The sequence below is a fragment of the Variovorax nitratireducens genome, from assembly GCF_051216545.1.
Taxonomy (GTDB): domain Bacteria; phylum Pseudomonadota; class Gammaproteobacteria; order Burkholderiales; family Burkholderiaceae_C; genus Variovorax.
The window spans coordinates 621,307-732,216 of sequence record NZ_JBPJZO010000001.1; the positions used below are offsets into that span (position 1 = coordinate 621,307).

General features: G+C 65.9%; 108 protein-coding genes and 2 tRNA genes (2 of these 110 cut by a window edge). 49 read left to right on the top strand and 61 right to left on the bottom strand.

What is annotated here, in order from left to right; genetic code table 11:
• From leuC to ACSFA8_RS02880, 10 genes are all read right to left on the bottom strand, one after another.
• On the bottom strand, positions 1-1,172 hold the 5' portion of the coding sequence (gene leuC / locus ACSFA8_RS02835) for a 3-isopropylmalate dehydratase large subunit (protein WP_286545561.1). It extends 250 nt beyond the left edge of the window; the window shows 1,172 of its 1,422 coding nt (coding positions 1-1,172); it begins with the start codon at positions 1,170-1,172; its stop codon lies off the left edge, out of view.
• A 36-nt stretch (positions 1,173-1,208) separates the two neighbouring features.
• Positions 1,209-2,165 carry a LysR substrate-binding domain-containing protein gene (locus ACSFA8_RS02840; RefSeq protein WP_435478002.1) on the bottom strand — a complete coding sequence of 319 codons (957 nt, stop codon included), beginning with the start codon at positions 2,163-2,165 and terminating at the stop codon, positions 1,209-1,211.
• Between the two features lie 155 nt (positions 2,166-2,320).
• Positions 2,321-2,461 (bottom strand): entericidin A/B family lipoprotein, encoded by a 141-nt coding sequence (locus ACSFA8_RS02845; RefSeq protein WP_435478003.1) that lies wholly within the window; start codon positions 2,459-2,461, stop codon positions 2,321-2,323.
• 163 nt (positions 2,462-2,624) lie between these two features.
• Positions 2,625-3,935, bottom strand: a complete 1,311-nt coding sequence (gltA, locus tag ACSFA8_RS02850) for a citrate synthase (protein WP_435478004.1) — start codon at positions 3,933-3,935, stop codon at positions 2,625-2,627.
• A 52-nt stretch (positions 3,936-3,987) separates the two neighbouring features.
• On the bottom strand, positions 3,988-4,266 hold the full coding sequence (locus ACSFA8_RS02855) for an FAD assembly factor SdhE (protein WP_435478005.1): 279 nt from the start codon (positions 4,264-4,266) through the stop codon (positions 3,988-3,990).
• Positions 4,267-4,280: 14 nt separating this feature from the next.
• Positions 4,281-4,982, bottom strand: coding sequence for a succinate dehydrogenase iron-sulfur subunit (locus tag ACSFA8_RS02860; RefSeq protein WP_286545566.1), 702 nt, complete (start codon positions 4,980-4,982; stop codon positions 4,281-4,283).
• 22 nt (positions 4,983-5,004) lie between these two features.
• Positions 5,005-6,813 (bottom strand): succinate dehydrogenase flavoprotein subunit, encoded by a 1,809-nt coding sequence (sdhA, locus tag ACSFA8_RS02865; RefSeq protein ID WP_435478006.1) that lies wholly within the window; start codon positions 6,811-6,813, stop codon positions 5,005-5,007.
• 87 nt (positions 6,814-6,900) lie between these two features.
• A complete protein-coding gene (gene sdhD / locus ACSFA8_RS02870; protein ID WP_435478007.1) occupies positions 6,901-7,266 on the bottom strand; it encodes a succinate dehydrogenase, hydrophobic membrane anchor protein in 366 nt (121 codons plus the stop codon).
• Positions 7,267-7,279: 13 nt separating this feature from the next.
• Positions 7,280-7,726 carry a succinate dehydrogenase, cytochrome b556 subunit gene (sdhC, locus tag ACSFA8_RS02875; RefSeq protein WP_286545569.1) on the bottom strand — a complete coding sequence of 149 codons (447 nt, stop codon included), beginning with the start codon at positions 7,724-7,726 and terminating at the stop codon, positions 7,280-7,282.
• Positions 7,727-7,926: 200 nt separating this feature from the next.
• Positions 7,927-8,661, bottom strand: a complete 735-nt coding sequence (locus ACSFA8_RS02880) for a GntR family transcriptional regulator (RefSeq protein ID WP_435478008.1) — start codon at positions 8,659-8,661, stop codon at positions 7,927-7,929.
• 191 nt (positions 8,662-8,852) lie between these two features.
• On the opposite strand from ACSFA8_RS02880, the gene ACSFA8_RS02885 reads away from it, so the two are divergent.
• From ACSFA8_RS02885 to ACSFA8_RS02900, 4 genes are all read left to right on the top strand, one after another.
• Positions 8,853-9,839, top strand: coding sequence for a malate dehydrogenase (locus tag ACSFA8_RS02885; RefSeq protein WP_435478009.1), 987 nt, complete (start codon positions 8,853-8,855; stop codon positions 9,837-9,839).
• Between the two features lie 39 nt (positions 9,840-9,878).
• Positions 9,879-10,874: an HpcH/HpaI aldolase/citrate lyase family protein gene (locus tag ACSFA8_RS02890; protein ID WP_435478010.1), complete on the top strand. Its 996-nt coding sequence runs from the start codon at positions 9,879-9,881 to the stop codon at positions 10,872-10,874.
• Positions 10,875-10,902: 28 nt separating this feature from the next.
• Positions 10,903-11,472, top strand: coding sequence for a hypothetical protein (locus ACSFA8_RS02895; RefSeq protein ID WP_435478011.1), 570 nt, complete (start codon positions 10,903-10,905; stop codon positions 11,470-11,472).
• A gap of 72 nt (positions 11,473-11,544) precedes the next feature.
• On the top strand, positions 11,545-14,130 hold the full coding sequence (locus ACSFA8_RS02900; protein WP_435478012.1) for a bifunctional aconitate hydratase 2/2-methylisocitrate dehydratase: 2,586 nt from the start codon (positions 11,545-11,547) through the stop codon (positions 14,128-14,130).
• A 42-nt stretch (positions 14,131-14,172) separates the two neighbouring features.
• Here ACSFA8_RS02900 and ACSFA8_RS02905 read toward each other — a convergent pair whose 3' ends face one another.
• Both ACSFA8_RS02905 and ACSFA8_RS02910 read right to left on the bottom strand, forming a co-directional pair.
• On the bottom strand, positions 14,173-15,033 hold the full coding sequence (locus tag ACSFA8_RS02905) for a hypothetical protein (RefSeq protein WP_435478013.1): 861 nt from the start codon (positions 15,031-15,033) through the stop codon (positions 14,173-14,175).
• Positions 15,034-15,165: 132 nt separating this feature from the next.
• Positions 15,166-16,008 carry a helix-turn-helix domain-containing protein gene (locus ACSFA8_RS02910; protein WP_435478014.1) on the bottom strand — a complete coding sequence of 281 codons (843 nt, stop codon included), beginning with the start codon at positions 16,006-16,008 and terminating at the stop codon, positions 15,166-15,168.
• 149 nt (positions 16,009-16,157) lie between these two features.
• On the opposite strand from ACSFA8_RS02910, the gene ACSFA8_RS02915 reads away from it, so the two are divergent.
• Both ACSFA8_RS02915 and ACSFA8_RS02920 read left to right on the top strand, forming a co-directional pair.
• Positions 16,158-19,022: an aconitate hydratase gene (locus ACSFA8_RS02915; RefSeq protein WP_435478015.1), complete on the top strand. Its 2,865-nt coding sequence runs from the start codon at positions 16,158-16,160 to the stop codon at positions 19,020-19,022.
• A 387-nt stretch (positions 19,023-19,409) separates the two neighbouring features.
• The gene (locus ACSFA8_RS02920; RefSeq protein WP_435478016.1) at positions 19,410-21,908 is read left to right on the top strand and encodes a hypothetical protein; all 2,499 of its coding nucleotides are present in this window, start codon (positions 19,410-19,412) and stop codon (positions 21,906-21,908) included.
• A gap of 175 nt (positions 21,909-22,083) precedes the next feature.
• Here ACSFA8_RS02920 and ACSFA8_RS02925 read toward each other — a convergent pair whose 3' ends face one another.
• The 5 genes from ACSFA8_RS02925 to ACSFA8_RS02945 form a co-directional block, all read right to left on the bottom strand.
• Positions 22,084-22,881: a hypothetical protein gene (locus ACSFA8_RS02925; protein WP_435478017.1), complete on the bottom strand. Its 798-nt coding sequence runs from the start codon at positions 22,879-22,881 to the stop codon at positions 22,084-22,086.
• 109 nt (positions 22,882-22,990) lie between these two features.
• On the bottom strand, positions 22,991-23,593 hold the full coding sequence (locus ACSFA8_RS02930) for a hypothetical protein (RefSeq protein WP_435478018.1): 603 nt from the start codon (positions 23,591-23,593) through the stop codon (positions 22,991-22,993).
• The gene (locus ACSFA8_RS02935; RefSeq protein WP_435478019.1) at positions 23,590-23,994 is read right to left on the bottom strand and encodes a hypothetical protein; all 405 of its coding nucleotides are present in this window, start codon (positions 23,992-23,994) and stop codon (positions 23,590-23,592) included. Before ACSFA8_RS02935 ends, ACSFA8_RS02930 begins: the two co-directional genes overlap by 4 nt.
• A 487-nt stretch (positions 23,995-24,481) precedes the next feature.
• The gene (locus ACSFA8_RS02940) at positions 24,482-25,108 is read right to left on the bottom strand and encodes a hypothetical protein (protein WP_435478020.1); all 627 of its coding nucleotides are present in this window, start codon (positions 25,106-25,108) and stop codon (positions 24,482-24,484) included.
• A 123-nt stretch (positions 25,109-25,231) separates the two neighbouring features.
• A complete protein-coding gene (locus tag ACSFA8_RS02945; protein ID WP_435478021.1) occupies positions 25,232-26,683 on the bottom strand; it encodes a C13 family peptidase in 1,452 nt (483 codons plus the stop codon).
• Between the two features lie 145 nt (positions 26,684-26,828).
• Here ACSFA8_RS02945 and ACSFA8_RS02950 point away from each other — a divergent pair, with 145 nt between their 5' ends.
• Genes ACSFA8_RS02950 through ACSFA8_RS02965 form a run of 4 tightly spaced genes read left to right on the top strand, consistent with a single transcriptional unit; the run spans position 26,829 to position 30,445 of the window.
• On the top strand, positions 26,829-27,086 hold the full coding sequence (locus ACSFA8_RS02950) for a FeoA family protein (protein WP_435478441.1): 258 nt from the start codon (positions 26,829-26,831) through the stop codon (positions 27,084-27,086).
• Complete coding sequence (feoB, locus tag ACSFA8_RS02955) at positions 27,079-28,980, top strand: ferrous iron transporter B (RefSeq protein WP_435478022.1); 1,902 nt, start codon at positions 27,079-27,081, stop codon at positions 28,978-28,980. The genes ACSFA8_RS02950 and feoB overlap by 8 nt, the downstream gene beginning before the upstream one ends.
• A 5-nt stretch (positions 28,981-28,985) precedes the next feature.
• Entirely contained in the window at positions 28,986-29,255 is a 270-nt protein-coding gene (locus ACSFA8_RS02960; protein WP_435478023.1) for a DUF6587 family protein, read from the top strand.
• 5 nt (positions 29,256-29,260) lie between these two features.
• Positions 29,261-30,445 (top strand): FAD-dependent monooxygenase, encoded by a 1,185-nt coding sequence (locus ACSFA8_RS02965; RefSeq protein ID WP_435478024.1) that lies wholly within the window; start codon positions 29,261-29,263, stop codon positions 30,443-30,445.
• A 12-nt stretch (positions 30,446-30,457) separates the two neighbouring features.
• On the opposite strand, the gene kynA is transcribed toward ACSFA8_RS02965, so the two are convergent.
• The 7 genes from kynA to ACSFA8_RS03000 all read right to left on the bottom strand — a co-directional run bounded on the left by kynA (position 30,458) and on the right by ACSFA8_RS03000 (position 36,848).
• Positions 30,458-31,294 (bottom strand): tryptophan 2,3-dioxygenase, encoded by an 837-nt coding sequence (gene kynA, locus ACSFA8_RS02970; RefSeq protein ID WP_435478025.1) that lies wholly within the window; start codon positions 31,292-31,294, stop codon positions 30,458-30,460.
• 1 nt (position 31,295) lies between these two features.
• Entirely contained in the window at positions 31,296-32,570 is a 1,275-nt protein-coding gene (gene kynU, locus ACSFA8_RS02975) for a kynureninase (RefSeq protein ID WP_435478026.1), read from the bottom strand.
• A gap of 135 nt (positions 32,571-32,705) precedes the next feature.
• Positions 32,706-33,353, bottom strand: coding sequence for an arylformamidase (gene kynB, locus ACSFA8_RS02980; protein ID WP_435478027.1), 648 nt, complete (start codon positions 33,351-33,353; stop codon positions 32,706-32,708).
• A gap of 74 nt (positions 33,354-33,427) precedes the next feature.
• Positions 33,428-33,904, bottom strand: a complete 477-nt coding sequence (locus tag ACSFA8_RS02985; RefSeq protein WP_435478028.1) for a VOC family protein — start codon at positions 33,902-33,904, stop codon at positions 33,428-33,430.
• 26 nt (positions 33,905-33,930) lie between these two features.
• Entirely contained in the window at positions 33,931-34,605 is a 675-nt protein-coding gene (locus tag ACSFA8_RS02990) for a DUF899 domain-containing protein (RefSeq protein WP_435478029.1), read from the bottom strand.
• 105 nt (positions 34,606-34,710) lie between these two features.
• The gene (argF, locus tag ACSFA8_RS02995; protein WP_435478442.1) at positions 34,711-35,637 is read right to left on the bottom strand and encodes an ornithine carbamoyltransferase; all 927 of its coding nucleotides are present in this window, start codon (positions 35,635-35,637) and stop codon (positions 34,711-34,713) included.
• A gap of 2 nt (positions 35,638-35,639) precedes the next feature.
• Entirely contained in the window at positions 35,640-36,848 is a 1,209-nt protein-coding gene (locus ACSFA8_RS03000; RefSeq protein WP_435478030.1) for an aspartate aminotransferase family protein, read from the bottom strand.
• Positions 36,849-37,007: 159 nt separating this feature from the next.
• Here ACSFA8_RS03000 and ACSFA8_RS03005 point away from each other — a divergent pair, with 159 nt between their 5' ends.
• The gene (locus ACSFA8_RS03005) at positions 37,008-37,325 is read left to right on the top strand and encodes a DUF3579 domain-containing protein (protein ID WP_435478031.1); all 318 of its coding nucleotides are present in this window, start codon (positions 37,008-37,010) and stop codon (positions 37,323-37,325) included.
• Between the two features lie 127 nt (positions 37,326-37,452).
• Here the strand turns inward: ACSFA8_RS03005 and rpsT are convergent, their stop codons facing one another.
• A complete protein-coding gene (rpsT, locus tag ACSFA8_RS03010; RefSeq protein ID WP_286545619.1) occupies positions 37,453-37,764 on the bottom strand; it encodes a 30S ribosomal protein S20 in 312 nt (103 codons plus the stop codon).
• 191 nt (positions 37,765-37,955) lie between these two features.
• Between rpsT and murJ the strand changes: the two genes are divergently transcribed.
• From murJ to ACSFA8_RS03025, 3 genes are read left to right on the top strand one after another with little or no spacing between them, the layout of a single operon-like run.
• Positions 37,956-39,518, top strand: coding sequence for a murein biosynthesis integral membrane protein MurJ (gene murJ, locus ACSFA8_RS03015; RefSeq protein WP_435478032.1), 1,563 nt, complete (start codon positions 37,956-37,958; stop codon positions 39,516-39,518).
• Between the two features lie 55 nt (positions 39,519-39,573).
• Positions 39,574-40,425 (top strand): SirB1 family protein, encoded by an 852-nt coding sequence (locus ACSFA8_RS03020; RefSeq protein WP_435478033.1) that lies wholly within the window; start codon positions 39,574-39,576, stop codon positions 40,423-40,425.
• Positions 40,425-40,925: a VOC family protein gene (locus tag ACSFA8_RS03025; protein WP_286621984.1), complete on the top strand. Its 501-nt coding sequence runs from the start codon at positions 40,425-40,427 to the stop codon at positions 40,923-40,925. Before ACSFA8_RS03020 ends, ACSFA8_RS03025 begins: the two co-directional genes overlap by 1 nt.
• Positions 40,926-40,966: 41 nt before the next feature.
• Here the strand turns inward: ACSFA8_RS03025 and ACSFA8_RS03030 are convergent, their stop codons facing one another.
• From ACSFA8_RS03030 to purM, 5 genes are all read right to left on the bottom strand, one after another.
• A complete protein-coding gene (locus ACSFA8_RS03030) occupies positions 40,967-41,173 on the bottom strand; it encodes a hypothetical protein (protein ID WP_435478034.1) in 207 nt (68 codons plus the stop codon).
• Positions 41,174-41,198: 25 nt separating this feature from the next.
• Entirely contained in the window at positions 41,199-42,179 is a 981-nt protein-coding gene (locus ACSFA8_RS03035) for a GlxA family transcriptional regulator (protein WP_435478035.1), read from the bottom strand.
• Positions 42,176-42,817: an isochorismatase family protein gene (locus tag ACSFA8_RS03040; protein ID WP_435478036.1), complete on the bottom strand. Its 642-nt coding sequence runs from the start codon at positions 42,815-42,817 to the stop codon at positions 42,176-42,178. Before ACSFA8_RS03040 ends, ACSFA8_RS03035 begins: the two co-directional genes overlap by 4 nt.
• Before the next feature lie 109 nt (positions 42,818-42,926).
• On the bottom strand, positions 42,927-44,042 hold the full coding sequence (locus tag ACSFA8_RS03045; RefSeq protein ID WP_435478037.1) for an AI-2E family transporter: 1,116 nt from the start codon (positions 44,040-44,042) through the stop codon (positions 42,927-42,929).
• A 10-nt stretch (positions 44,043-44,052) separates the two neighbouring features.
• Positions 44,053-45,093, bottom strand: a complete 1,041-nt coding sequence (purM, locus tag ACSFA8_RS03050; protein WP_435478038.1) for a phosphoribosylformylglycinamidine cyclo-ligase — start codon at positions 45,091-45,093, stop codon at positions 44,053-44,055.
• Positions 45,094-45,287: 194 nt separating this feature from the next.
• Between purM and hda the strand changes: the two genes are divergently transcribed.
• The 5 genes from hda (at position 45,288) to ACSFA8_RS03075 (ending at position 49,840) form a co-directional block, all read left to right on the top strand.
• A complete protein-coding gene (gene hda, locus ACSFA8_RS03055) occupies positions 45,288-45,974 on the top strand; it encodes a DnaA regulatory inactivator Hda (protein ID WP_435478039.1) in 687 nt (228 codons plus the stop codon).
• 27 nt (positions 45,975-46,001) lie between these two features.
• Entirely contained in the window at positions 46,002-47,573 is a 1,572-nt protein-coding gene (gene pcnB, locus ACSFA8_RS03060) for a polynucleotide adenylyltransferase PcnB (RefSeq protein WP_435478040.1), read from the top strand.
• Positions 47,570-48,028 (top strand): 2-amino-4-hydroxy-6-hydroxymethyldihydropteridine diphosphokinase, encoded by a 459-nt coding sequence (gene folK / locus ACSFA8_RS03065; RefSeq protein ID WP_435478041.1) that lies wholly within the window; start codon positions 47,570-47,572, stop codon positions 48,026-48,028. Before pcnB ends, folK begins: the two co-directional genes overlap by 4 nt.
• A gap of 157 nt (positions 48,029-48,185) precedes the next feature.
• The gene (locus ACSFA8_RS03070; RefSeq protein WP_435478042.1) at positions 48,186-48,830 is read left to right on the top strand and encodes a DUF47 domain-containing protein; all 645 of its coding nucleotides are present in this window, start codon (positions 48,186-48,188) and stop codon (positions 48,828-48,830) included.
• Positions 48,830-49,840 carry an inorganic phosphate transporter gene (locus tag ACSFA8_RS03075; protein WP_435478043.1) on the top strand — a complete coding sequence of 337 codons (1,011 nt, stop codon included), beginning with the start codon at positions 48,830-48,832 and terminating at the stop codon, positions 49,838-49,840. The genes ACSFA8_RS03070 and ACSFA8_RS03075 overlap by 1 nt, the downstream gene beginning before the upstream one ends.
• 21 nt (positions 49,841-49,861) lie before the next feature.
• Here ACSFA8_RS03075 and ACSFA8_RS03080 read toward each other — a convergent pair whose 3' ends face one another.
• Together ACSFA8_RS03080 and ACSFA8_RS03085 are read right to left on the bottom strand one after the other, a co-directional pair.
• The gene (locus tag ACSFA8_RS03080) at positions 49,862-50,308 is read right to left on the bottom strand and encodes an NINE protein (RefSeq protein WP_435478044.1); all 447 of its coding nucleotides are present in this window, start codon (positions 50,306-50,308) and stop codon (positions 49,862-49,864) included.
• Complete coding sequence (locus tag ACSFA8_RS03085; protein ID WP_435478045.1) at positions 50,305-50,826, bottom strand: GNAT family N-acetyltransferase; 522 nt, start codon at positions 50,824-50,826, stop codon at positions 50,305-50,307. The genes ACSFA8_RS03080 and ACSFA8_RS03085 overlap by 4 nt, the downstream gene beginning before the upstream one ends.
• Before the next feature lie 149 nt (positions 50,827-50,975).
• On the opposite strand from ACSFA8_RS03085, the gene rpsP reads away from it, so the two are divergent.
• The 8 genes from rpsP (at position 50,976) to ACSFA8_RS03125 (ending at position 57,196) form a co-directional block, all read left to right on the top strand.
• Positions 50,976-51,239 (top strand): 30S ribosomal protein S16, encoded by a 264-nt coding sequence (gene rpsP / locus ACSFA8_RS03090; RefSeq protein WP_286545636.1) that lies wholly within the window; start codon positions 50,976-50,978, stop codon positions 51,237-51,239.
• A gap of 16 nt (positions 51,240-51,255) precedes the next feature.
• Positions 51,256-51,807 carry a ribosome maturation factor RimM gene (rimM, locus tag ACSFA8_RS03095; protein ID WP_435478046.1) on the top strand — a complete coding sequence of 184 codons (552 nt, stop codon included), beginning with the start codon at positions 51,256-51,258 and terminating at the stop codon, positions 51,805-51,807.
• A gap of 15 nt (positions 51,808-51,822) precedes the next feature.
• Positions 51,823-52,569, top strand: coding sequence for a tRNA (guanosine(37)-N1)-methyltransferase TrmD (gene trmD / locus ACSFA8_RS03100; RefSeq protein ID WP_435478047.1), 747 nt, complete (start codon positions 51,823-51,825; stop codon positions 52,567-52,569).
• A 110-nt stretch (positions 52,570-52,679) separates the two neighbouring features.
• A complete protein-coding gene (gene rplS / locus ACSFA8_RS03105; protein ID WP_435478048.1) occupies positions 52,680-53,063 on the top strand; it encodes a 50S ribosomal protein L19 in 384 nt (127 codons plus the stop codon).
• A 164-nt stretch (positions 53,064-53,227) separates the two neighbouring features.
• Positions 53,228-53,950 carry a CoA pyrophosphatase gene (locus ACSFA8_RS03110; RefSeq protein ID WP_435478049.1) on the top strand — a complete coding sequence of 241 codons (723 nt, stop codon included), beginning with the start codon at positions 53,228-53,230 and terminating at the stop codon, positions 53,948-53,950.
• Positions 53,951-54,008: 58 nt separating this feature from the next.
• Entirely contained in the window at positions 54,009-55,010 is a 1,002-nt protein-coding gene (locus ACSFA8_RS03115; protein WP_435478050.1) for a CobD/CbiB family protein, read from the top strand.
• 8 nt (positions 55,011-55,018) lie between these two features.
• Entirely contained in the window at positions 55,019-56,110 is a 1,092-nt protein-coding gene (hisC, locus tag ACSFA8_RS03120) for a histidinol-phosphate transaminase (RefSeq protein WP_435478051.1), read from the top strand.
• Positions 56,111-56,131: 21 nt separating this feature from the next.
• On the top strand, positions 56,132-57,196 hold the full coding sequence (locus tag ACSFA8_RS03125; RefSeq protein ID WP_435478052.1) for a glycosyltransferase family 4 protein: 1,065 nt from the start codon (positions 56,132-56,134) through the stop codon (positions 57,194-57,196).
• A gap of 4 nt (positions 57,197-57,200) precedes the next feature.
• Here the strand turns inward: ACSFA8_RS03125 and rsgA are convergent, their stop codons facing one another.
• The 3 genes from rsgA to ACSFA8_RS03140 are packed head-to-tail and all read right to left on the bottom strand — an operon-like array spanning position 57,201 to position 59,782.
• Positions 57,201-58,145, bottom strand: coding sequence for a ribosome small subunit-dependent GTPase A (rsgA, locus tag ACSFA8_RS03130; protein ID WP_435478053.1), 945 nt, complete (start codon positions 58,143-58,145; stop codon positions 57,201-57,203).
• A 12-nt stretch (positions 58,146-58,157) separates the two neighbouring features.
• On the bottom strand, positions 58,158-58,502 hold the full coding sequence (locus ACSFA8_RS03135; protein WP_435478054.1) for a 4a-hydroxytetrahydrobiopterin dehydratase: 345 nt from the start codon (positions 58,500-58,502) through the stop codon (positions 58,158-58,160).
• 20 nt (positions 58,503-58,522) lie between these two features.
• The gene (locus ACSFA8_RS03140) at positions 58,523-59,782 is read right to left on the bottom strand and encodes a M48 family metallopeptidase (protein WP_435478055.1); all 1,260 of its coding nucleotides are present in this window, start codon (positions 59,780-59,782) and stop codon (positions 58,523-58,525) included.
• Positions 59,783-59,841: 59 nt separating this feature from the next.
• On the opposite strand from ACSFA8_RS03140, the gene orn reads away from it, so the two are divergent.
• Positions 59,842-60,423, top strand: coding sequence for an oligoribonuclease (gene orn / locus ACSFA8_RS03145; RefSeq protein ID WP_435478056.1), 582 nt, complete (start codon positions 59,842-59,844; stop codon positions 60,421-60,423).
• Between the two features lie 215 nt (positions 60,424-60,638).
• Positions 60,639-62,471: a DEAD/DEAH box helicase gene (locus tag ACSFA8_RS03150; RefSeq protein WP_435478057.1), complete on the top strand. Its 1,833-nt coding sequence runs from the start codon at positions 60,639-60,641 to the stop codon at positions 62,469-62,471.
• A gap of 94 nt (positions 62,472-62,565) precedes the next feature.
• Here the strand turns inward: ACSFA8_RS03150 and ACSFA8_RS03155 are convergent, their stop codons facing one another.
• A complete protein-coding gene (locus tag ACSFA8_RS03155) occupies positions 62,566-62,976 on the bottom strand; it encodes a hypothetical protein (RefSeq protein ID WP_435478058.1) in 411 nt (136 codons plus the stop codon).
• Between the two features lie 40 nt (positions 62,977-63,016).
• The gene (locus ACSFA8_RS03160) at positions 63,017-63,763 is read right to left on the bottom strand and encodes an alpha/beta fold hydrolase (protein WP_435478059.1); all 747 of its coding nucleotides are present in this window, start codon (positions 63,761-63,763) and stop codon (positions 63,017-63,019) included.
• 242 nt (positions 63,764-64,005) lie between these two features.
• Between ACSFA8_RS03160 and ACSFA8_RS03165 the strand changes: the two genes are divergently transcribed.
• Positions 64,006-64,968, top strand: a complete 963-nt coding sequence (locus tag ACSFA8_RS03165) for a LysR family transcriptional regulator (protein ID WP_435478060.1) — start codon at positions 64,006-64,008, stop codon at positions 64,966-64,968.
• 10 nt (positions 64,969-64,978) lie between these two features.
• Here the strand turns inward: ACSFA8_RS03165 and ACSFA8_RS03170 are convergent, their stop codons facing one another.
• Positions 64,979-65,476 (bottom strand): hemerythrin domain-containing protein, encoded by a 498-nt coding sequence (locus tag ACSFA8_RS03170; protein WP_435478061.1) that lies wholly within the window; start codon positions 65,474-65,476, stop codon positions 64,979-64,981.
• Positions 65,477-65,596: 120 nt separating this feature from the next.
• A complete protein-coding gene (locus ACSFA8_RS03175; protein WP_435478062.1) occupies positions 65,597-68,020 on the bottom strand; it encodes a catalase in 2,424 nt (807 codons plus the stop codon).
• Between the two features lie 195 nt (positions 68,021-68,215).
• Here ACSFA8_RS03175 and ACSFA8_RS03180 point away from each other — a divergent pair, with 195 nt between their 5' ends.
• The 3 genes from ACSFA8_RS03180 (at position 68,216) to ACSFA8_RS03190 (ending at position 71,304) form a co-directional block, all read left to right on the top strand.
• Positions 68,216-68,983 (top strand): histidine phosphatase family protein, encoded by a 768-nt coding sequence (locus ACSFA8_RS03180; protein WP_435478063.1) that lies wholly within the window; start codon positions 68,216-68,218, stop codon positions 68,981-68,983.
• A gap of 8 nt (positions 68,984-68,991) precedes the next feature.
• Positions 68,992-69,912 (top strand): NAD(P)H-hydrate dehydratase, encoded by a 921-nt coding sequence (locus tag ACSFA8_RS03185; protein WP_435478064.1) that lies wholly within the window; start codon positions 68,992-68,994, stop codon positions 69,910-69,912.
• A 963-nt stretch (positions 69,913-70,875) separates the two neighbouring features.
• Entirely contained in the window at positions 70,876-71,304 is a 429-nt protein-coding gene (locus tag ACSFA8_RS03190) for a hypothetical protein (RefSeq protein WP_435478065.1), read from the top strand.
• Between the two features lie 241 nt (positions 71,305-71,545).
• On the opposite strand, the gene ACSFA8_RS03195 is transcribed toward ACSFA8_RS03190, so the two are convergent.
• Positions 71,546-71,621 (bottom strand) — tRNA-Lys (locus tag ACSFA8_RS03195).
• Positions 71,622-71,747: 126 nt separating this feature from the next.
• Between ACSFA8_RS03195 and ACSFA8_RS03200 the strand changes: the two genes are divergently transcribed.
• Positions 71,748-72,455: an SDR family oxidoreductase gene (locus tag ACSFA8_RS03200; RefSeq protein WP_435478066.1), complete on the top strand. Its 708-nt coding sequence runs from the start codon at positions 71,748-71,750 to the stop codon at positions 72,453-72,455.
• A 56-nt stretch (positions 72,456-72,511) separates the two neighbouring features.
• Here the strand turns inward: ACSFA8_RS03200 and ACSFA8_RS03205 are convergent.
• A tRNA-Ala gene (locus ACSFA8_RS03205) sits at positions 72,512-72,587 on the bottom strand.
• A gap of 88 nt (positions 72,588-72,675) precedes the next feature.
• On the opposite strand from ACSFA8_RS03205, the gene ACSFA8_RS03210 reads away from it, so the two are divergent.
• Positions 72,676-73,554, top strand: coding sequence for an alpha/beta hydrolase (locus tag ACSFA8_RS03210; RefSeq protein ID WP_435478067.1), 879 nt, complete (start codon positions 72,676-72,678; stop codon positions 73,552-73,554).
• Positions 73,555-73,652: 98 nt separating this feature from the next.
• Here the strand turns inward: ACSFA8_RS03210 and ACSFA8_RS03215 are convergent, their stop codons facing one another.
• The gene (locus ACSFA8_RS03215; RefSeq protein ID WP_435478068.1) at positions 73,653-74,630 is read right to left on the bottom strand and encodes a GMP reductase; all 978 of its coding nucleotides are present in this window, start codon (positions 74,628-74,630) and stop codon (positions 73,653-73,655) included.
• A 171-nt stretch (positions 74,631-74,801) separates the two neighbouring features.
• On the opposite strand from ACSFA8_RS03215, the gene ACSFA8_RS03220 reads away from it, so the two are divergent.
• Positions 74,802-77,216: a UvrD-helicase domain-containing protein gene (locus ACSFA8_RS03220; RefSeq protein ID WP_435478069.1), complete on the top strand. Its 2,415-nt coding sequence runs from the start codon at positions 74,802-74,804 to the stop codon at positions 77,214-77,216.
• A gap of 114 nt (positions 77,217-77,330) precedes the next feature.
• Here ACSFA8_RS03220 and ACSFA8_RS03225 read toward each other — a convergent pair whose 3' ends face one another.
• Genes ACSFA8_RS03225 through ACSFA8_RS03235 form a run of 3 tightly spaced genes read right to left on the bottom strand, consistent with a single transcriptional unit; the run spans position 77,331 to position 79,537 of the window.
• Positions 77,331-78,134 carry a BPSS1780 family membrane protein gene (locus tag ACSFA8_RS03225; RefSeq protein WP_435478070.1) on the bottom strand — a complete coding sequence of 268 codons (804 nt, stop codon included), beginning with the start codon at positions 78,132-78,134 and terminating at the stop codon, positions 77,331-77,333.
• A 2-nt stretch (positions 78,135-78,136) separates the two neighbouring features.
• Entirely contained in the window at positions 78,137-79,180 is a 1,044-nt protein-coding gene (locus tag ACSFA8_RS03230; protein ID WP_435478071.1) for a homoserine kinase, read from the bottom strand.
• A gap of 6 nt (positions 79,181-79,186) precedes the next feature.
• On the bottom strand, positions 79,187-79,537 hold the full coding sequence (locus ACSFA8_RS03235) for a hypothetical protein (protein WP_435478072.1): 351 nt from the start codon (positions 79,535-79,537) through the stop codon (positions 79,187-79,189).
• Positions 79,538-79,633: 96 nt separating this feature from the next.
• Between ACSFA8_RS03235 and polA the strand changes: the two genes are divergently transcribed.
• The 6 genes from polA (at position 79,634) to ACSFA8_RS03265 (ending at position 86,928) form a co-directional block, all read left to right on the top strand.
• On the top strand, positions 79,634-82,429 hold the full coding sequence (gene polA / locus ACSFA8_RS03240) for a DNA polymerase I (protein WP_435478073.1): 2,796 nt from the start codon (positions 79,634-79,636) through the stop codon (positions 82,427-82,429).
• 31 nt (positions 82,430-82,460) lie between these two features.
• Positions 82,461-83,744, top strand: a complete 1,284-nt coding sequence (locus tag ACSFA8_RS03245; protein WP_435478074.1) for a M20/M25/M40 family metallo-hydrolase — start codon at positions 82,461-82,463, stop codon at positions 83,742-83,744.
• A gap of 65 nt (positions 83,745-83,809) precedes the next feature.
• Complete coding sequence (locus ACSFA8_RS03250) at positions 83,810-84,706, top strand: dienelactone hydrolase family protein (RefSeq protein ID WP_435478075.1); 897 nt, start codon at positions 83,810-83,812, stop codon at positions 84,704-84,706.
• Positions 84,707-84,810: 104 nt separating this feature from the next.
• Positions 84,811-85,683, top strand: coding sequence for a ZIP family metal transporter (locus ACSFA8_RS03255; protein ID WP_435478076.1), 873 nt, complete (start codon positions 84,811-84,813; stop codon positions 85,681-85,683).
• 61 nt (positions 85,684-85,744) lie between these two features.
• Complete coding sequence (locus tag ACSFA8_RS03260; protein ID WP_435478077.1) at positions 85,745-85,936, top strand: hypothetical protein; 192 nt, start codon at positions 85,745-85,747, stop codon at positions 85,934-85,936.
• A gap of 65 nt (positions 85,937-86,001) precedes the next feature.
• Complete coding sequence (locus ACSFA8_RS03265; protein ID WP_435478078.1) at positions 86,002-86,928, top strand: DUF3616 domain-containing protein; 927 nt, start codon at positions 86,002-86,004, stop codon at positions 86,926-86,928.
• 21 nt (positions 86,929-86,949) lie between these two features.
• Here the strand turns inward: ACSFA8_RS03265 and ACSFA8_RS03270 are convergent, their stop codons facing one another.
• Complete coding sequence (locus tag ACSFA8_RS03270; protein ID WP_286545713.1) at positions 86,950-87,156, bottom strand: dodecin; 207 nt, start codon at positions 87,154-87,156, stop codon at positions 86,950-86,952.
• A 111-nt stretch (positions 87,157-87,267) separates the two neighbouring features.
• Here ACSFA8_RS03270 and ACSFA8_RS03275 point away from each other — a divergent pair, with 111 nt between their 5' ends.
• On the top strand, positions 87,268-88,497 hold the full coding sequence (locus ACSFA8_RS03275; protein WP_435478079.1) for an FAD-dependent oxidoreductase: 1,230 nt from the start codon (positions 87,268-87,270) through the stop codon (positions 88,495-88,497).
• 6 nt (positions 88,498-88,503) lie between these two features.
• On the opposite strand, the gene ACSFA8_RS03280 is transcribed toward ACSFA8_RS03275, so the two are convergent.
• The 8 genes from ACSFA8_RS03280 to ACSFA8_RS03315 all read right to left on the bottom strand — a co-directional run bounded on the left by ACSFA8_RS03280 (position 88,504) and on the right by ACSFA8_RS03315 (position 95,823).
• A complete protein-coding gene (locus ACSFA8_RS03280) occupies positions 88,504-89,304 on the bottom strand; it encodes a hypothetical protein (protein ID WP_435478080.1) in 801 nt (266 codons plus the stop codon).
• Positions 89,305-89,494: 190 nt separating this feature from the next.
• A complete protein-coding gene (locus tag ACSFA8_RS03285) occupies positions 89,495-90,070 on the bottom strand; it encodes a DUF3299 domain-containing protein (protein WP_435478081.1) in 576 nt (191 codons plus the stop codon).
• A 20-nt stretch (positions 90,071-90,090) separates the two neighbouring features.
• Positions 90,091-91,353 carry an ABC transporter permease gene (locus ACSFA8_RS03290; RefSeq protein ID WP_435478082.1) on the bottom strand — a complete coding sequence of 421 codons (1,263 nt, stop codon included), beginning with the start codon at positions 91,351-91,353 and terminating at the stop codon, positions 90,091-90,093.
• 115 nt (positions 91,354-91,468) lie between these two features.
• Complete coding sequence (locus ACSFA8_RS03295) at positions 91,469-92,158, bottom strand: ABC transporter ATP-binding protein (RefSeq protein ID WP_435478443.1); 690 nt, start codon at positions 92,156-92,158, stop codon at positions 91,469-91,471.
• Positions 92,159-92,160: 2 nt separating this feature from the next.
• Positions 92,161-92,706 (bottom strand): DUF2796 domain-containing protein, encoded by a 546-nt coding sequence (locus tag ACSFA8_RS03300; RefSeq protein ID WP_435478083.1) that lies wholly within the window; start codon positions 92,704-92,706, stop codon positions 92,161-92,163.
• Positions 92,707-92,849: 143 nt separating this feature from the next.
• Complete coding sequence (locus ACSFA8_RS03305) at positions 92,850-93,749, bottom strand: sulfurtransferase (RefSeq protein WP_435478084.1); 900 nt, start codon at positions 93,747-93,749, stop codon at positions 92,850-92,852.
• Positions 93,750-93,762: 13 nt separating this feature from the next.
• Positions 93,763-94,686, bottom strand: a complete 924-nt coding sequence (locus ACSFA8_RS03310; protein ID WP_435478085.1) for a DMT family transporter — start codon at positions 94,684-94,686, stop codon at positions 93,763-93,765.
• A complete protein-coding gene (locus ACSFA8_RS03315) occupies positions 94,687-95,823 on the bottom strand; it encodes an aromatic ring-hydroxylating oxygenase subunit alpha (protein WP_435478086.1) in 1,137 nt (378 codons plus the stop codon). It lies immediately after the preceding gene.
• A gap of 234 nt (positions 95,824-96,057) precedes the next feature.
• Here ACSFA8_RS03315 and xseB point away from each other — a divergent pair, with 234 nt between their 5' ends.
• The 4 genes from xseB (at position 96,058) to ACSFA8_RS03335 (ending at position 100,290) form a co-directional block, all read left to right on the top strand.
• On the top strand, positions 96,058-96,309 hold the full coding sequence (gene xseB / locus ACSFA8_RS03320; protein WP_435478444.1) for an exodeoxyribonuclease VII small subunit: 252 nt from the start codon (positions 96,058-96,060) through the stop codon (positions 96,307-96,309).
• Complete coding sequence (locus ACSFA8_RS03325) at positions 96,306-97,223, top strand: polyprenyl synthetase family protein (RefSeq protein ID WP_435478087.1); 918 nt, start codon at positions 96,306-96,308, stop codon at positions 97,221-97,223. Before xseB ends, ACSFA8_RS03325 begins: the two co-directional genes overlap by 4 nt.
• A gap of 10 nt (positions 97,224-97,233) precedes the next feature.
• Entirely contained in the window at positions 97,234-99,117 is a 1,884-nt protein-coding gene (dxs, locus tag ACSFA8_RS03330) for a 1-deoxy-D-xylulose-5-phosphate synthase (protein WP_435478088.1), read from the top strand.
• 90 nt (positions 99,118-99,207) lie between these two features.
• Entirely contained in the window at positions 99,208-100,290 is a 1,083-nt protein-coding gene (locus ACSFA8_RS03335; RefSeq protein WP_435478089.1) for a TRAP transporter substrate-binding protein, read from the top strand.
• Between the two features lie 147 nt (positions 100,291-100,437).
• Here ACSFA8_RS03335 and ACSFA8_RS03340 read toward each other — a convergent pair whose 3' ends face one another.
• From ACSFA8_RS03340 to ACSFA8_RS03350, 3 genes are all read right to left on the bottom strand, one after another.
• On the bottom strand, positions 100,438-100,908 hold the full coding sequence (locus ACSFA8_RS03340) for a hypothetical protein (RefSeq protein ID WP_435478090.1): 471 nt from the start codon (positions 100,906-100,908) through the stop codon (positions 100,438-100,440).
• A gap of 6 nt (positions 100,909-100,914) precedes the next feature.
• Positions 100,915-102,456, bottom strand: a complete 1,542-nt coding sequence (locus ACSFA8_RS03345) for a TRAP transporter large permease (RefSeq protein ID WP_435478091.1) — start codon at positions 102,454-102,456, stop codon at positions 100,915-100,917.
• A gap of 175 nt (positions 102,457-102,631) precedes the next feature.
• Positions 102,632-103,171 carry a TRAP transporter small permease subunit gene (locus tag ACSFA8_RS03350; protein WP_435478092.1) on the bottom strand — a complete coding sequence of 180 codons (540 nt, stop codon included), beginning with the start codon at positions 103,169-103,171 and terminating at the stop codon, positions 102,632-102,634.
• Between the two features lie 134 nt (positions 103,172-103,305).
• On the opposite strand from ACSFA8_RS03350, the gene ACSFA8_RS03355 reads away from it, so the two are divergent.
• Together ACSFA8_RS03355 and ACSFA8_RS03360 are read left to right on the top strand one after the other, a co-directional pair.
• Positions 103,306-104,577, top strand: a complete 1,272-nt coding sequence (locus ACSFA8_RS03355) for an SUMF1/EgtB/PvdO family nonheme iron enzyme (RefSeq protein WP_435478093.1) — start codon at positions 103,306-103,308, stop codon at positions 104,575-104,577.
• Between the two features lie 23 nt (positions 104,578-104,600).
• A complete protein-coding gene (locus ACSFA8_RS03360) occupies positions 104,601-105,308 on the top strand; it encodes a DUF3053 domain-containing protein (RefSeq protein ID WP_435478094.1) in 708 nt (235 codons plus the stop codon).
• A 25-nt stretch (positions 105,309-105,333) separates the two neighbouring features.
• On the opposite strand, the gene ACSFA8_RS03365 is transcribed toward ACSFA8_RS03360, so the two are convergent.
• The 4 genes in view from ACSFA8_RS03365 to ACSFA8_RS03380 are tightly spaced (each overlapping or abutting the next) and all read right to left on the bottom strand, a layout consistent with a single transcriptional unit that may run on beyond the window.
• A complete protein-coding gene (locus ACSFA8_RS03365; RefSeq protein WP_435478095.1) occupies positions 105,334-105,690 on the bottom strand; it encodes a hypothetical protein in 357 nt (118 codons plus the stop codon).
• Positions 105,687-107,177: an efflux transporter outer membrane subunit gene (locus tag ACSFA8_RS03370; RefSeq protein ID WP_435478096.1), complete on the bottom strand. Its 1,491-nt coding sequence runs from the start codon at positions 107,175-107,177 to the stop codon at positions 105,687-105,689. The genes ACSFA8_RS03365 and ACSFA8_RS03370 overlap by 4 nt, the downstream gene beginning before the upstream one ends.
• The gene (locus ACSFA8_RS03375) at positions 107,174-110,296 is read right to left on the bottom strand and encodes an efflux RND transporter permease subunit (protein ID WP_435478097.1); all 3,123 of its coding nucleotides are present in this window, start codon (positions 110,294-110,296) and stop codon (positions 107,174-107,176) included. The genes ACSFA8_RS03370 and ACSFA8_RS03375 overlap by 4 nt, the downstream gene beginning before the upstream one ends.
• Positions 110,289-110,910, bottom strand: partial view of an efflux RND transporter periplasmic adaptor subunit gene (locus ACSFA8_RS03380; RefSeq protein WP_435478098.1) — the 3' portion only. Its footprint extends 533 nt past the window's final position; 622 of the gene's 1,155 nt are visible here — the last part of the coding sequence; the start codon falls outside the window, past its right edge; the stop codon is at positions 110,289-110,291. The genes ACSFA8_RS03375 and ACSFA8_RS03380 overlap by 8 nt, the downstream gene beginning before the upstream one ends.

Consider the following 110,910-nt stretch of genomic DNA (forward strand, 5'->3'; position numbering starts at 1 on the left):
TCCTTCACGAGGCCCGAACCCGGCACCACCATCGCGAGCTTGACGTTCTTTGCGACTTTCTGGCCCAGCTTCTTCACGACCGCGGCCGCTTCGCGCATGTCTTCGATGCGCGAGTTGGTGCAGGAACCGATGAACACCTTGTCGATGAAGATGTCGTTCATCGGCTTGTTGGGTTCGAGGCCCATGTAGGTCAGGGCGCGTTCGATGGCACCGCGCTTGTTTGCGTCTTTTTCCTTGTCGGGGTCGGGCACGCGGCCGTTGATGTCGGTCACCATTTCGGGCGAGGTGCCCCAGGTCACCTGCGGCTGGATCTGCGTGGCGTCCAGTTCGACCACCAGGTCGAAGTGCGCGCCGGGGTCGGACTGCAGTGTCTGCCAGTAGGCAACGGCCTGGTCCCACTCGACGCCGGTCGGCGCGAACGGACGGCCCTTCACGTACGCGATGGTCTTGCTGTCCACCGCCACCAGTCCCGCGCGCGCGCCGGCTTCGATAGCCATGTTGCACACCGTCATGCGACCTTCCATGCTGAGGTCGCGAATGGCCGAGCCGGCGAACTCGATGGTGTAGCCGGTGCCGCCCGCGGTGCCGATCCTGCCGATGATCGCCAGCACGATGTCTTTCGCGGTGCAGCCCAGCGGCAGTTTGCCTTCGACCTTGACGAGCAGGTTCTTTGCCTTCTTGGCGAGCAGCGTCTGCGTTGCCATCACATGCTCGACCTCGCTGGTGCCGATGCCATGCGCGAGCGCGCCGAACGCGCCGTGGGTGGAGGTGTGCGAGTCGCCGCAGACAACGGTCATGCCCGGCAGCGTGGCGCCCGACTCGGGGCCGATCACATGCACGATGCCCTGGCGCTTGCTCAGGAACGGAAAGAACGCCGCCGCGCCGAACTCGGCGATGTTGTGATCCAGCGTCGTGACCTGTTCCTTGCTGGTCGGGTCGGTGATGCCGTCGTAGCCGCGCTCCCAGCCGGTGGTCGGCGTGTTGTGGTCGGCGGTGGCCACCACCGAGCTGATGCGCCACAGCTTGCGGCCGGCCACGCGCAGGCCTTCGAAGGCCTGCGGGCTGGTCACCTCGTGAACCAGGTGGCGGTCGATGTAGAGGATCGAGGTGCCGTCGTCCTCGGTGTGGACGACGTGTTCGTCCCAGAGCTTGTCGTAGAGCGTGCGTGCCATGGTCTGTCTTTCGTGGGGAAGTGATTGTCTTGTGTTTCAGGCCGCCATTTCGGCCGGCTTGCTGGCCGCTGCGGCGCCCGAGGCCTGCAGGTGCGATACCAGCGTGCGCGCCGCTACCGGCAGCGTGGAAAAGTCGCGCGCGACCAGGCGGATCTCGCGCTGCGCCCAGGCGTCCGTCAGCGCCACGCTGGTGAGCCGGCGGCCGATGCCGCCGCGCATCAGTTCGAAGGCCTGGTTCGGCATCACGCCGATGCCGAGGCCGTTTTCGATCATGCGGCACATGGCGTCCAGGCCGGTCACATGGATGCGCAGCTTGATCGTGCGCCCGGCATCCAATGCGGCCTGACGCGTCGCCACGTAGATCGAACTGTTGGTGTGCAGCCCGACGTGGTCGTACTCGAGCGATTCGACGAAGTCGATCCCGCCCTTTCCGGACAGGGCATGGCCTGCCGGCACGATGAGCACCAGGTGGTCATGGCGGTAGGGCAGGCTCTGGAGCTCGTTGCCGCCGTCCGCCACATGGCAGATCCCGAGGTCGGCTGCGCCCTCCTGTACGGCGCGCAGCACTTCGCTGCTGAGGTGTTCTTCCAGGTCGATCTTGATCGCTTCGTGCGCGCGGCGGAAGGCGCCGAGGTCTTCGGGCAGGAACTGCACGATCGCCGAAATGTTCGCGTGCACCCGTACGTGGCCACGCACGCCGTCGGCGTACTCGCTGAGCTCGCCCTGCATCTTTTCCAGGCTGTAGAGCACCGAGCGGGCGTGGTGCAGCAGGCTTTCGCCGGCCGGGGTGAGGTCGACGCCGCGCGTGTGGCGGTAGAGCAGGGGCGTGGCGAGCGTGGCCTCAAGATCCGACAGCCGCTTGCTCACGGCCGACGCGGCGATGAACTCCCGCTCGGCCGCGCGCCCGATGCTTCCGAGTTCGCACACCGCCACGAAGAGCTGCAGCGAAGTGAGGTCGATCCGGCGGGCGAAACTGCGTTCGGAGGTGGTCAAGTGCGTTCAAGTCATCGCAACAGGCGATGCAAGGGAACGTAATTGTCCTCTAGGAGGGGTTGTTCTGCCATCGTGATCCGAGATGGCACTGTTGCTGTCTCAAGATGAAAAAAAGCGGGCCGAGCCCGCTTTTCCTGGGTGCACAGGCTTTTGCCTTACTTCTTCTTTTCAGCGGCGTTTTCCATCTTCTGGCCGGCGTTCTGAACGTCCTGGCCCGCGCCCTTCACGGTGTTGCAGCCAGCCAGCGGAACGGCGAAAGCGAAAGTAACGGCAATCATTGCAGCGATTTTTTTCATGGCGAACTCCTTGGGAGCAGGTGGTTGAACAGGATGCATGGAAGTAAACCCTCCAAGCTGCAGGCTACGCAGCAGGTGGCACGCATCGTGTCAGTCAAAACGCAAAAAGGCTGCCCGAAGGCAGCCTTTTGACGCGTGGGCGCAGCGGGTGTGCTGCCGGCGCTCAGCGCTTGGCGAGGGGCTGCACGTCGCGCTTGACCGAGCCTTCGAACAGCTGGCGCGGGCGGCCGATCTTGTATTCCGGGTCGCCGATCATCTCGTTCAGCTGGGCGATCCAGCCGACCGTGCGCGCCAGGGCGAACACCGCGGTAAACAGCGGCACCGGGATGCCGATGGCGCGCTGCACGATGCCCGAGTAGAAGTCGACGTTCGGGTAGAGCTTGCGCGAGACGAAGTATTCGTCTTCCAGCGCGATCTTCTCAAGCGCCATGGCCAGCTTGAACATCGGGTCGTTTTCCAGGCCCAGTTCGGCCAGCACTTCCTTGCAGGTTTCCTGCATGAGCTTGGCGCGCGGGTCGTAGTTTTTGTAGACGCGGTGCCCGAAGCCCATCAGCTTGACGGTCGAATTCTTGTCCTTGACCTGCTTGATGAACTCGCCGATCTTCTCGACGCCGCCGGCCTTCTGGATGTCGCCCAGCATGTTGAGGGCCGCTTCGTTGGCGCCGCCGTGGGCCGGGCCCCAGAGGCAGGCCACGCCGGCTGCGATGGCCGCGAACGGGTTGGTGCCAGACGAGCCGCACAGGCGCACGGTCGAGGTCGACGCGTTCTGTTCGTGGTCGGCGTGCAGGATGAAGATGCGGTCGAGAGCGCGCTCGAGCACCGGGCTCACCTTGTACTCTTCGCACGGCGTGGCGAACATCATGTGCAGGAAGTTGCCCGCATAGCCCAGGTCGTTCCTCGGGTACATGTACGGCTGGCCGACTGTGTACTTGTACGTCATGGCGACAAGCGTCGGCATCTTCGCGATCAGCCGGATCGCGGCGATCTCGCGGTGCTTCGGATTGTTGATGTCCGTGCTGTCATGATAGAAGGCCGACAGCGCGCCAACCAGGCCGGTCATGACCGCCATCGGATGCGCGTCGCGACGGAAGCCGCGCAGAAAGAACTGCATCTGCTCGTTGACCATCGTGTGGTTGGTCACGAGCTTGGTGAAGTCACCCTTTTGCGTCGCGTTCGGCAGTTCGCCGTACAGCAGCAAATGGCAGGTTTCGAGAAAGTCGCAGTTGGTGGCGAGCTGCTCGATCGGGTAGCCGCGGTACAGCAACTCGCCCTTGTCGCCATCGATGTAGGTGATGGCCGATTGGCACGAAGCGGTCGACATGAAGCCGGGATCGTAGGTGAACATGCCGGTCTGCGCGTAGAGCTTGCGGATGTCGATGACGTCGGGGCCCAGCGAGCCCTTGTAGATCGGTAGATCGACGTTGTCCGTGCCGTTGCTGAACGACAGCGTGGCCTTGGTGTCGGAGGCTTTCATTTCGACTTTCTTTCTAAATGGATGTTCGGGAAGACAGGGAACCAGCGCGCGCTCAAACGCGCAGAAGACGCAACAAATCGACCACGCCCGCCCCGGCCAATGCAGGCTCGGGCTCCTTTCGCCTCAGGAGCAAATCGAGCAGGTCGGGATCCGAGAGATCCATCAGCGTCTCCATGGCCCGCGCCTGCCCGACGGTCAAGCGAGATTCATGCCGTTCGAAGAAGCGGGCGATGAACAGGTCGTTTTCCAGCAAACCGCGCCGACAACGCCATTTCAGCTTGCTCAGCGCGCGAACGCCGAGCGGCTCGTCGGGGGTTTCGGTGGCTTGCATGGGGCTCAAAAAGGTCAGATCGCCCGGCGAACCATGAGTTCTTTGATCTTGCCGATCGCCTTGGTCGGATTCAGGTTCTTCGGGCACACGTCGACGCAATTCATGATCGTGTGGCAGCGGAACAGGCGGTACGGGTCTTCGAGGTTGTCCAGGCGCTCGGCGGTGGCTTCGTCGCGGCTGTCGGCGATGAAGCGGTAGGCCTGCAGCAGGCCGGCCGGGCCGACGAACTTGTCGGGGTTCCACCAGAAGCTCGGGCAACTCGTGGAGCAGCTCGCGCACAGGATGCATTCGTAAAGACCGTCGAGCTCCTCGCGCTCCTCGGGGCTTTGCAGGCGTTCCTTTTCGGGCGGCACCGTGTCGTTCTGAAGGTACGGCTTGATCGAGTTGTACTGCTTGAAAAACTGCGTCATGTCGACGATCAGGTCGCGGATCACGGGCAGGCCCGGCAGCGGCTTCAGCACGATCGTGCCCTTGAGCGTGAGCATGTTGGTCAGGCAGGCGAGGCCGTTCTTGCCGTTGATGTTCATCGCGTCGGAACCGCAGACGCCTTCGCGGCACGAGCGGCGGAACGACAGCGTCGGATCCTGCGCCTTGAGCTTCATCAGTGCGTCGAGCAGCATGCGTTCATGGCCGTCGAGTTCGATCTCGATGGTCTGCATGTAGGGCTTGGCGTCCTTGTCCGGGTCGTAGCGGTAGATCTGGAATGTGCGCTTCATCGTGTTGACCTTGTAAATATTCTCAGAACGTCCGGACTTTGGGCGGCACGGATGCGACCGTCAGCGGCTTGAGCTTGACCGGCTTGTAGGTCAGCCGGTTGTCGGCGCTGTGCCAGAGCGTGTGCTTCATCCAGTTGGCGTCGTCGCGGCCGAGCGGTGCGACCGGATCGTCGGCCGGGCGTTCGTAGTCTTCGACCGTGTGGGCGCCGCGGCATTCCTTGCGGGCCGCTGCCGAGACTATCGTGGCCTGCGCCACTTCGATCAGGTTGTCGACTTCGAGCGCTTCGATGCGCGCGGTGTTGAACACGCGCGATTTGTCCTTCAGCGTAATGGCGGCCACGCGCTCGCGCATCGCGGCAATCTTGACCACGCCTTCGTCCATCGACGCCTGTTTGCGGAACACGGCGGCATGCTGCTGCATGACGGCACGGATCTCGTTGGCCACGTCCTGCGCATACTCGCCCGAGCTCGAGTTCTCGAGCTGGTTCAGGCGCTCCAGCGAGCGGTCGGCCGCGTTGGCCGGCAGCGCCTTGTGTTCCTTCAGCTTGTCGTTGAATTCGACGATGTGGTTGCCGGCCGCCTTGCCGAACACCAGCAGGTCGAGCAGCGAGTTGGTGCCGAGCCGGTTGGCGCCGTGCACGCTCACGCAGGAGCATTCGCCGACGGCGTAGAGGCCATCGATCACCACGCTGTGGTCTTCGCCCTTTTGAATGACGACCTGGCCATTGATGTTGGTCGGGATGCCACCCATCTGGTAGTGGATGGTCGGCACCACCGGGATCGGCTCCTTGGTGACGTCGACGTTGGCAAAGTTGATGCCGATCTCGTACACCGAAGGCAGGCGTTTGTGGATGGTCTCGGCGCCGAGATGATCCAGCTTCATGTGGATGTAGTCCTTGTTCGGACCGCAGCCGCGACCTTCCTTGATTTCCTGGTCCATCGAGCGGGACACGAAGTCGCGCGGCGCCAGATCCTTCATGGTCGGCGCGTAGCGTTCCATGAAGCGCTCGCCGTTGCTGTTCAGCAGGATGGCGCCTTCGCCGCGGCAGCCTTCGGTCAGCAGCACGCCGGCGCCGGCCACGCCGGTCGGGTGGAACTGCCAGAACTCCATGTCCTGCAGCGGAATGCCCGAACGGGCTGCCATGCCGAGGCCGTCGCCGGTGTTGATGAAGGCGTTGGTCGAGGCTTGGAAGATGCGGCCGGCACCGCCGGTGGCCAACAGCACGGTCTTGCCCTGCAGGATGTGCAGGTCGCCGGTTTCCATTTCGAGCGCGGTCACGCCGACCACGCCGCCTTCGTCGTCACGGATGAGGTCGAGCGCCATCCATTCGACGAAGAACTGGGTGCGCGCTTCCACGTTCTTCTGGTAGAGCGTGTGCAGCATCGCGTGGCCGGTGCGGTCGGCCGCGGCGCAGGCGCGTTGCACGGGCTTTTCACCGTAGTTGGCGGTGTGGCCGCCGAACGGACGCTGGTAGATGGTGCCGTCGGGATTGCGGTCGAACGGCATGCCGAAGTGTTCGAGCTCGTACACCACCTTGGGTGCTTCGCGGCACATGAACTCGATCGCGTCCTGGTCGCCGAGCCAGTCGGAGCCCTTGATCGTGTCGTAGAAATGGTAGTGCCAGTTGTCCTCGCTCATGTTGCCGAGCGAGGCGCCGATCCCGCCCTGGGCGGCCACCGTGTGCGAGCGTGTCGGAAACACCTTGGAGAGCACAGCCACGTTGAGGCCTGCGCGCGCCAGCTGCAGCGAGGCACGCATGCCCGAGCCGCCCGCACCGACGATGACAACGTCGAACTTGCGCTTGGTGATTTGTTCTTTTGTATAGGTCATGGGGTCAGGACTCCTGCCGGGCCGCCCCAAGGGAGGCCTCGCCCCCACGGGGGGCAGCGATTACGTGAAACGAAAAGCGTGGGGGCATCACAACCTCCAGAGCACTTGAATGGCCCAACCCGCGCAACCGACAAGCCAGACGATGGTGAAAATTTGGGCGGCCAGGCGAATGCCGACCGGCTGGACGTAGTCCATCCAGACGTCGCGCATGCCGACCCACACGTGGTACAGAAGGGAGACGATCACTGCGAAGGTCAGCACCTTCATCCACTGCGCCGAGAAGATGCCGGCCCAGGTGTCGTAGCCGATCGGGCCACGAGAGAACAGCACCTGGCCCAGCAGGATCAGGGTGAAGAGCGCCATCAGGCCGCCCGTGATGCGCTGGCTGAGCCAGTCGCGAAGACCGTAGTGCGCGCCAACGACGATGCGCTTTGTGCCGTAGTTCACTGCCATGGTGTGGTGCTCCTCAGTACGCGCCGAACAGCTTGAGGCCGAGGGCAATGGTCAATACGACGCTGAGCCCCAGCGTGACGATGGCGGAGGTGTGGCCGAACTCCTTGGTAACGGCGGCATGGCTCATGTCCATCCACAAGTGGCGCAGGCCGGCGATGAAGTGGTGCAGGTAGGCCCAGATCAGCGCAAGCGCGACGAGCTTGATCAGCACGCCAGGAACGAAACCAAGGCCGCTGTTGAACGCGCCCTTGAATCTTTCGAAAGAAATTTCGGAGCTGATCGAGGTGTCGAACATCCAGATGATGAACGGCAGCAGCAGGAACATCAGTACACCGCTGACGCGGTGCAGGATCGACACGATGCCGGCCGGCGGCAGCCGGTAGGTGGTCAGATCGGTGATCGCGTTGATGTTGCGGAATTCGCGGCGCGGCGGCCGGGGCGGAGTGGCAAGCTCGGTCATGGGGAGATGGCTTTCGTAGCTTTTTCGAGCGGGATGGCTTGTTCTTTGACGGAAATGCAAACAACGCAAAATTCTATTGCAATGCACCATGGGGCAGCACCGGCGTGCACTTCATCGCAGCGCATTGCTCGGGTGCTATGACTTCGATAGCGAATTGCGCCCGTCGCACGGGCCACGCAGCTTGATTTGCATTGATGATTTCATCCAAGTTCGTTCCGGTAGTGGTGCGTGTCGGTGCGGTAGAGGCCGCGGCGGAGTTCCATGGGCGTGTCGTGGTAGGTGTGGGCCACGCGCTCGACGCTCAGCAAGGGCGTGGCATTCGTGACTTGCAGCAGTGCCGCCTGCGCCGCATCGGGCAGCACGGCACGGATCTTTTCCTCGGCCCGCACCATGCGTACGCCGAACTCGGTTTCGAACAGCGAATACATCGGGCCGCGCCATCCGGTGAGCCGCTCGGCCGTGAGCCCCTTGAAGGGTGTGCCCGGCAGCCACAGGTCTTCCAGGATGGTTGGCACACCGTGGTAGGCGAGCACGCGCCGAACCTGCAGCACCGCGTCGCCGGTGCGCAGCGACAGGGCCCTGGCCACATCGGCTGCAGCGCGCAGGCGCTTGCAGTCCACGATGGTGCGCTCGGCCGGGCCGTCGCCGTCGAGGTCGCCGCTGTCGGGCACCAGTTTCAGGAAACGGTATTGCACGTGCTGCTCGGCATGCGTCGCAACGAAGGTGCCCTTGCCCTGGCGCCGCACCACGAGGTTTTCGGCGGCCAGTTCGTCGATGGCCTTGCGCACCGTGCCCTGGCTCACGCGGAATCGCGCGGCCAGTTCGACCTCGCTGGGGATCGGCTCGCCCGGCTTCCACTCGCCCGCCTGCAAGCTTTGCAGGATCAATGCCTTGATCTGCTGGTAGAGCGGACTGAACGAGGGGGTCGGCGACATCGGGGTGTGGGCGGGGTGCTGGGCATTGGGGAATGCCCCCTATCTTATATAAGACATAAGACTTTCGCCATCGAAAGCGCGATTCGGCATAAAATGTCGGCCGGTTTTGCGTGCGGGCCAACGGCCCGGCAAAGCTCGCGGAGGCCGCGGGCGCGCATCCACTCTTTTTCATCACCTTCTGGAGTTTCCCCATGAGCAAAAAGCCCGTCCGCGTTGCCGTCACCGGTGCCGCCGGTCAAATCGGTTATGCCCTGCTGTTCCGCATCGCTTCGGGCGAAATGCTCGGGAAAGACCAGCCGGTCATCCTGCAACTGCTCGAAGTGCCGGTCGAAGGCCCGCAAAAGGCGCTCAAGGGCGTGATGATGGAGTTGGACGACTGCGCATTCCCGCTGCTGGTCGGCATGGAAGCGCACAGCGATCCGATGACCGCCTTCAAGGACGTCGACTACGCACTGCTGGTCGGTTCGCGTCCGCGTGGCCCGGGCATGGAACGCGCCGAACTGCTGGCCGTCAATGGCGCCATCTTCACGGCGCAGGGCAAGGCCCTCAACGCCGTTGCCAGCCGCAGCGTCAAGGTGCTGGTGGTGGGCAACCCGGCCAACACCAACGCCTACATCGCCATGAAGAGCGCGCCGGATCTGCCGCGCAAGAACTTCACCGCCATGCTGCGCCTGGACCACAACCGCGCGGCCAGCCAGCTCGCCGCCAAGACCGGCAAGGCCGTGGCCGACATCGAGAAGCTCACCGTCTGGGGCAACCACTCGCCCACGATGTACGCCGACTACCGCTTCGCCACCATCAACGGCGAAAGCGTCGCCAAGATGATCAATGACCAGGAATGGAATGCCAACACCTTCCTGCCGACCGTCGGCAAGCGCGGCGCCGCGATCATCGAAGCGCGCGGCCTGTCGTCGGCTGCCTCGGCGGCCAACGCCGCCATCGACCACATGCGCGACTGGGCCCTCGGCACCAACGGCAAGTGGGTCACCATGGGCATTCCGTCGGATGGCCAGTACGGCATTCCGAAGGACGTGATGTTCGGCTTCCCGGTGACCTGTGAAGGCGGCGAATACAAGCTCGTCGAAGGTCTCGAGATCGACGCATTCAGCCAGGAACGCATCGACAAGACGCTGAAGGAACTGACCGACGAGCAGGCCGGCGTTGCTCATTTGCTCTAACCCCCCGTCTTCGCGCACTTCCGTGGCGCAGCGCAAGCCATGACGAACACCGCCGTGCGCCCTGGTGAAGTGCTGCTCGGCGCGCAGGCTGGCGCCGTGGTGCTGCCGGTGTGCGACCACTACAGCGGCGTCGAAGCCCGCATGAAAAAGAGCCTCGCGCTCCAGGCCGAGATGGCGCAGGAATTCGGCGCCTGCGTGTTCGACGTCACGCTCGACTGCGAAGACGGCGCACCGGTCGGCGGCGAAGCCGAGCATGCCGCGCTCGTGACCGAGCTCGCGCTCGGCGCCACGCCGGGCATGCGGGTCGGCGTGCGCGTGCACCCGGTCGACCATGCGTCTTTCGATGCCGACGTGGCGACCATCGCTGGGGGCGCTGGTCAGCGTTTGAGCCACCTCATGGTGCCCAAGGTCGAGTCCGCCGCCGATGTGCGGCAGGCGGTGCAGGCGCTCGATGCGGCCGGTGCCGCCAGTTTGCCGCTGCACGTGCTGATCGAGTCGCCGCTCGCGGTGCACAACGCCTTCGAGATCGCCGCGCATCCGCGCGTGCAGTCGCTTTCCTTCGGCCTCATGGACTTCGTCTCGGCCCACGCCGGCGCGATCCCGGCCGACGGCATGGGTGCCACGGGCCAGTTCACGCACCCGCTGGTAGTGCGCGCCAAGCTCGAGATCGCCTCGGCCGCGCATGCGCACGGCAAGGTGCCTTCGCACTGCGTGGTCACCGAGTTCAACGACGCCGACGCAATGCGCGCCGCCGCGCGCAAGGCGGCCAGCCAGTTTGGCTATACGCGCATGTGGAGCATCCACCCGAGCCAGATCCGGCCCATCCTCGAAGCGTTCGCGCCGGACGAGGAACAGATTCATATTGCTACAAAAATCGTAGCTGCCGCCGCGGAGGCAGATTGGGCGCCGGTGAGTTTTGATGGCACATTGCACGACCGAGCCAGCTATCGCCACTTCTGGCAACTGCTGGTGCGTGCGCACGCCACCGGGCGCGCGCTCCCGACCGAGGCCCTGGCCTGGTTCGATACCCCTTGACCCCCACACATTCCTAGGAAACAAACCCATGAAGCAAATCGCCCTGATCGCCGCCGTCGTGCTGGCGCTGCCTTTCGCAGCAACGGCGCAGACCGCTGCGCCGGCCAAGCCGGCCGCCAAGGCCGTTGCCGGCAGCACCGCCGCCAAGCCGCCGGCCAAAAAGCGCCAGGTGACGCGCAAGGCAGCCAAGGCCGTCGAAGAAGTGACGCCGATCAGCGAAGGCGCCGATGCCCCACTCACTGAAACCGATCTGGCCGTGGCCAAGCGCGTGTCGCTCGGCAAGGCCCAGTGCGAGCTCGGCGCCGACGTGACGGTGACCGCAGACGAGAAGAAGCCCGGCTTCTTCACGATCTCGACCAAAGGCCAGCGCTATCGCATGCACCCGGTCGAAAGCCGTACCGGCGCGATCCGGCTCGAGGATCCGCACGCCGGCGCGATGTGGCTGCAACTCGGCAACAAGTCGATGCTGATGAACCAGAAGCAGGGCTTGCGCATTGCCGACGAATGCCAGACCGCCGAACAGGTGGCCTTCGCCGAAGAGATGAAAAAGAACCCGCCCAAGAGCCTGTTCGAAGGCGCCGACGCGGCCAAGAAGTAAGTAAACAAGTCAGGGCGCGGCTCTTGCTTGCAGCGACAGCCGCCCCGTCGTTCAGTTTCTGGAGAAAAGAAGATGTTGCAAGCCTACGTTGACCATGTTGCCGAACGCGCCGCGCTCGGTATTCCGCCGCTCCCGCTCACGGCCAAGCAAACCGCCGAAGTGATCGAGCTCATGAAGAACGCGACCTCGAAAGACGGCGAGTTCCTGCTGAACCTGCTCACCTGGCGTGTGCCGGCCGGCGTGGACGATGCGGCCAAGGTCAAGGCCAGCTATCTGGCCGCCGTGGCGCATGGCACCGAGAAGACCCTGCTGCTCAGCCGCGCCCGCGCGACCGAGCTGCTCGGCACCATGCTGGGTGGCTACAACATCAGCCCGATGGTCGACCTGCTCGACGATGCCGAGGTCGGCGCCGTCGCGGCCGAGGGCCTGAAGAAAACCCTGCTAATGTTCGACCAGTTCCATGACGTCAAGGAAAAGGCCGACAAGGGCAACGCCAACGCGAAAGCCGTGCTGCAGAGCTGGGCCGATGCCGAGTGGTTCACCAGCCGCCCCGAGGTGCCGGAAAGCATCACGGTCAGCATCTTCAAGGTGGCCGGCGAAATCAACACCGACGACCTGTCGCCCGCACCGGACGCCACCACGCGCCCCGACATTCCGATGCACGCCCTTGCGATGCACAAGAACGCGCGCCCCGGCATCGTCCCCGAAGAAGACGGCAAGCGCGGCCCGGTGAAGTTCATCGAAGACCTGCGCGCGCGCGGCCACCTGGTGGCCTACGCCGGCGACGTGGTCGGCACGGGTTCGTCGCGCAAGAGCGCCACCAATTCGGTGCTCTGGTTTACCGGCGAAGATATTCCCTACGTGCCCAACAAGCGCTTTGGCGGCGTCTGCCTCGGCGGCAAGATCGCCCCGATTTTCTACAACACGATGGAAGACTCGGGCGCGCTGCCGATCGAGCTCGACGTGAGCCAGATGGAGATGGGCGACGTGGTCGAACTGCGTCCCTACGACGGCAAGGCCCTGAAGGACGGCAAGGTGATTGCCGAATTCCAGGTCAAGAGCGACGTGCTGTTCGACGAAGTGCGCGCCGGTGGCCGCATTCCGCTGATCATCGGCCGCGGTCTCACGGCCAAGGCGCGCGAAGCGCTGGGCCTGCCGGCATCGACCCTGTTCCGTCTTCCGATCAGCCCGGTCGACACCAAGAAGGGCTACTCGCTGGCGCAGAAGATGGTCGGCCGCGCCTGCGGCCTGCCCGAAGGCACGGGCGTGCGCCCGGGCACCTACTGCGAACCCAGGATGACCTCGGTCGGCTCGCAGGACACCACCGGCCCGATGACGCGCGACGAGCTGAAAGACCTGGCCTGCCTCGGCTTCTCGGCCGACCTGGTCATGCAGTCGTTCTGCCACACCGCGGCCTACCCGAAGAAGGTCGACGTGAAGATGCATCACGAGTTGCCCGACTTCATGGCGACGCGTGGCGGCGTGTCGCTGCGCCCCGGCGACGGCGTAATTCACTCGTGGCTCAACCGCCTGCTGACGCCCGACACCGTCGGCACCGGCGGCGACAGCCATACGCGCTTCCCGATCGGCATCAGCTTCCCGGCCGGTTCCGGCCTGGTGGCTTTCGCGGCCGCAACGGGCGTGATGCCGCTCGACATGCCCGAATCGGTGCTTGTGCGCTTCAAGGGCAAGATGCAGCCCGGTGTCACGCTGCGCGACCTGGTCAACGCGATTCCGCTCTACGCCATCAAGGCCGGCCTGCTGACGGTCGCCAAGCAGGGCAAGAAGAACATCTTCTCGGGCCGCATCCTTGAAATCGAAGGCTTGCCGGATCTGAAGGTCGAACAGGCTTTCGAACTCAGCGACGCCTCGGCCGAACGCTCGGCCGCCGGCTGCACGGTGCACCTGAACAAGGAACCGATCATCGAGTACATCAACAGCAACATCACGCTGATGCGCTGGATGATCGCCGAAGGCTATGCCGACGGCCGCACGCTGGCACGCCGCATCGCGGCGCAGGAAGCCTGGCTGAAAGACCCGCAATTGCTCAAGGGCGACGCCGACGCCGACTACGCGGCCGTCATCGAAATCGACCTGGCCGACATCCACGAGCCGATCTGCGCGTGCCCGAACGACCCGGACGACGTCAAGACGCTGAGCGACGTGGCCGGCGCCAAGATCGACGAAGTGTTCATCGGCTCCTGCATGACCAACATCGGCCACTTCCGTGCGGCGTCCAAGCTGCTCGAAGGCAAGCGCGACATTCCGGTAAAGCTCTGGATCGCGCCGCCGACCAAGATGGACGCGCAGCAGCTCACCGAGGAAGGCCACTACGGCGTGTTCGGCAATGCCGGTGCGCGCACCGAAATGCCAGGCTGCTCGCTGTGCATGGGCAACCAGGCGCAGGTGCGCGAGGGCGCGACCGTGATGTCGACCAGCACGCGCAACTTTCCCAACCGCCTGGGCAAGAACTCCAATGTGTACCTCGGCAGCGCCGAACTGGCCGCGATCTGCTCGCGCCTGGGCCGCATTCCGACCAAAGAGGAGTACATGGCAAGCGTCGGGGTGCTCGATGCATCGAGCGCGCAGATCTACCAGTACCTCAACTTCGACAAGATCGATGAGTACAAGGACATCGCCAACGGCGTCGCAGCCTGATCGGCCCTGCCGCTGCAAGAAGCCCACCGCGGTGGGCTTTTTTCATGGTGGAGCGGGGCGCTGCTGCGCATCGGTGCGCTTGAGCGCGAGGTAGGTTTCGCGGTCGATCTCGTGCAGCTGGCGCGGATAGCGCTGGATCGCGCTGAACCACGCTTCGCGACGTGCCTCGTCGCTGGTGGCGCTCAGGAAGGCTTCGAGCGTGAGGAAGTAGCGCATCGCATTGCGTTCGACCAGGCCGCGCGTGCCGGCGATGTAGGCGGGCTGGCCATCCGCCAGCTTGCCGAGCTCGGTGAAGCCGACTTTGCTGCTGCCGAATGTCGCGAGATAGGCCTGGATGGCCATTGCCACCATCACGTTCTGGTCGTACGAATACGAGAAATGCAGGAAGCTGCGCTTTGCATCGAGTTTCGTGGCTTCGAGCAGGATGCGGTAGTTGCTGGTGCCGAGCGGGCCCGATTCGGCCCGAAGCTGGACTTCCAGATAGTCGGGCGTGGCCTGCGCAACGCGGAACACGAAGGGCAGGTCGAAAGCCTCTTCCACCGGCTTGTCGTAGCGGCGCACGATACCCAGTGTGATCTGCTGCTTGCCGCTGGCGCTCGACGCCTGGCAGCGCCGGTTGTTCACGTGCAGCAGCAGCACGTCGCACCAGTTCGTCGCGCTGTTGAACGCGGCATGGACAGCTTCGAGCGGCTGTTCGACAACGGCATAGATCTCACCTTGCAGGCCCTGCGGCAACTCGGTGGACGTCAGCAGCAACGGGCGCTTGAGCGGGCTTTGCGCCAGTTCGGCGCTTTTGCGTACGTGCGTTGCACGCAGGGCTGCCCCGGAGTGCGCATCGTCGGCCGCCGTCGCCACCGGGGCACAACACAACACGAACAACAGGCACAAGGAACAGAGCTTCATTGCAGCAGCACGCAGCAAGAACCGCGCGCGAAACCTGAGTGCTCCAGTAAGACGCGCGGCGCGCGCCGGCGGCCTCAGGCCAGGCGCGCAATTGCGTGTCGTCCGGCGCCGACGCGCGCCGAAAGCTCGCTGTCAGGCCGCAGCCAGTGCAGTGAGTGCGGCGGCCGTCTGCGCATCGGCCGGAAAGAACGACTCGACCGCCAGCTCTTGCAGGGTGACGTCCACCGGCGTGCCGAAGATGGTGGTGGTGCTGATGAAGCTCAGCAGCCCGCCCGGCGTGATCAACTGGAACGGCACCACCACGCTCGATAGTTCGCCACCGCTGGCCGGCGTCCCGGAGCCCGCGGTGCCGATCGGGTAGGCCGCCAGTTCGTCGTGCAGCGCCTGCAGCGTGGCGTCGCCGGTCGCCGCGACTTGCTGCAGCAGGCGTTCGAGCAGGTGCGCGCGCCATTGCGCCAGATTGGCGATTTTTGGCGCGATGCCGTCCGGATGCAGGCTGAGCCGCAGCACATTGATCGGTGGCTTCAGCAGCTCCGGCGCGGCGCCGGTCATCAGCAGCGGCACCAGCGCGTTGTGCGCCACCAGGTTCCAGTGGCGGTCGACTGCGAGCGCGGGGTAGGGTTCGTGGCCTTTCAGCACCAGGTCGACCGCGCGCCTCGCCGCTGCGAGGGCCGGATCGTCGAGCCCGCGCTGTCGGTACATCGGCGCGAAGCCGGCGGCCACCAGCAGGGCATTGCGCTCGCGCAGCGGCACGTCGAGCCGTTCGGCCAGGCGCAACACCATCTCGCGGCTGGGAGCGGCGCGGCCGGTTTCCACATAGCTCAGGTGGCGGGTCGACACCTCGGCTTCCTGCGCCAGATCGAGCTGGCTGAGGCGCCGGCGCTGGCGCCAGTGGCGCAGGTGCATGCCGAAGGGTTCTCGGGCGCCGGGCTGGCGCGGCGCGGCGGCAGGGGAGTGGAGGGCGGCGATGTTCATGGCCTGCATTCTGCGGCGGTGCGTGCGGCGCGGCCATGACCTCCCACGTCATCGGCGCACGGCGCCGCGGCGAGCTGAGCGCCCCTTCCGACAGCCGGATGCATCGAAGCCTGCTATCTTTCCGGGAATCCACGCCACAAGGAGTTCTCATGGCCGCCCAGTCGACCCACGCGTTTGCCTCCACCCTCAAAACATTCAAGACCGCCTCGGGCAAATCGGGCAAATACTGGTCGCTGAAAGAACTGGCCAAGAAGTACCCCTCGGTGGATCGGCTGCCGGTGTCGATCCGCATCGTGCTGGAGTCGGTGCTGCGCAACTGCGATGGCCAGAAGGTCACAGCCGGGCACGTCGAGCAACTCGCCCACTGGCTGCCCAACGCCGACCGCACCGAAGAGATTCCGTTCGTGGTCACGCGCGTGGTGCTGCAGGACTTCACCGGCGTGCCGCTGCTGGCCGACCTGGCTGCGATGCGCAGCGTGGCGCAGTCGCTCGGCAAGTCGCCCAAGGCGATCGAGCCGCTGGTGCCGGTGGATCTGGTGGTGGATCACTCGGTGATGGTCGACTACTACGGCACGCCCAAGGCGCTCGACCTCAACATGAAGCTCGAGTTCGAGCGCAATAACGAGCGCTACCAGTTCATGAAGTGGGGCATGCAGGCGTTCGACACATTCGGCGTGGTGCCGCCAGGCTTCGGCATCGTGCACCAGGTCAACCTCGAGTACTTCGCGCGCGGCGTCTACAAGAGCCCCTACGACAAGGCCGAGACGCCGACGTACTACCCCGACTCGCTGGTCGGCACCGACAGCCACACCACAATGATCAATGGCATCGGCGTGGTCGGCTGGGGCGTTGGCGGCATCGAGGCCGAGGCTGCGATGCTGGGCCAGCCGGTCTACATGCTGACGCCCGACGTGGTGGGCTTCGAGCTCAGCGGCAAGTTGCGCGAAGGCGTCACCGCCACCGACCTGGTGCTGTATGTCACCGCCATCCTGCGCGGCGAGAAAGTGGTGGGCAAGTTCGTCGAGTTCTTCGGCCCCGGCGCCGCCTCGATCGCGGTGCCGGATCGCGCCACCATCGGCAACATGGCGCCCGAGTACGGCGCCACGATGGGCTTCTTCCCGGTCGACGATATGACGCTGGCCTACTTCAGGGGCACCGGCCGCACCGACAAGGAAATCGAGCGCTTCGAGGCCTACTACAAGGCGCAGGGCCTGTTCGGCATGCCGGCGCCGGGCGACATCGACTACACCAAGATCGTCAAGCTCGATCTTGGCACCGTCACGCCCAGCCTGGCCGGACCGAAGCGCCCGCAGGATCGCATCGACCTGGGCCACCTCGCCACGAAGTTCTCGGAGCTCTACAGCAAGCCGCAGGAGGCCAACGGCTTCAACCAGCCGGCGGAAAAGCTGTTGCAGCGCTACTCGGTCACTTCCAGCGGCGTGGGAGGCGAGAAGGAGGCCAACCCGCCCAAGGCCGGCGAGCCGCGCCAGGTCGTCGAGATGGAAGCCAACCGCTCTACACGCGCCGCCGCGCACACCGCGGCCGAGGCGCCAGCCGCGCCATCCGGCATCACCATCGGCAATGGCGACGTGCTGATCGCAGCCATCACCTCGTGCACCAACACCTCGAACCCGAGCGTGATGCTCGCGGCCGGCCTGCTGGCCAAGAAGGCGGTGGAGGCGGGCCTGAAGGTCAAGCCGCACGTCAAGACCTCGCTGGCGCCGGGCTCGCGCATCGTCACCGAGTACCTCGAGAAGGCCGGCCTGATCCCGTACCTCGACAAGCTCGGCTTCTACCTGGCCGGCTACGGCTGCACCACCTGCATCGGCAACGCCGGTGACCTGGCGCCCGAGATCAACGAAGCCATCACAAAGAACGACCTGGTGGCGGCGGCAGTGCTGTCGGGCAACCGCAATTTCGAGGCGCGCATCCACCCGAACCTGAAGGCCAATTTTCTGGCCTCGCCGCCGCTCGTGGTGGCCTATGCGATCGCCGGCAACGTGATGGTCGACCTCATGACCCAGCCCGTCGGCAAGGGCAAGGGCGGCAAGGACGTCTACCTCGGCGACATCTGGCCCACGCCGAAAGAGATCGACGAGAACCTGCGCTTTGCGATGAACGCCAAGGCCTTCCGCAAGAACTACGAGCAGATCAAGGACAACCCGGGCAAGCTCTGGAGCAGCATCAAGGGCGTGAAGGGCGACGTCTATACATGGCCCGAGTCGACCTACATCGCAGAGCCGCCGTTCTTCGACGACTTCAAGATGAAGCCGCACGCCACCGACGCCGGCTTCAAGGGCGCACGCGTGATGGCGCTGTTCGGCGACTCGATCACCACCGACCACATCTCGCCCGCCGGCTCCATCAAGGAAAGCTCGCCGGCCGGCATCTGGCTCAAGGCACACGGCGTGAGCAAGGCCGACTTCAACAGCTACGGCTCGCGCCGCGGCAACCACGAGGTGATGATGCGCGGCACCTTCGCCAACGTGCGCATCAAGAACCTGATGATTCCGCCCGATGCCAACGGCACCCAGGAAGAGGGCGGCGTCACGCGCTTCCAGCCCGGCAACGAGAAGATGTTCATTTACGACGCGGCGCAGAAGTACATGGCGGCCGGCGTGCCGACCGTGATCTTCGGCGGCGAGGAGTACGGCACCGGCTCGTCGCGCGACTGGGCTGCCAAGGGCACGCAGCTGCTCGGCATCAAGGCCGTGATCGCGCGCAGCTTCGAGCGCATCCACCGCGCCAACCTGGTCGGCATGGGCGTGCTGCCCCTGCAGTTCCGCGGAGCCGACTCATGGCAGACGCTGAACCTCACGGGCGACGAAGAAGTCGATGTGGTGATCGGCGGCGAACTCAAGCCGCAGATGGACGTGAAGCTGGTGATCCGCCGCTTCGACGGCGCGCACCAGGAGGTGACGGTGCGCCTGCGCATCGACACGCCGATCGAGGTGGACTACTACAAGCACGGCGGCATCCTGCCGTTCGTGCTGCGGCAACTGCTGGCCAACTGATGGTGCGTTGGATAGTGCCCGATCCTTTGCGGCATAGGGCAAGAGTTCGGCTAGGTTCATGAGGCTGAACTTGCCTGCTGATGTAGGCAGCCGAAGTCGCGATTAAGTCGATCGAGCTGGACGCCGAACTGTGAAGCCCTCACTGAAACTTGAGGCCAAGTGGCCCAACTGGTCGGTCAAGCGGACGCCAGCAAAGGCCTTGCCTTTACCGCCCGAAGCGCTGAGTAGGCGACGGGCTACAGTCGGCCATCAAGAGTCGTCGACAAAGGTCAGCTTCGGGGCTCCCCCTCCATCCCAGCGACCTCAAATACTCCGGCTGAGGGCTACTGCCATCAAGCCCGAAACGGCCGAGGGACAATCCGTGCACCAAATCAGCCAAGTGAGCGGATGACCGATCAGCAGACCCGGAACAACCACTACGTCCCGCAGTGGTACCAGCGCAGCTTCCTCGCTCCCGGTCAGTCTCGCCTCTTTCATCTCAACCTGGACCCGGATCGCAAGACGCTGCCCGATGGCCGGCAAGTCCCGCGTACGGCGCTTCACAAATGGGGCACGAAGAACTGCTTCGTCGAATACGACCTGTACACCACGCATTTCGGCCCGATCGTCAACGACGACGTGGAGAGGTACCTATTTGGCGTCATCGACAACCGGGGGGCGAAAGCAGTCCGCGCCTTCGCGCTGGGGAACCACGCCGACGTGCATGAGTCGTTCCAGGACTTCTTCGAGCACATGGCCGTACAGAAGCTGCGCACGCCGAAGGGCCTGGACTGGATCCGCTCGTGCTACGGCGCGCTGGGCCAAGTCGACCTGATGGTTGAGATGCAGGCTCTGCGCCTGATAAATTGCACCATGTGGGTCGAGGGCGTGCGGGAGATCGTCTCGGCGCAGGACTCGGACGTGAAGTTCATCCTTACGGACCACCCGGTGACGGTCTACAACGCGGCGGTGGATCCGGCGTCCGAGCAATGCGCCTACCCGCAGGATCCGCTTGTAGCGGCTGTGGGCTCTCAGACTGTCTTCGCGCTTGACGCCAACACCTGCCTGATCCTCACTCACCTGGACTATGCCAAGGAGCCGGATCAACTAGACCTGACGCGGCTGCGCACGAACGCCCGGCACCTGGGCGTCGGCATGACGCGCACCGACAACTTCATCCGAGACCGGCGACTGAACCGGGACGAGGTGATCGCGATCAACCATCTGCTCAAGTCGCGGGCGAAGCGCTACATTGCAGCCGCCGACAAAACCTGGCTCTACCCAGAGCAGGAATTCAACGGGTCATGGGCGCAGATTGCCAAGGTGCTGCGGCCCAAGTCCGATCTGTGGCTCTTCGGCGGGGAGATCTACGTCGGCTACAAGGATGGCACCTCTGGCTATTGGGACGAGCATGGCCGTACGTCCAAGGCCCACGAGTTCCTGACCCGCCAGTCCTCCCGCAAGAACATCGGAGCCAATGACTTCTGCGGCTGCGGAAGCGCCTACGCATTCAAGGACTGCTGCCAGCGGTTGCCCGCCGCAGAGCGCCCGTCGTGGGAGGTCTACGGCCTGCGCGAGCGCAACCTGATGTTCTGCGACGCCCTTCAAGGCATCTTGGGCCTGTCTGACGGGGCGTCCTGGGAGGACGTGCGCCGCAACCTGAGCGACGAGCACGTCGAGCGCATTCATCGCGCGTTTGCGGGCCTGTGGCCCGAAGACACCGATCTGGCCTCTCTGCTACCACGGCCCAACCCGAAAGTCCTGCGCTCGGTCTACATGGGCTTCAGTGACCCGCGCACCATCGAGGCGACGGTGCTGGGCTGGTTGCCTTATGTCGACGAGATCGTGCTCGTGAACCCATTCTTCTTGGGCACGCGCATGAAGCCCGAGTTCAGCCCCATCGAGTCGCCCGCCAGCCACAAGATGCAGACGCTCAAGAACGTCATGCTGCTCCTAGTGCTGGAGCGATTTATCCGCGCTGGCCTCGTACATCTGGTGCCCGATCCCGGGGAGGTCAGTGCCCCGCTCGGCCGTCATGTCCGGGAAGTGCTCACTCGGCGCACCCTCGGATGGAAGCCACCCAAAGGCGGCGGCCTGCAACGCTTTCTGAAACTCGGAGAACAGGAAGGCCAGCGCCTCATTTGGATGCTGCCAGAGGCGTACCAGCGGCGCTTGATTGCCCAGCACATGCCAGACGCCGACCCCGTTATGGCGGATCGGCTCATCAAGCATTTCAAGCGCCAGGCCGAGGCTGATCCCTATACGCTGCTGCAGCCGCTTCCTGTGGGCAAGGACGGTGCGCAGAACCAGATCTTCAAGGGCCTGAGCCTGGAAGCAGCGCTGTATGTGGCGTCGCTGACTGGCTCGATCATCCACGTCGACTCGGAGGCGCACTGGGCGCAGCTCCTGAAGGACGCTCAGCCTCCTGGCACGCCGTCGCAGTCCACATGGGCGCCCGTCCAACGAGCCTTGGGCGAGATCTCGTTCCCGGTGGAACTGAACTCGCGGCGGGTTGCGGAACGCATCGCTAGCGGCGACCGTCCGCCGATCCGGTCGCTGCTGCGGCGGCTGGCCGAATCGGTCGCGGCCTCGGGAGGCGGGCCCGCTCCTAGCGAACTGGCCAAGCTTATTCGCCAGGCGCGCGGCAAGGTTGAGCAGGCGAGGAAACGCGAGGGAGACAGCACGCTGCTCCCCGCACGCCTGGAGCTGCACGTGCCGCCAGCGGGATTTGCCCGTCACGAAGTGCAGCGGCTGCTCGTGATGTTTGCGGGCGTGACCCGGCCTCGGTCCATTCCGTACGCGCTGCGGTTGGTGTTCGACGAACCGAAGGATGGCAGCGGAGATATTTCGGAGCAGAGCAATGCGGCTGGCGGAATCACCGGGTCAGGTACCCCGTCGCGTCGCTAAAGTCCATGCCGCACCGGTAGACAACAAGACAGGAAGTGCACAACCTTTGGACTAGTTGCTCGTATGACCGCTTTGAGACGAAAAGTCCGGGCAATCTGACTTCCGCTCAGGGCCCAAAGCGGTCTCCGGCGAAGAGCAGGACCGGCCCGTCGACAGCCTCCGCGCTAGTAAGGAGCTAGGCATCGCCGAGAGGAAATATCTTCGGATCATCAAGGAAGAATCGAAATTCTTGAATCTTTCGACCTTCCAGCTTTGCTCGTGCCGACACCAATGGCTGTTGAGCCTCCTCCAGATCCAACACGAGAACACCTAGGAACACCAGTTCAACTCGGGCGCACGCCGCAATTTCGGCGCAAGAAACCAATCGACGTATCTCCTCCAGCGTCTTTTTCTGCGAAGTCTTCTTGATCTCGGCAATCCCCTCGCTTGTGCAGACCAGAAAGAACTGACACGTCTCTTGTCCCTGTTCTATGGCCTGCCGGGTGCGCAGTACAGCCTCATCGAAAAGTGATCGCTGTCCCGCGCCGAGTCTGTCGATAGACGTCTCACCTTCAAAGCGCGGTGGCTTCGCGTCGGCAAATGCAACCACATCACCAAACGCTCGTCGCTCAGCCTTTGCCGCGAGGTTGAGCCGTATCCGACGGCTAGGCCAAATCAGGCCCTCGGCTTCCTGCATTGCTTGTATTCCGTGTTTTCTCTCATCAGCGGAATAGAACTCGTACGCCATCCGAAGAAGTTCTTCAACGACCCGAAAGTGGCGGTCTTCAAGGAGCTTCTTCTTTGTGAGGTGCAGTCCCTGATGCAACGAATCGAATGCGTCGGCGAGCGCCTGCACCTGATCTATGGGCTCCTTCACAAAGCTGTAGGTCAGGTCCGTCGGCGCGTTCATTTGGACGAATGTCCAAAAATCGTGGTAGTCACCGAGAGAATCAAACGCTCGGACAAACAGCCGCTCCGTGGACAATCGATTCATGGCATTCCCTCCCATTCTGTAGTCGCGTGGTGGGTGTCAGCTTTCAAACGAATACTGCACTGAGACCAAACGACCGCTCCTGGCCGAGTGGCGACGTCAAGTTGGCCACCTACGAGCCGACGTTCCACGAAGCATCTACGTTGTCTCCCCAGCCAACCAAAGCGGCCGCAAGCTGCTGCGGATTCTGGTAGCGTGGCTCCTGAAGCTTCCCGAAATAGCGGAAGTAGCTCGTCCACCCGGCAGTTGGCTCCTCTACCTCGACGGTCTTGAGAAATTTCCTCTTCCGGACGACGTGCCGAGGCGCGGCGTTGAATGCGTTCAGAATTCTCTTGAGGGTGAGCTCCCATCCATCGTCAGCGTCTTGAATGGAAAGAGCCTGTTGCGGATCGCACTGAATATGCAAACCTGCAGATCCCTTGAGAAAACTCACAAACATCGAAAACACTATCTCACTCCCATCTGGGAGAGCTTCGACAAGATACCTCCGTCTCTTTTCCAATCGATCGATGGCAATGCCAGCGGCCGTGGACAGGTACCACGCGGCAAAGTCATCGGGCTCAGCGTCCGGCGCCCTCCGGAGATCGGCCGGGTCATAGAGTGCAAGCCAGAACACGGGAATGATGAAATTCGCGCTCAGCGAAAAGCTTTCGCCTCGAATACTCGGTACCAATGCGTCGCTATCGGCAGCGTAGAGGAACGCGGGAGAACTCATACAGATTTGGCGGGAGATGTTTTGACGACGGCATCCATTGTGGTTCGATTCACCAACACGGGAAGTCTGGTCTTGACCGACAGTAGCCGAAGTTCATTTCGAACTGATTGGCAGCGCATCAGCCCATAGAACATAGGATTTGAGCTCGGCATCGAGCGGCCAGGGACGAGGCCTTCCACGAGCCCGTGCGCAAGCTTCGAAGCCGCAGTGGCGCGAATCGTCCAGCTGGAGCGCAAGCACTCTACGTCGTTAGTCCGAAGGCAAGCTTCTTCGAATTTCAGCGCGACTGTGTTGGCAAAGGTGCTTCTGGCAAGTTGGCGCTGCGCTCCGAACCAATAGAAGAAGAGCGCGGTGATGACCAGCAAAACGATGAGAAACGGCCAGCGAGAGCGACGGGACATTCACGGTTCTCCGTTCGAGAGTTTCTTGATTTTGCGCCCGGCACCGATGACATCCGCTGAAATCCTGCGGCTGCGGTGAAGGTCCGGTGTTGGCCGACTGTAGCCTGCCGCCACTTCGGCGCAAAGGGCCCCAAAGCGGAAGTAGCGCTTGCTTAATAGCTGGCGTTCGTTTCAGCGCTGCGTAGAACCTCTTATCAGGCCCGCACACGCAATAAGCCAAAACATTGGGACCGCCCAAAGAAGATGTCCAACCAGAACCAGGCCTGCTGACATGAGAAGAAATGCCACGGGCCACAGCATCAGAAGCATGACTAAGTAGACGGCGGTCAAGACAAACCGGCGCTTGTTCAGCAGGATTGCAAGCGTGACGAGCTGGAGCGCCACGCTGATCGAAAAAAGAGCGGAAATCAACTTGAACTGTGTGAAAAGACCGTTGTTTTCCGCATTCTGTCGGTGAGCGCGACTGTCCGGTTGTGGCCGTACCCAGTCAGCTGAGTGCGGGAGGCAAGGCTCGCCCATTCACCAGCTGTGGTATCGAGCGAGCCACAAGTTCTGTTTTTAGGTCAGCTTCCGCTGCCGGACCGGCTTCAGCTATGGCGCTTGCCGAAACGATGGCTGTGTAGCCTCCGGCAAGGTTGAACGCCCATATCCTTTCTAGCTGAACGTATGACCGAATCGCGGACCACGGCGCAAACGACACGACCTGCTGTTCGACCGTCTCTTGAATTCCCCTGTCGTCGATGACGAGCTGAACACTATTTGCGGGTTCTTTGTCGACTGCCGCCGAAAGATTCGATTTCCAACGCAGGCCCTTTTTCCACGCATCCACGGTCAAGACACCCGCGGCCAAGAGGAATATCGCCAGAAGCGTCACGCTTTGGCCCTTGTATGACGCCACCAAGCCCAGGCCACACAAGACAAGTGAGGGTATTGCTTGGCGAAAGTAGGCGGGCCTTTGCAGCGAGGACCCACTTCGAAATTCTTCATGGGCAAGTCGTTCTGCTACCCCTAGCTTGTAGTCGAGTTGAAGACGCATGAAATCGAGGCCCCCCGGGTTACAACCGCTCAATTCTGCCGTGGTGACGAAGGTCCGGTTGTGGCTGACTGTAGCCATAGCTCAGGATTCTGACCAACAGGCGAAGCCCAGCCAGCGCTTCTCAAAACTATCATTCGTAAAGATGGGAAGACCAACTGCACACGTTAAAGCTTGCACGCCACCTTGATGACCCCTGACGCGCTACTTCGCGCTCGGCGGGAGCGCGTCGAGCCGCTGCGAAAGCTGCTCCAGCAGCGGCCGGATTTTCTCGCCCACGCGGATCTGCGGGTTCGAGAAGCCGTCTTCCTTGCCGGCCTCGATTTCGCGCTCACGGATCAGCGGTACTGCGGCGGCAAAGGCCGCTTCGAACGAATGGGTCTTGCGCAGTTGTTCGTCGAACATTGCGCGGCCGAAGAACGTGAGTTCCGACAGGCGCCCGCAGCCATAGGAAGTGTGGGTCGCATCGGCGGCCGTCATCACCAGTGTGTCGTCGTTCGCCATCGGCTCGATCCAGCCGCCCGAATAGCAGGCCGAAATTGCCACGACGCGGTGCCGGATGCCGGCCTCGTCGAGTGCCTTGCGCAGTTCTTCCGGCGTGAGCCCCGGCACCGACAGCGGCCAGTGCGAAGCGGCCAGCTTGTGGTCGCTCGCGCCGTGCGAGGTCATGTAGACCACCAGCAGGTCGTTGTCCCGGTCCATGCGCTGCGCCAGCGCGGCCACGGCGCGCTGCAGGTTGAGCGGCGTGGCCCAGGGCAGCGTATCGGTGGTCGTTGCATGGTTCATGAGGTGCAGCACCCGGCCCTTGGCGTCGAAGCGCTCCTCGAGCAGTTGGGTGACCATGCGGCTTTCGCGCAGGAACACGTCTTCTGTCGCATAGGGCGCGAACACCAGGCCGTAGACGTTGGTCTGGCCGGGTTGCCGTTCGCCGATCCCGGCGACGGCGCGTTGCCAGACTGCCTGCTGCTGCTCGAACGCCTCCTGCGTGAGGCGCAGGCGCGGACGCGGGGGCTCATCGGTGGCCGCGCTGCGATCCGGCTCCCACACACGGGCCGCGTCGCCCAGCGACTGCCATACACCGAGCGCGAGGATGGCTGCCATGCCCGGCAGAAACAGCGCGAGCCGCACGCGCGAGGTGGCGTAGCGGGCCGTCAGCCGCAACAGCGCCGCAAGCACCCAGGCCAGCAGCAAGCCATACACCGCCCAGAAGCCATTGGGCGTGGTCAGCGGTTTGGGCAGCCAGCCGCGCAGGTAGCTCACGGAGAGCGCGACCATCAAGAGGGTGGCTGGCACGCTGCTCCAGCCCACCAATGCAAACCAGCGCGGCAATCGGCCGTCGTCGTGCGCGGAGGCACGCCCCGCCAGCACCCACCAGCCGAGCCAGAGCGTGGCGCCGATCGCCCACAGCGCATTGAGCGATGCCAGCCAGTTCAGCGTGACCGGCCCGTCGATTTGCAGGCGCTCGGCGCCGAGCACCAGCAGATTGGGCAGCAGAACGAGCAGCAACAACTGCCAGGGCGTCGGAATCGCGTCGAGGCGCGGCGCCAGCAGCAGGGCGCTGCGCAAGCCCTCGGCGATCCATTGCGCGATGCCGGCGCGGGGTGCGGGCGCTTCGGTCAGCGGCAGTTCAGCCACCGGGCCGTCTTCTTCAGACATGTCCTCATTCATGGCCTCGATCATGCCTTTGCAGAGGGCTGTTTTTGCCCGAAGTCGCCGGATGGCCGAGTTTTCGAGAATAATTCTCATTTTGATAACTTGGATTTCGCGGGTGACCCCACAGAACGCAGCGGCTGCGACCGCCATGAGCCTCGACCAGCTTCCGAGCAACCAGTGGGCGACGGTGATCGACCTGACGCTGCCCGATGCGGCCGACGACCGCGAACTGGTGCTGCGGCTCACCGAAATCGGCTTCGTCCCCGGCGAGGCGGTGCGCATCGTGGCCAACGGCGTGCCGGGCCGCGAGCCCTTGGCCGTGCGCCTCGGTCACACCACTTTTGCGCTGCGCCGGCACGAAGCCTCGTTCATCCGCGTCACGCCGGGGGCCGCGCAGCATGGTTGAAGCCACCCTCAGCTTTCAGCCCGGCGCCACCGGCACGGCGACCACGCCACCCGCTCGCATCGCCTTGCTCGGCAATCCCAACTGCGGCAAGACGGCGCTGTTCAATCTGCTCACGGGCAGTCGCCAGAAGGTTGCCAACTACGCGGGCGTGACCGTCGAGCGCAAGGAAGGCACGCTGCGCACCGCCGCTGGCCGCCGCGTGTTCGTGCTCGACCTGCCCGGCGCCTACAGCCTCAATGCGCTGTCGGCCGACGAGGCCGTCACGCGCGACGTGGTCACCGGCCAGAGCAAGGAGGCGCTGCCCGACCTGCTGGTGTGCGTGACCGATGCCACCAACCTGCGGCTGAACCTGCGGCTGGTGCTAGAGGCGCGCCAACTCGGCCTGCCGATGGTGGTGGCGCTGAACATGACCGACATGGCCAGGAAGCAGGGCATCGCGGTCGATGCCGCCGCTCTGTCGCGTGAGCTCGGCGTGCCGGTGATCGAGACCGTCGGTGTGCACACTGGCGGCGCACAGGGCCTGCTCGAACAGCTCGATGCGCCCGTCGCGGCTGCGGCTCGCGTGCCCTGGCAGGCGCCGGCCATGGCCGACGTGCTGGCCACGCAGCGCGAGGTGCGCCGCATCCTTGAGGTGGCCGTGCGCGAGCCGGTCGGCAGCCTCGCCGCCAGCGACCGCATCGACCGCATCGTGCTGCATCCGGTCGCGGGCATGCTGGTGCTGGCGGTCACGCTGTTCCTGATGTTCCAGGCCGTGTTCAGCTGGGCCAACGTGCCGATGGATGCGATCAAGGCCGGCACCGAGGCCTTCGGCCACCTCGTCAAGGCCGTGGTGCCCGAAGGCATGCTGCAGAGCCTGCTGGTGGACGGCATCGTGGCCGGCGTCGGCGGCGTGGTGGTGTTCCTGCCGCAGATCCTGATCCTGTTCCTGTTCATCCTCGCGCTCGAAGATTCGGGCTATTTGCCGCGCGCTGCGTTCCTGCTGGACCGCGTGATGGGCACTGTGGGCCTCTCGGGCCGCTCGTTCATTCCGCTGCTGTCGAGCTTTGCCTGCGCCATTCCGGGCGTGATGGCCACGCGCACCATCAGCAACTGGCGCGACCGGCTCACCACCATCATGATCGCGCCGCTCATGACCTGCTCGGCGCGGCTGCCGGTGTATGCGCTGCTGATCGCCGCCTTCATTCCCGAGAAAACGGTGGGCGGCCTGTTCAACCTGCAGGGCATCGTGCTGTTTGCGCTCTACGCCTTCGGCATCGTCTCGGCGATGGCGGTGGCCTGGGTGATGAAGCGCTTCCGCGACAACCAGTCGCACTCGCCGTTGTTGATGGAGCTGCCGGCCTACCGCTGGCCCAACCTGCGCAACCTGGCGCTCGGCCTGTACGAGCGCGCGTGGATCTTCCTGCAACGCGTGGGCACCATCATCCTCACGCTCACGATCCTGCTGTGGTTCCTGTCGACCTTCCCGTCGCCGCCCGAAGGTGCGACCGGCCCGGCCATCCAGTACAGCCTGGCCGGCATGCTGGGCCGCGGGCTTGAACACATCTTTGCGCCGATCGGTTTCAACTGGCAGATCTCGATCGCGCTGGTGCCCGGCATGGCGGCGCGCGAGGTCGCGGTCGGCGCGCTCGGCACCGTCTATGCGCTGTCGGCCACCGGCGAAGAGGTTGCGGGGCAATTGCAGCCGCTGATTGCGAGCAGCTGGTCGCTCGCCACGGCGCTGTCGCTGCTAGTCTGGTATGTGTTCGCGCCGCAATGCATCTCGACCTTGGCGGCGGTCAAGCGCGAAACCAATTCGTGGAAGTACGTCTGGATCATGGCGGGCTACCTGTTCGCGCTCGCCTACATTGCCTGCTTCATCACCTACCGGATCGCGCTCGCATTGGGCTGGGGTTGATTGCCATGACGCAACAGATCATTGTCGGATTCATCGTCGCTGCCGCTGCGTTCTACGCAGCCTGGCGCTGGATGCCGGCCGGCTGGCGCCGCAGTGCGGCGTACAAGCTGGCCAGCGGCACGCACCGGGCGGGCCTGGTCGACCGGGCCCGCGCCGAGCAGCTTGCCGCGTCGCTCGCCAAGACCTCGGGTTGCGGGTCTTGCGACAGCTGTGGTGCCTGCGGCAAGGCCGACGTCAAGACGACCGAGATGCCTCCGACCGCTGGTTCCCGCTGAGCCGCATGGCTGCGCACATCCTGGTTGCCGGCGGCGGCATCGGCGGCCTTGCGGCTGCGGTGGCCCTCGCGCGGCGCGGCCACCGCATCGACGTGCTGGAGCAGTCCACCGCCTTCGGTGAGATTGGCGCCGGCGTGCAGCTTGGCCCCAATGCCACGCGCCGGCTGATCGCGCTGAACCTCGAGCAGCCTTTGAAGGCTATCGCGGCCCTGCCGGAGTCGCTGGTGATCCGCAGCGCCGACGGCGATGCCGAGCTGGCCCGCATGCCGCTCGGTAAAAGCCTCCAGCAGCAGTACGGCGCGCCGTACTGCTGCGTGCACCGCGCCGATCTGCACACGCTGCTGCTGCGCGCGGCGCAGGCGCGCGGCGCCAGGCAAATGAGCCTCAATGTCGGCGTGCGTGTCGGCGAGGCGGTGGCCGGCGATGCGTCGGTCTGCGTTTCGAGTGCCAATGCGCGTGCGTGGGAAGGCGATGCCCTGGTTGGCGCCGATGGCCTGTGGGGCACGGTGCGGCGGCAGGTCGATGCGTCCGCCACGGCGCCGCGCAGCACCGGCCACACGGCCTGGCGCGGTCTGTTGCATCAATCGCGTCTGCCGGCCGCCCGGCGCAGCCGCCAGGTCGATGTCTGGCTCGGCCCGCGGCTGCATGCGGTGGCCTATCCGGTGCGCGGCGGCACGTGGCTCAACGTGGTGGTCATCGCCGAGTCGACCCCGGCCGGCGATGCGCGGGATTGGGATCAGGCCAGCAGCTTCGCGGCCCTGCAGCAGGCCACGGGCCGTTGCGGCGGCAGCTTGCAGACCTTGCTGGAAGCGATGCCGGTCTGGCGCGCCTGGAGCCTGCACGACCGCGCCCCGCTCACGTCGGCGGGCGGGATGGCCCACGGCCGCATCGCGTTGGTCGGCGATGCGGCGCACCCGATGGTGCCGTACCTGGCGCAGGGCGCCGGCATGGCCATCGAAGACGCGGTCGCGTTGGCCGATGCGCTGGGCGAGGGCGGCCCGGCCGAGATACCGGCTGCCTTTGCCAGGTATGCCGCCGCGCGCTGGCAGCGCAATGCCCTGGTGCAGACCCGGGCGCGGCGCAATGGCGACATCTTTCACGCGACCGGCGCGATGCGGTGGGGGCGTGACCTCGCGATGCGTGTGCTAGGCAAGCGTCTGCTGGACCAGCCGTGGCTGTATGCCGGCTGACCGCGGGTCGAATCAAAGATCCGTGCGCAGCGCCCAGATCTCGGGGAACAGAACCACGTCGAGCATCTTGCGCAGGTAGCTCACGCCGCCGGTGCCGCCGGTGCCGCGCTTGAAGCCGATCACGCGCTCCACCGTTGTCACGTGCCGAAAGCGCCAGAGGCGGAATGCGTCTTCGATGTCGGTGAGCTTCTCGCCGAGCTGGTACAGATCCCAATGCGCATGCGGGTCGCGGTACACGGTGAGCCAGGCCTGCTCGACGCCGGCGCTGGCTTCATAGCCCTGCGTCCAGTCGCGCTCGAGGTGGTCGGCCGGCACCGCGATGCCGCGGCGTGCCAGCAGGCGCAGCGCCTCGTCATAGAGCGAGGGCGAGCGGTAGGCGGCTTCCACTTGCGCCAGCAGATCCGCCCGGTGCGCATGCGGCTTGAGCATGGCGGCGTTCTTGTTGCCGAGCGCGAACTCGATGCAGCGGTACTGCGCGCTCTGGAAACCGCTGGAGCTCGCCAGGTAGGGCCGCATCGCGGTGTACTCGGGCGGCGTCATGGTCGAGAGCACCGTCCATGCGCTGACCAGCTGTTCCATGATGCGGCTCACGCGCGCGAGCATCTTGAAGGCGTCGGCCAGCCGGTCGTCGGCGATGCACGCGATGGCGGCGCGCAACTCGTGCAGCATGAGCTTCATCCAGAGCTCGCTGGTCTGGTGCTGCACGATGAACAGCATCTCGTCGTGCGCCGGCGAGAGCGGGTGCTGCGCGTTCAGAACCTCGTCGAGGTGCAGGTAGTCGCCGTAGCTCATCGAGGCGCTGAAGTCGAGCTGCGCCTTTTCATCGTGGACGATCTTCTCGGTGGTCATGTCAGGTCACCGCGTTCTTCTGGTTGAACGCAGGTTGCTTCCACTCTGCAGTTTCGAGTACCTGCACGAGATGCTCGACCGCGTTCCACACGTCTTCGAATCCCAGGTACAGCGGCGTGAAGCCGAAGCGCAGGATGTCGGGCATCTGGCTGTCGCCGGCGCGGTAGTCGCCGATGACACCACGCGCAATCAGCGCCTGCACGATCGCGTACGCGCCTTCCGCGCGGCTCAGGCACACCTGCGAGCCGCGCTGCGCGTGATCGCGCGGCGTTACGAGTTCGAGGCCATGGCCGGCGCAGCGTTGTTCGACCAGTTCGATGAACGCGTCGGTGAGCGCCAGCGACTTGGTGCGCAGCGCCATCATCGGGCCGAAGTCTCCGTTGAAGGCTTCGGCGGCGAGCACCGTGTCGAGCCCGCATTCGAGCCCGGCCAGCGCCACGATCGGCTGCGTGCCGCAGAGATAACGGCCGACGCCCGGCGCAGGCCGGTAGTGCGGCGTGAACTCGAACGGCGCGGCATGGCCCCACCAGCCCGACAGCGGCTGCTCGAACTTGCCGGCGTGCCGCGTGTTCACCCAGGCGAAGGCCGGCGCGCCGGGGCCGCCGTTCAGGTACTTGTAGCCGCAGCCGATGGCAAAGTCCGCTTCGCTGTCGTTCAGCGCGACGGGCACCGCGCCGGCGCTGTGCGCCAGATCCCAGACCGTGAGCGCGCCGGCCGCATGGGCGGCAGCGGTGACAGCCTTCATGTCGTGCATGGCGCCGGTGCGGTAGTTCACGTGAGTGAGCATCAGCACGGCCACCTCGTCGGTGAGCACCGCGGGCAGCTCGCTCGCATCGATCAGCTTCAGCGTGAAGCCACGCTCGCGGCACATCGACTCGGCGATGTAGAGATCGGTCGGGAAGTTGCTGCGTTCGCTCACAACCAGTTTGCGGCCGCTGGTGGCCTGCTGCGAGAGCGCCGCGTACAGAACCTTGTAGAGATTGATCGAGGTGCTGTCGGTGCACACCACTTCGCCGGGCGCGGCGCCGACCAGGCGCGCCACCTTGTCGCCAAGGCGCTGCGGCAGATCGAACCAGCTTGCGCTGTTCCACGAGCGGATCAGGCCTTCGCCCCATTCCTTCGTCACCACTTCGGCGATGCGAGCGGGTGCGGCCTTGGGCAGCACGCCGAGCGAGTTGCCGTCGAGGTAGATCACGCCATCGGGCAGCATGAACAGGTCGCGCAGGCCGGCGAGCGGGTCTTGCGCATCGCGTGCGCGGCAGTCGTCAAGGAGCATGTCGGCTTTCATTGGTTCGAGTCAAGGGGGTGTCCATCGCGGAACACCGTGGAACCGGCTTTGCCGGTCCACTTGTGTTGCCCCCGGTGAGGGGGTTGGCGAAGCGACACGAAGTGCGCGAAGACTGGGGGAGGTTCATAAACTCCGCAGGATGGCGCGCACGGGGGAGGCATCGGCGCTGACCAGCTTGAGCGGCAGCGCGATGAGTTCGTAGTCGCCTTCGGGCACGTCATCGAGCACGAGGTTCTCGAGCACGCGCAGGCCGAGGCGGCGGATGACCTGGTGGCTGTCGAGCGTCTTGCTGTCGGCCGGGTCGATGCTGGCGGTGTCGATGCCCACGAGCTTGACGCCGAGTGCGGCGAGACGTTCGATGGTGGCAGGCGCATAGGCAGCAAGGGCGCCGTCCCAGCGGTCGACCGGCGCGCGCTGGTAGGTGCGCACCAGCACGCGCGGCGGCAGGCGCTGGTCGACGGCGTGCTCGATGTGCGCCCACTCGATCAACGGGCCCCGCGCGATCGCATGGATCACGCGGCAGGTGCCCAGAAAGGGCGAGAGGTCGAGGTCGCCGATGGTGGTGCCATCGGCGTCGTAATGCAGCGGCGCATCGGCATGTGCGCCGACATGCGGCGACAGCGTGATCTCGCTGACGTTCACCGGGCAGCCGGGGCCGATGCTCGCGGCCCAGCGTTGCCGGTAAGGCGTATCACCGGGGAAAACCGGCGCGCCTTCATGCACTGGCGGGGAGATGTCCCAGAGCCGCGCTGCGGTGGAAGAAGAAGTCATGCAGCGAAGTTAGCGCCGCATGCGGGGTCGTGGTGTCGGTTATTTCCAACAAGCCACGTGACGAAATGAGTCGCTCAGTTCGGCGCGGCGGCGGCCTGTTCCAGCAATGAGATGTCGAGCTTGGTCATCTTCATCATGGCCTGCATGACACGGTTTGCCTTGGCCGCGTCCTTGCTCTGGAGCAGGTCGCCGAGGATCGTGGGCACGATTTGCCAGGACAAGCCGAACTTGTCCTGCAGCCAGCCGCATTGGTTGGTGGCGCCGCCTTCGGAAAGCCTGGCCCAGAGATCGTCGACTTCCGCTTGGGTGGTGCAGTTGACGAAGAACGAGATTGCGGGCGTGAAGCTGAACATCGGCCCGCCGTTGAGCGCGTAGAAGCTCTGGCCTTCGAGCTCGAAAGTGGCGCTCATCACGGAACCCTTCGGCCCCGGCCCGGCGTCGCCGTAGCGCGTCACGTTGCCGACCTTGGCGTTCTTGAAGATGGCTGTATAGAAGTTCATGGCTTCTTCGGCGCGGCCGTCGAACCATAGGAACGGAACGATCTTCTGCATGGTGTTTTTCCTGGGTTGAAGCGATGTCAGGCGGGGTTGGCCGGGTACTCGTCGTGCAGCCGCTGCCAGCTGTAGGGCGGGTCTTGCGGCCAGCCGGCGGGCGATTTCTCCCAGGCCTCCTGGCGGCCCCAGGGCGTGAGGTCGAGCAGCTGGAAGGTGTTGCTGGCCTGCTCTGCGCCGCGGCCGGAGGTGAACCAGGTCTGGAACACGCGTTGCGCCTGGCGGATGAAGACCGAGAAGCCGAACGAAGCGTTGTCCTGCGCGGTGACGAAGTCCTCGTGGAACGTGGTGCCCTCGCACGACACCCATGGAAACGTCCAGCCCATGCGCGCCTTCACCTCTTCGATGCGCGGCACGCTGGCGCGCGCCACCATCGCGAACGAGGTGCGGCGCGCATGCAGGTGCGCGAAGTTGTTCATCATGTGATCGCACACCTGCGAGCAACCGGGGCAGATGTGATCCGCCGTGAGCATGTTGTGATAGACGACGAGCTGATCCCGGCCGTCGAAGAGGTCGACCAGCCGCAGGTCGCCGCGCGCGGCCGACTTGAAAACGTAGTCGCGCGTGACCTCGGTCATCGGCAACTGGCGGCGCCGCGCGTTCAGCGCGTCATGGGCGCGGGTGAGTTCCTTTTCGGCCTTCAGCAGTTCGTCGCGAGCGCTTTGCCAGTGGTCGCGCGAAACGATGTCCGGGTAGTTCATCGGGGTCTCCTTGCGATATGTGAACAATGTACACATATCGCCGGCCCGCGTAAAGCCTGTTACGTGGGCAGGCCGTGCCGGGTGCGCGCCCGGTCTGGCAGGAGCTCAGGAAACCTGGATCTTGCCGAGCAGCAGGAACTCCATCAGCGCCTTCTGCGCGTGGAGTCGGTTCTCGGCCTCGTCCCACACCACCGACTGCGGGCCGTCGATCACGTCGGCCTCGACCTCTTCGCCGCGGTGCGCAGGCAGGCAGTGCATGAAGAGGGCGTCGGGCTGGGCGATGCGCATCATTTCGGTGTCGACGCACCAGTCGGCGAAGGCCTTCTTGCGCGCGTCGTTTTCGGCCTCGTAGCCCATGCTCGTCCACACGTCGGTGGTGACGAGGTCGGCGCCGCGGCAGGCTTCCATCGGATCCTTGAACACCCGGTAGCTGTCGGCCGAGCGAATGCCGGCCACCGACTGGTCGACCTCGTAGCCGCTCGGCGTGCTCACATGCACCTTGAAGCCGAGGATCTCGCTTGCCTGCAGCCAGGTGTTGGCCATGTTGTTGCCGTCGCCGACCCAGGCCACAGTCTTGCCCTTGATCGAGCCGCGGTGCTCGATGTAGGTGAAGATGTCCGCCAGGATCTGGCAGGGGTGGAACTCGTTGGTCAGGCCGTTGATGACCGGCACGCGCGAGTTCGCCGCAAAGGCCTCGATCTTGGTCTGTTCGTAGGTGCGGATCATCACGATGTCGACCATGCGGCTGATGACCTTGGCGCTGTCCTCGATCGGCTCGGCGCGGCCGAGCTGGCTGTCGCCGGTGGTGAGGTTCACGACCGAGCCGCCGAGCTGGTACATGCCGGCTTCGAAGCTCACGCGCGTGCGCGTGGAGGCCTTCTCGAAAATCATTGCCAGCGTGCGGTCGACCAGTGGTTGGTGGCGCTCGTAGGCCTTGAACTTCTTCTTGATCAGCGCCGCGCGCGCGAACACGTGCGCGTACTCGTCGGCCGTGAAGTCCGAGAATTGCAGGTAGTGCCGGATTTCCGCCATCGTCATGCCGCCTTGGGTTCTGCGAGAAAGGCTTTCACCAGCGGCGCCAGGATGGCGACGATCTCGTCGGCTTCGGCGATGCTCAGGATCAGCGGTGGCACCAGGCGGATCACGCTGTCGGCCGTCACCGAAAGCAGCAGGCCGGCCTCGCAGGCCTGGGCCAGGATCACGCCGCAGGGCCGGTCGAGCTCGATGCCGAGCATCAGGCCCGCGCCGCGCACTTCCTTCACGCCCGGCAGGCGCGAGAACTCGCGTTCCAGCGCGGCTTTGAGGTGGGCGCCGACCGTGGCCGCGTTTTCGAGCAGCTTGTGCTCTTCCATGATGCGGATGGTTTCGACGCCGGCACGCATCGCCAGCGGATTTCCGCCGAAGGTGGTGCCGTGGTTGCCGGGCTGGAACAGGTTCGCGGCCTTCGGGCCCGCCACCACCGCACCGATCGGCACACCCGATCCCAGGCCCTTGGCCAGCGGCATCACGTCGGGCACGATGCCGGCCCACTGGTGCGCGAACCATTTGCCGGTGCGGCCCATGCCGCACTGCACCTCGTCGATCATCATGAGCCAGTCCTTCTCGTCGCACAGGGCGCGCACCTGCTTCAGGTAGTCCCAGCGCATCGGGTGGATGCCGCCTTCGCCCTGGATGGTTTCGAAGAACACGGCGACGACGTTCGGATTGCCTTCGGTGGCTTTCTTCAGCGCCTCGATGTCGTTCAGCGGCACCCGGATGAAGCCCTCGACCAGCGGGCCGAAGCCGGCCTGGATCTTCGGGTTGCCGGTGGCCGACAGCGTGGCAATCGAGCGTCCATGAAAGGCATGCTCGTAGACCACGATCTCGGGCCGCTCGATGCCTTTTTCGTGGCCGAACTTGCGCGCCAGCTTGAGCGCTGCCTCGTTGGCCTCGAGCCCGGTGCAGCAGAAGAACGCATTGGTCATGCCCGACAGCTCGACCAGCTTGGCGGCCAGCTTTTCCTGGCCGGGCACGTGGTAGTAGTTGGAGCTGTGGATCAGTTTCGTGAGCTGGTCTTGCAGCGCCGGCACCAGTTCGGGATGGTTGTGGCCGAGCGTATTGACGGCGATGCCGCCGAGGCCGTCGAGGTACGCGCGACCGTTGGTGTCCCAGACTCGGCAGCCCTGGCCATGCGACAGCGCGATCGGCAGGCGGCCGTAGGTGTTCATGACATGGGGCGACGTGGGCTGGGCGGTAGCGCTCATTCGGTGGATCTCCGGGAAAAGGAAGGCGGATTCTAGGCGGCGGGCCTTGCCGCGTCGGTGAGGATTGCGCATCACAGCAATGCCCTGGCACAGGGCGTGCAAGCCTCACGGCTAAAATCCTTGTGCACTGCAGCAACGCGCCGTGGCCGCCTCTACTTCATGGATTTCCCCGACGCCAAACAACTCTTCATTCAAGGCATCACGAGCGATGGCCGGACTTTCCGGCCGAGCGACTGGGCCGAACGTCTGGCGGGCGTGATGAGCTCGTTTCGCCCCGGTGGGGCTCAGCCGGGCGACCATTTGAGCTACTCGCCATGGTGCGTTCCGACCACCATCAACGGCATCAAGTGCGTCATCGTGAGCACGGAGTTGCGCGCCCACGAAGTGATGGCGTGGGACTTCGTGATGAACTTCGCCCGAGACAACGGGCTGCAGGTCGGCGAGACCTGCATCGTTCCGGAAAGACCGGCGCGCTGAGAGCACCCACCGATCGATCGCCCATGAAAAAACCGCCCGAAGGCGGTTTTTTCACTTTGCTGCAGCGCACCCCTGTCAAACGGCGGATGAGGGCAGAGCCTTCATCCGGGCTTGGCCTGACGCAGGGTCAGGCGGCGGCTGCGGGGGCCAGGGCGAGCGCCTTGACCTTGGCCGACAGGCGGCTCTTGTCGCGAGCAGCCTTGTTCTTGTGGAAGATGCCCTTGTCGGCCACGGTGTCGACAATGCTCTGGGCCTTGGCGAACAGCTCGGTCGCCTTGGTCTTGTCGCCGGCCAGCACGGCCTTTTCGACATTCTTCACAGCGGTGCGGTATTTGGAGCGCAGCGAAGTGTTCGCGGCGTTGAGTTTGACGTCCTGGCGGACGCGCTTGCGGCCCGACGCAAGGCGCGGGTTCTTCTTTTTGGGCTTGGCGGATGCCATATGATTAGTTCCTTAGGTGTCTGAGGATGATGCAGCAAAGCCCGCGATTATAGCTCGCCCCCAGGCTGCGGCGCACTGCGTGTCGCCTTCGCCAACCCCCTACCGGGGGCAACACCGGCGGCCCGGCGAAGCCGGTTCCGCGGTGTTTCACGGAAATTCGCCCGCACAGCCTCCGCCTACACTTGGTTGCCGTGTCCCTATTTCGATCCGCCTCCACCGTCTCGCTGCTGACCCTTGCCTCGCGCATCACCGGCCTCGTGCGCGACGTGCTGATGAGCTCGGTGTTTGGCGTCAGCGCGCTCACCGACGCTTTCTACGTCGCCTTCCGCATCCCCAATCTGTTCCGCCGCGTGCTGGGCGAGGGCGCCTTCAGCCAGGCTTTCGTGCCGGTGCTGGCCGCCTGCAAGACCGAGCAGGGCGACGAGGGCGCCAAACAGCTCATCGACCACGTGGGCACCCTGCTGGCCTGGACCCTGGTCGTCCTGTGCGCCGCGGGCGTGGCCGCGGCGCCGTTCATGGTCTGGGCCATGGCCAGCGGGCTGAAACAGTCGGGCGGGTTCGACGCCGCCGTGGTCATGACGCGCTGGATGTTCCCCTACATCGGCTTCATGTCGCTGGTGGCGCTGGCCGGCGGCATTCTCAACACCTGGCGCAAGTTCGCGGTGCCGGCCGCGTCGCCGGTGCTGCTGAACCTGGCGCTGATCTCGTCGATCGTGCTCGGCGCCCCGTTATTCCGGCGCTATGGGCTGGAGCCGATCTACGCGCAGTGTGTCGGGGTGATGGTCGGCGGCATCCTGCAGCTCGCGCTGCAAATTCCGGCGCTGCGCAAGCTCGGCATGCTGCCGCGCATCGGGCTGCGCCTGGCGGCTCTCCGCGCGGCCTGGGCCGATCCGACCACGCGCAAGATCCTCGGCCTCATGCTGCCGGCCATGATCGGGGTCAGCGGCGCGCAGATCTCGCTGCTCATCAACACGCAGATCGCCTCGCACCTGGCGGCCGGCAGCGTCACCTGGATCACCAATGCCGACCGGCTGATGGAGTTTCCGAGCGCGATGCTCGGCGTGGCGCTCGGCGTGGTGCTGATGCCGCAACTCGCCAGCGCGCGGGCGGCGAAGGACGATGTGCGCTTTTCGGCCATGCTCGACTGGGGCCTGCGGCTGGTCGTGCTGCTCTCCGTGCCTTGCGCGGTCGCATTGCTGGTTTTTGCCAAACCGCTGGTGGCGGTGCTGTTCCACAACGGCGCCTTCAGCGACGTCGACGTGCAGCGCACCACCGTCGCACTGATGGGTTACGGCACCGGCCTGCTCGGCATCGTGGCGATCAAGGTGCTGGCGGCCGGGTTCTATGCACGGCACGACATGCGCACCCCGATGCGCGCCAGCCTGGTCGCACTGGTACTGACGCAGGTGCTCAACATCGGTCTGGTGCCCTACCTGCAGCATGCCGGCCTGACCCTGTCGATCGGCCTCGCCCAACTGGTCAATGCGCTCCTGTTGCTGATCTGGCTGCGCCGCGGCGGCAGCTTCAAGCCCGAGCCGGGCTGGTGGCGCTTCGTCGCGCAGGTGGTTGCCGCCACGCTGGTGCTTGGCGCGCTGCTAGTCTGGGCCAACGGCCATTTCGACTGGGTCGCGCTGCGCGAACAGCGTCTGCTGCGCATCGGGTTGCTGGCTGCCGTCATCACGGGCGCCGCGGGGCTTTATTTCGGCGTGCTCGCTCTGGCGGGTCTCAAGCTGCGCAGTTTTTTGCGTCGCTGAGGCTCGCACGTCGAACGTGCCTTGACGCTCCCGGCGCGCTCCACTACAAAGACACATGCCCCTGAGCCTTTCTGCGCCCACCGCCCTCGAGTACTTCCGAACGCTCGTGGAAAGCGACGAGCATTTCCCGCTGCTCGAAGCTGCAGCGAGCCTGGCGCAAGACGAATATCCCGAGCTCGACGTGCAGCAGGTGCTGGGCGATGTCGACCAGCTGCTGGCCCGTCTCAAGCGCCGCCTGCCGGCCGATGCGGCGCCGCTGCAGCGGCTGCGCCTGCTGAACCAGTTCTTTTTTCACGACCTGAGTTTCGGCGGCAACGTCAACGACTACTACGACCCGGACAACAGCTACCTGAACGCCGTGTTGCGCACCCGCCGCGGCATCCCGATTTCGCTCGCCGTGCTCTGGATGGAACTGGCGCAGGGGCTCGGCCTGCAGGCGCGCGGCGTCGGTTTTCCGGGGCATTTCATGCTCAAGGTCACCTTGCCGAAAGGGCAGGTGGTGATCGATCCGTTCACTGGCCGGTCGCTCTCGCGCGAGGAACTCAGCGAGCGGCTGGAGCCCTACAAGCGCAGCAATGGCCTGGTCGGCGATTTCGACGTGCCTCTCGGCCTCTACCTGCAGCCGGCCACACCGCGCGACATCATTTCGCGCATGCTGCGCAACCTGAAGGAAGTCCATCGCACGCAGGAAGACTGGCAGCGCGCCATCGCCGTGCAAGACCGTCTCATCGCGCTGCTGCCCGAAGCCTGGGGCGAGCACCGCGACCGCGGGCTGGCCCATGCCGAGCAGGGCAATACCTCGCTGGCGGTGCGGGATCTCGAGACCTATCTGGCGCACGTCGAGGACGCGCTCGACATCGACGCGATCGCCGAACGCGTGGTGGCGCTGCGTCGCGCCGAGAACTGATGACCGCCGAAACCGCGTCGACGCCGCCCGATCTGGGCACCCGGCACCAGTTCCACGGCATTCAGCCGGTGTTGCCGGTGTCCGATGTGAGCCGCGCCGCGCGCTACTTCCGCGACGTGCTGGGCTTCGAGCTCGACTTCATCGCCGGCGAGCCGCCGAGTTATGCACGCGTAAAGCATGTGCCCCTTGGCGCCGACTGCGTCGACGCCGTCCCCCAAGGGGAACAACAAAGCTTGGGGCGGCCCGGCGCTTTGTCGGGCGACCGCAGTTACGGCGACCCGGTCTATATCCGCCTGTGGCAGTGCAACGCACGCGAAACCCGCCAATGGCGCGGCGAGATCGTGATCCATGTGGGGCAGGATGTGGACGGCCTGCACGCGGCCTACAAGCAGCGCGGCGTCGACGTGATCGAGCCGCCGGTCTCACAGCCGTGGGGCTTGCGCGAGTTCGCGATTCGCGAGCCGGACGGGCATGTGCTGCGGTTCTGCGGGTATCTCTAGCGTCGCCTCAGCACCCCGATCACACGCCGCTCACCCGCGGATCATCTGCACCGAAACAAGATGCCGGTGTCGCCAGGTGCCTTGCCGATCGGCTGGGCGCTCGTTTTCAATCCCTCGCAATAGGTCGAAGCCTCCGCATGGGTCGGGGCGCGCAGCACGCCATCGCGAAGCTTGACGACTTCGGTGGCGGGCGTCGAACAGCCGGCGAGGATGGCCAGGGCGAGGGGAAGCAGGCAGCACAGTTTCATCCGGCGATTGTGGAAGATTTCGAGCTCAGATGGATGCCGATGGCGAGCCCGGCAGGCCGAACAGGTGCCACGCGCGACGCAACTGCGTGTCGGAGCCGAATCCGGACAACTCGGCCGCCTGCGTGACGTTGGCGCCGGAGGCCAGCGCGAGTTGCGCGCTCGCGAGGCGCAGGCGCCGCAGATAGGCCAGCGGCGCCACGCCTGCGTGCTCGACGAACAGGCGGGTCAGATGGCGCGGCGAGGTGTGCGCGACCTCGGCCATGCGCGGCACGCTCCAGTCGGCCTGCGGCCGCTCGCTCACCGCGTCCTGCACGCGATGCAATGCGGCGTGCAGATGGTTGCGGTAGGCAAGAAAGGGCGACAGCTCCGGGTCGTGCGGGCCGCGCCGGAGGGCCACCACCATCGTCTGCGCGACATGCGCAGCCAGCGCCTCACCGCAGGTCTCGCCAATGCGGTGCAGCACCAGATCGATGCCGGTGGTGACGCCCGCGCTGCTGTACAGCGGCGGATCGAGCACGAACACGCGGTTGCCCACCACGTCGCAACGCGGCTCGATGCGCGCCAGTTCGTCGAGGTGATGGTGGTGCGTGGTGGCGCGCCGGCCGGCCAGCTGGCCCGCGTGCGCGGCCAGCACGGCGCCTGCGCAGATGGTGACCAGCTCGAGCCGGTCGCGCTCGAAGCGCTGGCCGCGCAGCCAGTGCAGCAGTTCGCGCGTTTCGTCGTTGTCGACGGCGATGGCATCGCCCGGCAGGCCGACCAGCACCACCCAGGCCGGGCCGCTCCACGCGGTCGGCAGCGGCGCGAGCCCGGACAGCGCAACGCCGACCGAGGTGACCGACTCGGGCCGCGGGCTTGCAAACCCGATCGTGAAGCGCTCGGGCTTGCCGGCCGCACGCAGTTGCTGGTTGGCAATGCGCAGCGCTTCCGCCGGCCCGGCCCAGTCGAGCACCAGGCTGCCCGCGAGCAGCACGAACACGACGTGGATCGGTGCCGGCGCCGCGCTCATCGCGCGTCGGCCGGGACGCTTTCCAGGGACGCCCTGGACGCGGCATGAGCGGCCGGGTCGACCGGCCGGTGCCGAATGGCAGCGGCCGCGCGCTCCAGCGCCTCGCCGACACCGCAGATGTGCGCGAAGCGGCCCTCCAGCACGGTCGCCGTGCGGGCCTTGATGTCCGCGGCCGGGAGCGGCCGGCCGTCGGGCTGCACCATATCGTAGGTGAGCGTGGCGTCGAGCACGTAGTCGACCTCCCAGCCCGAGTCCCAGGCATGGCGCGTGGTTGTCTCGCAGCATTGCTCGGTACGGATGCCGCTCACGATCAGGCGGCCGATGCCGTTCTGCGTGAGCCATACATCGAGCCCGGTGCCGACGAGCGCGCTGTGGCGGTGTTTGAGGAAGCTCGCCGCCGGCTCGAAATCGACCAGTCCTTCGAGCGGCCGCACCTGGCCCGATGCCAGGGCGAAAGGGTTGCCTGCGATTTCGGGCCCGTCGTTGTGCAGCACGCGCACCACCGGCACGCCGGCCGCCACGCAGCCTTCGATCAGCGCGTTCTGCGCGGCCAGGTAGGGCGCCATGTCGCGCTCGGTGGAGTAGGGGCGGTGGCGGAACGACTGCTGTGCGTCGATCACTATCAGACATGACTTCATGGGCGGCCTCGGTGGGCTGAGTGGATGATGCGCCCTATTTTCAGTGGCTGCAAACCCGTCGTCCTGCTCGAGAAAGACCAAAGTCGATCAATTCAGGACATACCTTGCCTCAGACCAGCCGCTTCGCCTGCAGTTCTTTCTTGAGGTACGCATAGAACAGTGGCGCCGCCACCAGCCCGGCCGGGCCGAACACCGCCTCGGCCACGAACATCACGGCCAGCAGCTCCCACACCGCCATGTGGGTGCGGCTGCCGACCACCTTGGCATTGATGACGTACTCGGCCTTGTGGATCACGATCAGGAAGATCAGGCAGGCCGCCGCCGCGATCGGCGACACCGAGAGCCCGACCAGCGTGAGCACCGCGTTGCACAACAAGTTGCCGACGATCGGCACCAGGCCGGCCACGAAGGTCAGCGTGATCAGCGCCGGCTCGTAGGGCAGGCGCAGGCCCCAGAGCGGCAACAGCACCAGCAGGAAGCCGGCGGTCAGCAGCGTGTTGAAGGCGGCGATCCAGAACTGCGCGGCCACGATCTGCCGAAAAGCCTCGCCGAAAAGGAGCACCCGCTGCTGCAACTCCAGCGCGAGCGGGCCCTGCAGCGCCGAGGCGCGGGCCACCCCGGCGAGCGCGCCGACGATCAGCCCGACATAGGCAAACAGCAACCCGCCCAGCCAGGCGCGCCCGGTGAGCGCGAGCGCGCCGGCCTGCGCGCGCAGGTAGGTCGCGATCATGCGCTGCACTTCGGCCGCGCCCTCGGGCAGGTACACGGCGACTTCCGCGGGCAGCTTGAGCCGCAGTTCGAGGATGGTGCGCGCGATGTAGTCGAGCAGTTCCTGGTACTGCTCGGGCGCGTTGAGCACGAACTCGCGCGCCTCGGCAAAGGCCAGTACCAGCAGGCCGATCGGCGCCAGCATGACAAGCGCCGCCGCGATCGCGCGCGGCCAGGAAGAGCCCGCGCCCTGGAAACGTGGCGGCAGCGCCCTGTCGAACATGCGTGCCAGCCGCCGCGTCGCCAGAAACCCGATGCAGACGAACAGCAGGCCAGGCAGCAGGTCGCGCCACAGCACCAGCAGCAGCGCACCCGCGATCAGCAGGTAGCTGGCGATCACGACCTGACGCGATGCCGGCGAGGAAATGCCCGGACCTGTGCTGGCCGCTTCGTAGGCTTCGCCGCCCCCCGAGGGAGTGGTGCGGCTCGCCTTGGGGCGGCCCGGCGGTGGCCGCATGGCGCCCACGTCAGGCCACGACCACCGCGGCGGCGTCGCCACGCACGGCGATCACGCCGATCTCGTGCACCGTTTCACCCGCAGCGCGCAGCGTGGCCGCGCAGGCCGCGGCCTCGGCCGCGTCGATCACCACGACCATGCCGATGCCGTTGTTGAAGGTGCGGTTCATCTCGATATCGTCGATACCGGCCACCTTCTGCAGCCAGGCGAACAGTTCGGTTTTCGGCCAACTGCCCTTTTTCAGGTGGGCGGCCGTCCCTTCGGGCAGCACGCGCGGAATGTTTTCGAGCAGGCCGCCGCCGGTGATGTGGGCCAGCGCCTTGATCGGGTGCTTCGCGAGCGCCTCGAGCACCGGCTTGACGTACAGGCGCGTCGGCGCCATCACGGCCTGCCGGAACGGCTGCCCGTCGAGCGTGGCGGGCAGGTCGGTGCCGGCGCGTTCGATCACCTTGCGCACCAGGCTGAAGCCGTTGGAATGGACGCCGGCCGAGGCCAGCCCCAGCACCACATCGCCGGACTTCACGCTCTGGCCGGTGAGGATCTTCGATTTTTCGACCGCACCGACCGCGAAGCCCGCCAGGTCATATTCGCCGGCCGGGTACATGCCGGGCATTTCGGCGGTTTCGCCGCCGATCAGCGCGCAGCCCGAGAGCTCGCAGCCGCGCGCGATGCCGCCGATCACGGCCGCAGCGGTGTCGACATCGAGCTTTCCACAAGCGAAATAGTCCAGAAAGAACAGCGGTTCGGCGCCCTGCACCAGCACGTCGTTGACGCTCATCGCCACCAGGTCGATGCCGACCGTGTCGTGCATGTTCCATTCGAAAGCCAGTTTGAGCTTGGTGCCGACGCCGTCGGTGCCGCTCACCAGCACCGGCTCCTTGTAGCGCTTGGGCACCTCGAACAGCGCGCCGAAGCCGCCGATGCCGGCCAGCACGCCTTCGCGCATGGTTTTCTTTGCGAGCGGCTTGATGCGGTCGATCAGCGCGTCGCCCGCGTCGATGTCGACGCCGGCGTCCTTGTAGCTGAGGGGGGCGGGCGAGTTCGAGGTCATGGTGATGGCAGGCAGCGGGAGGCAGTGGGGAGCAGGGGGATGGCGCAGGTCGCCAATGCGCCCGGGCCGATAGAATTCGCCACGATTTTAAGGGCCGCGGGCCCTGCTTCCTTTCGCTTCATGAACCTCTCCTCAGCGCACACGTCCGAACCGGCCCGCCACGGCACGGCATGGCCGTGCCGGCGCTTCGGGGCATGAAGCAGCTCGCACTCGACATCGGCCTGGCCACCGGCCCGACGCTGGCCGGCTTCTTTGCCGGCCCGAACGAGGCGGCCGTGCGGCATCTGCAGCTCTGGGTCGGTGAGGGTCGCGCCCAGGCGATTCATTCGCCGGTGCCCACCTACCTGTGGGGCGACAGCGGCACCGGCAAGACCCATCTGCTCGAATCGGTGCGCGTCGCGTTGCGCGAACAGGGCGCGGGCGTCGGCTGGCTGCATGCGGGTCTGTTGGAGCCGCCGGCTTTCGACGAGGGCTGGGGCGCCGTGCTGATGGACGACGTGCACCTCTACACTGCAGTGCAGCAGCACGCGGCCTTCAACTGGTTCATCCACGCGCAAGGGCTGCAGCGGGGCGTGGTCGCGGCCGGCACCCTCCCGCCGGCCGATTTGCCGCTGCGCGAAGACCTGCGCACCCGGCTCGGCTGGGGCCACGTGTTCCAGTTGCACCTGCTGAGCGAAACCGAGCGGCGTGCGGTGCTGCGGCAGGCGGCCGACGCGCGCGGCGTGATGCTGTCGGACGATGTGCTCGACTACATGCTGCACCGCTTCAGCCGCGATCTGGGCAGCCTGATGGAACTGCTTAACCAGCTTGATGGCTTCGCGCTGCGCACCCAGCGTGCCATCACGATTCCGTTGATTCGGGCCATGCTCGAAAATGAATAAAGGGCGCGGTTGCGCCGAAGAACTCCAATGATCAAGAAATTCATCGACAAACTGCTCGGCAAATCGAGCGCAGTACCGCGCTTCGGCAAACGCCAGGAGGTTGCAGCCTCGGTGCACGGCATCGACCCCGCGCTGGTCGACGATCGTGCGAAAAACGTGGTCACCACGCTGCAGCAGGCCGGTTTCGAGGCCTACGTGGTGGGCGGCGCGGTGCGCGATCTGCTGCTGGGGCTGCGGCCGAAGGATTTCGACGTGGCAACCAACGCCACGCCGGAGCAGGTCAAGGGGCTGTTCCGGCGCGCCTTCATCATCGGGCGGCGCTTTCGCATCGTCCATGTGGTCTACGGCCGGGGTCGCGAGCATGAAGTGATCGAGGTCTCAACCTTCCGCGCCTACATGGACAACGCCGCTGCCGAGCAGGTCAAGGGAAACGAGCGCACCAGCAAGGGCGAACTCGCCAGCATGAAGCATGCGGTCGACTCGACCGGCCGGGTGCTGCGCGACAACGTATGGGGCCCGCAGGACGAAGACGCCGCACGCCGCGATTTCACCGTCAACGCGATGTATTACGACCCGGCCAACCAGGTCGTGGTCGACTATCACAACGGCATCAAGGACGCGAAGAAGCTCACGCTGCGCATGATCGGCGACCCGGCCACGCGCTACCGCGAAGACCCGGTGCGCATCATTCGCGCGATCCGGTTCTCGGCCAAGCTGGCGGCGCTCGGCTTCACCATCGAGCCCAAGACGCGGGCGCCGCTGGTCGAATCGAGCAAGCTGCTGGCCGACGTGCCGCAAAGCCGCCTGTTCGACGAAATGCTCAAGCTGCTGCAAACCGGCCATTCGATCGCCACCGTGGCACAGCTCAAGTTGCTGGGCCTCGGCAAGGGCATCTATCCGCTGCTCGACATCGTTGTCGAGCGTGCCGAGCAGCCGTTTGTCAACGCGGCATTGCAGGACACCGACCGCCGCGTGGGCGAGGGCAAGCCGGTGGCGCCGAGCTTCCTGCTGGCCTGCGTGCTGTGGGCCGATGTGCGCGACGGCTGGGCCGCCCGCATCGAGGGCCAGCATGGCCAACGCGCGCAGCCGGCCTACCCGGCGCTGCAGGACGCGATCGACGATGTGTTCAATTCGCGCATCGGCGACGTCTCGGGCCGCGGCAAGCTGGCCGCCGACATGCGCGAGATCTGGATGATGCAGCCGCGCTTCGACAAGCGCAGCGGTGCCACGCCCTACAGCCTGGTCGAGCAGGCGCGCTTTCGTGCCGCCTTCGATTTCATGCGGCTGCGCGCCGATGTGGGCGAGGTGGGCGAGGCGATTGCCGAGTGGTGGCAGGAATTCAGCACCGCCGACGATCTGCGCCGGCAAGACCTGATGGATCAGGTGCGCGACGAGCAGAAAAAGGGGCAGCGTGTGCGGGTGCGTGCGCCGCAGCCACCGCAGTCGACGGCCGTCAGCACGGCATCGAGCGAGCCGGAACGCGAGGCCGCCATACCGCCGGACGGCGAAGCCATCGCGCCGCGCAAACGCCGCCGGCGTCGCAAGCCGCGGGCCGAAGGCGGCGGCAGCGGCAGCAACGAAAGCGCCCCGGCCGAATGACGGTGCGGGCCTACGTGGCAATCGGCGCCAACCTCGGCGACGCGAAGGCCACGGTACAGCAGGCCATCGACGCACTCGATGCGCTGCCCCAAACGCGGGTGGCGGCACGCTCATCGCTCTACCGCAGCGCACCGTTCGAGGCCAGCGGGCCGGATTTCATCAACGCGGTGGCTGCCCTCGACACAGGGCTCGACGCCATTGCCTTGCTGGGCGCCATGCAGCGACTCGAACTGCAGGCCGGCCGGGAACGGCCTTACCGCAACGCGCCGCGTACGCTCGACCTCGATCTGCTGCAGCATGGCGACGGCGCGCTCGACACGCCGACCTTGACCCTGCCGCACCCGCGCATGACGCAGCGTGCCTTCGTGATGCTGCCGCTGGCCGAGATCGCGCCGCAGCTGGTGACGCCGCAACAGCTCGCCGCAGTGGCCGGCCAGCCGATCGAGCGCCTTTGAAGATCTCGCCAACGAGGTGCCGTTACTGCTGCGCGGCGTAATCTGCGGCGGCTGGAATAGGCCCTCCCGAAAGCCGCCGGCCTGAGCCCATTAAACTTGCGCGGTTTTTCATGACGCTGTCACACGTCTGTGGGAGCCGTGCCCTCAGGAGACCGCCATGTTCGGCAAGCTGCTGCCCCGCGAGGGCAATTTTTTTGAAATGTTCAACCAGCATGCCGACCGCATCGTCGAGGCGGCGCGCGCTTTCGAGCAACTGGTGGCGAACTACAACGACGTGCACCTGCGCGAGCAGTACAACCGCGACGTCGACAACGCCGAGCGTGCGGCCGACCGTGTCACGCACGACGTCAATCGGCTGCTTCACAAGACCTTCATCACGCCGATCGACCGCGAGCAGATCCACAAGCTCATCAACACGATGGACGACGTGGCCGACCTGATCCAGGACTCGGCCGAAACCATGGCGCTCTACGACGTGCGCCACATGACGGACGAGATCACCCGACTGACCGCGCTGAGCGTGAAGTGCTGCGACAAGCTCCGGGACGCGGTGAAATTTCTCGGCCGCATCGCCGAGCCGGCGATCGCCGAAGCCGCGCTGAAGGCCTGCGAGGAAATCGACCGCATCGAGTCCGACGCCGATCGCGTGATGCGCAGCGCCATGAGCAAGCTGTTCCGCGAAGAACCCGATGTGCGCGAGGTGATCAAGCTCAAGGCGATCTACGAACTGCTCGAAACCATCACCGACAAGTGCGAGGACGTGGCCAACGTCATCGAGGGCATCATCCTCGAGAACTCCTGATGGCAGCGGTTCAGGTCAGTCTCTGGGTGGTCGTGCTGCTGGTGGCGCTGGCCATCGCGTTCGACTTCATGAACGGCTTCCACGACGCGGCGAATTCGATCGCCACCGTGGTGTCCACCGGCGTGCTGAGGCCCGGGCAAGCGGTCGTGTTCGCGGCGTTTTTCAACCTGATCGCGATTTTCGTTTTTCACCTGAGCGTGGCAGCCACGGTAGGCAAGGGCATTGCGCACCCCGGCGTGGTGGATGTGCACGTGGTGTTCGGCGCGCTGATCGGCGCGATCAGCTGGAACCTGGTGACCTGGTACTACGGCATCCCGAGCAGTTCCTCGCACGCGCTGATCGGTGGCATCGTGGGCGCGGTCATCGCCAAGGCAGGATCGGCGGGGCTGGTGGCGTCGGGCATCTGGAAGACCGTGGCTTTCATCTTCGTCTCGCCGCTCCTGGGTTTCACGCTCGGCTCGATGATGATGATCGCGGTGGCCTGGATCTTCAGGCGTTCGACGCCCTCGCGTGTCGATCGCTGGTTCCGGCGGTTGCAACTGGTTTCTGCTGGCGCCTACAGCCTTGGGCATGGCGGCAACGACGCGCAGAAGACCATCGGCATCATCTGGATGTTGCTGATCGCAACCGGGTACTCGGCCGCCGGCGAGGCCAGCCCACCGCCGTGGACCATCGTGACCTGCTATGCCGCGATCGCCCTGGGCACCATGTTCGGCGGCTGGCGGATCGTCAAGACGATGGGCCAGAAGATCACCAAGCTCAAGCCGGTCGGTGGCTTTTGCGCCGAAACCGGCGGGGCGATCACGCTGTTCCTGGCAACGGCGCTCGGCATCCCGGTGTCCACCACCCACACCATCACCGGCGCGATCGTCGGCGTCGGTGCCGCGCGCCGTGCCAGCGCCGTGCGCTGGGGCGTGGCCGGCACGATCGTCTGGGCCTGGATCTTCACGATCCCGGCGTCGGCTTTCGTTGCTGCCATCGCCTACTGGGCCAGCCTGCAGCTGCTCTGAGCGGCCCCGACCTCACCGGATTCACTGGGATATTTTTCGGCCTTCTTCGATCTGGTATTCGAAGTAGCGCTGGAAGCTGAACACGATGCTGGCCATCAGGATCGTGCTGCCGAAGAGCAGGGCCAGCACTACCGCACCGATCGTGAGCCACTGCGTTCGCCCCGGGGCCGCATCGGCCGGTGCTCCGGCGTTGTAGCGGGCGTTCCATTTTTCCGGCGTCATCAGGCCATAGACGATGGCCGTGAGCGCGCACCCCGCAATGGTGAAGCCGAGCAGCGGCACGAGTGCCCAACTCCAGGCGTCGTCCAAACCGAACATCCGGACGCGTTCAATGCCGTACAGGCCGAGCGCGCTCGGAATCGGCAGCAACCAGCCGAGCGTGTCGCCCCAGCCGCGCAGGTAGAAGCGGTGCAGGCCGAGCGGCCCCCCCAGAAAGGCAAGCCAGGCGGCCGTTGTCTTGTTTTTCATTCGGGCGCCGTGGTGCTGCCTTCGCCCAGAACCTTTTCCATCAGCACGACGTCGCGCCACTGGCCGAACTTCCAGCCGCAATCTTTCAGCACGCCCACCTGGGTGAAGCCTTGTGCACGGTGCACGCCCACCGAGCCCACGTTGGCCGAGTCGCCGATCACGGCAATCAGCTTGCGCACGCCGACCGCCTCCGCCGCCTTCGACAGTTCGGCCAGGAGTTTGGCGCCCAGCCCCTGGCCGCGCGCCGCGTCGGCCAGGTAGATCGAGTCTTCGGCAGAGTAGCGGTAGGCCGGACGCGGCTTGAACCAGTTGCAGTAGGCAAAACCCAACACCTCGCCGTCGCGTTCGGCCACCAGGTAGGGGAGATTTTTCGACAGCACATCGGCGCGCCGCCCGGCCATGTCGGCGACGGTGGGCGGCTCGGTCTCGAAAGTGCCGGTGCCGTGCAGCACGTGATGCGAATAGATGGCGGTGAGCGCCTCGACGTCTTCGTCGCGGCTCGGGCGGATGGTGGTCATGGGAGGTGAGAAAGCAAAAAGCGGGGAAAGGAAGCGCAGCGGGCTATAATGGAAGGCTTTTCAGCGTGTCGCTGGCCGGGTGGTCATGTCGCGTGTCTCAACGCTGGAAGAAATAGCTGGAAGAAATTCCACCACCCCAAGGATAAATCATGGTCGTCATTCGACTCTCCCGCGGCGGCTCCAAAGGTCGCCCGTTCTTCAACATCGTCGTGTCGGACAAGCGCGTTCGCCGCGATGGCCGTTTCATTGAGCGCCTGGGTTTCTACAACCCGATCGCCAAGGAAAACGAAGAAAGTATCCGCATTGCGCAGGATCGTCTGACCTACTGGAAGAGCGTCGGCGCCCAGGCCTCGCCCACGGTCATGCGCCTGATCAAGCAAGCCGCTGCCGCGGCGCCCAAGGCAGCAGCCTAAGCTGCCCGCCAAGGCGATGCTGCCCACGCTCGAAGCCGCCGAATTGCCGGCGGATGCGATCGAGGTAGGGCGCATCGCCGACGCCTGGGGCATCAAGGGCTGGTTCAAGGTTCTGCCCCACAGCGCCCGACCCGAGGCGCTTTTCTCTTCCAAACGCTGGTTCCTGCAAGCCCCCGGGGCAGCCGCCGGCGTGTTCCGTCTCGCGATCCGCGAGGCGAAAGACCATTCCGACTGGGTCGTCGCGACGTCTGACGCGGTGGCCGATCGCAATGCCGCCGAGGCTCTGCGCGGTGCGCGCGTGTTCGTGCCGCGGTCGAGCTTTCCGAGCGCCGGCGCCGACGAGTACTACTGGGTCGACCTGATCGGCCTGCAAGTGACCAATCGCGAAGGCCTGATGCTGGGTGTGGTGCGCGAGCTCCTCGCAGCCGGCCCGCAGACCACACTGGTGCTGGCGGCCGAGGAGGGTGGCGTCGCCGTCGAGCGGCTCATTCCTTTCGTCTCCGCATTCGTCGATAGCGTCGACCTGGCCGGCCGCACCATCACGGTCGACTGGCAGCCCGACTACTAGCTGTTCGGCGCAAGCATGCGCTTCGATGTCATCACCCTGTTCCCGGAGTTGTTCGCCCCTTTTCTGGTGAGCGGCGTCACCCGGCGTGCCTACGAAAGCGGGCAGGTCGAGGTGGTGCTCTGGAATCCGCGCGACTTTGCGACGGGTAATTACAAGCGCGTGGATGACCGCCCGTTTGGTGGCGGGCCAGGCATGGTGATGCTGGCCGAGCCGCTGTCGGCCTGCCTCGACGCGGCGCTCGCGGCCCGGGGCGGCCCCGCGGCGGTGGTGCTGTTCTCTCCGATCGGCGAGGTGCTGCGGCACGCGGCGGTCGAGAGCTGGTCGGCCGGGGCCGGCGCGGTACTTGTCTGCGGCCGCTACGAAGGCATCGACCAGCGCTTCATCGACGCCCGTGTGACGCACCAGATCAGCCTCGGCGACTTCGTGCTGTCGGGCGGCGAGATCCCAGCGATGGCGCTGCTCGACGCGGTCGCGCGACTGCAGCCCGGCGTGCTCGGCGACGAGGCCAGCCATGTGCAGGACAGCTTCAACCCGGCGCTCGACGGATTGCTCGACTGCCCGCACTACACCCGGCCCGAGCAGTGGCAGGGCGAGGCAGTGCCGGCGCCGCTGCTGTCGGGCCACCATGCGCAGATCGAGCGCTGGCGGCGCGACCGCAGCCTTGCGATCACGGCCGCGCAACGGCCCGAACTGATTGCCGCCGCCCGCGCTGCGGGGCGCCTCAGCAAGGCCGATGAGGCAGCGCTCCAAAAAAAGCTATAATCTTTGGCTCCCCGATCCTCTGGCCGGCCGCGTCCGTTTCAAGCCCAGCCTTGACAGGCTTGAATAAGACGCCTTTAGTGCAGCGCGGCCACGATCGAATGCAGGAAACCATGAACCTCATCGAAACCCTTGAGCAGGAAGAAATCGCCCGGCTCAACAAGAAGATTCCCGCTTTCATGCCTGGTGACACGGTCATCGTCAGCGTGAGCGTCGTTGAAGGCACCCGCAAGCGGGTGCAGGCCTACGAAGGCGTCGTGATCGCCAAGCGCAATCGCGGCCTCAACAGCGGCTTCACTGTGCGCAAGATCTCCAGCGGTGAAGGCGTGGAACGCACGTTCCAGACCTACAGCCCGCTGATCGCCGGCATCGAAGTCAAGCGCCGCGGCGATGTGCGCCGTGCCAAGCTGTACTACCTGCGCGAGCGTAGCGGCCGTTCGGCACGCATCAAAGAGAAGCTGCCAGGCAAGAGCAACAAGGCAGCAGTCGCCCAATAATCCGGGTCTGCAACCGTGCTCGAAAAGCCGCCCGCCCAGGCGGCTTTTTGCATTGGCGCTCGCACCAACACGTGTCTGTGTGATCTATTTCCTATTGCCCGTCCGCCGCGGCCCGGGTCTTGCGTTGTACTTAGCTGGAGCTTTCCCTGACCAATCGATCACCCATGCAATCCGCCGCCGTTGTCGAACCGATCAACACCGTCGCACCGGCGCTGCTGTTTTCGTTCGATCCGCGCGAGGTGCCAGTGATCGCGGTCGACGACGGCTTGCCCGCGGTAGCGCGGGCCGAGCTCACGACCGCCGCGCTGCGCGCCCGCTTTGCCAGCCCGCCGGTATGGACGCCCGAGGTGCGGCGGGAGCCGCGCATGTCCGATCGCGCACCGGCCCAGGCGGCAGTGCTGGTGCCCATCGTGCTGCACGCCGGCGAGCCTACCGTGCTGTTGACCGAGCGTGCCTCGCAGATGACCACCCACTCGGGCCAGGTCGCGTTTCCGGGCGGCCGGGTCGACCCCGACGACGCCAACATCGCAGCCGCCGCGTTGCGCGAGGCGTGGGAAGAGGTCGGCCTGTCGGCGGAGTACATCGAAGTGCTCGGCACCCTGCCGACCTACACCACCATCACCTCGTTCATCGTGACGCCCGTGGTCGCGCTGGTGCAGCCCGGCTTCACGCTGACACTGAATCCCCACGAGGTGGCCGATGCCTTCGAGGTGCCACTGGCCTTCCTGATGAACCCGGCCAATCACCGCCGTCATGCGGTCAGCGATGCCGAGCGCAAGTCGCGCGAGTGGTACTCCATGCCTTACCAGGACGGCGACGACGAGCGCTTTGTCTGGGGCGCGACGGCGGGCATGTTGCGCAACCTTTACCGGTTCCTGGCCGCCTGAACGACGCACCGTTGCGCGCACGGCCGGGGGCCCGGGAGGCAGTCGCTATCATCGAAGCATGAGCTTCTTCGCCATCCTGTGCGCTTTGCTGATCGAGCAGGTGAGGCCGCTTGCGCACCACAACCCGGTGTACGGCGCCGCGATCGGATGGACGCGCTGGGTCAGCCGCAACTTCGATGCCGGCAAGCCGCATCACGGCTGGGTTGCGTGGACGCTCGCCGTCGGCGTGCCGACCGTGCTGGCGCTCGGCGTGCACTGGTTGCTGGTGCTCACCCTCGGCCTTCCGTTTGCCGTCGTCTGGAGCATCGCGGTGCTCTACACCACGCTAGGCTTTCGCCAGTTCAGCCACCACTTCACGGGCATTCGCGATGCGCTCGACGAAGGCGACGAGCCGCTCGCGCGCTCGCTGCTCGCGCATTGGCAGCGCGTCGATGCGGCCGACCTGCCACGCAGCGAAATCGTGCGCCATGTGATCGAGCATTCGGTGATCGCGGCGCACCGCCACGTGTTCGGCGTGCTGGCCTGGTTCTCGATCCTTGCGGCGCTTGGCCTGGGCCCGGCCGGCGCGGTGTTCTACCGGATGAGCGAGTTCGTCTCGCGCTACTGGGCGTACAAGGACGGCGCTGCCGTGCAGCCTTCCAGCATCTGGGTGCAGCAGGCGGGCGCCCGCGCCTGGAGCGCCATCGACTGGCTGCCGGCCCGCATCACGGCGCTGGGCTTTGCTGTGGTTGGCAGCTTCGAGGAGGCGATCGACTGCTGGCGCAACGATGCGCGGCGCTTTCCCGACGGCAACGACGGCGTGATCCTGGCGGCCACCTCGGGCGCGGTGAACGTGCGGCTCGGCGGCGGCACGCTGCGTCCGACACCCGTGGCCGACCCGCTTTCCCGTGCCCAGGCCGGCGAGTCGTTGGCCAGCCTGCGCGAACCCGAGAGCGGCAGCACGCCGGGCCGCGAACCCGAGCCCGCACACTTGCGCAGCGTGGTCGGGCTGGTCTGGCGCTCGGTCGTGATGTGGATGGTGCTGCTGGCGCTGCTCACGCTCGCACGCCTGCTCGGCTGAACAGATAGATGGCTTCATCGTCGGTATCGAGCTTCTACAGCCCGCGTCTCGCGGCGCTCGAGCCCTATGTGCCGGGCGAGCGGCCGCGCATCGCCAACCTGGTCAAGCTCAACACCAACGAGAACCCATATCCACCTTCGCCGCACGCGGTGGATGCGGTGCAGCAGGCGGCGGCCAGCGGGCTGGAGCGCTATCCCGATCCGGAGTCGCTCGCGTTGCGCGAAGCGGTGGCGCAGCGGCATGGTCTGGGCGCAGACCAGGTGTTTGCCGGCAACGGCTCCGACGAGGTGCTGGCCCATGCGTTCTTCGCCTTCTTCCGCCAGAGCGAGCCGCTGCTGTGCCCCGACGTGACCTACAGCTTCTATCGTGTCTATGCGCAGCGCTACGAGATTGCCTGCGAGCTGCAGCCGGTGGACGACGCGCTGCGCATCGATGTCGATGCGCTCGCGGCGCGGGCTTCGCGCGGCTGCGGCGGCGTCGTGCTGGCCAACCCCAATGCACCGACCGGCATCGGCCTGCCGCTTGGCGAAATCGTGAAACTGCTGCAGGCGTGCCCGCAGCGGGTTGTGTTGGTCGACGAGGCGTATGTCGATTTCGGCGGTGCGAGCGCATTGCCTCTGATCCAGCAGTACCCGAACCTGCTGGTGGTGCAGACGCTCTCCAAGTCGCGCGCACTGGCCGGCCTGCGCGTGGGCTTCGCCTGCGGCCAGGCGCACCTGATCGAGGCGATGACGCGCGGGAAGAACACCTTCAATTCCTACCCGCTCGGCCGGCCGGCCGTGGCCGGGGCCGTGGCGGCGCTGCGCGACGAAGCCTGGTTCGAGCAGACCTGCAAGGCGGTGATTGACACCCGCGAAGGCCTGACGCTGGAACTGGAAGACCTGGGTTTCGAAGTGCTGCCCTCGCAGGCGAACTTCGTGTTTGCTCGGCATCCGCAGCGCGATGCCGCAGAACTCGCCATGGCGCTGCGCGAGCGCGCGGTGCTGGTGCGCCACTTTCACGCCCCGCGCATCGCGCAGTACCTGCGCATCAGCATCGGCACGCGGGCACAGTGCAGCGCGCTGATCGATGCGCTGGCCGATATCCTCGGCCCGGCCTGAAGCCATTTCCGGAACGAATCCATGCCTACCAACACCGTCGAATCCAAGCCCCTCCGGATTGCACTGCTGTCCTATGCCTATGCGCCCAGCCTGGGAGGGATCGAGTCGGTGAGCCAGCTGCTGGTCGATGGCTTGCGAGGCCGGGGCCACGAGGTGCGGGTCGTCACCCACACGCCCGCTGCAACCGGTGGCGGTGCGGAAGACGGTGTTGTCTTGCGTCGCCCCTCTGCGTCCAGCCTGCTCAACACCCTTCGCTGGTGCGACGTCGTCGTCCAGTCGAATGTGAGCGTCGGTCTGGCCTGGCCGCTGGTGCTCGGTGTCGTGAGGAGGCCTTGGGTCGTCGTGAACCACACGCCCATCACGCGGCCTGCGGGCCAGCGAACCTGGCGCGACCGGCTCAAGATCGCGAGCCTCCGTGGTGCCCGTGTGTACTCGGTGTCGCAGTACCTGCGCAGCGTCACGCTGGAGGACTCCGGACTCATGCTCAATCCGTACGACATCCAGTCGTTTCATCTGCCGCACGCAGCGAATACGGGCGTTCGCGAGAACGAACTGCTGTTTGTCGGACGCATCGTGCGGGCCAAGGGATTGGACGTGCTGATCGAGGCGCTGCACCTGCTGCGCAAGGACGGCCTGCGGCCGCGCCTGTCGATCGCCGGTGACGGCCCGGAAAAGGGCACGATCGAGGCACGGATTGCCGAGCTCGGACTGCAGGATCAGATCGCCTGGCTCGGCGTGTTGCGCGGCAACCGCCTGGGCGAGGTCATGCGCGAACACCAGGTCGCCGTGGTGCCATCGCGGCCCGAGCCGCCCGAGGCGCTGCCGCTGGTGCCGATCGAGCTGATTGCCAGTGGCTGCGTCGTGATCGCGAGCCGGCAGGGCGGCTTGCCGGAATCGGTCGGTCCGTGCGGCCTCCTCGTGCCGCCCGAAGACCCGGCGGCGCTCGCGCAGGCGATGCGCGAACTGCTGGCGGACGAAGCGCGGCGCAAGAGCTTGCTGGCCAAGCGCGACGAGCACCTCGAAATGTTCCACCCGAATACCGTGCTCGACCGCTACGAGACCGCCATCCGCGAGGCAATGCGCTGAGCGCTCAGTAGCGCGGTGTCTGGCTCAGTTCGGCGAACAGTTCGCCATAGATCTTGTAGCGCGCTGCGCTGATGGGACGGTCGCTGGAGGCCGACTCGACCTGCGGAATCACGCCGCAGCCCGGCTCGTGCAGGTGGGTGCAGTTGTAGAACTTGCAGTTCGACGCGTGTTCGGCGATGTCGGGCATGAGGCCCGCGAGCTGCATCGGCTCGATGTGGTGCAGGCCGAATTCCTGGAAGCCGGGCGAGTCGATCAGCGCGGTCTGGCTGGCCTTGTCGACCCAGTACCAGCTGGTGCTGGTCGTGGTGTGCTTGCCGGAGGCCAGCGCCTTCGAGATCTCGCCGGTGAGCGCCAGCGCTCCCGGCACCAGCAGGTTGATCAGCGTGCTCTTGCCGGCGCCCGAGGGGCCGAGCACCAGTGTGGTCTTGCCGGTCAGCAGCTTGAGCAGTGCGACGCGGTCGACTTCGCCCGAAGCCGTGAGCGAGAGCGGCAGCACGCCGTAGTGCATGCGGCGGTAGGGCGCCAGCTTGGCCCAGGCCCGCTCGAACGGCGCCACCAGGTCGCTCTTGTTGAGCGCGATGATCGGCGCGATGCGCTCGGCTTCGGCCGCGATCAGTGCGCGCGTCAGTTGGTGCTCGGAGAACTCGGGCTCGGCGGCAACAAGGATCAGGACATGGTCGAGGTTGGCCGCAAACGACTTGGTGCGGATCTCGTCCTGCCGGTAAAACAGGTTGCGGCGCGCATCGACCTTCTCGATCGTGCCTTCGTCCTCGCTGGCCTGCCAGCGCACCCGGTCGCCGACGACGGCCTGGCTCTTCTTGCCGCGCGGGTGGCAGATCACGTGCTGGCCATCGGGCGTTTCCACCACGCAATGCCGGCCGTGGCTGGCGATGACGATGCCGGTGTGCAGGGCGCCCGTGCTGTTTGGCGCGCTGCGTTGCTTAGCCACCCGGGTGTTCCATCAGGCGGCGAGCAGCGCGTCGGCCTGCGTGGCGCAGTCGAAGTCGGTCGACGAGATGCCGCCGACATCGTGCGTGTTGAAGCGCACCACGCAGCGGTTGTAGTGCACCGACAGGTCGGGGTGATGATCCTGCGTGTGCGCAATCATCGCCAGCGCGTTCACGAACGCGATGGTCTCGAAGTAGTTCGCAAAGGTGTAGGTCTTCTCGATCGCGACGTCGGCGCCGTCGCCGGCGAGCTTCCAGCCGTCGAGGCGCGCCAGGCTGGCGACGATTTCGGTGGCGCTCAGCGCGCGGCGCGGCTGGCCTTTCCAGACCTTGGGTTTGAACATGCTGCTGCTGGTCATGAGTGAACTCCGTGCGGGTTTCAGGCCGCGGCCATGCGCGCCAGGCGCTCCGACGCAGGCGGGTGCGAGTAGTAGAACTTCACGAACACCGGGTCGGGCGTGAGCGTCGAGGCGTTGTCGCTGTAGAGCTTCAGCAGGGCAGCCGACAGGTCGGCGCCGCTGGTCTGGGCGACGGCGTAGGCATCAGCTTCGAACTCGTGCTTGCGCGACAGGCGCGCCGACAGAGGTGCGACGAAGAAACCGAACACCGGCACCGCCAGCATGAAGAGCAGCAGCACCAGCGCATTGTTGGCGGCACCCATGTTCGGCTGTACGCCGAGCCCGGTGTAGAACCATGAGCGGTCGGACACCCAGCCGAGCAGCGCGAAGCCGGCCAGGCTCAGCGCAAACAGCGTGACCATGCGCTTGAGGATGTGGCGGTGCTTGAAGTGCCCGAGCTCGTGCGCCAGCACCGCCTCGACTTCGCCGGCGCTGAGCTGGCGCAGCAGCGTGTCGTAGAACACCACGCGCTTGCTGGCACCGAAGCCGGTGAAGTAGGCGTTGGCATGCGCGCTGCGCTTGCTGCCGTCCATCACGAACAGGCCCTTGGCCGCGAAGCCGCAGCGCTTCATCAATGCGGTGACGCGCGCCTTCAGTGTCGGGTCGTCGAGGGGTTGGAACTTGTTGAACAGCGGGGCGATGAAGCTCGGGTACACCAGCATCAGCAGCAGATTGAAGCCCATCCAGGTGCCCCAGGCCCAGAGCCACCAGAGCGAGCCGGCGGCCCCCATCAGCCACAGGATCAGCGCGGCGATCGGCAGGCCGATCAGCGCGCCGAGCAAGCAACCCTTGACGGCGTCGGTAAGCCACAGGCGCCAGGTGAGTTTGTTGAAGCCGAAGCGCTGTTCCAGCACGAAGGTCTGCCAGAGCGAAAAGGGCAGGTCGAGCAGGCCGCCGACCACCGCAAAGGCGGCGAGCAGCGCCAGTTGCTGCACCATGCCGCCGCCGATCCAGGCCAACAGCACCTTGTTGAGCAGATCGAGTCCGCCGAGCAGCGTCCAGGCCAGCAGCACGGCCGAGCCTCCCGCGAGTTCGATCAAACCGAAGCGTGCCTTGGCGATCGTGTAGTCGGCTGCCTTCTGATGCGACTCGAGCGTGATGATCGATGCGAACCGCGCCGGCACCGTGCCGCGATGCCGGGCCACGTGGCGCACCTGGCGCGACGCGAGCCAGAACTTCAGCAACAGGCCGACGACCAGGGCGGCCGCAAAGGCGCAAGTGAAGATGAGGGAGGCATTCATGGGCCGCCGAGTTTAGTCTTCATGCGGGGCGCGGCTGGGCCATCGACGACAATGCCCCGATGCCCGAATCGACCGTACAGACCCCCCCGACCCTGAAGAAAAGCGACCAGAACCTGATCTGGCTCGACTGCGAAATGAGCGGGCTCGACCCCGAGAAAGAGCGTCTGCTCGAGATCGCAGTGGTCGTGACCGGTCCCGACCTCACGCCGCGCATCGACGGTCCGGTGCTCGTGATCCACCAGGACGATGCGGTGCTCGACGCCATGGATTCGTGGAACAAGGGCACGCACGGCCGCAGCGGCCTGATCGACAAGGTCAAGGCCTCGACGCTCGACGAGGCGGCGGCCGAGCAGCAACTGCTCGAGTTCATCGCGCGCTACATCCCGAAGACCGGCTCGCCGATGTGCGGCAACACCATCGGGCAGGACAGGCGCTTCCTGGTCAAGTACATGCCCAAGCTCGAGGCCTACTTCCACTATCGCAACCTCGACGTGAGCACGCTGAAAGAACTGGCGAAGCGCTGGAAGCCGGCGGCATACAGCGCGTTCAAGAAGCAGCAGGCGCACACCGCGCTGGCCGACGTGCATGAATCGATCGAAGAACTCGCGCACTACCGCGAAACGTTCCTCAAGCTCGATTGATTAGGTAAAACCCGAATTCATGCCATAATCAGTGGCTTCGCTGCGCAGAGCAGCGTTTTTCTTGCATCTCCCCGTCTTGCACAAGCGCCCGATCTTCACGATCAAAAAGGGCCGCAGCCTCGCGAAAGCGAAGACTGAATGTCGTTGGATGGTTGATGTTTTTAACCACCCGACGGGGCGCCGCCTACGGCAGCGCCCGCGTATGAGATATCTCAATGACCGACGCTTTTGAAGCGCAGGGCGAGTTCGCGCCTGTGCAATCTTCTTCCGACGAATTCGTGGCAATCGCGGAATCGAACTCCGACATCACCTTGCTGGACACCCTGGACGTCGCTGCCGCACCGGCCGACGTGCCCAAGGCGCCCAACGGCTTCATCCGTCTTGGCCTCGCGCCGGAACTGATCGCCGCCGTGGCCGACCTCGGCTTCGACCAGCCGACCACCGTGCAGGACAAGGTCATTCCGCTGGCCATGACCAGCAATGACGATGGCACTTCCCGCTACATCGACCTGATGGTGTCAAGCCAGACCGGCAGCGGCAAGACCGCAGCCTTCCTGCTGCCCGTGCTGCACACCCTGCTCAAGCAGGAAGCCGAAGCCGAAGCAGCCGCCAAGGCCGAGTTCGCGCGCCTGTCGGCCGAAGCCGCCGCCCGCGGCGAAACGCTGCCGAAGAAGGCCAAGCGCAAGGATCCGACCAACACGCGCAATTTCAAGGCCGCCACGCCCGGCGCTTTGATCCTGTGCCCGACGCGCGAACTCGCGCAGCAGGTCGCACACGACGCAATCGACCTGGTGCGCCATTGCCGCGGCCTGCGGGTCGCCAGCGTGGTGGGCGGCATGCCGTACCAGTTGCAGATCGCCAAGCTGCAGAACGCCAACCTCGTGGTGGCCACGCCGGGCCGTCTGCTCGACCTGCAGCGCTCGATGCAGATCAAGCTCGACCAGGTTCAATTCCTGGTTGTTGACGAAGCCGACCGCATGCTCGACCTGGGCTTCTCGGACGACCTGGCCGAGGTCAACCAGCTGACCATCGAACGCAAGCAGACCATGATGTTCAGCGCCACGTTCGCGCCGCGCATCCAGCAGCTTGCTTCGCGCGTGATGCGCCAGCCGCAAAAGGTGCAAATCGATTCGCCGCAGGAAAAGCACGCCAACATCAAGCAGTCGCTGTTCTGGGCTGACAACACGCAGCACAAGCGCAAGATGCTGGATCACTGGCTGCGTGACACCACGATCAACCAGGCGATCGTGTTCGCCAGCACGCAAGTCGAATGCGACGGCCTCGCCAACGACCTGCAGCAAGATGGCTTCAGTGCCGTCGCGTTGCACGGCGCGCTGAGCCAGGGGCTGCGCAATCGTCGCCTGATGGCATTGCGCCAGGGCGACGTGCAGATTCTCGTGGCAACCGACGTGGCCGCGCGCGGCATCGACGTCCCGACCATCACGCACGTGTTCAACTTCGGCCTGCCGATGAAGGCCGAGGACTACACCCACCGCATCGGCCGCACCGGCCGTGCTGGTCGCGATGGCCTGGCCATCACCTTTGCCGAGTTCCGCGATCGCCGCAAGATCATGGACATCGAGCATTACAGCCACCAGAACTTCAAGGCCGAGACCATTCCGGGCCTCGAACCGCAACAGCGCATGCCGCAATCGCGCCCGCAAGGCAATTTTGGCGGTGGCCGCGACCGCGAGCCGCGCGAGTTCCAGTCGCGCGACCGCAAGTTCGGCGGCGGTGCCGGTGGCGGCCATCGCGCCGGCCCGAGCGGCGGCTATGCCGGCGCCAGCGGTTTCAACGACCGTGGCGCGCGTCCGGCCGGTGGCGCCCCCGCGCCGCGCGGCTTCGCTGGCAACAACGCCGGTTTTGGTGGCGGCCGTGACCGCGAAGAAGGCAACTTCGGTCGCAAGCCGGGTTGGGGCGACAACGCCGCACCGCGCGGTGGCCGCAACGAAGGCTTCGGCGGCGGTGCTCCGCGCGGCAATGCCGGCGGCGGCAAGGTGTTCGTGCCGCGCGACTCCAAGCCGCGCGCATTCAAGCCGACACGCTGAGCAACAAGTTGCCCGCAGCGAAAAGCCCGGTGCCGCAAGGCGCCGGGCTTTTTTCATGGTTCGCGCAGCGCGCGCGCCGGGCTGGGCTCCGCGGCTACTCCTGCCCTGTCAGCAACAGCGCTGCGCGATAGGCCGCGCGGCCGGCCGTCTTGGTTTCGTCGACCAGCGCATTCATCCGCTGCCCCCGCTCCTTCGGCGGCAGGTGGTGCAGCGGTTCGGCCATCAACTGCCGGGCCGTGTTCAGCAGGAGGCTCGAAGCGGTGATGAGCAAATGGACGGCGGCGTGCTCGCGGGCGGCGGGATGGTCTTTCGCGAACGGGCGCCCGGGTGAATCCTGCGAAGCGGGCCAAACGATTCCGAGATCTGCGGGGTCGAAGCGAGGCTTGGTTGGGGCGCCGGCGCTGCGGCCATCGAGGATGGATTCGATCGAAGCAAGCGCATGCTCCAGGTAGGCGTGCGCCACGTGCGGCGAGGGCTGATCGAGGTCGCTGTGGATGTTGGACATGACGGTCTCCTGCTTGCTTGTGGTCTCTGGAGCCGCCGGGTCAGCGCGTCGCCAGCGCTTCTTGCGGTACCGCTGCGCGCAACCAGCTGCGCAATGCCCGCAACAGCGCGTCCGGCTGGTCGGCATGCACCCAATGGCCGGCATCGGCGATACGTTCGAGCTGCGCGCGCGGAAACATGCGCGCGATGCCCGGATGGGATTCGGGTCGCACGTAGTCGGAGTCCGTCCCGGCGAGGAAGAGTGCCGGCCCTTCATAGCGTCGATGCATCAGCCCCTGCTGGAATCCGCACAGATCCCGCATGCACATGGCCACCGCCAGCAGGTTGAGCCGCCAGTCGAAACGCTCGTCGTGACCCCAAAGATGCCGCATCGCAAAGTCGACCGGCTTGTTCCGGCCTAGACCGCGCATGGTCGTCATGTACGGCGAGAACTGGTCGCCGTAAGGCTCGGGCGCGATGTCTATCACCGCCACGCCGGAGATTGCCTGCGGGTGTTCGAGGGCGAGGCTCATCGCGGTCTTGCCGCCCATGCTATGGCCGATCACCAGCGGCCGATCCAGTTGCTCGCGCTTGATAAGTGCCAGCACATCGAGCGCCATCTCGCTGTACGACATGGTCTGCCCCCGAGGCGACGCGCCGTGGTTGCGCGCATCCGGCATGTAGACCCGGTGCGTGGCGCCCAGCGCCTGGGCGATCCGGAGCCAGTTGCGTCCGGCGCCGAAAAGGCCGTGCAGGATCACCACAGGTGAACCGCTGCCCACGGCCTCGAATGCCAACTCGATCGACAAGGCGCCCTCGCTATCGCTTCGGGGTTACCGGCGGTCGCCGAAGTCGGCGCGGATTTCGGGCGGTGAACGGAGTATCCGACTCGAGCGCGCTGTCATTCGTGGTGTTCCTGTGAGGGGGATGCGAGGGTTTGACAGAGCTTATTGGGGACGGGTCGACTGGTAAAATGGTTTACATCCATACGCTGCATCGATGCCGCGAATACCTTGCGGGTCGAGTTGAGGTTCGATAAGCGAGGCTATCCGTGCGGTTCAACAAGCTTGACCTGAATCTGCTGGTGGCTCTGGATGCGCTGCTGGCCGAACGCAGCATCAGCCGGGCGGCCGAGCGGTTGCACCTGAGCCAGTCCGCGATGAGCAATGCCCTGGCACGGCTGCGGGCCTGCCTTGACGACGATTTGCTGGTACAGGTCGGACGCAAGATGGAGTGCACGCCCCGGGCCGAAACCTTGAAGGAGGCCGTGCGCGACGTGCTGGTGCGTGTGGACAGCGCAATCCTCGCGCAGCCGAAGTTCGACCCTGTTCGTTCGGATCGAACATTCCGCCTGCTCCTCTCCGACTACACGATGGTGGTGCTCATGCCGCACCTGCTCGTGCTGGCGCGCCAGCAAGCGCGCAACGTGCGCTTCGAAATGCTGCCGGTAGTCGATTCGCCCCAACGCGATTTGGAGCGCGGCGAGGCGGATCTGCTGGTGCTCCCGCGCAGCTACTGCTCGCCCGACCATCCCGTCGAGATCCTGTTCGAAGAAGAGTTCCTCTGCGTGGTGTGGAGTGGCAGCAGCTTCGGGCGTGCCAACAAATTGACGCTCGAGCAGTACGTGACCGCCGGCCATGTCGCGATGCAACCGCAGGGCATGGACAAGTCCACGCTCGAAGACTGGTTCCTGCAACGCTACGGTACTGCGCAGCGCATCGAAGTTACGGCCTTCGGCTTCGCACCCGTCCCGCATCTTGTCGTGGGAACCGACCGCATCGCCACCGTGCATGCGCGACTCGCCCGAGTGGTGCAGAAGTCCCTGCCACTGACCCTGCTGCCGCCGCCCTTGCCGTTGGCCAGGATCGAACAGTCGGTGCAATGGCACAAGTACCGCTCCCAGGATCCGGGGCTGGTCTGGCTGCGCGGCCTGCTGCATGAGGCCGTGCTGCAGATGGATGCGGATGCCGGACAGATCCGCTCATCCGCGAGCTCGCCGGCCACGCATCCGTAGCGCCTTCGGCTCAGACTGTCGCGTCCGCCATCTCTGCCATCAGTTCCTCCTTGCGCATCTGGAGTTGCTCGCGCATGGCCCGCAGATCCAGGCTTTTCGCTGCACGCGCCTTGGGGAACATCTCGCCGCGCTCTTCCTTGACGTGGTGATCGATGTATTCGCCCAACACGATCACCTTCGCATCGAACTTGTCGTCGATATCGGTTGCATCCCTGATCTGGGCGATCAGATCCTTGGCAGTGGCATGCTCGACCTCGGCCTCGTCCAGAAGATCCGTGTCCTTGATGGCGTCGCGCAGGGCAGGGTAGAAGATTTCCTCTTCGATCTGCGCATGCACCGTCAACTCCATGCAGATCTCGTCGGCGAGATCGCGCTTCTTCTGTGACGCACTGGCGGCTTTGGACTTGATAAGTTCATCGTAGTCCTTGAACATCTTCTTGACCTTTCGGTGATCCGCATCGAGCAGGCTGCAGGCATCGGGCTGGCTCCGGGGGGTCGTGGCTGGCATGGTTGAACTCCTGATAAGTAGGTGGGGGGATGGGAAGACTCGGCTGCGGTTGCCGAGCTTGTTGTAGGAAGGCGGCGCAGGCTCGTTTCGGACAGCGCAACCTTCGCCAGTCGCTCTCGCTCAGCCCTTTGGCGGATCGTTTTCCCGGCCGTAGTGCCGGTGCATCCCCACGGCGGCAATGAAGTCGGCAATGGCCGCGTCGGCGCCAGCCGCATCAGCAAGGATCAGTCCGGTATCGGGCGAGCCATCCGGCAGCGTCAGCGGGATCTGGGCCTCCGCCAACAGTGCCTCGGACGCACCGAAGGCGAGGATGGTTTTGCAATGCCAGTATTGATCCCGCAGGAATTCGAGCGTGTGCGCATCCGCATCGAGGGCTTCCACGGCACCCGCGCCATCGGGCAGCACCAGCGCGTCAAAGAGGAAACCGGGAGAGTTCTCCATCGTCGCATCTGCTGCAAACCTCTCGCCGCCCGCGCCCACATAGGTTCCGAGGCGGGCGCCGACCAGACGCGGCACCGCACCCGCTGCGACGAGCGCGGAAACCAGCTTGCCGAGCGATGCCCCTTCGACGCCTTGGGCCACTAGCACCGCGACCTTGCGCGTACGGATGCCGCCATCGCCGGGCCGGGCCATGAGCGACAAGGCGGGCGAGGTCTGCACTTCGGGAGGCGCGGGATTCTCGAGCGCCTTGGGCAAAGGCGCTGGCAATTCCATCCCCAGATCTTGCGCGAGCCTTGCCGCCAGATCGGGCGCTGCATTGAGGAGCCCCGCGACCATGCGTTCGCGAATGGCCGGCACGGTCACCTTGGAGAGCTCGAACCGGAATGCATTGCCGATATGGGCCTTTTCCACCTCCGTCTGGCTCTCGAAGAACAGTCGGGCCTGCGTGTAGTGATCGGCAAACTTCTCAGGCTTGATCCGAACCTTGTTCGCGTTCTCCTTCGCGTCGATCCGGCGCGCGACGCTTGCGAAACCCTGTGCGGCGCCCGCCTGGAACGGACAGCCGCCCGCAAGCGAGTTGGGCTCGTAGGCGACGCGACCGCGGTGGATCGCCTGCCGGTGCATGCCGTCGCGCTGGTTGTTGTGCACTTGCGCAATCGGCGCATTGATCGGCAGTTCGTGGAAGTTGGGGCCGCCCAGGCGACTGATCTGCGTGTCGACGTAGGAGTGGATGCGACCCGCAAGAAGGGGGTCGTTGGTGAAATCAAGCCCCGGCACGATGTGAGCCGTGCAGAAGGCGACCTGCTCCGTTTCCGCGAAAAAGTTGTCGGGGTTTCGGTTGAGTACCAGGCGGCCCACCACCTGCACCGGCACGAGCTCCTCGGGGACGATCTTCGTCGCATCGAGGATGTCGAAGCTGAACTGCTCGGCTTGCTCTTCCGTGAAGATCTGCAGACCGAGTTCCCACTCAGGGTATTCGCCTGCCTCGATGGCCTCCCAAAGATCGCGACGATGGAAGTCCGGATCGGCACCCGATATCTTCACGGCCTCTTCCCACACCAGCGAGTGCGTGCCGAGCTTGGGCTGCCAATGGAACTTGACGAGCACGGCTTCACCCGCTTCGTTGACCAACCGGAACGTGTGCACCCCGAAGCCCTGCATCATTCGATAACTGCGTGGGATGGCACGGTCTGACATCTGCCACATAAGCATGTGGGTCGACTCGGGCATCAGCGAGACGAAATCCCAGAAGGTGTCGTGTGCACTGGCGGCTTGCGGCATCTGATGGTGCGGCTCCGGCTTCACTGCGTGGACGAGATCGGGAAACTTCATGGCGTCCTGGATGAAGAAGACCGGCATGTTGTTGCCCACCAGATCCCAGTTGCCCTCGTCCGTGTAGAACTTCACGGCGAAGCCGCGGACGTCGCGTGCAGTGTCTTTGGAGCCGCGCTCGCCAGCGACCGTCGAGAACCGAACGAACACGGGCGTGACCTTGCCTGCTTCCTTGAAGGGCGCGGCCTTGGTGTGCTTCGTCAGCGGCTCGTAGCATTCGAAGAAGCCATGCGCGCCGGATCCGCGTGCGTGCACGATCCGCTCGGGAATCCGCTCATGATCGAAATGCGTGATCTTCTCGCGCAGAACGAAGTCTTCGAGCAGTGCTGGCCCTCGGGCACCCGCCTTGAGGGAGTTCTGGTTGTCGGCGATGGCGACGCCCTGGTTGGTCGTGAGCGTCTGGCCGCTCGAATCGACGCGCACGCGATCGAGCGTGTCGATCGTGGCATTCACGCTCTCCTGCGCCACCGTGCCGGTCTTGCCGGAAAAGTTTTCTTCGGAGAGCGTGCTGGCGGCCGGCAGGCGGGATGGGGGGCTGACGCTGGCGCCGACCGGAGTCGATAGCGCGTTGGCGTCTCCGTACTCCAGCGGCTTGTTTTCATTGGCGGGCATCCCGCTCGCGAGCGCCTGCGTGTCGATCGCTTTCTGCGTGGGCGGATCGCCTTTTCCTGCAGCGGGTGGCGCGGGCTGAGCGGGCCCGCTGTCGGTGTTTCGCGCGGCAGCGTGTGCAGCATCGAGCTCAGCTGAAGAGGTGGTTGGTTTTTTGGCCATGACATTCTCGATGTGAAGGAAGCGCGAGGCTAGGTATGGCCCGTTTCTGGACTTGTAGGAGAGAGGCGCTTCCAGATCGAGAGCGTTGCTGACGGGACGCCGCCAGCCGTCGACGCGACGTCGCCAATGGGTCTTGGCCTACGAGGCGACCTTCATGTCCCTTCTAAAGTCGCTGCACTTCTGTGTGGGGTTTTGATGCATTCGAACTGGCCTGACACCTTGTGGATCGTTCGGCACGGCCAAAGCGCGGGCAACGTCGCGCGCGACGCAGCCGAGTCCGGTGGATTGGCGGTGATCGATCTCGCCTGGCGGGACATCGATGTCCCGTTGTCGCCGCTGGGCGTGGCGCAATCGAAGGCGCTTGGCGAATGGTTCCAGAAGCTGCCGCCGGATCAACAACCCGAAGTGGTGTTGTGTTCGCCCTACCTGCGCGCCAAGGAAACCGCTCGCCTGGTCACCGAGCGCTGTCGCCTCGCGCAGCACGAAGTCACGCTGCGGATTGACGAACGCCTTCGCGAGAAGGAGTTCGGGGTGCTGGATCGCCTCACCAAGCTCGGCATCCACCAGAAGCATCCCGAGCTGAACCAGCAGCGGATCCATGTAGGGAAGTTCTATTTCCGCCCGCCCGGCGGCGAGAGCTGGTGCGATGTGATTCTTCGCCTTCGCAGCCTGCTCGAGATGGTGACGCGCGAGTACGCGGATCGCCGGGTGCTGGTGGTCGCCCATCAGGTGATCGTCAACTGCATGCGCTACCTGCTCGAGCACATGGACGAACAGCAGATCCTCGAGATCGACCGCCAGGGTGACGTGCCCAACTGCGCCGTGACGTCCTATCGCGCGCAAAGGCGGGCTGACGAGGATCAGGTACTCCAACTGGATCTGGTGAACTTTCTCGCACCGCTGCGGGAGGCTGCGACGCCAGTCACGAGCGCGCCGGATCAGCCTGCGGCGCCAAAGCCCTGATGCCTCCCATGCCCGCCATTTCATCGCGCGCAAGACCGCTGGACAGCAAGGCGCTCGCCCGGTGGCCTATCCCTGACCACGGTGCCGATGCCGACAAGGAGGCGCGGGGGCACGTGTTGGTGGTCGCGGGAAGCGAAGAAGTGCCGGGTGCTGCATTGCTCGCCGCCGTGGCAGCGTTGCGCGCCGGCGCTGGGAAACTGACGGTGGCCGCGCCGCGCAACGTGGCGCTGGGTCTCGCGCTGGCCATTCCAGAAGCGCGTGTGATTCCGCTCGATCAAAGCCCATCTGGCGCGCTGCAGGCGCGGGCGGTGGCCAGGCTGGCGCCTCTTGTCGACAAGGTCAGTGCAGTGGTGTTGGGCCCCGGCATGCTCGACGAGCGCCGCAGCATCGCATTTGTACGGGCGCTATTGCCGCTGTTCGCGTCGAGCACGATGGTGTTGGATGCCGTGGCGATGTCGATCGTGCGCGAAGGAAGCTTCGCGCAGCCTGTCATCCTCACGCCTCATGCGGGGGAGATGGCGCACCTGACCGGTTTTTCCAAGGAGCACGTTTGCGTCGATCCGCACAAGGTGGCTGCGGAGGCGGCCCGACGCTGGAACGCCTGCGTCGCCCTGAAGGGCGCCGAGACCTTCATTGCCATGCCTTCGGGTGAGGCCTGGCGCTTCACCGGGGGAAGTTCCGGTCTGGCGACCTCCGGTTCCGGGGACATACTCGCCGGCCTGATTGGCGGACTTTCTGCGCGTGGAATGGAGCCGCTGGCCGCCTGCGGTTGGGGGGTAGTGCTGCATGCGCGTGCCGGGGCCTCGCTCGCCCGGCGACATGGCCCGTTGGGCTATCTGGCGCGGGAGCTGGCTGGCGAGTTTCCAGCCTTGATTCATGCCGCGGGCTCGCGGCGCCAGCGACGCGCTGCGTCGGGCGGTAAGCGCTGAACCCCCGGCGCTTTCTCGCGACGGGTGCAGGGGTGTTCTTCTTACGTGACTTGCCTTGAGAAGAGCGTAGTTTGGGCCTCTGAGTTGACGTTTCATACATTCGAGTGACTCGCTGCCTGTGAAAGATCTGCCATGGCGCCAAAAACAGAAATTGGCCGGTACTTCCACCAAGACTGGGAACTGCGATTTTTCATGGATCGAGTCAGCAGTGAAGGAAACTGCCACGGCAGGGTTGTAGTTCTGAGGTACGGCGAAATAAAGGGCACCTTGGCCTCATCGGGCGTCTTCAAAAGCCAGAACGAACTGATCGAGGGGATGAAGGCCCGAGGAATCTGTTGGGTCGACGAATATCGTCAACTCAGCCCGCCCACAACGCAGAAGGCAAGGCGCTGATATAGCAGGAGCCCTGCGCGGAGTTGTCTGCTGCGTCTGGGCCCGTGATTGGCGACAGTCGACGGCATCGAGGACCGGCCAAGGATTTGGCGGCTGCCGAAGCACCTCTACCAGCGCCGCCGCTGTCTGCCAGAGAGCATGGGGCCGTAGGCTGAATCTGTATGTGCTCTGGCGTACGGACTTGCATACAAAGAACGGCATCAGAACAGCGATGGCTCGATCGGGGCGCCTCTTCGGCGAGCTGGTGAGCCATGCGTCGTCTGGTGCGCGCTGCGCGAGATCGCATGAACGCCATGCGGTAGGAGCAGCGAGGCCTTCGTGGTTAGGGAAGTCAGAAAAGATAGGCCATCTGTTGTATGGAGAAGGGTCGATTTAAGGCGTACAACAATTTCGCCCGATGGGCCTCTGCGCCTGTTTGTTCAAGCTCCCGAGTTGATGCTCTGGCCCTGGTATCACCGCCCGTGGCGGGGCAGAGGGAAGATCATGGACAAAATTTGCGGTAGGGCTGTGCTTTGCTCTATAGCGGCTGCGACGATGATGGGCGCTGCGTGGGCACACCAAGAAGGTCGAATGACGGGTGGCGGAAGCTTTGTCTGCAGTGAACCGGGGCAGCAAAGAGTGACGCACGGGTTCGAGTTGCATTGCAAGGGCGATCCGCCGGCCACGCTCGCAGTGCCAAACAATCTGGAAATCAACTTTTCCGGCGGCGACAATTTTCATCTGACCACTTTGACGAAGGCCGTGTGCACCGACACTGACGCGATCCAACAACCCCCGAATGCGGACTTCGACACCTTTGACGGAGCGGGAACCGGCACCTTCAATGGTCAGCCCGCAGAAATAGCATTTACCTTCACCGATGGCGGAGAGCCTGGCACGAAAGACACCGCCCTGGTCCTCATCAAACTGACGGGGGGGCAAACCGTGCTCAGTTGCAACACGGCGCCTCTGACCTTCGGAAATCATCAGGCGCACAGGGCGACCGGCAGCAAGAAATAGCGGCCGTCCCGGCACTCTCGAAAGGCATCGGGGGCGAAAAGAAGCGAGGAACGCGCCGGGCGTTGGCAGCCCTGTGCCTGGCAGCGCTATCGGCGCCCGAAGGTCGTCGCACGTCGTCGCACATGCGCGCGGAGGCCACGCTGACGGGATTCGTGACAAGGTGGCCGATTGAGGGCCAGAAACACAAAAGCCCGCTATCGATTAGATAGCAGGCTTTCTAGTAACCGCGCGGGTAATTTGGTGGTGGGCCCTGAGTGACTCGAACACTCGACCTACGGATTAAGAGTCCGCTGCTCTACCAACTGAGCTAAGAGCCCCTGAATCGCATTGCTGTGATCAGGCAATCCTTCGATTATAGCCCAGAAGAATCGGTGCCGGCCAGCAACCGGCGCTACCATCGCCGGCACTCGCGCGCTTGCGCAACGAACCCCAAGGATGCATCGATGACCGACACCCTCAAGACCCAATCCCACGTCGTGCTGACGGGCGCCGCCGGCGCGCTCGGCCGCGCCGTGGCGCAGCACTTTCTCGACCAGGGCGCGCGTCTCGCGCTGCTCGATCACCATGCCGAAAAGCTGGCCGAGACCTTTCCCGGCCTCGACAACTCGCAGCATCTGCTGATTGCCTGCGACGTGACGTCGGTGGCGGCTATGCAGGAAGCATCGGCGCAGGTATTGAAGGTTTTTCAGCAGGTCGACACGCTGGTGCACATTGCGGGCGGCTTCGAGATGGGCGCTTCGGTGCACGAACTCGAACGTGCGAGCTGGGATCGCATGATGAACCTCAACGCCTGGTCGTTCGTGGCGGTGAGCCAGTCGTTCGTGCCGTCGATGATTGCGCATCAGGGCGGCAGCGTGATCGCCGTCACCGCCGCCACTGCGTCGCGCGGCCTGGCCGCCATGTCGGCCTATTGCGCGTCCAAGAGCGCGTTGCAGCGGCTGGTGGAATCGATGGCGGCCGAGTTGTCGCCGCACGGCATTCGCGTCAATAGCATCGCCCCGACGGTGATGGACACGCCGGCCAATCGCCATGCGATGCCCGATGCCAACCCGGCCGAGTGGGTGTCGACCGCGGTCGCCGCGCAGACCATCGGATACCTCGCGTCGCCCGCCGCGGTGGCGTTGCACGGCCGGCATTTGACACTCGACTGAGCGGCGCCCAACGAAAAAAAGGCCCTGGCGAATGCCAGGGCCTTTTTGCTGTCGGTTGGTGGAGAGGATGAGGATCGAACTCACGACCTCCGCATTGCGAACGCGGCGCTCTCCCAGCTGAGCTACCCCCCCAACGCAGATCGAGTTTAACGCGATTCATGCAGTTTCGTGGCGCGTGCCAAGATCACTCCGAATCGCTTTTTTCGACAAGGAACGACGCATGGCTCCACACGACGACCCGGTCTGGCTCGACCGCATGTACAACAACCGTGCACGCGTACCCGGGCACCCCGCGTACTTTGCGCGCTGGGCGCACGACTCGGCGCAGGTGCGCGCCGCCGCGCCGCCGGGCGTGATCGACCGGCGCTATGGCGACGGTGTCAACGAGACGCTCGACATCTTTCCCGCTGCGAGCGCGTCGTCCAGCGTGCCAGTGCTGGTGTTCGTCCACGGCGGCTACTGGCGCTCGCTCGACAAGAGCGACCATTCCTTCGTGGCGCCGGCATTCACCGCGCAGGGCGTTTGCGTCGTCGTTCCAAATTACGCGCTCTGCCCGGGCACCGCGGCGCAACCGGTGACCATTCCGGACATCGCGCTGCAGATGGTGAAGGCGCTGGCCTGGACTTGGCACCACGTCGCCGAGCATGGCGGCGATCCGTGCCGCATCACGGTCGCCGGGCATTCGGCCGGCGGGCACCTCGCGGCGATGCTGCTGGCCTGTGACTGGAAGGCGCTGGGCCTGCCGGCGCAGCTGGTGCGCAATGCGCTGTCGATCTCGGGGCTTTATGACCTCCAACCGCTGATGCGCACCCCCTCGTTGCAGGAGGCGTTGCGACTCACGCCGCAGGATGCGCGCCGCGCCAGCCCGGCCTTGTGGCCGGCGCCGAAGCAGGGCCGGCTCTACAGCGTGGTCGGCGGCGACGAGAGCGAAGAGTTTCTGCGCCACAACGCGCTGATCCGCAAGGCGTGGGGCGCGCGTACGGTGCCGGTCTGCGAAGAACAGCCGGGCCTCAACCACTTCAGCATCCTCGATGCCCTGGCCGACCCCTCACATGCCCTTCACGGCTCGGCCCTCTCACTGCTCCAAGATAAACGCTGACTTTTCCAGGGACACTGCGGAACCGGCTTTGCCGGGCCGCTGGTGTCGCCCCCTTGAGGGGGAGGCGGCTACACGAAGTGAGCCGCATCGGGGGTGGGCTACATCAGCAGGTGCTCGCCCTCGTTGGCGCCGCCGAGCGTCACGTAGTTCACCTTGCGGATGTCCATCAGTCTCTTGCCGCCCGCATAGCTGATCGAGCTCTGCACGTCCTGTTCCATCTCGACCAGCGTGCCGGCCAGCTTGCCCTTGATCGGCTCTAGGATGCGCTTGCCTTCGACGTGCTTGTACTCGCCCTTGTTGAAGTCGCTGGCCGAGCCGTAGTACTCCTTGAACAGCACGCCGTCGACTTCCACGGTCTTGCCCGGCGACTCTTCGTGGCCCGCGAACAGCGAGCCGATCATCACCATGTTCGCGCCGAAGCGGATGCTCTTGGCGATGTCGCCATGGTCACGGATGCCGCCGTCGGCAATGATCGGCTTGGTGGCCACGCGCGCGCACCACTTGAGCGCGCTCAGCTGCCAGCCGCCCGTGCCGAAGCCGGTCTTGAGCTTGGTGATGCAGACCTTGCCCGGGCCGACGCCGACCTTGGTGGCGTCGGCGCCCCAGTTCTCCAGGTCGATCACGGCTTCGGGCGTGGCCACGTTGCCGGCAATCACGAAGGACGCGGGCAGCTTTTCCTTGAGATAGCCGATCATGTTTTTCACGCTGTCGGCATGGCCATGCGCGATGTCGATCGTGATGTACTCCGGCACCAGGCCCTTCGCGACGAACTGGTCGACCGTGTCGTAGTCGGCCTTCTTGACGCCGAGCGAGATCGAGGCGAACACGCCTTTCTTTTGCAACTGCTCGACGAAGATCACGTTGTCCAGGTCGAAGCGGTGCATCACGTAGAAGTAGCCGTTCTGCGCGAGCCAGAGGCAGATGGTCTCGTCGACCACCGTTTTCATGTTGGCCGGCACCACCGGGAGGCGAAAGCTGCGGCCGCCGAGCTCGACGCTGGCGTCGCATTCGGAGCGGCTATCCACGCGGCACTTGCGCGGAAGCAGCAGGATGTTGTCGTAGTCGAAAATTTGCATGACCGAAGCTCCTTTGAAGAACAAATGAGCGCTTGGTTCGGCCGGCTTTCCAAAACGAAAAACCGGGCGCAAGAAACTTGGGCCCGGTGACTGATTTTACGCAGTCGCCCCGGGGCGCGCGCAATGGCCGTTCATATACCCCGCATACGCCACGCTTTCTACAATCGGGCGATGCTCACCGATACTGCGCCCCGCGCCGACCTGCCGCTGCTCCAGAACCTCAACCCCGAGCAGCTCGCCGCGGTGACCCTACCGGCCGGCAATGCGCTGATCCTCGCGGGCGCCGGTTCGGGCAAGACGCGGGTGCTCACCACGCGCATCGCCTGGCTGCTGCAGACCGGGCAGGTGTCGCCGGGGGGCGTGCTGGCCGTCACCTTCACCAACAAGGCGGCCAAGGAGATGATGACGCGCCTGTCGGCGATGCTGCCGGTCAACGTGCGCGGCATGTGGATCGGCACCTTCCACGGCCTGTGCAACCGTTTCCTGCGCGCGCACTGGAAGCTGGCCAACTTGCCGTCCACCTTCCAGATCCTCGACACGCAGGATCAGCTCTCGGCCATCAAGCGGCTGATGAAGCAGCACAACGTCGACGACGAGCGCTTTCCGGCCAAGCAGACGCAATGGTTCATCGCCGGCGCCAAGGAAGACGGCCTGCGTCCGCGCGACGTCGAAGCGCGCAGCGAGGACGACCGCAAGAAGATCGAGCTCTACCAGCTCTACGAAGAACAATGCCAGCGCGAAGGTGTGGTCGATTTCGGCGAGCTCATGCTGCGCAGCTACGAACTGCTGCGCGACAACGATCCGGTGCGCGAACACTACCAGCGGCGCTTTCGCCACGTCCTGATCGACGAGTTCCAGGACACCAACCGCCTGCAATACGCTTGGATCAAGATGCTGTCGGGCACCACCGCGGTCGACGGCACATTCCAGCCCGGCGGCAACAGCGTGATTGCGGTGGGCGACGATGACCAGAGCATCTACGCCTTTCGCGGCGCGCGCGTCGGCAACATGGCCGACTTCGTGCGCGAGTTCGATGTGCAGCAGCAGATCAAGCTCGAGCAAAACTACCGCAGCTACAGCAACATCCTCGATTCGGCCAACGAGCTGATCGGCCACAACACCAAGCGGCTCGGCAAGAACCTGCGCACCGAGCAGGGCCCCGGCGAGCCGGTGCGCGTGTACGAATCGACCAGCGACTTTGCCGAGGCGCAATGGATGGTCGACGAGATCCGCCAGCTGGTGCGGGGCTCCGGCGCCGACGCGGGCATCAACCGCAAGGAAATCGCCGTGCTCTACCGCAGCAATGCGCAGAGCCGGGTGATCGAAACCGCGCTGTTCAATGCCGCGGTGCCGTACCGCGTGTACGGCGGCCTGCGCTTCTTCGAGCGTGCCGAAATCAAGCACGCGCTGGCCTACCTGCGCCTGCTCGAGAACAAGGACGACGACACCAGCTTTCTGCGCGTCGTCAACTTTCCGCCGCGCGGCATCGGCGCACGCAGCATCGAGCAGTTGCAGGACGCGGCGCGCGCGCGCGGCCAGTCGCTGCACGACGCCGTCGGCGCGCTCAGCGGCAAGGCGGGCGCCAACCTGTCGGCGTTCGTCGCGAAGATCGACGTGCTGCGCGAGCAGACGCAAAACATCTCGCTGAAGGAAATCATCGAGCTCATCCTCGACCACAGCGGCCTGATCGAGCACTACAAGGCCGATCGCGAAGGCGCCGACCGCATCGAGAATCTGGAAGAACTGGTCAACGCGGCCGAGAGCTTCGTCACGCAGGAGGGCTTCGGCCGCGATGCCGTCGCATTGCCGATCGACGAGTTGCGCCAGAGCGCTGCCAGCCAGGGCATCGACACGAGCCGTCCGGTGCTCGACGAAGCACTGCCCGATCTCGCGCCCGATGCCGACACCGGCGAAACGCTGAGCCCGCTGGCGGCGTTCCTCACCCATGCCGCGCTGGAGTCGGGCGACAACCAGGCCAAGGCCGGCCAGGACGCGGTGCAGCTCATGACGGTGCACGCCGCCAAGGGCCTGGAGTTCGATTGCGTGTTCATCACCGGCATGGAAGAGGGCCTGTTCCCGCATGAGAACTCGATGAGCGATCGCGACAGTCTCGAGGAAGAGCGCCGCCTGATGTACGTCGCGATCACGCGCGCGCGCCAGCGGCTCTACCTGAGCCATTCACAGACGCGCATGCTCCATGGGCAGACGCGCTACAACCTCAAGAGCCGCTTCTTCGACGAATTGCCGGAGAGCGCGCTGAAGTGGCTGACGCCCAAGAACGCCGGCTTCGGCCAGTTCGCGGCGCCGAGCCAGCGCAGCGGTCGCTACGACAGCGGCTCCACTGGTTACGGTGGCTACGGCGGCGCGCGCGCCACCGAAACCTATGGCAGCGGTACGGTGCCGGTGCAAAAGGCGGCCCCGTCGCACGGCCTGCGCATCAGCCAGCAGGTGTTCCACAACAAGTTCGGCGAGGGCACGGTAACGGCGCTCGAAGGCAGCGGCGACGATGCGCGGGCCCAGATCAACTTTCCGCGCCACGGCGTGAAGTGGCTGGCCCTTTCAGTGGCCAAGCTGACGCCCGTCTGAATTCGCGGTGAACACCGCGGAACCGGCTCTGCCGGGCCGCCGGTGTTGCCCCCGGTAGGGGGAAGGAGAAGCGACACGCAGTGCGCGAAGCCTGGGGGCGAGCCTAGCCCGAGCCTAATCCGGGTCGAAGCTGTCGCGGAAAGTGAACCAGGTCGAGCTCAGCGACATCGCTGCCAGAGTCAAGGCGCAGCCGATCATCAGTGCGCCGCCCAGCATCGATGCACTGTCGCCGACGGCCATGGCGCCGACCGCGACCAGCACCGTTGCGATCAGGCCGAGCGCGATGCCGGCGATCATGAACACGCCAAACCACGACAGGCAGAACATCGCGTAAGCGGTGAAGTTGCGGAACAGCGCGACCAGGCTGAAGAACAGGCTCTTGGCCGGCGCCACGCCGTGCCAATGCACCAGCGCCGGCGCATGCCACATCGCGAGCGACAGCGGCAGGTTCAGGCACATCACCAGCAGACGCGCCGTCTGGAAATCGCTGCCGGCCATGATCTCGGGCGTCACGGTTTCGTCGAGCAGGTAGGCCCGTGCGAGCTGGCCGCCATCGATCAGCGCAGAGACCCCCACCGCGGCCACGAAGTAGATCGCCGAAATGATGCCGAGCACCATCATCGGCCGCCAGCGGCCGCGCATGGCGCGGAAGGCCGCCACGAACATCGCGGGCGCAACGGGCTTGGGCGTTTCGCTGTCCTGGGCCACCGAGGTGGCGACCATCAGCCCCAGCGTCATGAACGGCAGGAACACCGGCGCGACGATGCTGCCGACCAGCGGCAACTGCGCCGCGATCGAGATCAGCGCCATGAACAGGAAGAACAGCGAAATGAACGCCAGCGGTTGCCGCCAGAAGGTGCGCAAGCCGAGGCGAACCCACTCGACGCCGGTACGGGCAGGGACAAGATGAAGCTTCATGGTCAGGCGGCCTGCAGCACGCGTTGCGTGTCGGGCGTCGGGAGGGGGCGCCGTACGCGCTCGCACAGCACGCGCTCGAAGTGCGTGGGGTCGTGCGGCTTCAGCATGCTGGCCTCGCGCGGCAAATGGAAATCCCAGAGGCGCGAGATCCAGAAGCGTAGCGCGGCCGCGCGCAGCATGGCCGGCAGCAGCGCGCGCTCGGCGGCGATCAGCGGGCGCACCGTGCTGTAGGCGTCGAGCAGGGCGGCGGTGCGGCCGGCGTCGGCCTCGCCCGTCGACAGGTCGATCGCCCAGTCGTTGAGGCACACGGCCAGGTCGAACAGCCAGCTGTCGGTGCCTGCAAAGTAGAAGTCGAACACGCCGGTGAGGCGCGGCACTTCTTCGCCGGTCGCGAACATCGCGTTGTCGCGAAACAGGTCGGCGTGGATCGGCCCGCGCGGCAGCGCCGCGTAGCCCGAGGATTCGGCCACGTGGTTCTGGTAGGCCAGTTCGCTGCGCAGCAGCGCGGCCTGGGGCGCATCGAGGTAGGGCAGCACCACGGGCACCGTGTCGTTCCACCAGGGCAGGCCACGCAGGTTGGGCTGGATGCGGGGAAAGTCACGCGCTGCCAGGTGCATCCGCGCCAGCATCTGCCCGAGCTCGGCGCAATGTGCTGCCGTCGGTGCCAGCTCGCTGCGGCCGGCCAGGCGCTGCACCACGGCGGCGGGTTTGCCCTGCAGGGTGTGCAGCAGCTCGCAGGGTGCGTTCGCCGCGCGTTCCAGCGCATGGCCGAGCGGCGCCAGCTGAATCGACGGATCGGGCGCCGGGGCGGGCACGGGAATGCCGCGAGAGGCCAGGTGCTGCATCAAACAAAGGTAGTAAGGCAGCTGGTCGAAGCCGAGCCGCTCGAACACCGTCAGCACATAGGCGCCCTGATCGGTGGTCGCGAAGTAGTTGGTGTTCTCGATGCCGCCTTCGATGCCGCGCAGTTCGCGCAACTCACCGAGGCCCAGGCGCTGCAGCAGCGCGCCGGCTTCATCGAGCCCGACTTCTGTGAAGACGGCCACGGCCAGTCAGAACTTGAAAACGTTCCACACGCGCGGGCCGTTGCCCCCGCTGTCGGCCTGCGCTGGCTGCCCTTGCGGGGCCCGGGCGCCACTGCCGGGCAGCACTTCGTAGCTCGGCGCGCCCTTGGGCGTGACCTTGATGCTCTGGGTCTGGCCGCCGTAGCGCACTTCGTCGACCGAGGCGCCACTGTCTTCGACGTGGATGTTCTCGATCTTCTGGTTCTGGCGGCCCTGCGGCTGAACCTGTGCGGCGTCAGCGGGTGGCGGGGCAGTCTGGGCCTCCACGCCGGCCAGCGGCAAGACACAGGCAAGCACCGCGAGGGTGCGGCGAACGGGCAGCAGGATGGATCGGCGCATCACGAGATTGTAGGTGGCACCCGAGCACGCGTTGTAAGCAGGTGCCGCCCGGCCCCGTCTGACGGGGGCGCGTTCGCCAAACGGCAAAATGGCCCGATGACCGACAAGAAAACGCTGCTGCTCGTCGATGGTTCGAGCTACCTGTATCGCGCTTTTCACGCGATGCCCGATTTGCGCGCCGTGCCGGGCGACATGACGAGCCCGGCCACCGGCGCCATCCGCGGCATGATCAACATGACCCAGGCGCTGCGGCGCGAGGTGCGCGCCGACTACGCCGCCTGCATCTTCGATGCGCCGGGCAAGACCTTTCGCGACGACTGGTATGGCGAGTACAAGGCCAACCGCTCGCCGATGCCGGACGACCTGCGCAGCCAGGTGGCGCCTATCTACGAGGTGGTGCGGCTGCTGGGCTGGCCGGTGATGGTCGTGCCGGGAGTGGAGGCCGACGACGTGATCGGCACGCTGGCCAAGACGGCCGCGCAGCAGGGCGTCGAGGTGATCGTGTCGAGCGGCGACAAGGACATGAGCCAGCTGGTCGACGCGCACATCACGATCATCGACACGATGAACGGCAAGAAGCGCGACGTGGCCGGCGTGACGGCCGAGTTCGGCGTGCCGCCACACCTGATGGTCGACTACCAGACGCTGGTCGGCGACACGGTCGACAACGTGCCGGGCGTGGCCAAGGTCGGGCCCAAGACAGCCGCCAAGTGGCTGCTCGAATACGGCTCGCTCGACGCGTTGATCGAGCGCGCCGCAGAGGTCAAGGGGCAGGCCGGGGAAAACCTGCGCCAGGCGCTGGAATGGCTGCCGCAGGGCCGGCGGCTCGTGACCATCCGCACCGACTGTGACCTCGCCGAACACGTTGCCGGCCTGCCGTCGCTCGAAGCGCTCGCCCCGGGTGCGCAGCAAACCGACGAGCTCAAGACGTTCTATGAAAAGTTCGGCTTCAAGAGCCTGGTCAAGGCGCTCGAATCGCAGGCGGTGCCGCCCGAGCTGATCGAGCAAAGCAACAGGAAGAACAAGAGCGGCGACGCCGGCCCGGGCCTGTTCGACGACCCCGCGCTGGTCGCGGCCGAGAAGGTCAGCAATCTGGCCTACGACACGGTGATGACCTGGGAGGCCTTCGACACCTGGCTGGCCAGGGTGGAAGCGGCCGAGTTGGTTGCGGTCGACACCGAAACCACCTCGCTCGACGAAATGCGCGCCGAGATCGTCGGCGTGAGCTTCAGCGTGAAACCGGGCGAGGCCGCCTACGTGCCGCTGGCGCACAACTACCCCGATGCACCGGCCCAGTTGCCGCGCGACGAGGTGCTCGCGAAGCTGAAGCCGTGGCTCGAGAACGGCGCGAAGAAAAAGCTGGGCCAGCACGTCAAGTACGACCGCCACGTGTTCGCCAACCACGGCATCGAGGTGCAGGGCTATGCGCACGACACCATGCTGCAGAGCTACGTGCTCGAAGTGCACAAGCCGCACGGCCTGGCGAGCTTGGCCGAGCGCCATCTGGGCCGCAGCGGCATCAGCTACGAAGACCTGTGCGGCAAGGGCGCGCACCAGATCCCCTTTGGCCAGGTCGCGATCGACAAGGCGGCCGAGTATTCCTGCGAGGACAGCGACCAGACGCTCGACGTGCACCTGGCACTGTGGCCGCAGCTCGAGGCCGACGAAAAGTTGATGTTCGTCTACCAGCTCGAGATGAAGAGCAGCGAAGCGCTCTACCGCATCGAGCGCAACGGCGTGCTGATCGATGCGCCCACCCTGTCGGCGCAAAGCCATGAACTCGGCACGCGCATCATGGCGCTGGAGCAGGAGGCCTACGAACTCGCGGGCCAGCCCTTCAACCTGGGTTCGCCCAAGCAGATCGGCGAGATCTTTTTCACCAAGCTCGGCCTGCCCGTGGTCAAGAAGACGCCGAGCGGCGCGCCCAGCACCGACGAAGAGGTGCTAGAGAAGCTGGCCGAAGACTTCCCGCTGCCGGCCAAGATCCTCGAACACCGCGGCCTGTCCAAGCTCAAGGGCACCTACACCGACAAGCTGGGCCAGCTGGCCAACCCGCGCAGCGGGCGCGTGCACACGCACTACGCGCAGGCAGTGGCCGTGACGGGCCGGCTCAGCAGCAACGACCCGAACCTGCAGAACATCCCGATCCGCACGCCCGAAGGCAGGCGCGTGCGCGAGGCCTTCGTGGCGCCTGCGGGCAGCGTGATCGCGAGTGCCGACTACTCGCAGATCGAGTTGCGCATCATGGCGCACCTGAGCGACGACGCCTCGCTGCTGCGCGCCTTCACCGACGGCATCGACGTGCACCGCGCGACCGCGGCCGAAGTGTTCGGCAGCACGCCCGAGCAGGTGTCGAGCGAGCAGCGCCGCTATGCCAAGGTCATCAACTTCGGGCTGATCTACGGCATGAGCAGCTTTGGCCTGGCGCGCAATCTCGGCATCGAGACCAAGGCCGCGGCCGCCTACATCGACCGCTATTTCCAGCGCTATCCGGGCGTGAAGATCTACATGGACGAAACGCGCGCGCTGGCCAAGGAAAAAGGCTATGTCGAAACCGTGTTCGGCCGGCGCCTGTACCTGCCCGAGATCAATTCGCCGAACGGCCCGCGCCGCGGCGGCGCCGAGCGCGCGGCCATCAACGCGCCGATGCAGGGCACGGCGGCCGACCTGATCAAGCTCAGCATGGTCGAGGTGCAGCGGGTGCTCGACGCCGAGCAGCGCGGCACGAAGATGATCATGCAGGTGCACGATGAACTGGTGTTCGAAGTGCCCGAGGCCGAGGCGGAATGGGTGCGCACCGAGATCCCGGGCATCATGGCCGCCGTGGCTGCGCTCAAGGTGCCGCTGCTGGCCGAGATCGGCTTCGGGCCGAACTGGGACAAAGCACACTGACGACAACCCTCATCGAAGGAAAAGAAAAGCCATGCGAAAACTCGCTCTCGCCGCCGCCCTGGCGCTGGCTACGCTTTCTGCCCACGCCGCACCCGATGCGCGCATTGCAGAACTCGCCGCCCAGCAGAAGCAGCCGCTTCTCGATTCGCTCTCGCAGCTGGTCGGCATCGAGTCGGGCAGCCGCGACCTCGAAGGGCTCGACAAGATCGCCAGCCTCATCGCCGACAAGTTGCGCGCGCTCGGCGGCCAGGTGGAGCTGATCGAGCCTGGCAGCCCGGCGGCGCCCGAGGTCTACCGCATGGAAGACACGCCCGAGAAGATCGGCAAAGTTGTCAAGGCTACCTTCAAGGGCACCGGCACCAAGAAGATCATGCTGATCGCGCACATGGACACGGTCTACCAGATCGGCATGCTCAACAAGCAGCCGTTCCGGGTCGAGGGCGACAAGGCCTATGGCCTGGGCATCGCCGACGACAAGCAGGGCATCGCGGTGATCCTGCACACGCTGGCCATGCTCAAGGCGCTGGACTTCAAGGAGTACGGCACGCTCACCGTGCTGATCAACGGCGACGAGGAAATCAGCTCGCCCGGCTCGCGCGCGCTCATCACCCAACTCGGCGCAGAGCACGACGCCGTGCTGTCGCACGAAGGCGCTTCGGTGGCCGAAGACAAGCTGTCGCTCGCCACTGCCGGCATCGCCTCGGTCACGCTCAAGGTGCAGGGCAAGGCCTCGCACGCAGGCTCGGCGCCGGAGCGTGGCGTCAATGCGTTCTACGAAATGTCGCACCAGGTGCTGCAGATGCGCGACCTGTCGGATCCGGCCACCGGCCTCAAGATGAACTGGACGATCGCGCAATCGGGCACCAACCGCAACGTGATCCCGGCCAGCGCGACCGCTGGCGCCGACGTGCGCGTGAACAAGGTCGCCGACTACGACCGCATCGAGAAGCAGGTCAACGAGCGGGCGAAGAAGCAGCTGATTCCCGAGGCCAAGGTCGAACTCAAGTTCGAGCGCCGCCGTCCGCCGCTCGAATCGAGCCCGGCCTCGCTCGCGCTCGCCAGGCACGCGCAGGCCATCTACGGTGAACTCGATCGCAAGCTCGGCGCCGACGCCCAGGTGGCCGGCGGCGGTACCGACGCCGCCTTTGCCGCCCTGGCCACCAAGGCCCCGGTGGTGGAGCGTTTCGGTCTGCAGGGCTTCGGCGCACATTCGGCCGATGCCGAATACGTGCTGATCGATTCGATCCAGCCGCGGCTCTATCTGGCCACGCGCATGGTGATGGACATTTCGCGCGGCAAGGTCGCGGCGCACTAGCGCGCGCGGGCGGAAATCGTTACAAAGCCGACTGCCCTTTCATCCCAACTTCAACGGAAAGACCGATGCTGAACTCCGATCTCCAGAACGACTTCGATTCCCTGCGTCCCGGCGACTCGACCGACGCGGGCGCCTCGCGCCGCACTGCGCTCAAGGTGGCGCTCGGGGTCGGCTATGCCGCTGCCACGCTGCCGATTGCGGCGCAGACGGCCATCACGACGTCGGCCGAGGGGCTCAAGGCCGGCCCGGTCAAATACACGGTCAACGGCTTTGACGTGCCGGCCTATATGGCGGCGCCAGCCGGCAAGACCGGTCTGCCGGTGATCCTGGTGCTGCAGGAGATCTTCGGCGTGCACGAGTACATCGCCGACACCTGCCGCCGATTCGCCAGGCTCGGCTACCTCGCGATTGCGCCCGAACTCTATGCGCGGCAGGGCGACCCCCGGAGCTACACCGACATCCCGAAGCTGCAGGCCGACATCGTGTCGAAGGTGCCCGACGCCCAGGTGCTGGCCGACCTGGACGGCGCACTCGCGTTTGCCGCAGCCAACGGCGGCGATGCGGCCAAGGCCGGCATCACCGGCTTCTGCTGGGGCGGCCGCTTCGTCTGGCTCTATGCCGCCACCGGCAAGGTCAAGGCCGGCGTGGCCTGGTACGGACGGCTGGTCGGACAGCCCAGCGAACTCACGCCCAAGCACCCGATCGACGTCGCGGCCGCGCTGCAGGCGCCGGTGCTGGGCCTCTATGGTGGCAAGGATCAGGGCATCCCCCTTGACACTATTGATAAGATGAAATCATCTTTGGCGACCGGCACCCCGGCCGCCAAGGCCTCGCAGTTCGTCGTGTACCCCGAAGCGGGCCATGCGTTCCATGCCGACTACCGACCGAGCTATGTCAAGAGCGCGGCCGACGACGGCTGGCAACGCGCCGTGGCCTGGTTCAAGGCCAACGGTGTTGTCTGACGGCGTTCATCCGCTGTCTTCGCACTGAAAGCCGCCCCGAGGGGCGGCTTTTGTTTTATGGATGAAATCGGGCGTCAGCGCCCGTCCACTTTGCGCAAGAAGCTATGAATTTGATAGCAATCATCACGGCGACTCTGGTCGCCGGCATCGGCAGTGTCTGGATCGCAGCCTTGCTGCTGCGCCTCGGTGTGCAGCGCGGCGTCGACGCCCAGGGCGCGCAGTACCTGCTGAGCCTGGCGGCCGGCGCGTTGCTGGCCACGGCCTTCATGCACCTGCTGCCCGAGGCTTTCGAAAGCAAGCTCGAGCCCGCGACGCTGTTCGCCATGTTGCTTTTTGGACTGGTGTTTTTCTTTCTGCTCGACAAGGCCGAACTCTGGCATCACGGGCACGAGCACCACCAGGGCTACGACCATGGGCATGCCTCTGCGCATGGTCACGACCATCCGCACGTGGAAGCGCCGCGCAGCGGCGGCTGGGCCGTGCTCACCGGCGACAGCGTGCATTGCTTCGGTGACGGCGTGCTGATCGCGTCGGCCTTCGTCGCCGACCTGCGGCTGGGCTTGGTCGCGGCGCTGGCGGTGCTGGCGCACGAGGTGCCGCACCACATCGGCGACCTGGTGGTGCTGCGCCAGACCTCGCCGAACCCTCGAGCGGCGCTGGTCAAGGTGTCGCTGGCCGGCACCATGACGGTGCTGGGCGGCCTGGCCGGCTGGTGGCTGGTCGATTCACTGCACAGCCTGCTGCCTTACTTTCTGGTGCTGGCCAGCAGCAGCTTCATCTACGTGGCGCTGGCCGACCTGATTCCGCAGTTGCAAAAGCGCCTGAGCGCGCGGCAAACGGCCGCGCAGATCACCTGGCTGGTGGTCGGCATCGTGCTGGTGACGCTGGTGAGTCGGCTCGCGCATGGAGGCCACGGGCATGACCATGATCATGACCATGCGGCACACTCTCCGACAGCGACGCTGACATTTGGCTGAACCGCTCGGCGCCGATCGGGTGCACCATTGGGTCTACGCAAGACCAACGAGGAGTTCGACCATGACCCGCGCCGCCCCCAAACTGCATCCCGACGATCCGTTGCCGGGCGACGGTTTCGATTCGGACGAGACCGATTCCGCCGACGAAATCGAAGACGAAACCGGCATCGACCTGACCGACGCGAGCGAGCTCGACGCCGACAACGTGCCTGCCGACGAAGAGAACGACCGGGTAGTGCAGGCGCCCGATTGAGCGGCAACATCCGGCAAGATTCAGGCTTGACGCACCATGCCACCGCTTTTCTGTTGAGCATTGCCATGCTGACAACCACACCCTCCTGGGCGCTCGATGTCGTGGTCTACCGCGGCATGTGCGATGCATCGGCCGCCGCAGCGCTCGATGCCGATCACTTCGTCGTGGCCAACGACGAGGACAACACGCTGCGCATCTACCGGCAGGGCCGGCCCGAGGCTGTGTCCACGCTGTCGCTGGCGTCGTATCTCGGCACGGCGGACGATGAGGAATCCGACATTGAAGGCGCGGCCGTCGTGGGCAAGCGCATCTACTGGGTCACCTCGCATGCGCGCAACCGCAACGGCAAGCTGCGGCCGGCGCGGCACCGCTTCTTTGCGACCGACATCGACACCACCACCACACCGCCGTCGTTGCGGCCTGTGGCCAGGCCCTACACCGCGTTGCAGGCCGACCTGCTGGCGTCACGCGGCGCGCAGCAGTTCGGTCTGGCTGCCTCAGCGCAGCGCGCGCCGGAGGCCGACGGGGGCTTCAACCTGGAGGGCTTTGCGGCCACGCCGGACGGGCAATTGCTGATCGGCTTTCGCAGCCCGCTGGCCGGACAGGATGCGCTGGTGATGCCGTTGCAGAACCCGCAGGATCTGCTCGAGGGGAGGCCTGCCCGTTGGGGCGAGCCGATCACGTTGGCGCTCGGCGGGCGCGGCGTGCGCAGCATCGAAGCTACCGGATCCGGCTACCTGCTGGTGGCAGGGCCACCGGCCGACAGTGGCACGTTTGCACTCTACAGCTGGTCGGGCCGGGCACAAGACGCGCCGGTGCCGCTGCCCAACATCGCTTTGGGCAGCTTGCGGCCCGAAGCGATGTTCGCGATGCCGGGCACCGGCGGGTTGCAACTGCTGAGCGACGACGGTGGCTTGCGCACCGACGGCGTCGAATGCAAGCAGCGCCCGCCGGCCGAGCGCAGTTTTCGCAGTATCCGCTTCAAGCCCTGACGACCACGGCGCGCGGGCGCCTCACTCCAGCGTGAAGCCGACCTTGAGCGTCACCTGCCAGTGCGCGACCTTGCCGTCCGCCACGTGGCCCCGCGTTTCCACCACCTCGAACCACTGGATGTTGCGCACCGATTCGCTCGCCTTGGCGATCGCGTTCCTGACAGCGTCGTCGCTGCTGACGGGCGACGAGCCGGTGAGTTCGATGTGCTTGTAGACGTGCGTGCTCATGCTTGGCTCCTTTTGAATGGTCGAACGGGCATCTTAGGAGGTATCAGGGTCGCGCGCGGCTGGACAGCGCAGCGCCGTTGGCGCCCAATCCGCTGGACAGGAGGCTTGGCCATGATCCCCTCGCTTTCCACCCGCTGCTGCATCGTCGGCGGCGGCCCGGCCGGCATGATGCTCGGGCTGCTGCTGGCGCGCGCCGGCGTCGACGTCACCGTGCTCGAAAAGCACGGCGACTTCCTGCGCGACTTTCGCGGCGATACGGTGCATCCGTCCACGCTCGACGTGATGGGTGACCTCGGCCTGCTCGACGCATTTCTGGCGCGGCCGCACGACGAGGCCCACCGGTTGCGCGCAACCATCTCGGGCCAGCAGATCGGGCTGGCCGATTTCTCGCGCCTGCGCACGCGCTGCAAGTTCATCGCGATGGTGCCGCAGTGGGAGTTTCTCGACTTCCTGCGTGACGAGGCCGAGCGCTATCCGGGCTTTCGCCTGCTGCTCAACACGGAAGGCACCGGCTTGGTCGAGCGCGACGGCCGCGTCGTGGGCGTCGAGGTGCAGACCGCCGAGGGCGCATCGCATATTGCGGCCGACCTGGTGGTCGCGGCCGACGGCCGCCGTTCGGTGCTGCGCGGCGCGGCCGGGCTCACGGTGCGCGACATCGGCGCGCCGATCGATGTGCTGTGGATGCGCCTGCCCAAGCAGCCCGGCGACCCCGAAGGCTCGGGCGGCTACATCGACACCGGCCACTTCATGGCGACGATCGACCGCAACAGCTACTGGCAGTGCGCCTATGTCATCGCCAAAGGGGGCATCTCGGCGATCCAGGCGCGCGGGCTCGACGCCTTCCGCGCCGAAATCGCCGCCACCGTGCCCCCGCTGGCCGACCGCGTCGGCCACATCGCGAGCTGGGACGACGTCAAGCTGCTGAGCGTCACGGTCGATCGCCTCGTGCAATGGTGGAAGCCGGGGCTGCTGTGCATCGGTGACGCGGCGCATGCGATGTCGCCGATCGGTGGCGTCGGCATCAACCTCGCGGTGCAGGATGCGGTGGCCACGGCCAATTTGCTGGGCAAGGCGCTGGCCGATCGCGCACTGGGCGCCGAGGCCATCACGCCATTGCTGGCGCGGGTGCAGCAGCGGCGGGAGTTTCCGGCCAAGGTGACGCAGGCAGTGCAGGTGGCAGTGCAGAACCGCCTGCTCACGCCCGTGCTGCAGAGCACCGGCCGCGCCCAACCTTTCGGCGTGCCGTGGGTGCTGCGGATGGCGCAGCGCTTTCCGATCCTGCAGGGGATTCCGGCCTACGCGGTCGGCGTGGGCGTGCGGCCCGAGCGTGTGATGACCTGAACGCGTTCAGGTGCGCCGGTCGCCGTGCAGCCGCTGGCCCAGCACCTGTTGCAGCGCGTCCGAGGTGCGCTGGCCGAGCTTGCCGTCCTCGCGCAGAAAGATGCCCGGAAAGCTGTTCAGGAACTGCTGCAAGTCGACGCCGCGCGGTGATTCGGTCTGCGGCTGAAAGCGCAGCGCCGGCTTGCCCTGTTCGATCGCCCTGGCAAGCGGCCCACTGGTGCTGAACGAGGCCGCATCCACCACGCCACGCTCGGCCAGCCGGCGCAACAGCGCCGCTGCGCCGACCTGCTTGGACTTCGCCGTGGCCGACCAGACTCCATCGGCCACGTACTTGCCGCTCACGTAGTGGTTGGTCATGCTCCAGAGGTAGGGGCTCTTCACGTCGGGATGGTGGTTGCGGTAGCCCCAGCCGTTGTAGAGCTCCCACTTGAACAGGATGCCGGGCACCGACCAGTCGCTCCAGCTGTCGTACTTCTCGAAGCTCAGCGCGTCGGCCGCACTGGTTTCCCAGGTGAAGGGTGGCGTACCGGTCGGCGGGCGGCCTTTGGGAACCTGCACCGTGCGCGCAGTCAGCGGATCGCCATTGTGCAGATGCCGGTCGAAGCGCAGGCCGGCTTCCAGGCTGTGCAGCACACTGACCACGTACCACGGCACGCCGACCGGATTCGCCACGCCTTCGTAACGCGACCGGGCCGCAATGATCTTGTCAGTTTGCGCATTGATCCCGGGCTGCTGCGCAGCGTCGATCTGGCAGCTGTCGAACAGCGACTGGTACTCGGCGCGCAGCGCCTCGGTCAGCTTGGGCATGGCGTTCTCCTTTGCAGGCTTTTGCATTCTGGAGAAAGCCGCGCCGCGCGACCACTTGCCAATCAAGCTACTACCTATGGCTTAAGCATGGTGGCCCACGGGGAGAGCTGATTGCCGATCGCCGGGCCGCGCCATTGCCAAGTGGCTACCGAAGCCCGCTGACGGCGCAGAGCCGGGGAGCTCTGAAGTCCTACTTGGCGCCGCCGGTGTATTTCGTCACGCTGCTCGCGGTGACGTGATAGCCGCTGACGCCCATCATCGAGTCGTTGCGCAGGGTCTGCAGCTTGCCGGTGATCCAGATCGTGTCCATCGCGCGCAGGCCCTTGGTCGCGTTCGACGTTTTCACGTGGATGATCTGGTTGGCGGGGGGCGGAGGCGTGTGGATGCAGGCGCCGAAGTAGGGCACCAGCAGAAACTCGCTGACCTGGCCGTTGTTTTCTTCGAGCGGCACCAGGAAGCCCGGGATCTTCACCTCGATGCCGTTCAGCGCGGGGTTGGTCGGCGCGTTGTTCGAGGCTTCCTGCAGCTTCATCAGCAGATCGTTGGCACGCGGGTCGTTGTCGTCCAGCTTGCTCAGATCCATGCCCTTGAAATCCTTCCTAGGATCCCAGTCCTTCGGCACCAGTTCTTCCCACGCGATCAGCCGCGGCTGGCCGGCCGGGACGGCCGCAGGCTTGGCCGACGCGGCCGCAGGCGCCGGGTCGGCGGCCCAGGCGCCGGCAGCCAGCGCGGTGGCAAGCAGGGCGGTGGCAGCAAGTCGCAGCATGGTGGTCAAGTCCTCTTGGATCAAATGCGGGGCGAGAGCCCGTCAGCCAGCGACAGCCGGTAGGCGCGAATGCCGGGCAGCAGGCTCGCTAGCCAGCCCGAGAGCAGCAGCGCAGCCAGTAGTGCCCACTCGTTGAGTGTAGGTTGCGACAGGTGCAGCGCGAGCCCGAACTGCGACTGCAGCCATGGCGAGAGCAGGGCGATGCCCAACACCGCCATCAGCACGCCGAGCATCACGCCCAGCAGCGTGACGATGGCGCCTTCGAGTGCCAGCAGCGCCAGCACATGCCGCAGGCTGGCACCGACCGCGCGCAGCACGGCGAGCTCGCGGCGGCGCTCGTTCAGGCCCGCCAGCACCACCGACACCAGGCCGGCCAGGCTCACCAGCGCCACCAGCGCCGACATCAGCATCAGCGCGTTCTCGCCGACGCCGACCACGCGCCACAGCTCGTCGAGCGCCACGCCGGGCAGAACGGCCATCAGCGGCTCGTCGGGGTAGGTCGAAACCCAGCGCTGCACCGAGAACACGGCGGCGCGGTTCTTCAGGCCGACCAGAGCGGCCGTCACGTTCTTCGGCGTCAGGTCGAACTTGCGCACCTGGTCGGCCGGGATCTTCACGCCCGGCATCGGCGCGCCGCCGATCCAGTCGAGGTGTATTGCTTCCATCGCGTTGAGGCCGATGTGCACCGTGCGGTCGACCGGCGTGCCGGTGCGTGCCAGCACGCCGACCACGGTGAAGGGCTTGTCGGCATGCTCGGCAAGGTTGAGCTCGCCGCTGCCGTGTGCCAGCGTGATCTTCCGGCCGACGTGGTAGCCGAGCTGGTCGGCCACCTCGGCGCCCACCACCGCATCGAACAACTCGCTGAAGGGCTTGCCCTCGCGCAGCGCCAGTGGCTGCCTGTTGCCGTAGCGGAAATGCTCGAAGTACTCGGGCGTGGTCGCCAGCACTGCAAAGCCGCGGTGCGAATCGCCGAGCGACAGCGGCACCACCCAGTCGACGCCCTTGTGCGCAGCCAGGGCCTGCACGCTCTTCCACGACACGTTGTTGGTGGCCGCACCGATGCGGAACACCGAATACAGCAGCAACTGCGTCGAGCCGGTGCGCGCGCCCACGATGAGGTCGGTGCCCGACACCGACGACGAGAAGTTCTGCCGCAACTCGGTGCGGATGCGTTCCACGCCGAGCAGCAGAAAGGTCGACAGTGCAATCGACAGCAGCGTCAGCGCGAGTGTGAAGCGCCGGTTCCAGGCGCTGCGCCAGGCAATGGAAAACAGCGCACTCATGGGCAGGCATCCGTTCGGGAAAGACCGCGGAGCCGGCTTCGCCGGGCCGCTGGTGTTGCCCCCTGAAAGGGGGGCGGGGCAGCGACACGAGGTGCGCGAAGACTGGGGGAGATCGTCATACAGCCCGGTTTATCTCGGGCAGCAGCACATGCCGGCTGAAGCGCTGGGCAATGCGCCGGTCATGGCTCACGAACACCAGTGCGCTGTGGTTCGCCTGGCAGGCGCTCAGCAAGGTGTCGAGAAAGGCCTCGCGCCGGTCTTCGTCGAGCGCCGATGTGGGTTCGTCGGCAATGACGAGTTCGGGCTGGCCGATCAGCGCGCGCGCCGCTGCCACGCGCTGCTGCTGGCCGACCGAAAGCTGCAGGGCCTGGCGTTGCCAGAGCGAACGGTCGAGCCCCATGCGCGCGAGCAACTGCTCGGCCTGCGCGCGCGCCGTGCCCTCGCGCGATGCCTGCTCGGCACGCCGCGCCGAGAAGCGGCAGGGCAGCAACACGTTGTCGATCACGCTGAGGTAGGGCAGCAGGTTGAACTGCTGGAAGATGTAGCCCACATGCGCCACGCGGCAACGGTCGCGCCCGGTGCCCGAGAGTTGGGCCCAGTCATGGCCGAGCAGCATCGCACGGCCCGAATCGGCCACCAGCACCCCCGCCATCAGCGAAAGCAGCGTGCTCTTGCCGCAGCCACTCGGCCCGTGCAGGAACACGGCCTCGCCGGCGTTCACCGAGAACGCTTCGATGTCGATCACCGGCGCCGGGCTGCCGGGCCAGGCAAAGCGCAACTGCTCGACCGCGAGAACCGGTGGCACCGTCACTTGCCCCAGGCGAGGCGCTTGGCCGGCCGCTTCAGGGTGCGCTGGTACTGGCCGTCGGGCGTCGCGATCTGCACGTCGATCTGCCGCACGTTGCGGAACGCCTCGAACAGTGCAATGTCGATAAAGCGCGCCTGCACCGGGCTGCGGCATTCGAAGGTGAAGCTGCCTTCCAGGTCGGCATGGCCCGCGGGCTCGCCGGCCTTGGCCTGGCCAAGACCAAGCACCGGCGCATCGAGATCGACCTGGCCCAGCTTGCAGTCGGCGGCCGGATCGATGGCAAAGAGCTTGTCGGCTGCACGCAGTTGCGCCACGGCCTGCTGCGCGGTCTTGCGCTCGGCGTCGGTGCGCGGCGCGCGCTCGAAGCCGACGATGTTGTCGAGCGGCGAGTCGATGCTGACGGTGAGGGTCTGCACGTCGACCGCCACATCGAGTTTGAGCTGGCCATGCACATGGGCATGCTGCGTGGGCTGGGCCGCGGCCGGTGCGATGCAGAGTGCGAGCGCCACAGGCAGGCCAGCGGCGAAGCGGAACATAGGGTTCATGGGAGGCAGGACTTTCAACGACAGACCGTGCGCGGAAGGCGCCGCGGGCGTCGCTATGTGAGTGTGCCTTGTAGCGCCGGTTCCCGCGAGGCCAGCGTGTGTTGCAACGCTGACCGGCGGCTGACCCGGCAAGGGTGCCTGGCTCAGCCGCGCTCCACAGGCCGCGCCGGGTTGCTGCACCACTCGCTCCAGCTTCCGGCGTACAGGCCGGTCGGTGCAAAGCCTGCAATGCGCATGGCCAGCAGGTTCGGCACGGCACTCACGCCGCTGCCGCACTGGTGCACCACGCCGGCGGGGTCGCGGCCGGCCAGCAGCGCGTCGAACTCCTCGCGCAGTTGCGCCGCCGGCTTGAAGCGGCCGTCGGCGCCGATGTTCTGGCTGAAGGGCCGGTTCAGCGCGCCGGGGATATGGCCGGCCACCGGGTCGAGCGGCTCCACCTCGCCGCGGTAGCGCGGCGCTGCGCGTGCGTCGATCACGGTCTGGCCCGCGTCGCCAAGGCGGGCCAGCACGGTGTCGGTCACCACCAGCTGCGCCCGCTCCGCGCCGAGCACGAAGTTCGATTGAAAGTGCGTTGGCTCCTCGCGTCCCGTCACTTCGCTACCGGCCGCCTGCCAGGCCTGCAGCCCCCCGTCGAGCACGGCGACTGCGTCGTGTCCGGCCCATTGCAGCATCCACCACAGGCGGCCACAGTAGTTGGCAGCGTTGCGGTCGTACACCACTGCCTGCATGTCGTTGGCAAAGCCCACGCTCGACAGCCACTCGGCAAAACGCTCCCGGCTCGGCAGCGGATGGCGCCCCCCCGAGGCTGGCAAGCCCTGGTCGGGCGCCGCGATCACGGTGCCGCCCTTGCCCGGCGCGCCATGCGGTGCGCTGAGGTCGGTGTCGAGGTTCGCATATACCGCGCCGGGGAGGTGGGCTGCCGCGTACTGCTGCGCGCCGGCATGCGGTTGGGCCAGGTCGAAGCTGCAGTCGAACACCATCAGCGGCGCGCCGCTGGCTTGCAGCGACTGCAGTTGTGGGACGGAGATCAAGGTCGTGTACATCGCTCGAATTCCTTCAATGTTCTTCGGCCGGGGCCTTCGGGACTGCGCGCTGGCGCAGCACAGTGGCCGCAATGCCGCTGCCCACGATCAGCGCCATGCCGGCCCAGCCCCACGTGTCGATGCGGTCGCCGAACAGCAGCACGCTGTAGATGGCGGCGAACACGATGCCCGAGTACTGCAGGTTGGCCACCAGCAAGGTGCCGCCTTCGGTCTTGGCGGTGGAATAGGCGCGCGTCATGCAGAGCTGTCCAAGCGCGGCGAGCACGCCCACCGGCAGCAGCCACAGCGCCTGGATGCCGGGCCATTCCGAGAAGCCGCCGAACACCGTCGCAATCCCGCCGGCCACGGCGGAGCCCAACGCAAAGTAGAACACCGTGCGCGCCTCGGGCTCGCCGAGCTTCGACAGAGCCACCACCTGCATGTAGGCGAAGGCGGCGGTCAGGCCCGACAGCAGGCCGATCAGGCCGGCAAAGGCCTGCCGGTCACCCAGCGTGGGCCGCAGCATCATCACCACGCCGGCAAAACCGGCCACCACCGTGAGCACCAGCGGGCCCTGCAGGGGCGGGCGCTCGACGCGGCCGTCGCGTCCCGGCAGCGGCACCCAGGCCAGCAGCGCGCCGCCGATCAGGAACACCGCGATCCACACGCTGCTCATGTAATTGAGCGTCATCGAAGTGGCAAGCGGCAGGTGCGCAATCGCATAGAACCAGGCGCCCAGCGACACCACGCCGATCAGGCTGCGCCAGGCGTGCATGCCGGGGTATTGCGTGGCGAGCGACACGCCGCGGCTGCGCGCCAGCAGCGCCAGAAACACGATGCCGATGAGACCGCGGTAGAACACCAGTTCGGCACTGCTGAACCACACCGAGGCGATCTTCACGCAAACGCCCATGGTGGCGAAGATCAGTGCGGCCAGCACCATCCAGAGCGCTTGCATTCAGCTCAGCATCGTGCGCCGGTACCACTCGTGGAAGTGCTGCATGCCGTCTTCCATCGGGCTCTGGTAGGGGCCGCTCTCGTCGTCGCCGCGCAGCATCAGCGCGCGCCGGCCGGCGTCCATGCGCTCGGCGATCTCGTCGTCTTCCACGCAGGTTTCCATGTAGGCGGCCTGCTGTGCTTCGACGAAGTCGCGCTCGAAGGCGACGATTTCCTCGGGGTAGAAGAACTCCACCATGTTGAGCGTTTTCTGCGGGCCGATCGGGTGCAGCGTCGACACCGTGAGCACGTGCGGGTACCACTCGACCATCACGTTCGGGTAGCAGGTGAGCCAGATCGCGCCGTACTTCGGGGGCTTGCCTTCGCGGTACTGCAGCAGCTGCTCCTGCCATCTCTGGTAGACCGGGCTGCCGGCGCGGCCCAGGCGGTTGGCCACGCCCACGGTCTGCACGGAGTACTTCTCGCCGAACTCCCAGCGCAGGTCTTCGCAGGCGACGAAGCTGCCAAGACCCGGGTGGAACGGGCCGACGTGGTAGTCCTCCAGATAGACCTCGATGAAGGTCTTCCAGTTGTAGTTGCACTCGTGCAGTTCGACGCGATCGAACGCGTAGCCCGAAAAATCGAGGTCGGCGCGCGGGCCGAGGCGGGCCAGGTCGGTCGCGATGCTGCGCCGTGCCTCGCTGGCGCCGGTTTCGAACAGCAGGCCGTTCCACTCCTCGAGCGGGTAGTTGTGCAGGTTCAGGCAGGGATCTTGCGCAAAATGCGGCGCGCCGATCAGCGTGCCGGTGGTGCGTGCATCGGCCGCCGCATAGGTCCAGCGGTGCAGAGGGCAGACGATGTTGCCGCCCGTCTGCGGGTCGAGCCCGCCGCGGCCCTGCAGGATCACGGCCTGGCGATGCCGGCAGACGTTGGAGATCAGTTCCACGCCCTTGGGCGTGTGCACCAGCGCGCGGCCCTCGTGCTCCTGCGGCAACGTGTGGAAGTTGCCGGGTTCGGGCACGGCAAGGCGATGGCCCACATAGCGCGGCCCGTCAGCGAACAGCGTGGCCATCTCGCGGGCGTAGAGCGCCTCGTCGAAATAGGCAGAAACGTGAAGAGGACTTGCGGCCTGCTGCAGCTGAAGACTTAAATCAGACATGGAAGACCTGACCAAGCTCCCCACAGGGAGAAAAAGGGTACGGGAGACGCCGTTGCGAAGGCTGGAACGGCCCGAAATCGACGCCGGTGCGTTGCCGGCGGGGGGAAGGCGGATTGTACCCGCCGGGGGGATTTCGGCCCTTGATTCAACCGGCCGGCCCGCGCAGCCCGCGCCCGGCGGCCGCCGCTGCGGCCCCGCCCTAAAATGCCCCGTTTGACCCCACGAGCCCCCCGCATGCCCAAGGTGCCTTCCCCCGCCGCCTCTTTGCCGGCCGCCCCGTTGCCGGCCAGCTACGAAGCCGGCCTGCAGGAACTCGAACAACTGGTGGCGGCGCTCGAGTCCGGCCAGTTGCCGCTCGACCAATTGCTTGGAAGCTACCAGCGCGGTGCGGTGCTGCTGCAGTTCTGCCGCGACAAGCTGCAGGCGGTGGAAGACCAGATCAAGGTGCTCGATGCAGGAAGCCTGAAGGCCTGGGCACCCGAATGACGCTGGACACCGTAGAAGCGTGGGATGCGGCCCGGCTGGCCGCCTGGAGCGAACCGTTGCTGGAGCTGGTCGAATCGGCGCTGTCGCGCTGGGTCGGCGTCGATTCGCCGGTGCAGCTTGGCGAGGCGATGCGCTATGCGGTGCTCGATGGCGGCAAGCGCCTGCGGCCGCTGCTGGTGCTGGCCGCGAACGAGTCGGTCGGCGGCGACGCGCAGGCCGCCTTGCGCGCCGCCTGCGCCACTGAACTGATCCATGCCTATTCGCTGGTGCACGACGATTTGCCGTGCATGGACAACGACATCCTGCGCCGCGGCAAGCCCACGGTGCATGTGAAATTTGGCGAGGCCGGCGCGCTGCTGGCCGGCGACGCGCTACAGGCGCTGGCCTTCGAACTGCTCACACCCGGCGACGACAGCGTGGCCTCCGCCGTGCAGGCGCGCCTGTGCCGCCTGCTGGCCTGCGCGGCCGGCAGCCAGGGCATGGCCGGCGGCCAGGCGATCGACCTCGCCAGCGTGGGTCTCGCGCTCGACGAGGCGCAACTGCGCCGGATGCACCGGCTCAAGACCGGCGCGCTGTTGCAGGGCAGCGTCGAGATGGGCGCTGCCTGTGCCGAAGGCGTTGCAGCCGATGCATTGGCAGCATTGCGCGACTACGGCGCCGCGCTGGGCCTGGCGTTCCAGGTGGTCGACGACATCCTCGACGTGGTGGCCGATTCGGCCACGCTCGGCAAGACGGCCGGCAAGGACGCCGAGAACGACAAGCCGACCTATGTTTCACTGCTCGGCCTGGACGGCGCGCGTGCCCGCGCCCAGGGCCTGCTGGCCGAGGCGCTGACCGCTCTGGCGCGCAGCGGCCTGGCGGATACCGCGGCGCTGCGCGCGCTGGCGCACATGGTCGTGGACCGCGACCGATAAGAAGACAACCATGGCTCCGCTGCTCCCCACCCTGAACGACCCCTCGGCGCTGCGCCGCTTCGACCGCGCCCAGCTCAAGCAGCTGGCCGACGAGGTGCGCGACTGCGTGCTCGACAACGTGTCGCGCACCGGCGGCCACCTGAGCTCCAACCTCGGCACGGTCGAGCTCACCGTGGCGCTGCACCATGTATTCAACACGCCACACGACCGTCTGGTGTGGGACGTGGGCCACCAGACCTATCCGCACAAGATCCTGACCGGCCGGCGCGAGCGCATGCCCACGTTGCGCCAGCAGGGCGGCATCTCGGGCTTTCCGCAGCGCGCCGAGAGCGAGTACGACACCTTCGGCACCGCCCATTCGTCAACCAGCATCTCGGCCGCGCTCGGCATGGCGATGGCGGCCAAGCAGAAGGGTGAGGAGCGCCACGCGGTCGCGATCATCGGCGACGGCGCGCTCACGGCCGGCATGGCCTTCGAGGCGCTCAACAACGCCGGCGTGTGCGACTGCAAGCTGCTGGTGATCCTGAACGACAACGACATGTCGATCAGCCCGCCGGTCGGGGCGCTGAACCGCTACCTCGCGCAGCTCATGAGCGGCCAGTTCTATGCTGCGGCCAAGAACGTCGGCAAGACCGTGCTGCGCGGCGCGCCGCCGCTGTTCGAGCTGGCCAAGCGCCTCGAGCAGCATGCCAAGGGCATGGTGGTGCCGGCCACCCTGTTCGAGCAGTTCGGCTTCAACTACGTGGGCCCGATCGATGGGCACGACCTCGACTCGCTGATCCCCACGCTCGAGAACCTCAAGCACCTCGCCGGCCCGCAGTTCCTGCACGTGGTGACCAAGAAGGGGCAGGGCTACAAGCTGGCCGAGGCCGACCCGGTGGCCTATCACGGGCCCGGCAAGTTCGATCCGTCGGTCGGCCTCGTCAAGCCGGCCACCGCGCCCAAGCAAACCTTCACCCAGGTGTTCGGCCACTGGCTTTGCGACATGGCGGCCCATGACGGCCGGCTGGTCGGCATCACGCCCGCGATGCGCGAAGGTTCGGGCATGGTCGAGTTCGAGCAGCGCTTTCCGGGTCGCTACTACGACGTCGGCATCGCCGAGCAGCATGCCGTGACATTTGCTGCGGGCCTGGCCTGCGAAGGGCTGAAGCCGGTGGTCGCGATCTACTCCACCTTCCTGCAGCGCGCCTACGACCAGCTGATTCACGACGTGGCGATCCAGAACCTGCCGGTGGTGTTTGCGCTCGACCGCGCCGGGCTGGTCGGTGCCGACGGCGCCACGCATGCGGGGGCCTACGACATCGCCTACCTGCGCTGCATCCCGAACATGAGCATCGCGTGCCCGGCCGACGAGGCCGAGTGCCGCCAGTTGCTGACGAGCGCTTACGAACAGAACCATCCGGTGGCCGTGCGCTATCCGCGCGGGGCCGGCGCCGGCGTCACGCCGCACCTCACGCTCGATGCGCTGCCCTACGGCCGTGGCGAGATTCGCCGCAAGGGCGCGGGCGTCGCGATCCTCGCCTTCGGCACCTTGCTCTATCCGGCCCTGCAGGCGGCCGAAGCGCTGGGCGCCACGGTGGTCAACATGCGCTGGGCCAAGCCGCTCGATGTCGACTTGCTTTTGCAAGTCGCGGCATCGCACGAAGCGATCGTCACGCTGGAAGAAGGCGCCGTCATGGGCGGTGCCGGCAGCGCCGTCAGCGACGCGCTGCAGGCGGCCGGCATCATGAGGCCGGTGCTGCAGTTGGGCCTGCCGGACCAGTTCATCGAGCATGGTGATCCGGTGAAGCTGCTGGCCGGCATCGGGCTCGATGCCAACGGTATCGAGCAGTCGGTCACGCAGCGCTTCGGTACGCTGCTTTCCGCAGGGAAAACCCCCCCCGGCGCGTTGTAAGCGCTTTTTACAATCGCACGGGCTCAAAAAGTCTCGTGACGCGACCACAAGTCGCGTCTTTGTTTTTCAATGCACTCGGAGTGAATCTCAATGGATCGTCGTTCCCTTATCAAGAATGCTGGCATCGCCGGCGTCCTCGCTGCAGGCATCGCGCCAGCAGTCCATGCGCAGGCCGCTGTCCGCTGGCGTCTGGCTTCCAGCTTTCCGAAGCCGCTGGACACGATCTATGGCGGCGCCGAAGTTTTCTCCAATGCAGTCAAGGCCATGTCGGGCGGCAAGTTCGAAATCTCGGTGCATGCGGCTGGCGAGCTGATGCCGGCCTTCGGCGTGGTCGACGGCGTGCAGCAGGGTTCGGTCGAAGCCTGCCACACGGTGCCTTACTACTTCTACGGCAAGAACCCGGCCTTCGCGCTCGGTTCGGCCATTCCGTTCGGCATGAACGCGCGCCAGATGAACGCGTGGATGATGCACGGCAACGGCCGCAAGCTGATGGACGAGTTCTATGGCACCTACGGGATGGTGAGCTTCAACGGCGGCAACACCGGCACCCAGATGGGCGGTTGGTTCCGCAAGGAAATCAAGACCCCGGCCGACCTCAAGGGCCTGAAGATGCGCCTCGGCGGCGGCCTGGTGGGCGACGTGATGACCAAGATGGGCGTGGTGCCGCAAAGCATTCCGGGCGGTGAGATCTATCAGGCGCTGGAAAAGGGCACGATCGACGCCGCCGAATGGGTGGGACCCTACGACGACCAGAAGCTCGGCTTCAACAAGGTCGCGCCGCACTACTACTACCCGGGCTGGTGGGAAGGTGGCCCGGAGGTCGACTTCTTCATCAACAAGAAGGCTTTCGACGCCTTGTCGCCCGAGAACAAGGCCATCATCGCGGCCGCTTCGGCACAGGCCTCGCAGGACATGCTGGCCAAGTACGATGCCCGCAACCCCACCGCGCTCAAGCAGCTGATCGGCGCCAAGATCAAGCTGCTGCCTTTCAGCAAGGAAATCCTCGACGCATCGTTCAAGGCTTCCCAGCAGGTCTATGAAGAGAACGGTGCCAAGAGCCCCGAGTGGAAGAAGATCTATGCCGACTTCCAGACCTTCCAGCGGGACCAGGTGGCGTGGTTCCGTGTTGCCGAAGGCCGCTTCGACAGCTACATGCAATCCGTGAAGCTCTGACTCGCCCCCAGGTTGGGCGCACTTCGTGTCGCCCGCCCACCCCCTGCCGGGGGCAACACCTGCGGCCCGGCAAAGCCGGTTCCGCGGTGTTCCTGGAACAAGAAAAAACCGCGCACTGCGCGGTTTTTTCTTGGGCGTCTGCTTGGGTCAGAGTCTGCGGGCGGCTTTGAGCTCGGCGACCAGGCGCTCGAACTCGGCGATGAGCTCTGGCGTGGCTGCATAGAACACCGCGAACTTGCCGACCAGCGTGCGCACATAGAGCCGCGGCGCGATCAGCCAGTCGAGCCCGCGCACGCGGATCAGCTTGCCGAAGGCGAGGTCGTCGAGCGCCATATGCTTGTCCCAGATCCAGCGCTGGTGCAGGCCCTGGCGGTCGATGCGGGTGCGACTGGTCATGATGTGGAACCAGGTCCAGCCCATCAGCGCAATGCCGGCGAGGAACCAGCCGAGGCCGCCGGTTCTGGCGCTGCCCAGGGCGCCCACCGACCAGAGCTGAGCCAGCCAGAAGGCGCAGCCGCCCACGATCACGGTGGCCAGCAGCTTGAAGGGCAGCGAGAACGCCTGGCCTTCGACCGCGTTGCCCCCCGACGGCTCGAAACGAAACGGTGCCGGACCCAAAAGCGCCTACTTCTTCTCGGGTTCGGTGCCTGGGGCGCCGGCAGCGGCAGGGGGTTCTTCCTTGGGCGGATCGCCAAAGGGATTTTCGCCGGCACCGCTGCTGCTGCCTTCGCCGGAATTCGAGTTCATGTCGTCCGCCGGCACCTCGATCTGCACCTTGTCGGTGTCGATCGTCTCTTCCTTGGGCAGGAACATCGTCACCGTCTGCGGCACGAAGATCACGATCGCGACCAGGATCAGCTGCATCAGCACCCAGGGGATCGCGCCCATATAGATGTCGCTCGATAACACCGGTTTGGGGATCCGCTTCTCCTTGAACAGCGTGTCTGCGATGCCGCGCAGATAGAACAGTGCAAAGCCGAAGGGTGGATGCATGAAGCTGGTCTGCATGTTCACGCACAGCAGTACGCCGAACCACACCAGGTCGATGCCGAGCTTGGCCGCCACCGGGCCGAGCATCGGCAGGATGATGAAGGCGATCTCGAAGAAGTCGAGGAAGAAGGCCAGGAAGAAGATGAACAGGTTGACGACGATCAGGAAGCCGATCTGCCCGCCGGGCAGGCCCGTCAGCAGGTGCTCGACCCACTTGGCGCCGTCTACGCCCTGGAACACCAGCGAGAACACGCGCGCGCCGATCAGGATGAACACCACCATGGCGGTGAGCCGCATGGTGCCGACCATGGCGTCCCAGATCAGTGTCAGCGTCAGCCGCTTGTGGATCGCCGCCAGGATCAGCGCGCCGACCACGCCCATGGCGCCGGCTTCGGTCGGCGTGGCGATCGCGGTGTCGATGCCCGGCAGGCCACCCATGGAGCCCAGCACCGCGAAGATCAGGATGGCCGATGGAATGATGCCGCGCAGGCACTTGGCCCACAGCTTGGGGCCGCTGAGCGTGCGGGCGGTCTTGGGAATGCCCGGAATGTGGTGCGGCTTGACGATGCCGAGCATGAAGGTGTAGCCCGCAAAGATCAGCACCTGAAGGATCGACGGGCCCCAGGCACCGCGGTACATGTCGCCCACCGAGCGGCCCAGTTGGTCTGCCATCACGATCAGCACCAGCGAAGGCGGCACCAGTTGCGTGATGGTTCCGGAGGCCGCCAGCACGCCGGTGGCATAGCGCATGTTGTAGCCGTAGCGGATCATCACCGGCAGCGAGATCAGCGCCATCGCGATCACCTGGCCCGCCACCGTGCCGGTGATGGCGCCGAGGATGAAGCCCACGATGATCACCGAGTAGCCAAGGCCACCCCTGACCGTGCCGAACAGCTGGCCCATCGAGTCGAGCATGTCTTCGGCGAGACCGCACTTTTCGAGGATGGCGCCCATGAAGGTGAAGAACGGGATCGCCAGCAACAGGTCATTCGACAGGATGCCGAAGATGTTGATGGGCAGGTTCTCCATGAACACAGCCGGGAACCAGCCCATCTGGATCGCGAAGAAGCCGGAGGCCATGCCCAGCGCGGAAAGCGAGAACGCCACCGGGAAGCCGATCAGCATGATCAGCACCAGCCCGCCGAACATGATCGGCGCAAAGTTTTCCATCTGCATATCTGTGCTGTCCTGTAGTTCTAGTTGTTCGCTGCGCTACCCGTCACTTGCAAGGCAAGCGAAGCGATGCCCGTTCGGGAAACATCACGGAACCGGCTTTGCCGGGCCGCTGGTGTTGCCCCCTTTGAGGGGGAGGCGGCTACACGAAGTGAGCCGCTTCGGGGGTGGGTCCAGTTCACTGCACCGGCTTTTCGTAGTGCGTGTCCATCTGGATCAGGCCCATCAGGTATGCGATCCGCTTGATCACTTCCGACACGCCCTGCAGGAACATCAATGCAAAACCCAGCGGCAGCAGCATCATGGCCGGCCAGCGGATCAGGCCGCCCGAATTGTTCGACATTTCGCCGGACAGCAGCATGCTGTAGAAGAGCGGCCAGCTGAGCCAGGCAATGATGCCCATCACCGGCAGCAGAAAACAGAGCAGTCCGAACAGATCCACGTAGACCGGCCCATGGCCCTTGAGCTTGCCGTAGATGATGTCCACGCGCACGTGCTCGTTGAGCTTGAGCACCACCGGCGCGCCCAGCATGACCGTGGCGGCGAACAGGTACCACTGGATCTCGAGCCAGGCGTTGGAACTGTTGTTGAGGCCGAAGCGCACGAAGGCGTTGCCCGCGGAAATCAGTGCGGCGGCCATCACCGTGAACGCGGCAACCTTGCCGAGCTGCGTGCTGATCCAGTCCATCCAGAGCGAAAACTTGAGTAGTGCGGACAAGGGTGTCTCCCGACCAGATGACGAAAATGTACGGCCCCGCGGGCCATCTGCACAAAGCTCGCAATGGTAACGCCGCCGTGCTGCGCGGCTGCTGACCTGTGTCGGGGGGTTTCCCTGAGCACCATAATGAGGCGATGGCTGCGCCGCTTTCCCTGCCGCAATCGATCGATTCGCCCGACATGCGCCGGGCCGGCCGCGAACTGCTCTCCCTGGCGCTGATCGACGCGCGCAACCATACGCTGCACCTGCTCTCGCTCTACGAAGATGCACTCGGCTCGGCCACGCTGCCGGTCGAGCGGGGCGAGGACGTGCTGCCGCCGATATGGCTGGCCGGCCACATCGGCTGGTTCGCCGAATGGTGGATCGGGCGCAACACGCAGCGCGCCTTCGGCATCGATTGCCCGGTTCGGCCCACGCGGCTGGCGGCGATCGACCCGCAGGCCGACGACTGGTGGAACCCGCACCAAGGCGGCGCCGAGCGGCCCTGGTCACCCGACCTGCCGGATCTGGGCCAGACCAAGGCCTATCTGCTCGAAACGCTGGAGGGCACGCTCGAGCTGCTCGAGCGCGCGGCCGAAACCGACGCCGGCCTCTATTTCTACCGGCTGGCGTTGTTCCATGAAGACCTGCGCGGCGAACAACTGGTGGTGATGGCGCAGACCCTGGGCTTGCCGATCGGCATTGAACTGGCGCCGGCCCCGCCGCCGGGCGAGCCGCTGCTGGTGCCGTCGACGCTGTGGGAGCTCGGTCTGCCGGCGCGTGGCTTTTCGTTTGCGCAGGAGCAGGGCGCGCACGAAGTCGACGTCCCCGAGTTCGAGATCGACGCACAGTCAGTCACGTGGAGCCAGTTCGTCGAGTTCGTGGACGATGGCGGCTATGACCGCAGCGAGTTCTGGCATCCCGAGGGCGGTTGGGACTGGCTGGCGCAGCAGGCCGGCGAGGGACGGCGCGGTCCGCGGCATGTCGAGCAGATCGGCGCGGCGCGCCACGGCACTGGCGGCTCGGTGCTGCAGCACCGGTTCGGGCGCACCGTCCGTGCCGCCGGCCACCAGAGTGCGGTGCACCTGAGCTGGTGGGAGGCCGACGCCTGGGCGCGCTGGGCCGGCCGCCGCATTGCGACCGAGGTCGAATGGGAGATCGCGGCACACACCGCCGCGCGCCGTGGCTTCCGCTGGGCCGATGTGCACGAATGGACAGCCGGCACGCTCAAGCCATGGCCCGGCTACCGCACCGACCCGTGGAGCGCAGGTGGCGAGTTCGACCCGGAGCCCGCGTTCTACCAGGCCCGCGTGCTCCGCGGCGCCTCGCTCGCAACCCGCGCGCGCCTGCGCTCGGCCAAGGCGCGCGGCTTTGCAATGCCGGGGCGAGACAATGGATTTTTCGGGTTTCGTACCTGCACGCTTTGACCACAACGAGGAGAGATCGCACCATGGCTTTGATTCAACGCGCGCTCGGCGGAGTCCTGCTGCTGGCGCTGGGCTTCGCGCTCACCGCCTGCGGCAACAAGGAGGCCGAGCAGCGCACCGCCTTCACCACCTTCCTGCAGACCCGCATCCTCGACAAGCCCGGCGTGCATGTGCCCAAGCTGACCGATGCCGAGAAGGCCTCGTTCGGCGACTATGCGCGGCACTACGCGGTCATCACCGACTTCAACGACGGCATGAACAAGTCGATCAGCCAGCCGATGCAGGCGATCATGGCCAAGGGCGGGTTGCGCTCCATCGGCGATATCGTCACGCGGCGCGACGACCTGCAGACGGCGCGCGAAGCCATGGCCGCGCTGCGCGGCGCGCTCGACCAGCAGCTCGTCACGGCCGAGGCCGTCCGCACCAAACTCAAGCAGCCCGACGATCTGAAGGCGGTCTACGACAAGGCCTATGAAAGAACCGTGAGCACACCGGCCAACACCTTCAAGGAGGTGTTCCCGGCGGTCGACGCGGTGTTCGGCCATGGGCTGAAGATCGCCGACTACATCAAGCAGAACGGCAGCAAGATCCAGATCAGCGGTGCCTCGGTGCAGGTGAGCGACCCGGCGATCCAGGCCCGGCTGAACGAGATGTTCCAGCAACTCGGCAGCCAGTCGGCCGCCATCAATACGGCGCAGCGCAAGTTGCAGGCCGTGCTGCGCGGCTCCTGAGTGGGCTGGATGCAGGTTCCTCGCCTCAGCGCGCCGGCAGGGCCGGCGCCAGGGGCAAAGTGCAGTCGTGCACGTTCACGTAAACGCTGTCGCCGACCGCATACGTGCTGCGCTGCGGAAGCAACGCGATCCGCACCCTCGCGCGCCGGAACAGGTGGTACGCCACCTCGGCGTAACGGGCGTCAGTACCGGCCGCGGATGGCGCAGCAGGCCGGCAATCCTGCACGGCAGGGTTGGGCGACGGCAGCGCATTGCCCAGGCGCGTGACGACGGCAAGATGCCAGCCGTCGTCGGTGCTGTAGCGGGCGTCGGTGCTGGCGCAACCGACAAGGGTCAGCGCGCAAACAGCGGCGGCCAGGCCGGCTGTCAGGGCGGCCTTCACGGCACCCCCCCGGTTTCGGCAGCAGCGCTCCTGACCGTCTGCCCGTCACGCTGCCACCAGCCACCGCCGAGAGCCTGGAAAAGCGCCACGCTGTCCGCGAGCCGGCCGGCTTGCGCCTGGACGCGGGCGATCGAGGCTTGCTGCCAGGCCTGTTGCGCCGCGAGCACCGCCAGGGAGCCGGCTGCGCCCGCATCGCGCTGCGCGCGGACGACCGAGAGGCTGCGTTCGGCAGCCTGCTCGGCCCGCGTCTGCGCCGCCAGCGCAGCCGCGTCCGCCTCGATCGCGTTCAGCGTGTCTGCGACGTTCTGGAACGCGCCGAGCACTGTGCTGCGGTACTGCGCCGCGGCCTGCGCCTGCGTGGCCTCGGCGGCGCGCTGCCGGTGCATCAGCGTGCCCGCATCGAACAGCGGCTGCACCAGGCTCGCACCCACACCCCAGAAGGCGGTGCCGCTCGTGGCCAGTTGTGCGAGCCGCAAGGCGCTGCTGCCCGCGTTGGCCGTCAACTCAAGGCTCGGCAAGCGGGCCGCGACGGCCACGCCAATCTGGGCGTTGGCCGCGTGCCATTGCGCTTCGGCCGCACGCACGTCGGGCCGCTGATCCACCAGTCGGGAAGGAATGCTCAGCGGCAGTTCCGCGGGCAGTTGCAGCGCGTCGAGGCCGATCTGCGGAATCTCCCCGTCGCTCGGCGGGCGGCCGAGCAACACGGCCAGCTGGTTGCGTTGCTGCGCGAACTGCTTCTCGAGCGGCGGCAACGCGGCTTCGAACTGTGCGAGCAGCGCTTCCTGCACCGCCACGTCGGGCGAGCCGACCTGGCCAAGCGCCTGTTGTCGTTGCACCGCGGCCAACTGCGAGCCGGCCAGCGCGATGACCTCCCGGGTTGCATCGATCTGCGAGAGGGTGGATGCGCGCTGGATCACCGTGGAAACGAGGTTCGCCGTCAGCGTCAGCTGCGCGGCCTCGAGCTGGAAGCGCTGAACTTCCGACTGCGCCTGCAGCGATTCGAGCTGGCGCCGGTTGCCGCCGAACACGTCCGGCGAATACGCAATGTCGAGCTGCGCCGTGTGCAGGCTGTAGAGGTTGCTGCCTGACGCGAGCGGGCTCGACAGCGCTGGCGCCACCGATTGCCTCGTCGGGCTGAACTGCACGCCGACCGTGGGGAAAAAGGTGCCCTGCTGCGCCCGCACGTTCTCCTGCGCGATGCGCAGCGACGCCTGCGCCGCCTCGAGGTCGGCGTTGGCTACCAGCGCTTGCCGCACCATCGCATCGAGCGCATCCGAATGGAACAGCGACCACCATTCGGCCGGAATGTCGCGCGCGTTCACGACGCGCTGGGGCGCGATGCCGGCTGGCGTGGCCGCCAGCGGCTGCACCGTGTAGCGATCGGTCGCCGGCGCCACGGGTGTCTTGAAGTCGGGGCCGACCGCGCAGCCAGCTACAAGGCAACCGCTGACGAGCGCCAGGGCTTTGGCAAAGGCGATGTTTTTCATGCTTCGGCTCCTTCGCCGGCCAGTTCGGCATGTTCCGCAGCATGCCGCTCGTGCATGGCCTCGAGCCTCCGTGCCACCAGGTAGTACAGCGCCGGCAGCCAGACCAGCGTGAGCCCCGTGGCGGTGACCAGCCCGCCCACCACCACGGTGGCCAACGGGCGCTGCACGTCGCTGCCAAGGCCATGCGCGAGCGCGGCCGGCAGCATGCCCAGCGCGGCGACGGTCGCCGTCATCAGCACCGGCCGGAAACGCTCGCGTGCGCCCTGGATCACGGCTTCGCGCAGCGGCATTTTTTCTTCCACGCGCAACCGGTTCAGGTTCGACACCATGATGATCCCGTTCATCACCGTCACGCCGAACAGCGCGATGAAGCCGACCGCGCTCGACACGTTGAGCGTCATGTCGCGCAGGTGCAGCGCCACCAGGCCACCGAGCGCTCCGAGCGGCACCGCCAGCAGGATCAAAGAGGGTTGCCACAGGTTCTTGAACTGCGCGAACAGAAGCGCGAACATCAGCACGATCACCATCGGCATGATCAGCAGAAGCCGCGCCTGTGCACGCTGCTGATTCTCGAACTGGCCCCCCCATGCGAGCTGGATGTGCGCGTGGTCATACTTCACCTGCGCCTCGATCTTGCGGTGCGCCTCCTCCAGGAAAGACGCCAGATCACGCCCGCGCAGGTTGAGCCGTACCGTCAGGTGGCGCTTGCCCATCTCGCGCGTGATCGTGCTTTCGCCATCGTCCAGCCTGAGTGTTGCCACCTGCGACAGCGCGACCTTGGCACCGCCGGGCGCGCTCAGCACCAGCCGGCCGATCGCATCCGGGTCGCCGCGGCTTTGGGGCGTGAAGCGTACCGCGATGTCGTAACGGCGCTCGTCCACGAACAGCTGCGCCACCGGCGCGCCGCCGATGCCGGTGCCGATCAGGTCGGCGATGTCGGCGACGTTGATGCCATAGCGCGCCGCCGCCGCACGGTCGACGTCGATCCGCAACTGCGGCAGCGGCGGCTCCTGGTCGATGATCACGTCGGCCGCGCCGGGCACGGCCTCCAGTGTCCGGTCGATCTCGCCGGCGATGCGCCGCGTTTCCTTGAAGTCGTTGCCGTAGATCTTGACCACCAGGTCGCTGTGCGCACCAGCGAGCTTGTCCAGCACGCCGTCGATCATCGGCTGCGTGAAGCCGACCTCCATACCGGGCAACTGGGAATAGCGCTTCGCCATGCGCTCGATCAGCTGCTGCTTGGTCCACCCGGACTTCCATTCCGCCTGCGGGTGCAGCCCGACGCTGACCTCGATATGAGAGGCCGTCCACGGGTCGGTGCCGTCGTCGTTGCGGCCCAGCTGCGTGACAACGTAGGAGACCTCGTCGAAGCCGCGCGTGGCCTCGCGCAGCTGGTTCGACATCTGCGTGGCCTTGTCCAGCGAGATGCCCGGCGGCAGCGTGACCTGAAGCCACAGCGAGCCTTCGTCGAGGTACGGCAAAAAGTCACGCCCGATGGTGGCGCCGAAGCCCACCACGCATACGAAGGCGAGCGCGAAGGCCGCCGCCGTCAGCGCGCGTTGGCCGACGATGCGCTCCAGCAGCCTGCCGTACCACCGGCCGAGCGCTTCGAGCGCGGGGTTGTGGAACACGCGGCGCGGCTTGCGGTAGGCCAGGTACGCCAGCCCCGGGATCAGCAGCAGTCCGACCGCCAGCGCGCCAAGCAGCGCGAAACCGATCGCGAATGCCATCGGCGCGAACAGCTTGTATTCGATGCGCTGGAACGCAAACAGCGGCGTGTAGGCAGTGATGATCACCACCATGCCAAAGAAGATCGGCCGCGTCACCTGCAGCGTGGCCTTCAGCACGTCGCGCGGCTTGAGCGGCTTGTCCGGATGCGCTTCGCGCCGCCGCAGGATGTTCTCCATCACGACGATGGCCGCGTCCACGACGATGCCGAAGTCGATCGCACCGAGCGACAGCAGATTGGCCGGGATCTTGAGCTGGTGCATGAAGGCGAAGGCCGTGAGCAGCGACATCGGGATCGTGATCGCCACGATCAGCGCAGCACGCGGGCTGCCGAGGAACAGCAGCAGCACCAGCGTCACCAGAACCATGCCTTCGAGCAGCGTCTTGCCGACCGTGTGCACCGTTGCCTGTACCAGCATGGTGCGATCGAGGTAGGGCACCACCTTCACGTCCTGCGGCAGGATGTTGTCGTTGAGGTCGCGCACCGCCTCGTGCACGCCGGCCAGAACCTGCGACGGGTTCTCGCCCTTGAGCAGCAGTGCGATGCCTTCGATGGTGTCGGGGTTGCCGTCCTTGCCGAGGATGCCCTGGCGCTCCTTGCTGCCGAGCTTGACTTCGCCGAGATCCCCGACGAGCACCGGCACACCGTTCTTCTGGCTCACCACGATCTTCGCCAGATCGTCGAGGCTGCCGATCAGCCCCACGCCGCGCACCACGAAGCCTTGCTGCCCGCGCGTGAGCACGCTGCCGCCCGCGCTCGCGTTGTTGGCGTTGATGGCCTGTGTGATCTGGCTCAGCGTGACGTTGTACTTGCTGAGCTTCGCGGGATCGAATTCCACGAGAAACTGGGTCGTGAGGCCGCCGAAGTTCGAGACGTCGGCGAGGCCTGCGACCTGCTTCAGCCGCGGAATCACCTTCCAGCGCTGCAACTCCGACAGCTCGCGCAGGTCGCGCGTCTTCGATTCCAGCGTGTAGCGGTAGATCTCGCCGATCGGTGACGTGAGCGCGTCGAGCCCGGGCTGTGCGCCGTAAGGCAGCGTGACGCCACCGATGCGCTCCTGCAGCCGCTGGCGCGACCAGTAGTCTTCCGCGCCATCGCGGAACACCACGGTAATGAGCGACAGGCCGAAGGTGCTCTTGGAGCGCATCACGTACATGCCGGGCGTGCCCATGATCTCGCGCTCCAGCGGAATGGTGATCTGCTTTTCGACCTCTTCGGCCGCCAGGCCCGGCACCTGCGTCACCACCTGCGAGGTGGTGTCGGCGATGTCAGGATAGGCTTCGAGCGGCAACTGCGTCCAGCAGTACGCGCCATAGCAAGCAGCCATCGCGAACACCAGCCAGACGATGCCGCGCCGCTTCAGGCAGGCGGTGACGATCGCGTCAATCATCGAGCAGCACCCCGTCCCGCACCACCACACGCTCGCCAGCCTTCAAGCCCGACACGACCTCGACTCGGTCGCCGACCCGGGGGCCGAGCTGCACCACGCGCGGCTCGAAATGCCAGGGTGAGGCCTCCACGAACACGCGGCTGTTCAGGCCACCCTGCACCACCGCGTCCAGCGGCACCAGCAGGCCCTGGTGCGCCTTCGACAGGAAGGTCGCCTTGGCGAACATGCCTGGTTTCAGGCGCCCATCGCGGTTGTCGAAAACCATCCTTACCTTGACGCGGCGCGTGTCGGGGTCGAGCACTTCGCCGATGTAGCGCACCGTGCCGGCCAGCGCTTCGCCGGGCATGGCGTCGAGCGCCACGCGCACCTGCTGGCCGGTGAACAACGCCTTCAAATCGCCCTCGCCGGCGCTGGCCGTGACGAACACCTTCGACAAGTCCGCCACGGTCAGCAGCGGCGCGGTTGCGTCGTTCCAGTAGGCGCCCTGCGCCGCGCCGAGGTCGATCACGCGGCCCGCCACCGGCGAGCGCACGGCGAGCAGGCGGCCCGAGCCGCCCGCTTTTTCCTCAGTCTGCGTCGCGCCCAGTTGCGTGAGCCGTGCCCCGGCACGCGCC

Bases quoted from the DNA above. Each gene is read 5' to 3' on its own strand.
- polA (WP_435478073.1), top strand. From the start codon at position 79,634: ATGACCGACAAGAAAACGCTGCTGCTCGTCGATGGTTCGAGCTACCTG.
- ACSFA8_RS03290 (WP_435478082.1), bottom strand. From the start codon at position 91,353: ATGAGTGCGCTGTTTTCCATTGCCTGGCGCAGCGCCTGGAACCGGCGC.
- ACSFA8_RS02890 (WP_435478010.1), top strand. From the start codon at position 9,879: ATGACGAACACCGCCGTGCGCCCTGGTGAAGTGCTGCTCGGCGCGCAG.
- ACSFA8_RS02880 (WP_435478008.1), bottom strand. From the start codon at position 8,661: ATGTCGCCGACCCCCTCGTTCAGTCCGCTCTACCAGCAGATCAAGGCA.
- ACSFA8_RS03035 (WP_435478035.1), bottom strand. From the start codon at position 42,179: ATGAGCGCGGCGCCGGCACCGATCCACGTCGTGTTCGTGCTGCTCGCG.
- trmD (WP_435478047.1), top strand. From the start codon at position 51,823: ATGCGCTTCGATGTCATCACCCTGTTCCCGGAGTTGTTCGCCCCTTTT.
- argF (WP_435478442.1), bottom strand. From the start codon at position 35,637: ATGGCGGAAATCCGGCACTACCTGCAATTCTCGGACTTCACGGCCGAC.
- ACSFA8_RS03075 (WP_435478043.1), top strand. From the start codon at position 48,830: ATGGCAGCGGTTCAGGTCAGTCTCTGGGTGGTCGTGCTGCTGGTGGCG.
- hda (WP_435478039.1), top strand. From the start codon at position 45,288: ATGAAGCAGCTCGCACTCGACATCGGCCTGGCCACCGGCCCGACGCTG.
- ACSFA8_RS03335 (WP_435478089.1), top strand. From the start codon at position 99,208: ATGGATCGTCGTTCCCTTATCAAGAATGCTGGCATCGCCGGCGTCCTC.
- ACSFA8_RS03000 (WP_435478030.1), bottom strand. From the start codon at position 36,848: ATGAGCGCTACCGCCCAGCCCACGTCGCCCCATGTCATGAACACCTAC.
- ACSFA8_RS03005 (WP_435478031.1), top strand. From the start codon at position 37,008: ATGGATTTCCCCGACGCCAAACAACTCTTCATTCAAGGCATCACGAGC.
- ACSFA8_RS03255 (WP_435478076.1), top strand. From the start codon at position 84,811: ATGAATTTGATAGCAATCATCACGGCGACTCTGGTCGCCGGCATCGGC.
- ACSFA8_RS03225 (WP_435478070.1), bottom strand. From the start codon at position 78,134: ATGAAGCTTCATCTTGTCCCTGCCCGTACCGGCGTCGAGTGGGTTCGC.
- ACSFA8_RS03115 (WP_435478050.1), top strand. From the start codon at position 54,009: ATGAGCTTCTTCGCCATCCTGTGCGCTTTGCTGATCGAGCAGGTGAGG.
- orn (WP_435478056.1), top strand. From the start codon at position 59,842: ATGCCCGAATCGACCGTACAGACCCCCCCGACCCTGAAGAAAAGCGAC.
- ACSFA8_RS03200 (WP_435478066.1), top strand. From the start codon at position 71,748: ATGACCGACACCCTCAAGACCCAATCCCACGTCGTGCTGACGGGCGCC.
- ACSFA8_RS02885 (WP_435478009.1), top strand. From the start codon at position 8,853: ATGAGCAAAAAGCCCGTCCGCGTTGCCGTCACCGGTGCCGCCGGTCAA.
- ACSFA8_RS03185 (WP_435478064.1), top strand. From the start codon at position 68,992: ATGCCCGCCATTTCATCGCGCGCAAGACCGCTGGACAGCAAGGCGCTC.
- ACSFA8_RS03110 (WP_435478049.1), top strand. From the start codon at position 53,228: ATGCAATCCGCCGCCGTTGTCGAACCGATCAACACCGTCGCACCGGCG.
- feoB (WP_435478022.1), top strand. From the start codon at position 27,079: ATGGTTGAAGCCACCCTCAGCTTTCAGCCCGGCGCCACCGGCACGGCG.
- folK (WP_435478041.1), top strand. From the start codon at position 47,570: ATGACGGTGCGGGCCTACGTGGCAATCGGCGCCAACCTCGGCGACGCG.
- ACSFA8_RS02915 (WP_435478015.1), top strand. From the start codon at position 16,158: ATGGCCGCCCAGTCGACCCACGCGTTTGCCTCCACCCTCAAAACATTC.
- ACSFA8_RS03265 (WP_435478078.1), top strand. From the start codon at position 86,002: ATGCTGACAACCACACCCTCCTGGGCGCTCGATGTCGTGGTCTACCGC.
- ACSFA8_RS03190 (WP_435478065.1), top strand. From the start codon at position 70,876: ATGACGGGTGGCGGAAGCTTTGTCTGCAGTGAACCGGGGCAGCAAAGA.
- ACSFA8_RS03175 (WP_435478062.1), bottom strand. From the start codon at position 68,020: ATGGCCAAAAAACCAACCACCTCTTCAGCTGAGCTCGATGCTGCACAC.
- ACSFA8_RS03070 (WP_435478042.1), top strand. From the start codon at position 48,186: ATGTTCGGCAAGCTGCTGCCCCGCGAGGGCAATTTTTTTGAAATGTTC.
- ACSFA8_RS03155 (WP_435478058.1), bottom strand. From the start codon at position 62,976: ATGTCCAACATCCACAGCGACCTCGATCAGCCCTCGCCGCACGTGGCG.
- ACSFA8_RS03360 (WP_435478094.1), top strand. From the start codon at position 104,601: ATGGCTTTGATTCAACGCGCGCTCGGCGGAGTCCTGCTGCTGGCGCTG.
- ACSFA8_RS03025 (WP_286621984.1), top strand. From the start codon at position 40,425: ATGACCGCCGAAACCGCGTCGACGCCGCCCGATCTGGGCACCCGGCAC.
- ACSFA8_RS02985 (WP_435478028.1), bottom strand. From the start codon at position 33,904: ATGCAGAAGATCGTTCCGTTCCTATGGTTCGACGGCCGCGCCGAAGAA.
- ACSFA8_RS03210 (WP_435478067.1), top strand. From the start codon at position 72,676: ATGGCTCCACACGACGACCCGGTCTGGCTCGACCGCATGTACAACAAC.
- kynA (WP_435478025.1), bottom strand. From the start codon at position 31,294: ATGACCACCGAGAAGATCGTCCACGATGAAAAGGCGCAGCTCGACTTC.
- ACSFA8_RS03030 (WP_435478034.1), bottom strand. From the start codon at position 41,173: ATGAAACTGTGCTGCCTGCTTCCCCTCGCCCTGGCCATCCTCGCCGGC.
- ACSFA8_RS03345 (WP_435478091.1), bottom strand. From the start codon at position 102,456: ATGCAGATGGAAAACTTTGCGCCGATCATGTTCGGCGGGCTGGTGCTG.
- ACSFA8_RS03125 (WP_435478052.1), top strand. From the start codon at position 56,132: ATGCCTACCAACACCGTCGAATCCAAGCCCCTCCGGATTGCACTGCTG.
- ACSFA8_RS03020 (WP_435478033.1), top strand. From the start codon at position 39,574: ATGCCCCTGAGCCTTTCTGCGCCCACCGCCCTCGAGTACTTCCGAACG.
- sdhA (WP_435478006.1), bottom strand. From the start codon at position 6,813: ATGACCTATACAAAAGAACAAATCACCAAGCGCAAGTTCGACGTTGTC.
- ACSFA8_RS03370 (WP_435478096.1), bottom strand. From the start codon at position 107,177: ATGAAAAACATCGCCTTTGCCAAAGCCCTGGCGCTCGTCAGCGGTTGC.
- rpsT (WP_286545619.1), bottom strand. From the start codon at position 37,764: ATGGCATCCGCCAAGCCCAAAAAGAAGAACCCGCGCCTTGCGTCGGGC.
- ACSFA8_RS02960 (WP_435478023.1), top strand. From the start codon at position 28,986: ATGACGCAACAGATCATTGTCGGATTCATCGTCGCTGCCGCTGCGTTC.
- hisC (WP_435478051.1), top strand. From the start codon at position 55,019: ATGGCTTCATCGTCGGTATCGAGCTTCTACAGCCCGCGTCTCGCGGCG.
- ACSFA8_RS03180 (WP_435478063.1), top strand. From the start codon at position 68,216: ATGCATTCGAACTGGCCTGACACCTTGTGGATCGTTCGGCACGGCCAA.
- ACSFA8_RS03215 (WP_435478068.1), bottom strand. From the start codon at position 74,630: ATGCAAATTTTCGACTACGACAACATCCTGCTGCTTCCGCGCAAGTGC.
- ACSFA8_RS03135 (WP_435478054.1), bottom strand. From the start codon at position 58,502: ATGACCAGCAGCAGCATGTTCAAACCCAAGGTCTGGAAAGGCCAGCCG.
- ACSFA8_RS02855 (WP_435478005.1), bottom strand. From the start codon at position 4,266: ATGCAAGCCACCGAAACCCCCGACGAGCCGCTCGGCGTTCGCGCGCTG.
- gltA (WP_435478004.1), bottom strand. From the start codon at position 3,935: ATGAAAGCCTCCGACACCAAGGCCACGCTGTCGTTCAGCAACGGCACG.
- ACSFA8_RS03245 (WP_435478074.1), top strand. From the start codon at position 82,461: ATGCGAAAACTCGCTCTCGCCGCCGCCCTGGCGCTGGCTACGCTTTCT.
- ACSFA8_RS03170 (WP_435478061.1), bottom strand. From the start codon at position 65,476: ATGCCAGCCACGACCCCCCGGAGCCAGCCCGATGCCTGCAGCCTGCTC.
- ACSFA8_RS02930 (WP_435478018.1), bottom strand. From the start codon at position 23,593: ATGAGTTCTCCCGCGTTCCTCTACGCTGCCGATAGCGACGCATTGGTA.
- rpsP (WP_286545636.1), top strand. From the start codon at position 50,976: ATGGTCGTCATTCGACTCTCCCGCGGCGGCTCCAAAGGTCGCCCGTTC.
- ACSFA8_RS02895 (WP_435478011.1), top strand. From the start codon at position 10,903: ATGAAGCAAATCGCCCTGATCGCCGCCGTCGTGCTGGCGCTGCCTTTC.
- ACSFA8_RS03140 (WP_435478055.1), bottom strand. From the start codon at position 59,782: ATGAATGCCTCCCTCATCTTCACTTGCGCCTTTGCGGCCGCCCTGGTC.
- ACSFA8_RS03220 (WP_435478069.1), top strand. From the start codon at position 74,802: ATGCTCACCGATACTGCGCCCCGCGCCGACCTGCCGCTGCTCCAGAAC.
- ACSFA8_RS03325 (WP_435478087.1), top strand. From the start codon at position 96,306: ATGACGCTGGACACCGTAGAAGCGTGGGATGCGGCCCGGCTGGCCGCC.
- pcnB (WP_435478040.1), top strand. From the start codon at position 46,002: ATGATCAAGAAATTCATCGACAAACTGCTCGGCAAATCGAGCGCAGTA.
- ACSFA8_RS03260 (WP_435478077.1), top strand. From the start codon at position 85,745: ATGACCCGCGCCGCCCCCAAACTGCATCCCGACGATCCGTTGCCGGGC.
- ACSFA8_RS03235 (WP_435478072.1), bottom strand. From the start codon at position 79,537: ATGCGCCGATCCATCCTGCTGCCCGTTCGCCGCACCCTCGCGGTGCTT.
- ACSFA8_RS03270 (WP_286545713.1), bottom strand. From the start codon at position 87,156: ATGAGCACGCACGTCTACAAGCACATCGAACTCACCGGCTCGTCGCCC.
- ACSFA8_RS02905 (WP_435478013.1), bottom strand. From the start codon at position 15,033: ATGAAGCTCTGTTCCTTGTGCCTGTTGTTCGTGTTGTGTTGTGCCCCG.
- ACSFA8_RS03310 (WP_435478085.1), bottom strand. From the start codon at position 94,686: ATGCAAGCGCTCTGGATGGTGCTGGCCGCACTGATCTTCGCCACCATG.
- sdhD (WP_435478007.1), bottom strand. From the start codon at position 7,266: ATGGCAGTGAACTACGGCACAAAGCGCATCGTCGTTGGCGCGCACTAC.
- ACSFA8_RS03280 (WP_435478080.1), bottom strand. From the start codon at position 89,304: ATGCCCAAGCTGACCGAGGCGCTGCGCGCCGAGTACCAGTCGCTGTTC.
- ACSFA8_RS02900 (WP_435478012.1), top strand. From the start codon at position 11,545: ATGTTGCAAGCCTACGTTGACCATGTTGCCGAACGCGCCGCGCTCGGT.
- ACSFA8_RS02950 (WP_435478441.1), top strand. From the start codon at position 26,829: ATGAGCCTCGACCAGCTTCCGAGCAACCAGTGGGCGACGGTGATCGAC.
- rplS (WP_435478048.1), top strand. From the start codon at position 52,680: ATGAACCTCATCGAAACCCTTGAGCAGGAAGAAATCGCCCGGCTCAAC.
- ACSFA8_RS02920 (WP_435478016.1), top strand. From the start codon at position 19,410: ATGACCGATCAGCAGACCCGGAACAACCACTACGTCCCGCAGTGGTAC.
- ACSFA8_RS03085 (WP_435478045.1), bottom strand. From the start codon at position 50,826: ATGACCACCATCCGCCCGAGCCGCGACGAAGACGTCGAGGCGCTCACC.
- kynB (WP_435478027.1), bottom strand. From the start codon at position 33,353: ATGACTTCTTCTTCCACCGCAGCGCGGCTCTGGGACATCTCCCCGCCA.
- ACSFA8_RS02935 (WP_435478019.1), bottom strand. From the start codon at position 23,994: ATGTCCCGTCGCTCTCGCTGGCCGTTTCTCATCGTTTTGCTGGTCATC.
- ACSFA8_RS02860 (WP_286545566.1), bottom strand. From the start codon at position 4,982: ATGAAGCGCACATTCCAGATCTACCGCTACGACCCGGACAAGGACGCC.
- xseB (WP_435478444.1), top strand. From the start codon at position 96,058: ATGCCCAAGGTGCCTTCCCCCGCCGCCTCTTTGCCGGCCGCCCCGTTG.
- ACSFA8_RS02940 (WP_435478020.1), bottom strand. From the start codon at position 25,108: ATGGCTACAGTCAGCCACAACCGGACCTTCGTCACCACGGCAGAATTG.
- ACSFA8_RS03150 (WP_435478057.1), top strand. From the start codon at position 60,639: ATGACCGACGCTTTTGAAGCGCAGGGCGAGTTCGCGCCTGTGCAATCT.
- ACSFA8_RS03045 (WP_435478037.1), bottom strand. From the start codon at position 44,042: ATGCGGCCACCGCCGGGCCGCCCCAAGGCGAGCCGCACCACTCCCTCG.
- ACSFA8_RS03285 (WP_435478081.1), bottom strand. From the start codon at position 90,070: ATGCTGCGACTTGCTGCCACCGCCCTGCTTGCCACCGCGCTGGCTGCC.
- ACSFA8_RS02945 (WP_435478021.1), bottom strand. From the start codon at position 26,683: ATGTCTGAAGAAGACGGCCCGGTGGCTGAACTGCCGCTGACCGAAGCG.
- sdhC (WP_286545569.1), bottom strand. From the start codon at position 7,726: ATGACCGAGCTTGCCACTCCGCCCCGGCCGCCGCGCCGCGAATTCCGC.
- ACSFA8_RS02990 (WP_435478029.1), bottom strand. From the start codon at position 34,605: ATGAACTACCCGGACATCGTTTCGCGCGACCACTGGCAAAGCGCTCGC.
- ACSFA8_RS02965 (WP_435478024.1), top strand. From the start codon at position 29,261: ATGGCTGCGCACATCCTGGTTGCCGGCGGCGGCATCGGCGGCCTTGCG.
- ACSFA8_RS03305 (WP_435478084.1), bottom strand. From the start codon at position 93,749: ATGTACACGACCTTGATCTCCGTCCCACAACTGCAGTCGCTGCAAGCC.
- ACSFA8_RS03040 (WP_435478036.1), bottom strand. From the start codon at position 42,817: ATGAAGTCATGTCTGATAGTGATCGACGCACAGCAGTCGTTCCGCCAC.
- ACSFA8_RS03375 (WP_435478097.1), bottom strand. From the start codon at position 110,296: ATGATTGACGCGATCGTCACCGCCTGCCTGAAGCGGCGCGGCATCGTC.
- ACSFA8_RS03275 (WP_435478079.1), top strand. From the start codon at position 87,268: ATGATCCCCTCGCTTTCCACCCGCTGCTGCATCGTCGGCGGCGGCCCG.
- ACSFA8_RS03080 (WP_435478044.1), bottom strand. From the start codon at position 50,308: ATGAAAAACAAGACAACGGCCGCCTGGCTTGCCTTTCTGGGGGGGCCG.
- ACSFA8_RS03355 (WP_435478093.1), top strand. From the start codon at position 103,306: ATGGCTGCGCCGCTTTCCCTGCCGCAATCGATCGATTCGCCCGACATG.
- dxs (WP_435478088.1), top strand. From the start codon at position 97,234: ATGGCTCCGCTGCTCCCCACCCTGAACGACCCCTCGGCGCTGCGCCGC.
- rimM (WP_435478046.1), top strand. From the start codon at position 51,256: ATGCTGCCCACGCTCGAAGCCGCCGAATTGCCGGCGGATGCGATCGAG.
- ACSFA8_RS02845 (WP_435478003.1), bottom strand. From the start codon at position 2,461: ATGAAAAAAATCGCTGCAATGATTGCCGTTACTTTCGCTTTCGCCGTT.
- ACSFA8_RS02910 (WP_435478014.1), bottom strand. From the start codon at position 16,008: ATGAACATCGCCGCCCTCCACTCCCCTGCCGCCGCGCCGCGCCAGCCC.
- kynU (WP_435478026.1), bottom strand. From the start codon at position 32,570: ATGCTCCTTGACGACTGCCGCGCACGCGATGCGCAAGACCCGCTCGCC.
- purM (WP_435478038.1), bottom strand. From the start codon at position 45,093: ATGACCTCGAACTCGCCCGCCCCCCTCAGCTACAAGGACGCCGGCGTC.
- ACSFA8_RS03250 (WP_435478075.1), top strand. From the start codon at position 83,810: ATGCTGAACTCCGATCTCCAGAACGACTTCGATTCCCTGCGTCCCGGC.
- ACSFA8_RS02925 (WP_435478017.1), bottom strand. From the start codon at position 22,881: ATGAATCGATTGTCCACGGAGCGGCTGTTTGTCCGAGCGTTTGATTCT.
- ACSFA8_RS03315 (WP_435478086.1), bottom strand. From the start codon at position 95,823: ATGTCTGATTTAAGTCTTCAGCTGCAGCAGGCCGCAAGTCCTCTTCAC.
- ACSFA8_RS03300 (WP_435478083.1), bottom strand. From the start codon at position 92,706: ATGAACCCTATGTTCCGCTTCGCCGCTGGCCTGCCTGTGGCGCTCGCA.